The organism is Prevotella sp. khp7 (assembly GCF_900109055.1).
Classification (GTDB): Bacteria; Bacteroidota; Bacteroidia; order Bacteroidales; family Bacteroidaceae; genus Prevotella.
Genome location: NZ_FOIV01000002.1, coordinates 346029 through 461371 on the forward strand (window position 1 = coordinate 346029; position 115343 = coordinate 461371).

Below are 115343 nucleotides of genomic sequence, written 5' to 3' on the forward strand. Positions count from 1 at the left end.
ATGCTCTTGAATTTTCTGATATCGATAGGATATCCTAGACGAGTAAATACATCAGCATAATTCTCAAATGATGTGGGAAGTTGTTTGCGTACCTTATTCCTGTAGGAAGTGAGTTTTCTACGCTGATGCTTGTGCTTGTTCACATGCTCTACGCGATAGCGCCCCAAATTGAAGCGCATGCGCAGATAGTCGGAGCGAAGCACACTATGTAGGTCGGCCACCTTAGTAAACTGCTTGGCCACAAGTCTTCTATAGAGCGCATTCAATCCTCTCACACCGTGGTACTCCTTTTTCAGATCGGCCTCCATGAAATTCACGTTAGGGGCCAAATCGTCAAAGAGCGGACGGGCAAATTTCTTGCTGAGCACCGTAATGCGGATATCAGGGTACTGGGTAGCCAGCGCCCATACCACAGGTACAGTCATTGCCACGTCGCCAAGTGCAGAGAATCGTATGACTAATATATGCTCTTTCTTCACCTTATTACTTTTTATAAAGTATAGGATTCGTAGAGGGGTCGTTGTACATCTTCATCTGGCGATACACCTTCATATACTTACGTCCAGCCTCGATATCGTCGAGCAACTGGTCGATGGCCAGTGAGAGATCTTTTTGCTGTTCAAGAAGTACATCGAGTTTAGCTTTGCATCGTGCCACATGCTCAGCGTCAGCATCCTTTCGGTCTACCTGTTCTTGCATATGGTATATCTTCAGGGCCAGAATGCTCAGTCTGTCTATTGCCCATGCTGGACTTTCTGTGTTCAGGCGGGCATTTTTCTGAGGAACCACATTACTATAGTGCTGACGGAACCAAGAGTCTATCTCTTCTACCAAATCAGTACGATCCTGATTACTACGGTCTATGCGACGCTTCAGCGCAAGTGCTTCCACAGGGTCAATGTGAGGATCACGGATAATATCCTCGTAGTGCCACTGCACGGTATCAATCCAGCACTTCAGATAAAGACTGTGTTCAATGCTGTCTTTCTGATACGGGTTCTTAATCGGGGTATTGACGTCATCTGTAAGATGATAGTCAATTATAGCCCGATTGAAAATAGGGTTGGCTTGTTCTGTAAATGACATTATTAAATCGTTTTATGCTGCAAAACTAAAGAAAGTTTTTCAAATAGCCAACTAAAAGTGAAGATTTTCATCAAATTTTGCACATTTCTTATAAAGAGAGGTGGAAAAAGGGCCGATTTATGCACAAACACCCCCATTGTGTGCAAAAGAAAGTCAGTTTTTCTTAAAAAAATTTGCGTAAGTGAAAGAAAATGTGTTACTTTGCACCCGATTTCGGCGAAAACGCCGTAAAATTTCAAGATAGCAAATTCATTATTAACATTTTAAAGTATTACAATTATGTCAGAAATTGAAAGCAAAGTAAAGGCTATTATCGTAGACAAACTCGGTGTTGATGAAGCAGAAGTAAAGGCTGAGGCCAGCTTCACTAACGATCTGGGCGCAGACTCACTGGATACCGTTGAGCTGATTATGGAGTTCGAGAAGGAGTTTGGTATCTCTATTCCCGATGATAAGGCAGAGAAGATCGGTACCGTTGGTGACGCTATCGCTTACATCGAGGAGAACGCTAATTAATATAAATTAAATATGTATAGGTTGCTCCTTATGTTTATGGGGCAACCTATACTTTTTTTCAGCTTATGGAATTAAAAAGAGTAGTTGTAACAGGTTTGGGAGCCGTTACTCCCGTCGGCAACACTCCTGAAGAGATGTGGAATAACCTGCTCAATGGAGTAAGCGGAGCCGCACCTATTACAAGTTTCGATACAACTTTATTCAAGACAAAATTTGCTTGTGAGGTTAAGAACCTCAACGTCAACGACTATCTCGACCGCAAAGAGGCTCGTAAGATGGACCGCTATACCCAGTTGGCCATGATTGCTGCCAAGCAGGCAGTTGAGGATAGTAAGATGGATTTGGAGGCTGAAGACAAGAACCGCATTGGTGTTGTCTTTGGTGTTGGTATTGGTGGAATTAAGACCTTCGAGGACGAGGTGAAGTACTATGGCGTACACGAAGCCGATGGTCCTAAGTTCAATCCGTTCTTCATTCCGAAGATGATTGCCGACATCGCTGCTGGTCAGATCTCTATCATGTACGGTTTCCACGGTCCCAACTATATTACGGCTTCTGCCTGTGCTTCTTCTTCTAACGCACTGGCTGATGCATTCAACCTGATTCGTTTGGGTAAGGCTAATGCTATCGTTGCTGGTGGTGCTGAGGCAGCTATCTGCGCTACAGGTGTTGGTGGTTTCAACGCCATGCACGCCCTTTCTACCCGTAACGATGAGCCCGAGAAGGCCAGCCGTCCGTTCAGCGCTAGCCGTGACGGATTCATCATGGCTGAAGGTTCTGGCTGCTTGATTCTTGAGGAACTGGAGCATGCTAAGGCTCGTGGTGCTAAGATCTATGCAGAGATGATTGGTGCCGGCATGAGTGCTGATGCTCACCATATCACCGCCTCTCACCCTGAGGGTCTGGGTGCTAAGCTCGTAATGCAGAACGCTCTCGACGATGCTCAGCTGAAGCCAGAGGACATCGACTATATCAATGTTCATGGTACTTCAACTCATGTTGGTGATATCTCTGAGGCCAAGGCTATCAAGGAGGTATTTGGCGATGCAGCTTTCAAGCTCAACATTTCTTCTACAAAGTCAATGACTGGTCACCTGCTGGGTGCAGCTGGCGCTGTAGAGGCTATGGTTACCGTATTGGCTGTACAGAACGATATCGTTCCTCCCACCATCAACCATGAAGATGGCGATGAGGATCCCGAGATCGACTACAACCTGAATTTCACATTCAACAAGGCTCAGAAGCGTCAGGTACGTGCTGGTCTCAGCAATACTTTCGGCTTTGGTGGTCATAATGCTTGTGTGGTATTCAAGAAGTATGAAGCTTAAAGACATTATCGATAGAATAAAGCTCCCTTTCCGCGAGGAGAAGGAGCTTTTTTCTTCTTTATATGCTATACTGGGATTTTATCCACGTAACATCGAGTATTACAAGCAGGCGCTGATGCACAAAAGCATCCGTAAGCGCAACGAAAAGGGTAAGCCACTCAATAACGAGCGACTTGAGTTTCTAGGTGATGCCATACTCGATGCTGCAGTAGGAGACATTGTCTATCGCCATTACGAGGGCAAGCGTGAGGGATTCCTTACCAATACGCGTTCTAAACTCGTCTCACGCGATACTTTAGGTAAGCTGGCCAACGAGATGGGACTGGGCAGTCTGCTGCTTTCAGCGGGCCATAGTACGTCGCATAACAGTTATGTCGAGGGTAATGCCTTCGAGGCGTTGGTTGGAGCCATCTATCTTGATCGCGGCTACGATGCCTGCCTTGAGTTTTTCCAGAATCGCATCTTAGGTAAATATATTAATATCGACAAGGTTGCCTTCAAGGAAGTCAACTTCAAGTCGAAGCTTTTGGAATGGAGCCAGAAAAACCGTGTGCGCTTGGAGTTCCGCATGCTCAAGCAGAAGCAGGATGAGAATGGTAGTCCTATTTTCTGTTTCCAAGTAGTACTTGAAGGTATAGAGGGTGAACGTGGCACAGGTTATTCAAAAAAAGAGGCTCAGCAGTTGGCAGCTAAGGAAACCCTTCAGCGCTTGAAGCGCGAGCCCCAGTTTGTGGAGTCCATCTTCCAAGCCAAGACCAATCGCACCAAGATGGAAGAAGAGCCTGCGATGGCTGTACCTGATACAGAACAACCTGAAGATTTCATCATTGAGCAGCCTGTTGATACGAGCAAAGAGGCTCCAGAGGCAATAGCCGATGAGTCTGCTACTAAGTCGCCAAAACGCTCTCGCAAGAAGAAGTCAGAAACGCCCGTCGACGATGAGTTCGATCTTTCCGACATCTCTCACAAAGAGAAGTCGCGTGAGGACATCATAGCCGAAGCTGAGGCTGCTGCTTTTGCTGAAGCATAAATACAATAAAGATGCCATCCAAAAACTCAGGATGGCATCTTTATTATTTATTGGTGACTCATTTGTTTCTGATTACTCGGAAGTTGAACGTCTGGGCACCCATGAGCCCCGTACCGTCGATAGCCTCGACAAGGCTAGTGTCTGTCTGTCCATGAGATAGGCCTTGAACCACATGTCCTCGCCCGTCTCGTAGATGTCCTTATTAGGAGATACAGCAGGTCCTTGGTTTGGGCGTGTAGGATTCCGACTATAGTAGATAATAATAATGTTGAAAACAATTTCATTACTTCTCAAACATGTCTGGAGTGAAGTAGAGATCGAAAGTGTCGGGGTCGTCCATCATCCATTGTATAATCTTGCCCTCGGAGTTGATAAGTATATAGGTGGGAACGCCCAATACTCCATAGCTGGCACCAACACCGTTTTTATCATCAGCGTCAAAAACGTGTAACCACGGTAGTTCATACTTATCTACGGTTGTACGCCACTTGTCTTGTTTGTCGTGACAGGCAATGCCAAGTATTTCTAACTTGTCGCAATGCTGCTCATAAATAGTCTTCAGGTGGGGAAACGACTTGATACAAGGACCGCACCACGAAGCCCAGAAGTCGAGCAACACATGCTTGCCACGAAGCGATGACAGCGTAATCTGCTGACCATTGATGTCCTCGAGCGTAAAGTCCTTCGCCTCTTCACCGATAACGATACTCTTACCTATCTTCGTCATGAACGAGTCGACTTCTTCTATACCAGCAGCGTAGTAATCATAGAGCGGCTTCATCAGTCCCGTCTTTGCCCTTTCTGTCAGAACTGACAGGCATTTCTTGTTGTTGATAGCACCATTGAGCTGGCGCATCAGAAACACAGAACCGTCACTGTCGGGGTGGCTTAGCACATAGTCCACGATAGTGCGATACTTCACGGGTGCCTCTTTGATACCCTCTACTACGGCTTCTGCCTCTTGTATCTGTAAGAAGGTGGGCGACGATTTACTAACAGTAATGGAGTCAAGGACTTCATAACCACACTTGAGAACGATGGTTGTGTCAGCTTCTTGTGCTGACACCGTCAGTATAGAGATAGCTGACAATAGTGTTAGAATGGTCTTCTTCATTTTGCTTTTTGATTATGGTTTATTTGTTTCTAATCACTCGGAAGTTGAACGTCTGAGTACCCATGAGCCCTGTGCCGTCGATGGCTTCGACGATGCCGATAAACTCGGTGTTGACGTCTGAAACCATGAAGGAGATGTCGGCTTTGCCGTCTTCGTCCGTCAGTATGGCAGGCTTCCATTGCAATGTGTTTCTGGGATCAGGTATAGTGGGGGAGAGCTCAATGGGATCGGGTTCGTAGAACTCTTTTTTCGGATGATAGCCCTCTGCCGCACACATCCTGAACATATTCAGCAGCTCTTCTTTAGAAAACTGAGGCGCATGGAATATAAGAGGACCACTTTTGCATGCAACATTCCATATTTTTCCGCCATGTTCTTCATACAAGACCTTATTGTACCTCTCACCTCGTTTGGGTAACAGGCGTTTTCCATCACAAATGGAATAATAAAGTGGCGAGTGGAGCCCATAACCCAGATAGTTGTTAAGCCATCTTGCACCATTATGTTCGCAGGCCCAAGCGCCAGTTGACAAGATGTAGAGACTGTCGAGGTATTCCAACACCTTATCGTAGTGGACGATGTTCCGCTTGCCTTTCACATGGACGTCTTTCAACATGAATGTTCCAAAGCCGTCGGAAACATACTTTCCTTCATAGTAGCTCTTTGGGAGACGGTTAAGTGGCAGATATCTCTGCCTACCTTTCAGATAATTGTTAATGCTATCGAACGGGTTTTCAAGCAACAGGCTTGCTTTAGGCTTCTTTACCAAAGGCTGCAAATAGAATGAGCCGCGCATCTGATCCATCAATATCGGGCCGATAACAAATCTGCCTATAGAGTCTGACACCACGACATTGGTATCGCCCTCAGCGGTAAAAGCCTTAAGTATCTGCGGTCGTCCTGCCCTGTCCAAGCCTTTCAGTCCATCGCTCAGCAGCGGTTTCGCTTTTGTGGGCTCCCTGTCCCATACATACCGTCGCCATCCCTGCGTCATCAGCAGCAGGTCGAGGGCCTGCAGCCGGTCTTCGTTCCGCTCGTCGAAGTAGTAGGTAGGATTGAATACGTTTCCCCTGATCTGTTCCGAGAGGAAGCAGTGCGACAGAATGTTCTCATGGCCTGGCTGATAGAGGTAATCCTTGTCGAAGATGCTCACCGCCATCTCGGCCCTGACGGGTTCCCCCTCAGGCCCTGTCACCTGAAGACTCACCCGTCCCTTGTCGCGACGGTTATACTGCAGCCGGTCTGTCTTTGCGTTGATGCTCAGCCGCTGCTTAGGGTTCACATACACCAGCCGTTCTGCCACAGGCATCTGGCTCTCGCCGACCATCAGCGTGATCTGTACGATACCCTGCAGCGGGAACTTCTCAACGGGCAGCTGCACCTTCTTCTGCCTCTTCACCGTGCCTGTAGCGCTACAGCATGGTATACCGTTCATCTTAGCCATGATCGTAAAGGGATGGGCGACGCTGTCAGTCGAGGACACCAGTAGGGTGATGCCCGCCTTGTTGTTTCTTATCGAGCGCATCGTGATGCCCGTTGGTTTGATGTCCGGGATCGTGTATGATCGTCCGTCGCTTAACACGATCCTGTATTCCTTTCCCCTTATCGGTGTCACGGTAAATATCCCCATGCCGTCGTGCATGCTCCTGAAGGCAGCGATTTGCCTTCCGTTCTCTGTCAGCCGTCCCGCCACCTCCTCTGGCATTCCATCACCGTAGGTGGCTTTGAATGCCACCACGGTGTTGATGCCATCGATCAGATAGCCCCCTTCCGGGAAGAGATCGAATCTGTGTTTTTCCGTGAGCCTTTCGATAGAATCCCGCTTCACGGCATCTGAAGATATGGAGTCCATTTGTGTCACCCTTTCCACCACCCTGATGCGCCTTGGTCGGATGGCTATTGTACTGTCAGAAGTGAACGACGATCGTGTGTAGCCCTCAATGAAGTACTCCTTTTTCTGCCAGGCTTCATTGATATAGACATGTCCGTCGCCTCGTCCGTTTTTGAGCGGAAACTTCCCGCTCCACACGACGTCTCCATTTTCGCTTCTGAGTTGTAGGAATAGGGTCTGACTCTGGTCCGACAAGGCTAGTGTCTGTCTGTCCATGAGATAGGCCTTGAACCACATGTCCTCGCCCGTTTCGTAGATGTCCTTATTAGGAAACAGGTACAGCAGGTCGGTCTGCGTAAGTGCATTGTCACCCCTGCTCAGCAGCGCCATGCTACTGATAATAATGGTTAGTAATAATCTCATAAGTTAGTTTTTAAATCTATTCTACAATGATTCGCGGTTGATAGTCAAATAACCTTTGATTGTCGCGTAATTGCAAAATGTTCAGGTTGGGGAATACCCTGCCCGCCCAGTTAGCTCCCCATGCTGAGAAAGGCTCTCCTGAAGGTACGATAAAAGTGATGGTGGTCATATCGAGCGGTATTGGGTCGAACACCATCATAAAGGCAATGTAGTCGCCCGTCTGTCCTTTCATGAAGAAAAGCTCGTCTTTAGGAATGCCCTGCACCTCGCGTAGTTTGTATTGGCGACCTGTCACGTCAACCAGTTTAGTGTCTTTCATGAATTCGAAATATTCAGTTGCGAAATTCTGTTCATAACCTATTGCCATGTAGGTCGCTTCTGGCGTGAGCCACAGTGCCATCGTGTTGTCAGCCACAGGCTTTATCAGGTGGGCATCGGTCATCACCTTCCAAGTGTTCCAGTTCTGTCGGTCGTAGGGCAAGTCATCGTACATGTGTTCTAAGAGCAGTCTGGGTTTGTGCAGTTGCGGAATCGTGTCGTAGTCCAGATTGCCGCTTTGTCCGTAGAATCGTGAATTGAGAACAACAGGCTCGCCCAGCAATCCCCAGTTCACCACACCATAGATGTTTACCATACGGGTGGTGTCGGGTAGCGGTGGAAAGATAATCTTCAGGTCGATCACGTCGCCCTTCTTGGCCTTGATGTCGAAGTGTTTGCCATAGGTGTCTGGTTCCGTACGACGTATGCGATACTGTACGCCCGTTTCACGATCGACGATACACGCCTCTTCTCCTGTCAGCCACAGATTGGTCACCTCGTCGGCGGGCATGTGGAAGTAGCAGTGTAGCACTGTCTCGTCGCCTTCGCCCGTCAGTCGCCAGCTCATCGGCATGTTGGGCTGTTCATCGATTGGCATGTGATTCACGGGGAAGAGCGACCCATAGTTTTCCTCTACCGTAAAGTCCAGAGGGCCGCAATAATCCTTGATGTATTCATAGTTGACGTGCTGCCATGCGGCTTTTGTCTTATTGGTTTTCTTGTCGGTCCTCACTTCAGGTCGCGCCACAAAAGGCCCTACGCTCTTAGCGTACTCTATGGTTTGTGCCTGTATGGTGAGGCTTGTCAGTACCAGGAGGATGATTGAACACATTCTTTTCATAGGTCAAAGATGTTTTAAAAATGGAATGAACAGATATCTGCACGTATCAGTTTGTCGCGATAGGATTGATAGCAAGCCGACGATACGGCGGTTTCTATCGGTGAGTGGGTGCTGAAGAGCAGTATGCGTTCGCCAGGGATACGCTCTGCTATCCAGAGGTATTTCTCGCCTTTGCGCAGATCCTTCAGGGTGAAATAGAACTGCTGATGCGAGAAGTTAAGCAGGTAGCCAGGAGTCTTATTGTCGTAGCAGCAGGCCACTTGCAATAAGCGGGCAAAGAGGTCGAGCTGCTGTGTGTCCTGGAACACATAGGCCTTACCCTCTACAGCGGTGTTGCAGGTATCGGCGACACAGTTAAGCACCACGGCCTTCACCTTATGGTATGTGGCCATTTTAGCTATGAACTCGTCAACCTTGCCTGGTGCCTGATAGGTGGTGTCGACCGTAAGCTGTAGCGATGCGTTGTGCAGATCAGAGGCAGCAACAGGAGTGCATTTTGATGGAATGTCAGGGAGAGGGCTTATACATGCACCCTCTGTTGCTGCGGGAATCTTCTCTGCAGAGGTGGCCATGCGCTGGGGCTTAGCCTTAGTGGCGGACTCAGTGCAAGGGGCGGCCTCTATGTGCCGTTCGCTGGTCGACGAAAGAGTTTCGGGCTTCTTAGCTTCAGCCACGACAGCCGACTCGTGAACTGTTTCATGGTATGTTTTAGATTGATAGTTCACGCCGATACCTATCATTATAAGTAGACAGGCCACAGCGGCCACCCATCGCCAGCGACGGATAACGGGTGCGAGCTTTGGCGCCTCATCGGGCTCTGAAGGCTGGGCCATCTTCTTCATGAAGTCAGCCGGCAGCTTAGGCGTGTCTGAGTATTTGCGTCTCAGCGCCTCGCGCACATCTGTGTCCTTATACGTTTTTTCTGCCATTAAGTTTGAAATATAGTCTCTTTCTTGTTCTGTGCAGTCTGACAGACAGCGTTTTCTCATCGTAGCCCATGATATAGGCAATCTCTTTCAGCGGTCGGTCTTCAAAATAGTAGAGAGTCAGGAGCATCTGCTCCTCAGCAGGCAGCTCGTCGACAATAGCCATCAGTTGTTCAATGCGCTCCTTGCGCCCAGTAGAGAGACCAGCCTCCAACTGCTCGTCGCTGATGTCGGTTGACTGCATGTAGTTGTCTTCGAAAGAGACAACCGTCAGCCGGCGGCGTTTCAGGAAATCAATTGTCAGTCGGTAAGCTATACTACAGAGCCAGGTAGAGAGCGATGCTTTGCGAGGGTCGTATTTGTCGATATACTTAAATGCGCGCAAGAAGGTGTCTTGTGTCAGTTCCTGAGCATCCATCACGTCAGTCACTTGCCTCACTATCATGGCGAAGACACACTTCGCATAGCGACCGACCATCTGGGTCTGTCCCTCTGACTGTCCTTTGTAGACGGCCTCTACGATCTCAGTCTCTGTTAGCGATCTCACTTCTACCTGTTATACGACAATGTTTCGAAAATACTACACACTTTTCTTCTTTTTTTCAGAAAAACTGTTATTTTTCCGCATCATCGTGTAGAATCGGTCTGGTAATGGTTGAAACATTTAGCTTCTATTTGATATAGATTAATCTGTGGCAAAAATACCCATTTCCCTGCAAATCAGCAAACATTTTATTACACATGTTTAAACACAAGCCGTTTTTTTGCAATTCTTCACCATTCATAGAGACTATTCGAACGAAGTATAGATAACGTATTACATGTCAAAGCTAATCTTGCAGAGTATTTCGCGAGGACGCAGATGACTTATGGTATATCTGGTATAATAAGAAGAGATGTAATGACGTTCATACTGACGAGTGCCGAAGATATTATTCATCTGTATACCTGCTTCCCATTTTTTTGTGCGATAGCTGACTTGTATATCAGAGAAATAAGTGAATGATACAGAGTGGTCGTTGCTATGGTACATCTCGTTAGTCCATTCTATCTGCCAGTTTCTGGGCATATAGAAAGTCTTTAGTGTGTGAGTGAACGAGCGCAAGGCACGACTGTCAAATGAGTGATCACTAGTAGAAACCTGACGGCTGTATTGATAGTGGCTCTCCTCCTCAAAGGAAAGTGTTTGCAAGGGGCGAATGGAGAAACTGACACCGCAACTGGCACGATCGTAACGGAACGGCAGACGTAGCCCATTTATCATGGTAGAGGTATGAGTGCTTGACAACTGGCCGTCAACCGCTGCAATAAACTTCATGGTACCAAGCGATTTACTGATCCGGCCGGAAAGCATCCACGTTGTGTTACTCTTAAAATCACCTGATGGACTGCTATGATAGAATATCCCGTCGAGTTGACTGTTATACAGAGGCAGATCATCATAATACATAAGGTTTCCATTGATATTACCAAACAGGCCTATCACCGGATCGCTGTATTCAAATCTCAGCATTCCGTTATGGCTGTTCTCTGCATAGAGTTTTCCGAATCCTGTGCTATAGTTGCGATAATTGCTATATACAGGAATAGCCGTCATATCCTCTAAAGAGGTCGGCTGCCAGTCATAGTTGTAGTTGACCATCACCGTGAGCTGGCTCAATATCTGATATCTGAGATTCATCATTGGGGTGACAATCATCTTCGTGTTGCTTTCATTGCCGAAGTGTCGGCTTACAAGTCTTAATGGCATGGATGTTGTCCACTCCAGATCGTTATATTTGATATTGAACGACGGCTCAAAATAACAGTTGAGTTGTTGATAGCTGTCGCTTTGCGGCTTTTGATTGTGCAGACGGATGGTGAATCGTTCGTCATCATAATCCACGCCAGTATTATAAGAGACATACAAACGATGGAACAACTTGTGGCGGAATGAGGCACCTACACGCAACTGGGTGGCATGCTGATCTATATGCTGACGGGAACTGTCGGTTAATAACAGCGAACCTGGCAGATAGTTTATGACACCGCTTGCGTTAAGTTTCAACACACGGTCGTTGCCTAAAGCCTTCACAATCTCCAAGTGGTCGCCCACCCAGCGTTTTCGGGGCGTTGTCTCCTGCCGTATTCCTTTATCATTAGTCAGTGTCGATGCCCAGCTCTTGTCGAAATCCATATAGCCGCTCAGCACGTTGACTACAAACAACTTTGCGCCGTTACGCTCATACTTCAGTTCTCCTTTCCACTGGCTGTGGCGATTCTCGCCATTCGCGTCTTCTGTAATGACTGCTCCCCCCATCAAGTCAGAATAGATGGTCTCAGAATGTCGTTTACCCTCAGTATTGTCGAGATAACCATTTAATTGTAGTCTGATGGTGGCATCCTGTCCTGCCTTATGAAGCCAGTTGGTGGCCAGCAACCTCGAATCGTTCATTGCATATCGTTCTCTCATCAGACCAGGAGCACTTAGCCCTATACCGCTGGTCATATTGCTGACGCTGCCGATGTCATCGATGCTGTTCTGCAGGTCGCGTATCTCCCTTTGTATGTTTTTCCCCGTATTGTTCCATTTGTACATCGACAGGCTCTGCATCTTACCACCAAACATCATGGCCATCAGACGCCCGTCGCGCAACAGACGGTCGGCCTCGCTTTTCTGTAGCGTGGTGCCCAGCCCTGTCTCCAGCAGCCCGACCCAGGTATTCTTGGCATCCTCCTCCAGAACAAGGTTAAGGGCTGCCTGATCAGAAAACTGTACGCCTCGCAGTGCCTTTACCTTCTGGTGGTTTGTCAGCACCTCTACGTTCTTTACCTTGTTGGCGTTAATATTCTCGCTGGCCACCGAATAATTATTACCCATCATGTTCATTCCCTCGATATAGAAATTGTTGATGGGTTTGCCCTGAAAGAGAATAGAGCCATCCTGCCTGACTTCAAGACCAGGCATCTTGGCGATGACATCAGCGATACTGCGGTCTTGCTTATGGCGGAATCCTGCAACACTGTATACCAGCGTATCGCTACGTTGTCGCAAACGCTTTGAGGTAGCCTTGACCTCTTTAAGCATAAGTGTCTCTTCACGTAATATAATTTTCTGGCCATTGGTAAAATTATCGATACTGATGCTCTTTTTGGCATAACCAAGCAACGAAAAAGACAGTTGCATCACCTTTTTGCTTTCTGGCACTTTCAGTTCAAAGGTGCCGTCTTCTTTCGTTTGGGCAAAAGCAATAGGTTTCCGTCTGCTGTCTTCAGCAACCACGCTGGCCCAGCCCAGTCCCTTTTTCGAGCCGTCAGCAACAACACGCCCTGAAAAAGAGGTCTGGGCATTAGCCACCACGGTCATCAGCCAGACAAATAATGTCAATAGCGATAATCTCATTTCTTATCCTCTTCAGAATAACTCTCGTAATAGGCTCGTTTAGGAACCTTTGACAAATCCAATGGACGCCCCTTCTCATCAAAAGACTGCCCAGAAATCCCTTGTGACCTCAGGTAAGCAAACGGATCACTGTCTATCTGCTCAATCAGTTTATGTGCTTGCTCTGGTTTCAAGATTCTTCTTTTTTCGTTCATCATCGTCATGGCGCCTCCTACATTCTGATAGATGCCGACACAGTTGAATATGAACGAATTAGAATGGTCATAAGCTCTCAGGATGAGGCCAGGCAGTCCACAGAGTTTCCAGGGCCCGTCAGAGATAGGGATGTCTGTTGCATAAAACGCTGTCCAGGTTCTACCGTGATATTGGCAGATAGCCTTTTGACATGGATGTTCTAAGATAATCGTGTCGCCCTCAACAAATTCCCAGTCCTGTCCCATCGTTTCCTCATATTGTAGACACTCCATTGAATGATAGTCTACAGTTTGTCTATTATGCAAAGGATAGTTCTTGTAGATATAGTAATTGAACTGTGATGATTCTATGCCTTGCTCATAGCGGATACGACTGACATCCGAAAAATCAGCTCCTATACGGTTTAGGCTATCCATAATGCAAAATATTTTATCTTTCCAGATACTGTAATAGTTGCTGACTCCTTTCTTTCCAATATCCAACCAGTGTTCATCAGGAGAAAGCATATAATTATTTTCAAATGTCTTTGCCTGAACATCATAGATAAATCGGTATGCTAATGTATCAATAACCGTTTGTGCTTGCGATATAGACACTAAAGAGCATAATAACAGAGATAAAAAAAGCTTTTTCATATCATATTATAGTATAAAACTCATTGTAATTGCGCTGCAAAAGTAAAACATTTGTTCCATTCTAACAAGAAAAAAGAGCTACAAAACAGAATTAGACTTTATGAGACAAATATTCTGATTTGCAGGATATTGCATAAAATGCAACACCATTTTTCATCACTTTTTTGCAGCAAAAAGTATCATTTGTTTCGCTTTTCTTCTTCAGAATAACTCTCGTAATAGGCTCGCTTAGGGTTTTTCGACCAGTCGAAAGGCCTTCCATTCTCATCATAAGTAGCAGTTTTCTGGCCTTTGGACCTATAATAGTCATCAGGATTATTATATATCTGCTCTATGAGCTTATGTGCCTGTTCCGGTTTCAAGACCCTTCTTTTTTCGTTCATCATCGTTATGGCGTCTCCTACATTCTGATAGATGCCGACACAGTTGAATATGAACGAATTAGAATGGTCATAAGCTCTCAGGATGAGGCCAGGCAGTCCACAGAGTTTCCAAGGCCCGTCAGAGATAGGGATGTCTGTTGCATAAAACGCAGTCCAAGTTCTACCGTGATAATGGCAGATGGCTTTTTGACATGGATGTTCTAAGATAATCGTGTCGCCCTCAACAAAATCCCAGTCCTGTCCCATGGGTTCCTGATATTCAAATAATTCATAATAGGGATAATCTACAGTCTGTTGGCCTCTTTGTGGGTAGTTTTTGAATATGAAGTAGAGGAAATCAGATGGTTCGATACCTTTCTCATGCCTAACACGCTCGTAATCTTGTATAGACCCGCCACACCGATAAATACTATCTGTTATATGAAAAAACTGGCTTTGCCAATAACTATAATAGTGGGTGATACCACTCTTTCCGATATCCAGCCGATGTTCGTCTGTGTTCATCTTTGTGTATTTTTCGAATGCTCTAGCCTGAACATCATAGACGAATCGATAGGAAACCGTGTCTAGTGCTGCCTGGGCCCAAACTTCGGTGCCCATAAACAGCAATATTAATACGCTAAAGATTAACTGTTTCATCATAAAAAATAAGTTTGTCAATAGCGATAACCTCATTTCTTATCTTCTGTAGAATAACTCTCGTAATAGGCTCGCTTGGGGATTTTCGACCAGTCGAAAGGCCTTCCTTTCTCATCATAAGTAGCAGTTTTCTGGCCTTTGGACCTATAATAGTCATCAGGATTACTATATATCTGCTCAATCAGCTTATGTGCCTGCTCCGGTTTCAAGACCCTTCTTTTTTCGTTCATCATCGTTATGGCGTCTCCTACATTCTGATAGATGCCGACACAGTTGAATATGAACGAATTAGAATGGTCATAAGCTCTCAGGATGAGGCCAGGCAGTCCACAGAGTTTCCAAGGCCCGTCAGAGATAGGGATGTCTGTTGCATAAAACGCAGTCCAAGTTCTACCGTGATAATGGCAGATGGCTTTTTGACATGGATGTTCTAAGATAATCGTGTCGCCCTCAACAAATTCCCAGTCCTGGCCCATTGGTTCCTGATATTGAAATAATTCCATATTGGGATAGTCAACTGTTTGCTGACCTGTTTGTGGATAGTTTTTGAATATGAAGTAGAGAAAATAAGATGGTTCGATTCCCTGTTCACTTCTTACACGATAATAATCATTCATTGATCCACCTTGCCGATGGATGCTATCCAGTACATGAATATCCCGGCTTTGCCAAAAACTATAATAATGGCTGATACCATTCTTTCCGATATCCAGCCGATGCTCGTCGGTGCTCTTTTTTGTGCTTCTTTCGAATATTTTAGCCTGAACATCATAGACGAATCGATAGGAAACCGTGTCTATTGACGACTGAGCCCATATATTGTTTCCAATAAACAATAATAAGATGTTAAAGAATACCTGTTTCATTAAGATTAAACAATATTATTGGCATACATACAGTTTAATAGGGATGGGGAAAAACATCATAAGGATTTATCATCATAGCGCAAGATAAGTTTGCAGCAATGATATAACGAGCAGTTTCCCATGATGAGGGGTCATGATCAAATATCCCTTCAACGTGAGCTTTACCACACCAACCTTTGAAAACAATAACGTAAATTTCTCCTGCTGTTCCTCCTCCACCTCCACCAGCATCTGGTTCTTCATTTCTGTTTAGTTCTCTGGTTTGATGATCATCTCCTGCAAAAGCAGAAGTAAAAGAGAGCATCAATGCAAATGCGATAAAAAATAATTTTTTCATTTTTAATTCTATTTAATTTATTAATAATGGTTTGATTATGGTAATGATAAACTTTCTGCACCTTGCAGATATAAACTCATTGCAATTGCGCTGCAAAAGTAAGCTAATTATTCTTTTAAACCAAGAAAAAATTGTTTCATCTTGTTTCATTTTGCTTCAGTGAAACAAGATGAAACAAAATAATGGCTAATTATCTCCATCTTTCGTTATGCTAAAGACTAAGTTTATGCCGTTCAAACCCTATCTTTGCTCCGAGTTTGGACTATCCTAACTGGTAGTTTCATTACGACAAACTATGACTTTGCTTACTTCCCATCTATCTCTTTGTCCGTCACAAATGTTTTTTCTCTTTTCACCTAACCACCTAACCTTTCTTCCCGTGACACCTTTGTATAAAGGAGGTTTGGAGGGTTAGGTGTTGCCCAAACACCTAACCAAACACCTAACCAAAGGATAATCAGAGAAAAGGTTAGGTGATAGGTTAGGTGTGGGTTACCTCTTTCTAAGACACCTAACCCTTGAAATTCCGTTTATATAAAGGTGTTTCAGCAGAAAAGGTTAGGTGGTGGGGTGTTGTTCGCTTCAGACGTTTTCCTGCCTTTTCTTTCACTTTGGCGATATGCGGATGCTGTTGTATTGTGTCGTTGAGTGGCGTTCCGCGGATAATTGCAATTCTGTTGTTTCCATTATTACAATAGAAACCGTTAACTTTTCAAAAAACCTTTCAGTTGGGTATCGCATAAAAAGTAATAAGGTGCCATCCGTGTTTACGGACAGCACCTTTGTTTATATTAAGCAGGGAATTCAGATGTTCGGCTCATCCCATACTTTGGTCTGGGTGCAGGCTGTGTGAACGGTCTGGTTGCCAATTTTCAGGATGAAGTCACCATCCTCAAGAGTCCAACGACCATCAGCGCCTACGAAGGCGAGTTTGCTGGCGGGAAGCTGGAACGTCACGGTCTTGGTCTCACCAGGCTCCAGCAAAATCTTCGTGAAATCGCGCAGGCGCTTGTTGTCGGGCACGATGCTGGCGACGAGATCGCTTGAATAGAGTAGAACAGCCTCTTTACCGGCCTTGGTACCAGTATTCTTCACATCAACGCTGATGGTGAGTACATCGTCGGCAGTAAACTGAGCCTTGTCGACCTTCAGGTTAGAGTAACCGAAGGTGGTATAGCTGAGACCATAGCCGAAGGGCCACTGGAGGCTGACCTTCGCATCGTAGTTGTAGGCACCAGCCATCGTACCAACCTCTTCAGAAACCTTATAGTCATAGGTGTTCAGTGAGTTGATCTCACGTGGATAGGTGTAAGGCAGTTTGGCTGAGAAGTTGGCATCACCAGCGAGCAGGTTGGCGAGGGCGTCGCCGCCATAGTTGCCGGGAATGAGGATATCAACGATAGCCTTAGCCAGCGGTTCGATGTCGGCGATGAGGCGTGGACGACCTTCGTTGAGTACAAGAACGATGGGTTTGCCTGTTTTGGCAAGTGCCTTCACAAGGTTGCGCTGGTTCTCGGAGAGCCAGAGGTCGGTGAGGTTGCCAGGCGTCTCTGTGTAAGAGTTCTCGCCAATGGCAGCTATGATGACATCGGCCTGAGCTGCAGCAGCTACGGCTTTGTCGATCTGGGGCTCGTTTTCGTCGTAATAGGCGCCGTCTTCGTTATAAGTCACGCCCTGTTCGAGGATGACATTTTCTTTGCCATACTTATTGCAGAGGGCCTCATAGATGGTGTTGTATTTCTCAGAGAGATCTTCAGCCTTCGAACCCTGCCATGTGTAGCTCCAGCCACCATGCAGGCAGCGCATCTGGTTGGCGTTAGGACCAGTCAGCAGAATCTTCTTTCCCTTGGCCAGTGGCAGAATACCTTCGTTTTTCAGCAACACCTCAGACTCTTCTGCAGCCAGAAGAGAGGCTTTGGCAAACTCGTCGCAACCAAACTTCTCGAAACCTTTACCACCAGTGTTGGGCTCATCGAAGAGGCCGAGGCGATATTTTGCACGGAGGATACGGCGAACGGCATCGTCGATACGAGTCATCTTCACCTTGCCTTCGTTGACAAGCTCCTTCAGCAGGATGCAGAACTCAACGCTATAGGGGTCCATCGACATGTCGATACCAGCATTGATAGCAATACGGATGGCGTCCTTTTTGTTCTTTGCCACCTTTTCACGGGTGTACAGACTGTTTATATCAGCCCAGTCGGTTACGAGGAAGCCGTCCCACTGCAGGTCTTCTTTCAGCCATTTTGTAAGGTATTCGTAGCTGGCATGAAGGGGCACGCCGTTGATAGAGGCTGAGTTGACCATCATGGTGAGTGTGCCTGCGAGAGCTGCGGCCTTGAAGGGCTCGAAATACTTCTCACGAATCATCTGTGGTGAGAGGTAAGCAGGGGTACGGTCCTTACCTGTCCAAGGGGCGCCATAACCAAAATAGTGTTTGGTGCTGGTTCCAACATGGAAACGGTCGATGTGGTTATTGTCCTCACCCTGATAGCCTCTGATTTCGGCTACTACCATCTTAGAGTTTACGATGGCGTCCTCGCCAAAACTCTCATACATGCGAGGCCAGCGAGGATCGCGGCTCAGGTCTACTACAGGATTGTACACCCATGGGCAGTTAGCTGCACGACTCTCATAGGCAGTAATCTCTGCACCTCTGAAAGCCAATTCGGTGTTGAACGAGGCACCCAGGTTGATGGGTTGGGGGAAGAGTGTTCCGCCTTGAGTATAAGTGACACCGTGATTATGGTCGAGTCCGTAGATATCGGGGATGCCCAGATACTTCATTGACTTCTTCTGAATCAGTTGGATCCACTTCTGCCACTGTTCTACGCTTGAGGCGCGAGTGCCAGGGGCATTGAGAATAGAGCCCACCTTCCACTTTGAAATGAGTGTGTCGAGCATCGTCTCGTTGAGTTTCCATATACGCTTTGTCTCACCCTGATAGATATCAACAGGGAAGTTGCCAAGCTTGTCAAGGATCTCTTGATCCTTCATTTTCAGCACAGCCTCAATCTCAGAATCAGGTCTTCCATATTGCTGAAGTACAGAGCGCACTTTCTCGCGATCGATCTTAGCATTCTCAATTGTCATCTTGCCCATCACGTCGAGATTCAATTCAAGCATCTGTCCGATTTTCTCATCGAGTGTCATACGTGAAAGGGTTTTCTCAATTTTTGCCTCCAATGCCGCATCGCGGGGGATGGCAGGTTTCTGCGCCTGGGCACTGATGCTCACCAATGCAAAGGCTGCGATAAATAGGTTCTTTGTCGTCATATTGTAGATTAATATAAAAATTTATCTGATTGCATAGAGATAGCCGAGCAGGGCCATCTTGCCACGCATGGTCTCACGAGGAGTGAACTCGCCGTTTACCCAGAAGTAACGCTGGTTGAAATAAGATTCCTGGCGTGGCCAACTGTTGTCCTTGCTATTTACGTTCCACTCTGGATAACAGTATTTCAGGATGACGCGGGCATCGCCTCCGTTATGGCCAGGCGACCATGTTTCTGTGCCGTTGAAAGGCGTCTGTCCTGGATGGCTCTCTGGAGCACCATCGTTGCGACCAGTGGTGTAACAGTCGGTGATATGGCGCTCACCCAGTCCTGTCATCTCTACAATGTTACCAGGATTGCGGCCCATCGCCCAGCTGGCTTCTGTATACATCACATGTTCCAGTTCCTTCTTGTGGGGTTTGTCGGCAATGTAGTGTGCCATCATTACCAGTTGCAGGTTCTGCGAAACCTGCCAGCGATCATCGTTGGCAGTACGGCGTGAAGGGCGTTTGGCCATGTGTGAGATGTTATATGTTTCTGCCTGGGCGTTGATGCTCGACTTCAAATTCTGGTAAACGTCAGCGAAATGGCGCTGATGGGGACAAGTGAGATAAGCTGCTGCGGCCCAAATTTGACAGAAGGGCACGAGGTCTTTGTTCTCTTCATGCATCACTCCGACACCAAAGAAGCCATGACGGCCCTTGCTGAAGATAGGCGACTGTGGGCTCTTGATCATGCTCTCCTCGACAAAAACCTTCTCCCACTGCTCATCACCGGTAAGGTTATAGAGGAAAGCAGATGCAAGCTGACGGAAGTCGCGACCTCGCATCTGCATGCTACCAATGTCCTGCAGGTCGTCGAGTTGGTTCCACTCCTGCTTGGAGGCATAGCGGAAGGCTTTGATGGCCTCGTCGGTATAGTATTTCTGCAAGGAATCGTTCTTCTGCAGACGGAAAGCCTCGCCAAGAATAGCACAGTTGGCGGCATTAGCCCATGCTGCCATCGTGGTACAGCCAGCCTGGAACATCACACTCCAGTCGGCACATGGATTGGTTACACCCTGTGAATAGGCTTCGCCATCGCGGATAGAGAGGAAGAAATCAACCTCATTGCGAGCCTCGTCGATGATATCAGGAATGCCATTACCGCTCTCACGGATACCCAGATTGTCGTCGGAAAGACGTCCGCCAGAGAGGATATAAGGCAGTAGCATATCGTAGATATTGCTGACATGTGCCAGATGGCGGTCCCAATCGAATGCATCGGAATGGCCACCCTTTACTTCTGTATTCACAGGATTGCCAGGCAGACGATGCTGCCAGAAGCGGGAATCCTTGAGAGACTTGAAATGGGGCTCGTCCCAAACATCTGTGCGCAAGTCGCGCCATTCCTGACAGAAGGGATGAAAATCGGTCTTATAAACTGTAAATCCCTTGGGATCGGTCTCGGGAATGAACTGGGGCTGACGGGGAACGGGCCATACATGCTCAGGATCTTTAGGCTCGCCAAGACGCATGTAGTAATAACCACGTACGGAGTAGCGGAAAGGCTGGTAGTAGATGTCGGAAGCAATGTCGAAGTCCATGCTGCATCCCACATCCTCTACCACTAGGCGGTAGCGCCCAGGAACAGCCGACTTAAAGTCGATGTTCCAGACATCGGTACCTATGAGGTTCTTCTCGCCAGCCTCGTTTTTAGCCTCTGATGCCTGTTTCCAAAACTTGACCACACCAACATTCTTTTTCTTATTGGTCTTGATATTATAAAGGTATACCTTACGACCCTCCCATGAACGATAGTCTCTTTGTCCGCCGTCGCCCAGCCACTGATAAAGGTCGGCTGCATGAATCTGCTCTGTTGGTGAGTAACCTATGATATTGACATGGACAGCCTCTGACATGGTGTTCCAGATGTCGAAACATACAGTAGCAGATGATTGGTCGGAACCGATTCCACTAGGGATATTAACAGTGTAGTTACAACCCTGTTTCATGGATTGTGGTAACTGAAGAAAGAGCCAGTGGTCGCATTCGCTAGTTAGCGTATGGTCAGTATTCATCGGTTTTGATTTTCTCCATACCTTTAGGGGGTGTGAGGCAACAAAAGCTTTATCGTCAGTAGAACTAATCTGCCACAAAGCTGTTTGCTGAGCTTCTGGTAGTCTCAGGCGCTCACCGAATACAATGAGCGTGTCGTCGCCCTCGGCAAAAGAGTGGCCCAGATAGGCACTCGGACCAGTACCGTCATCGCGGTAGTGCACCTCACCGTCACGGAAATGTACCATGAGGTAGTCTTTGTCAATCACTTTAAGGCCTATGAGTTTAGTGGCTTCTGCCGGACTTGCCGATAGCAGGAAAAGACCTGCTAAAAAGGAGTGGAAATAATGTCTCATTTCATTCATATTTTGTTGGTATGGGTGCAAAGATACAACAAAAATGGCAGTTATGCGCACGGATAATAAAAAAAATTGTAAATTTGCACGCGAAAAGAGTCAAGAGTAACGACATGAAGCAATTTGGAGTGTATCTTTTTATACCGCTTATAGCGGTGCTTTTTGTTATGAACCTGCTCATGGGGTCGGTATCGATTCCTATAGAAGATGTGGTGCGTATACTCCTGGGTGATGAGACTGAAAAAGCGTCGTGGCAGTTTATTATTCTGCAATCAAGACTTCCTCAGGCTCTGACAGCGATGCTATGTGGTGCAGCCCTTGCTGTGAGCGGTCTGCTGTTGCAGACGGCTTTCCGTAATCCTTTGGCAGGACCGAGTGTTTTTGGTATCAATAGTGGTGCTGGTTTGGGAGTGGCTCTTGTGATGCTCTTTCTTGGTGGTGGACTATCTGTTGGCTCGCTGCAGCTAAGTGGTTTTGCGGCCATCCTGATAGCTGCCTTTATCGGAGCCATGACGGTGATGGTGGTTATCTTTTTCTTTTCTTCGTTGGTACGTAACAATGTGATGCTGCTGATTATCGGTATAATGATTGGCTATATCTCTAATTCTGCCATTTCTTTGCTGAACTTCTTCGCTACCGATGAGGGTGTGAAGTCGTATATGGTATGGGGAATGGGGTCGTTTGGCGGTGTCTCGATGTCGAACATGCCAATCTTTGCCTTTGTTACATTGGCAGGTCTTCTTGGTGCTTTACTGCTTATCAAGCCATTGAATGCCTTGATGCTTGGCGACAGATATGCTGAGAATCTAGGTGTGAATATTCTCATGGTCAGAAACTGGTTGCTGATAGTAACCGGTGTTCTGACGGCTATTACAACGGCTTTTTGCGGTCCCGTGGCTTTCATCGGACTGGCTGTACCTCATATCGCACGCCTACTGATGACAACAGACAATCATCGTCAGCTATTGCCAGCTACATTGTTGTGTGGTTCTGTGGTGGCACTTGTTTGTAATCTCATCTGTTTCCTTCCAGGTGAGAGCGGGGTGATACCTCTGAACGCGGTGACACCCCTGATAGGGGCGCCTGTCATTATTTACGTGATTGCCAGAAAACGTTAGCTAATAGCCGACGGCTAAAAGTTGTTCACGCATAACCTTACGGGCTGTGCCAAGACGATGCTCTACCGACTTATAACCTTCACCTAACTCTTTTGATATCTCACCTACCTTCATTCCATTATAGATGTGAAGCCGATAGATGTTGCGACAATTTTCAGGTAGATGTGCTATTCCGTGTTCAAGCTGTTCCATGATTTCATGGGCCGAAAATACAGACTCCATAGAAGTCTCATCGCTGCACACACGCTTGATATAGTGTTCATATTGTTCAAAGGTGGTGTGACGGCGATAGTAGTCGATGATTTGTCGACGGGTTATTGTGTAGATTAACGCAGGCAGGGTTTCTGGGGTAACCATCTTATCGGTGGTCAGCAGGCGAAGAAAAACATTTTGTACGATATCTTCCGACATACTGCTACCACCAAGACGGCTGCTGACATATGCCAGCAGCTCGTCGCGGTGTGTCATGTAATAGTTGGTTATCAGTTCTTGCATTGTAAACGAGCAGAAATCTATTCATTTACAACCTTTTGAATTGTTCCATCCTCATTGTAGAACAGACGCTGTACTTTTAATGAGCGCAGATGGGTGATATCATTACTCGGAACACAATCGTGGTAGAACAGGAACCACTCGCCCTTATACTCTACTATAGAGTGATGAGTCGTCCAACCTACTACCGGATCAAGGATAACACCCTGATAGGTGAATGGTCCATAAGGATTATCACCGATGGCATAACACAGCATGTGACTGTCACCAGTAGAATAGCTGAAATAGTATTTACCATTGTACTTATGCATCCAAGATGCTTCGAAGAAACGGTGAGGATCACCGGCTTTCAGAGGCTCACCATTCTTATCGATAACAATGACGTTGCGTGGTGCTTCGGCAAACTGCTTTACATCGTCGCTCATACGAACGACGAAACTGGGCAGAGCAGGAACATCGGCTGGTGCGAAAAGCTGTGTCTTCTTATCGGCGGCAGGGCCGAGGTCGACGCCTTCCTTAATCAGCTTTTCCGGAGCCTGATACCACTGAAGCTGACCGCCCCATAATCCGCCGAAATAGCAGTATATCTGGCCATCATCGTCCTTGAATACACTAGGGTCGATACTCATAGAGCCACGGATAGGCTGAGGCTCAGGAATGAACGGGCCTTCAGGGGTGTCGCTGACGGCAACACCAAGGTGGAACACACCATTGTAGTCTTTAGCAGAGAAGATAAGGTAGTATTTGCCATCTTTCTCCGTTACGTCGTTGTCCCACATCTGCTTTTCTGCCCAGGGAACTTGGTCTACGTGGAGTATCATGCCATGATCGGTCACCTCACCGTTTTCCACATCATCCATGGAAATTACGTGGTAGTCCTTCATCTGGAAATGGCCACCATCATCATCAAAAGCAGCACCAGCCTCCCAGTCGTGAGATGGATAAACATAGAGTCGACCATTAAACACATTGGCAGAAGGGTCTGCATAATAATCTTTAGGGAAAAGATAACGCGGTTTCATATTTTCTTGCTTTGAAATTAATTAGTATTCTTTTTTCTCGGCCATCCGGCGGCGTGCCGCCAGTTCAGCCTGCATATTTTCGTTGAATTCCTTTGTAATCGGGTAGAAATAGAGAGCCATGACGCCTACGCAGAAAAGCAAGGCGGGTACAAGGCTTGATACGAGACGAATGCCTTCGGTTGCACTTTCATTCTGTACTGACACATTGCCAGAGACATAACCGAACATAGAGATGATGATGCCAGCAATTGCACCGCCAAACCCTAGACCGAGTTTCAGAGCCAGAACGATGCCAGAGAAGCAGAAGCCTGTAGCTCTACGATGACTCTCGTATTCAATATGGTCGGCTACGTCGCCAATCATTGCCCATAGCAGTGGGATGGTTGGAGCATATGCCAATGAACGGAGGAAATTGAGTACAAACATCAAACTGACATCTGTTGGGGTGGGAATATAAAAGAGGGCCGTAAAGAATGCTGTCATCGAAAGACAGACAATAAAGGTTTTCTTCTTGCCGTATTTGTTGGCGAGATATCGGGAGAAGCAAATCACACCAGTAAACTGAACAACGGCTCCCATCATGTTAAAGGCAGAGAAGCCGACGGAATATACATTCTCTTGCTCAATAGTAATAAAATGGGAAAGGAAATCGTAAAGCGATTTCTGGTCAACATTATATTGGAAATAGAAATTCATGGCTGAACCCCACATGGCCAATGTAATGAAGATAGCAAAGGTGAGAAGCGCCATTGCGTTCCAGGAAACACTTGAGACCGTATTTTTTACATCTTCCTTAATGCTTATCTGCTGCCTGGGAGGGGGCTGGATGCGTTCCTTTGTCACGAGGAAAGTGACTATAAAGAAAATGAGAGCGATGCAGGCAAAAATACCTATGGTACAACTCCAGCCATGTTGCAGAGTGCTACCTTTTGAGAAATGATCTACCAGAGGTAGTGTCAGTCCTTGAACCACAAACTGGGCAATGGTTACAACGACAAAACGAATGGTTGTAATACTCGTGCGTTCATGGATGTCGCTAGTCATCACACCGCCTAACGATGTATATGGTATATTGTTAAACGAATAGATCGACATGAGCAATACATAAGAAATGGTGGCATAGGTAGCAACCATTCCTTTTTCTTGAATGCCGGGGTTGTAGAACGCTAACATGTAGAACAAACAGAAGGGGATTGCAGTCCAGATAATCCACGGACGGAACTTTCCCCAACGTGTTGATGTGAGGTCTGTGAGAATTCCAATAGTGGGATCGACAATAATGGCGGAGATACTTGCAATCATCAGAACACTTCCTGCTATTGCTCCGTCCAGACCGAACACATCGGTATAGAATTTCAATTGGAAAATCATCATCATCTGGAACACCAGATTGGCTGCGGCATCCCCTAATGAGTAGCCGAGCTTCTCGCCTAATGATACTTTTTGTGATGATGACTGCTTCATGAAGAATAATAGAAATTTGCTGCAAAGGTAGTGAAAAATGGCTCATTTGACATTCTGATTTGTTACAGATGCTTTTCTAAATGTTTCATGGCAAAATAAAAAGATAAGTTTTGGCCATTTCAACGGGAGTTTTTAGTAAATTTGCAACTGAAATCAACAATTGTATGAAGAAGATCACATTATTCTTTGTTGCACTTTTATGCACCTCTCTCGCTGGCGCAAAGGTTATTTTGCCTCAGTTATTTCAGTCTGGTATGGTCATACAGCGTGGTAAGCCTGTTCCTGTTTGGGGTAAAGCCGATGCTGGTGAAACCGTGACCATCGCATTTAATAAGAAGGAATATACAACTATTGCCGATGCAGAAGGTAAATGGCGCATAGACCTGCCCAAGATGAAGGCGGGAGGTCCATATACAATGACTATTGGTGAATTGACGATTGACAATATTCTCGTTGGTGATGTGTGGCTTCTCTCTGGTCAGTCAAATATAGATGTACATATTGAACGTGTTTATCCGCAGTATACCGAGGAGATTGATAACGATGAGAATACACAGATACGTTTGTTTCGTGTGCAGAACGATACCGATACGCACGGTGTCCGTGACGATATCCGTCCTACATCTATCAATTGGAAGACCCTTAACAAAAAGAATGCGTGGCCATTTTCAGCGGTAGGCTACTTTCTTGGCAAGCGCATGTTCGAGAAAAACAAGGTGCCACAGGGCATCATCGTCAATAGTTGGGGAGGTACGCCTATAGAGGCATGGATATCGAAAGATTCTCTTGAGAAAGATTATCCCATGCTTGTGAAGCGCGTTCAGTTCTTTCAGAGTGACGACTATGTGAAAGAGCAGATGCAAGCCAATATGCTGGCTGAGCGTCAATGGCAGAAGATGCTTCAGAATGCCGATCCTGGTATTCAGTATAACTGGACGGCAACGCAATACGATGATTCAGGTTGGCAGGCCATAAACCAAAACAATTGGGGATGGCGCGGTACGGGTACCATCTGGCTGCGACAGCATGTCAATATAGATAAGATGCACGCAGGAAAGCCTGCCCGATTGTTGCTCGGTACGCTTTTTGATCGTGATGTCACCTATCTTAATGGTCAACAGATAGGACAGACAGGCTATCAGTATCCTCCGCGTCGCTATGATATCCCTGAGGGTTTACTTCGTGAGGGTGATAATGTGATTACCATTCGCTTTATCAACAAGTATGGTGTGGTTCACTTCCTTCCAGAAAAGCCTTATTTGATAGCTTTTGGTGATGATCGCTGCTCGCAGAATCCAATGCCTAAGGATGTCATCCCTCTTAGTGATATGTGGAAAATGCAGGTTGGAGCCGAGATGCCTAATTGTCCTAGTGGCGATGTATCACTACAGAATATCCCTACTACGCTCTATAATGCTGTGCTTTATCCCCTTGCTCCTTATGCCCTCTCGGGTGTGGTGTGGTATCAGGGTGAGTCAAACACGGGTGATCCTGCTCCCTATGCAGACTATCTGAAAAAGCTAATGGGTAGCTGGCGTAGCTGTTGGCAGGATCAGCAAATGCCTTTTGTTATTGTGCAGTTAGCTAATTATGATGGACGTCAACAGACTGCTTTCCCAAGGCCAATGACTCCCCAACTTATGCCTGTTAATAGCGGATGGGCTCAGCTTCGTGAGGCACAGCGCCTTGTCGCAAAAAGCGATAGTCGTGCAGAACTCGCGGTTATCAATGACTTGGGAGAATCGGTTGACATCCATCCTCTTCGTAAAAAAGAGGTCGCCGAACGTATTAGCCTTTGTTTTGACCGTCTTCTATATAATAATAAGGTGAAGCTTGCTCCAGAAGTCATTGCGTCTGAGGTGAACGACGGAAAAATCTTCCTTACCCTCGATCAACCCATTCAATCCGGCAGACTCTATACCTTCGAGGTGGCTGGCGATGACGGTAAATTCATGAATGCTGATGCAACCGCCGAAGGCAATCGTGTTATTATTTCTTCACCTCTTGCTTCTCACCACTCACCTCTCATAATCCGATATGCGTGGAAAGACAATCCTATAGCGGCCAATGTCCGTTCACTCAAAGGTTTGCCCATGAGTTCATTTGAAATAACAATTAATAACTAATAATAATTATGAGTACAACTAACGAAACCAAAGGCTTCTACAAGCTCTCTTGGCTCCAGCGCATCGGCTACGGATCGGGCGACCTGGCGCAGAATCTGATTTTTCAAACGGTGGCATGTTACTTAATGCTTTACCTTACTACAGTATTGAAGATTAATCCGGCATTTGTAAGCGGACTGATTCTTTCTGTCCGTCTTATCGACTGTTTCTGGAGTCCTGTAGTTGGGCGTTATATCGATAACCGCAATCCGAGGTTAGGTAAGTATCGTACCTACCTTTTGTATGGTGGTATTCCTCTTACGATTGCCGCCTGCTTGTTGATGCTTCCTCAAGCTGCAACCTGGTCTACAGGCATGAAGATTGTCTATGCTACAGTCAGCTACACGACGCTGAGTATGATTTATTCTGTAGTAAACATTCCTTATGGCTCTATTATGGCCAGTATGACTCGCGACAACGACGAGGTACTGAAGCTTACATCTACCCGTATGGTATGTGCCAATATTGGTCAGATCGTAGTTCAGGCAGGTTTCCCCATTGGTCTTGCAATTGTTGCCCATACAGTTATCGACTGGAATCAGGCTTTGTTCATGGCCATTGGTACCATTCCTGCTTTCATAATTCTGCCATCTTTGCCTATGCTTAAGAGATGGTTGGGTAAGAAAGGTCTTTATTATATGCTTCTCTCCATCGGATTTGTTGGCTTTGCCATCTTGTTCACTATTGGTAAATTCTTCGATGTTGAGGGTCTCAATACCATTGTTCAGGCAGCCAAGGTGATGACTGGCGTTGGACTTCTTGTCGGTTCGTTGATGTGGGCACTTGTGCCTGAGGTTATTACCGAGGCCGAATATCGTACAGGCAATCGCCCTGCTGCTACCGTTAATGCACTTGCTGGTGTGGCCTTCAAGGCAGGTTTCTCAATAGCAGGTTGGATTACACCATTGGTTATGGGTATGATTGGTTTCGATCTGGCCAGCGAAGAGTCGGCTCTGCCTATCGATCCTGTTGCCTGGTTTACGGTTACTTGTGTATTTGCTGTTATCGGCTTTTTGCTTTTGCTTTACTGCTTCACTGGCTGTAAGGAGCGGATTGCCACCACACCCGAGAAACCTGTTACTTACGGCGAGATGTTTGCTGAGTTTAAGGCCAATAAGTGCCTTCAGCTGGTACTGAGCATCTTTGTAACTGTGTTCCTGGCTTCGTTCATCAGCGCACCAGTTAATGCTTATTACACGCACCTTGCCGAATATTCTGCCACAGCACAGAATGCCATTCTGGTGTTTACTTGTATTATTCCTGCTGCTCTTCTGATTGTTGTAGGATGTCTTGTTTATAAGTATCCTCTTACTGATGAGAGACTTGATGAAATAAACAAGGAGATTGAGGCACGTGGATAAAGAATAGCATTATTGCTTAAATAGAATTTAAGCCGAAAGTTTTGACGCTTTCGGCTTTTTTTGTATCTTTGCCGGCAAAATAGGAAACAACATCGATGAAAAGGATTATACGTTTAGGAATGATTGGGCTGTTGGTTGTTGTTGCCATTGCTATTCATGCCCAAGAAACCAAGCAGGTTTTTATTTATTCCCCAAGTGAGCGCGCTGGGCTACACATTGCCCAGCAGACGGAAACAGGTTGGAAAGAACTCGGTCAACTCTGTTCGTCGGATTATGGTACCTGGGGGGCTGAGAAACGGATGTACCATCCCTCGGTGGCTCGTGCTAACGACGGCTCATGGCGTCTGGTATTCCAAGTTAATGACAAAAGTCCGCTTTTTGCGGCGGCCTATTCAAAGGACCTTGTTAGCTGGCGTCCGCAGGATTATCCAATTATGACAACCAGCCAATGTTTGCAGCCCACCGTTTTTGCTAATGAGAATGGTTCTTTCGATATCTATTTCAAGACGAAAGGTGGTGATAAACGTTGGGTTTCTGCCTCGAATGATTTTCGCCGGTTTAGTAAAGACGAGAAGAGCCTGATAGATGATGTGGCTTGGACACGTGATACTGCTATGGTAAATGGGCTGTCGGTGGATGGATGCCTGTTTGAACTCTCAGCCGCAGAGATGGGTGTGATAACTGATTATTTCAACCGTCTTGCCCAAGATGGGAAACAGAGTCAGGAACGTATGTATGAGGATGCTAAGAATTTTCCTGATTTGCAGCCTGTTGAAGCCGTGCTAACCATCACTAATCAGGAAAAGACGATTAGTGACAAGCTTATTGGCATCTTCTTTGAGGATATTAGCTATGCGGCTGATGGTGGCCTTTATGGTGAACTGATTCAGAACCGCGACTTCGAGTATGTACCCAAGGATCATCGTGGTTGGAAGGCTACGACGGCATGGAGTGCTTCGAAGCCTATTAACGTTGTGCAGGTTGATCCGCTGAGTAAGAACAATCCACGCTATGCCGTATTGGGAAACGACACTATCTATAATGAAGGCTGGGATGGTATTGCTGTGAATGCTGGTGAAAAATATGACTTCTCAATGTTCGTACGCAACTACAATGCCAAGAAGTCGTTCATAATCCAACTTGTCGATTCTAATGATGTAGTGCTGGCCAAAGCTACGCTAAAGACAGAAGGGAGTGATTGGAAAAAATATGATGCAGTGCTTACGGCAAAGCGCTCCTGCACAAAAGCCCGTCTGGCTGTGATTGGCGTAAAGGGTATAAAAGCGGGTATAGATATGGTTAGCCTCTTCCCGCAGGAGACGTTTATGCATCGCAAGAATGGTTTGCGAAAGGATCTGGCTCAGGTCATCGCAGACTTGAAGCCTAAATTCGTGCGATTTCCTGGCGGATGCATGAGTCACGGACAGGGGCTCGAAAATATATATCATTGGAATCACACCATAGGTCCGTTGCAGGATCGTAAGCCCGATTTCAATATCTGGGGCTACCACCAGACACGTGGGCTTGGATTCTTCGAATTTTTTCAGTTTTGTGAGGATATTGGGGCTGAGCCACTACCAGTTCTGGCTGCAGGTGTGCCTTGTCAGAATTCAAATAATAATCGTGATGGTATCGGTGGGCAGCAAGGCGGTATCCCCATGGACCAGATGCCTGCCTATATTCAGGAACTTCTCAACTTAATCGAATGGGCTAATGGAGACCCGACCACCTCGAAGTGGGCCAAGATGCGTGCAGATGCAGGTCATCCGGCTCCCTTCAATCTGAAATATCTGGGTATTGGTAACGAGGATATCATTTCTACCGTTTTCGAGGAACGCTACGAGATGATTTGTCGCGCCATCCGTGAGAAGTATCCAGAGATAAAGATATGTGGAACCGTAGGACCTTTCCATGCTCCAAGCGCAGACTATCTTGAAGGATGGGATTTCTCGAAGAAACATTCGGATTTGCAGTATATGGTAGATGAGCATTATTATGAAAGTACTGGTTGGTTTATGCATCATCGTGATTATTATGATAATTATGATCGCCATATGCCCAAGGTTTATCTTGGTGAATACGCTGCTTCAACGCCGGAAAAGCGTCCGAATGTAGAGACGGCCTTGGCTGAGGCTCTATATCTCACAGATATAGAGCGAAACGGTGATGTGGTGGAGATGACTTCCTATGCTCCTATGCTGGCCAAGGATGGTCATCGTAATTGGGATCCTGATATGATTTACTTCTCGAACACAGAAGTGTGTCCTACGCCAGCTTATGAGACTCAGCGACTGTTCTCTGTCAATAGCGGAGACCGCTATGTGGCAACATCGTTGTCGGGTATTCCTCTGCAACTGAAACATCGTATTGCTGCCAGTATGGTTCGCGACTCCAAGACGGGAAAGAAGTATCTGAAACTCGTTAATGCCTTGCCCGTGGAACTGACCATTAGCCTTAATGGTCTGATGATTCCTGAGGGGACTTTGGCTGAGGGCTTCGATGGTCTGCCTGAAGAGCAAAGCGTAGAGGTGAAGAGTTTCGAAGTGAAAGGTGAAAAGATAGTCCTTCCACCTTATGCCTTTAGGGTGATAAGGTTATGAAAAAAGCCCTCGCTTATTGGCGGGGGCTTTTTTATTTCTGATTAAAGTTTGTATCTCAGCATAACCATTGAGTAAGGCTTCAACTGGAAGTCGAACTTCTTCTCAGCCTTGAAGGTCTCACCTTTTGTAAAGATAGGCTGGGCTTCATAGTTGTTCTCGTCGTCTGGCTGTCCAATGATGTAAGACCTTAAAGCAGGTTTCTTCATGGTCTTGAAACGACTCAAGTCAATGTGGGCAGTCTTTGTTTCGTCACTAGCATTGCAGAGCTTGACAAAAAGTTCACGCGTTTTGACGTTTAAGACAACTGACTGGCCGTAGTGTACATTCTCCATGGGTTGGCAAGCATCAGGAGCATCACCTTCAAACTTCACACAGTCGCCATAGTAATACTGACCAGCACTCTGTCCAAACATCTGCTGAATATAGTAGCTGCAAGTGAGATAAGTGCGCTGGTTGTCGAAATAGATGAGATCTGGATTCCAATTGGTGGCGTCCTTCTTGGCAAAGAGGGGAGCATATGAAGTCATAGATACTACATCACCGTTGCGTTCTACATGGAGCAGATACAGACCCTCCGCAAGCGCGTCAATCAGTTTCTTGTCCTTGGCAGCATATTCACCAAGGTAAACCTTTGTCTTGCGATCGCGAGGATAATTGTCATACTGTCGTTTGTTCAGGAAGTAGTCGCGGGGTTCGTAGTAATGTTCGTCGATGATTGGCATACCCGTTTCTTCTGCGAGTTTCCAACCGTTTTGGAAATCAGGATTATTGGCATGCGATCCAGGACCAGCTGTGCCAACGATAACGATTTCCGGATGAGCTTTCATTACGCGTTCATATATATATTTAAAGCGCTCGCAGAATTCTGGAGAGATTTTCTCCTCGTTGCCGAGGCCCAAATATTTCAGATTGAAGGGAGCCGGGTGACCAGCATCTGCACGCATCTTGGCCCACTTCGAGGTCGCAGGATCGCCATTGGCCCATTCAATAAGGTCGAGGGCCTCATCAACCCATTCATCCATCTCTTCCATTGGACAAGCATCTTGAGCCTGAGTGGGCCACATGTTCCAACCGCCGTTGGCGCCCTGACAGCTTACGCCAGCAGGCAGGATGGGTACTGGCTCCATGCCAAGATCCTCGCAGAACTGGAAATACTCATAGAAGCCCAATCCCATGCTCTGGTGGTAACCCCATGTATTCTTCAATCCTTTGCGCTGTTCTTTGGGGCCGATGGTGTTTTTCCATCGATATGTATCCCAGAAGCCATCGCCACCGCCATGAACTACGCATCCGCCAGGAAAGCGCATGAACTTGGGTTGGAGCTCTGCCAGAGCCTCTGCCAGATCTGTGCGCATGCCGTGCCCCTTATAGGTATCCTGAGGCATGAGTGATACCATATCGACATCAATCTCACCCTTATCGAGTACCAATATCTGAAGGACGGCCTTTGGGGAATACTCCTTGACAGAGAGTGCAGCTTCGTATTTCTGCCACGATTTACTGTTGATATTGATGATGGTATCAGCCAATAGTTTCGGATCCTTGGGAGGCCAGCCCATCTGGGGCTCTACGAGGGCGATTCGAATCTGTTTGCCTTTGTCGTCGATATTGCGGAAGAAGGCTGAGAAATTGTATGTCTTGCCGTCCCTTACCGAGATACCATCGAATCCGTCGTTCTGAATACCGAAACCTCTCCATCCGCGATAGTCATGATACTCCTTGGTGCGCTCAACGTGTAGGCGCATATAGGTGGGGTTGTTTGGATGGATACTATTGTCCATGCGTGGCTCAAGCCATCCTGTGGAATGTCCTGGGCGTATCATGCGCCAGAAAGTGCCAGGTCCCCATCCGTCGCGTTCAACGGGACTGTACTCGAAAGATCCGTTTTGTACCAGTTCGGCATAAAGTCCACCATCAGCAGAACTGCTGATGTCTTCAAAAAAGATACCGATTAATTCGTCACTGATAGCCTTGCCGCCAGCGGGCGCAGTCATAGGCTTTTGGGCGCAGAGTCCCATCGTGGCTACCATCAGGAGGGCAGCTAAAGTTGCTCGTCTATTCATGTTGTATAATAAGTTAGAAAATTCCGACTGCAAAGATAATCAGAAAATCCCAAATAGCCATATAATTAGCAAATAATTATCTCATTTCGAATAGATTTGATACGTTTTTTATCTGACACTCCACTCGAAGAGTCCTGTGGCATTGTCTGTTGGCAGTGTTACCTCTAAACGCAAAGCCTTTGTCTTGACAGGATTGAAGTTGACTGTGCATGCTGTGCCCTTGTCAGTGGGGTAATCAGTAACTCCTGTTACGGGCAGCCACAGGCCTTGAGCATTCTGATAGAGGATGCGCCATGACTGAGGTACGCGACATCCGCCCCAGGGACCATCGTCGTACCAATAAACTGTTGCACTTTGGACAAGACTCTCCTGTGGAAATTCGTAGGCAAGCCATTCTGTGCAGTCTTTTTTAGGCCACCAATGGGTATAGGGTACGGATCGATCGTTTTCATCCTTAGGAATCAAGCGATCGTTGATGGAGGATATGGCAGGCACTTCGCACGAACTGGTGACTTTGCTCTCTGAAGCCAATGTTACTGGCTGAGAGGGAGATGTGGCATTTAGGTCTTGAGGCAGCCATACACGCATCTTTCCTGAACCACGATGACACCATGCGTAGTATGGGATAAGTGTCAGCGTTTGGTCTTGAGTTTCAAGCTTGCCCGATTTATTGAGGTTCAGTGTCTGGGCATCGGTAATAAGGGTCTGAATGGGTGTGCCTGCTATCTCGCCTTTCCCGATACGGAATTGTGGGTTCTGGTTAATCAGGGTTGCCATAATGTCAAAATCGTTATCAGGATGTTCTGCACAATATACCAGCGGTCCACGCTCAATGCTCACCATGCCCCGATCTGCTTCTACCTTATTATTGGCACGTACGGTACGTGGCTCCATATCAAAGTGGATCTGAATCTTATCACCCTTCTTCCACTTACGGTCGATAGTGTAATACCCGTCATTCGTAACTTTTGCTACAACAGTTTGTCCGTTTACCGTGACAGAATAATCAAGACGCTTGTTGTCGGAATACTTGTAAAGGTTTGAGGGTAAGACCTGATTACGCACCCATCCTGGAATGCGAATCTTCATGGCGAACTGACCTGCTGTATTCTGATCGACAGAGACTGTGATGTCGCCATTCCAGGGATATTCTGTCGTCTGAGTCAGACCAACCTTTTTCCCTGCGACGCTCAGAATGCTTTTATTAGAGAGGAAGAGGTTTATGTATACATTACGATTCTTCACTGCATAAATGTAACCCGGCAGTGAGGGTATGAAACGGCAGATGTTACTTGGGCAACAGGCACAGCCGAACCAGGCCTGACGCTGATGCTGCCCCATTGACTCTAGAGGGTTGGGATAGAAGAATCCATCGCCTTTAAGCGATACACCGCTAATCAATCCATTGTAGAGAGTGCGTTCTAATACGTCATAGTACTTAGAATCACCATGAAGCAAGAATAAACGGTAGTTCACATATACATTGCCAATAGCGGCACAGGTTTCGCAATAGGCACTCATGTTGGGCAGTTCGTAATTCGCACCAAAGGCCTCGCCATTCGAAGTTGCTCCGATTCCGCCAGTGATATAGAGTTTCTTAGTGACAATATTATCCCAGATGGCATCAATGGCCTTAATGTATTCTTTATCTCCAGTGAGTGCAGCTACATCAGCCATTCCTGCATACATATAGGCGGCGCGAACGGCATGGCCTACAGCTTCATCCTGCTCAACAACAGGTTTGTGAGCCTGAGAATAATCATGAACGATGGTGGTCTTGCCACGATAATCAAGGAAGAACTTGGCTTCATCAAGGTATTTCTTGTCACCAGTCAACAGGTAAAGTTTGGCGAGGGCCATTTCCGCAATCTGGTGTCCTGGTACGACACATGCCTGTCCCGGATTAGGGCCAACCTCCTTGCAAACGACATCGGCATAGCGGATGGCAATGTCGAGGAATTTTCTTGACCCTGTGGCTTGATAGTGGGCGATGGCTCCTTCTATCATGTGACCAAGGTTATAGAGTTCATGACTCAGGTCTTCTTCCATGCTCCAGCGCTTATCGCCAGCCCACTCATGGGGCTCTTTAGGGTTTTGGGTGCGCGAAGTGTAAAGATAACCGTCAGGTTCCTGAGCAGAGGCGATTATCTCAAGCACACTGTCTATATATGCCACCAGTTTCTTATCAGGATAGGTTTGTAGGATATAACTAGCGCCTTCAATAGTCTTGTAGGGGTCTGTATCGTCAAAGGCCAGACCTCCTACCTTGAATACTTTTGATGGATCCTTCAGATGCTCTGCCGCATTGGAGAAGTTGGTGTAACGACCTGTTTCCTCACACTTCGAGAAGGCGAGGGGGATGGTTACCTTGCGACTGGCTTCCAATCGTTGCCCCCAAAACGAGCCGGAGGCTACTTTCACACTTGTAAAAGGTACGGGGGTGATAGGATACCCATGTGCCTGTTCTTTTTGTGCGCTTATAGGCAATATCATGGTCATGCTCAGCGCGATTGTTGCAAACTTTTTCATCTTCTCAAATTTCTTAATTCTTAGTTACAATTTCCTCGGAACAAAGTGGAGGTTTCCTCGGAGTAAAGTCTCACTTTATCCGAAGCAAACTCGGAGAGCTTTACAAAGATTGCATGATGACGGGATTGGTTTTCTGTTCATTCTTGTTAGCGTCTTCGATTTCTGCTGCAAAGATAGAAAAAATCTGTGGAACGGAAAGGTAATATCGTCCAAACTCTTGAGTAGAATCGTCCAAAAATGCCCATCCAGCCATGATTTGGACGATTTTTTTATCATCTTGGACGATATTGACAGACGGTTTCGCTATTTCTTTGTTATTTTGCATTTAAAATCGTAACTTTAACAAAAATCTAAAGAATATAACTAAAAATATGAAACAATGTTTTTTACTATTAGGTGCTGCTATCGTATCGCTTGCTGCCTCTGCTCAACAGATTGAGGAGGTGCCTTTTACGCAGGTACACCTTAATGATGTGTTCTGGAGTCCCCGCATAGAGGTGAATCGTACCGTCAGTATCCCCTCTGCCTTCCATGAGTGCGAGGTGAATGGGCGTTTCGATAACTTCGCCATCGCCGCCGGGCTGATTCAGGGAGAACATAGGGGTGATTTCTCATTCGATGATACCGATCCCTATAAGGTTATCGAGGGTGCCAGCTATTCGCTCGCTGTGCACTATGATGCCAAGCTCGATCACTATCTCGACTCTGTTATTAACATCATTGCCCAGGCTCAGGAGCCTGACGGCTATCTGACTACGTGTGTGACCAATAAATGTACGCGACTGAGCAGATGGTGGGGCAGCCACAGATGGGAGAAGATAAACTCGCACGAACTCTATAACTCGGGCCATCTCATTGAGAGTGCCGTCGCCCACTATCGTGCCACAGGCAAGAAAACCTTTCTGAATGTTGCCATCAAGAATGCCGATCTCGTATGCAAGACCTTCGGCCCTGATGAAGGACAGATTCATCGTCCTGGTGGACATCCTATTATTGAGATGGCTCTTTGTAAATTGTATAAGGTGACGGGCAACAAGAAGTATCTTGAGGGGGCAAAGTATTTCGTCGACGAGACGGGTCGCTGTACAGATGGACATCGGCCTTCAGAGTATTCTCAAGACCACAAGCCCATCCTACAGCAAGATGAGATCGTGGGGCATGCCGTGCGCGCAGGCTATCTTTACTCCGGGGTGGCCGATGTTGCTGCACTTACTGGCGACAAGGCCTATTTTGAGGCTCTTGAGCGAATCTGGGAAAACATGTCGAGCAAGAAACTCTTCATCACTGGTGGTATCGGAAGTCGCCCACAAGGTGAAGGTTTTGGTCCTAACTATGAGCTATGGAACCATACTTCCTATTGTGAAACCTGTGCTGCCATCGCCAACGTCTATTGGAACTATCGTATGTTCCTTGCTACGGGCGAAAGCAAATATATTGATATTTGTGAACGTGCTTTATATAATAATGTATTAAGTGGCGTCAGTCTTTCTGGCGACAGGTTTTTCTACGACAACCCCTTGGAGAGTGATGGTGAGCATGAACGCCAGAAGTGGTTCGGGTGTGCCTGCTGTCCTGGCAATATCACCCGTTTTATAGCTTCAGTGCCTGGATACATTTATGCCATGCAAGGCAAAAACATCTATGTTAATCTTTATGCACAAGGCAAGGCAAGAATAGGTAAAGTGGAATTAGAGCAAACCACCAACTATCCCTGGGATGGTAGAATCCGCATTAAGGTGACGAAGGGCGGTGGTAAATTCGCCATCAAATTCCGTATTCCAAGTTGGCTGAAAACCTCTCCAACAAACAACTCTCTCTACAAATATGTTGATGCAGCCCCTGTTTACACCATTACAGTCAATGGTGTGAAAGTGGCTGCAGAGACTGACGACTACGCTACAATCCAACGTTCTTGGAAAAAAGGTGACGTCATAGAACTGAACTTCCCGATGGAGGTCCGTCGCATCGTGGCCAATGACAATGTCGAGGACAATCGTGGTAAAATCGCACTTGAGCGTGGCCCTATCGTCTATTGTCTTGAAGGATCTGACCAGGCCGACGGAAAGGTTTTCAACAAGTATATTCTTAACTCTGCTGATATTCAGGCTCACTTCGAACAGAATCTCCTCAATGGCGTCGTAACTCTCAGTGGCGATGCTAAGGAACTTCAACTTTCTGGCGAGATAAAAGACGTAAAGTTCCACGCTATTCCATATTCTACTTGGAACAACCGCGGACCTCAGCAGATGGAAATATGGATTGCTAATACCCCAACAAAGGCTGTTGCAACCCCCGTTCAAACCATTGCCTCAAAGGCTCAGACCTTCTCAAACCGCGCTCCCATCCAGAATGATGCTCCAGAAACGGCTCCCGTCGATTCCTGGGCGAGTGGCGTGAACGACCAATGGGAACCCACTCGCAGTAGCGATATTTCAAAACCTTATCATTACTGGTGGCTGAAAGAGGGCTCTACCGAGGCTATCAGCTATCAGTTCGATCAAGAATACGAAGTAAGTAATGTACAGGTTTACTGGCTAGAATTCGACCATTATGACGGAAACTTCCGAACCCCAGAGTCGTGGCAGCTCTTCTATAAGGATGCTCAAGGCGAATGGCAGGAAGTAGAGGACCATAGTCCTTTTACCGTCAACAAAGACTGTTACAATAGCGTTGATTTCAAGCCTGTACGCACCATAGGTCTAAAGATTCTCGCCAAACTTCGTAAGGGAGAGTCTGGAGGCGTTCTCGAATGGAAAGTAAAATAAAACTATACATATTTATAATTCATGAACCTAAAAAAACAAATTGGTATGAAAAAACATTTTTTATGTTTGCTTTTGTTGGGCGGAACTCTCGGAGTCTACGCTTCAGAAAGCACATCACCAGCCGTTGCTGAGATTACTCAGCAGGGTGTGACAATGAAAGGTGTTGTTAAGGATGCCAAGGGCGAACCGATTATCGGCGCTACGGTAACTGAGAAGGGCACCAAGAATGCAACTGTTACTGACTACAATGGTAACTATTCTTTAACTGTTACCAATCGTAACACTGTACTTGTCGTCTCTTACATCGGCTTCATTGCCCAGGAAGTCAAGGATGGCGGCGATGTGACGCTCCAAGAAGACAACGCGTTGCTGAACGAGGTGGTTGTCATTGGTTATGGTACACAGCGTAAGGGCGATGTTACCTCAGCTATTACAAGTGTGAAGGCCGAGGATTTTGCACAAGGAAATATCCGCGACGCCGGCGCTCTGATTAAGGGTAAAGTGGCTGGTCTCACCATCTCTAATGGTTCAGGCGACCCCAGCTCAGCATCAAGCATCCGTCTGCGTGGCATCATCTCACTCTATGGTGGTAACTCTCCACTCGTACTGGTCGATGGTCTGGAAGGCAGTCTGAGCTCTGTCGCTCCTGAGAACATCGAAAGTATCGACGTACTGAAAGATGCCTCGGCAGCTGCTATCTATGGTACACGTGGTGCTGCTGGTGTGATTCTTATCACCACTAAGGCAGGTAAGCGTGAAGCTAAGACAACAGCCAACTATAGCGGTTATGTATCACTGGCCTCGTTCGGAAAAAAGCTCGACATGATGGACGGCGATGATATCCGTGCTGGCAAAACCAACTATACCGATCGTGGTTATGATACTGATTGGCTCGATGCCGTATCGCGTACAGCCCTCACCCATAACCACAACGTCAATATCAGTGGCGGTAATAAGAGCACTTCTTACAATGCCGACTTCACCTATCGCGACCAGCAGGGTGTATTCATCAACACTTATAGTAAGGAGATGCACTTCAACGGTGGGCTGTCGCACTGGATGTTCAACGATATGTTGAAGCTGCAGTTCAATATTCTGAAGCGTTGGCACGAGAATGGTCCAGTGGATGCTGCTGGTCAGATGGTATATCGTCAGGCCCTGATGCGTAACCCCACAGAGCCCATTTATGCCGAGGATGGTAACTGGTATGAAAACTTCGGTATCAACTATTATTATAACCCAGTAAGCATCCTGAACGAGCAGACTGGTGAGTACAAGACAGAGACCACCCGTCTGACAGGTAACATCACCTTGGAGCCTATCCGTGGTTGGCAGACTAACCTGATGCTCTCTACTGAACGCTACAATGCCCACGACGAGGGTTACCAGTCGTCGAACTACTATGGTCAGCGTGCTGAGTACCGCACAGGCTATGCCTACCACAGCTATGCTTACAATAAGACCAACAATTTGGAACTCACTTCTACCTATAAACATCAGTGGGGTGATCATCGCTTCGAGGCACTCGTGGGTTACAGCTACCAGTATCAGGTCGATGAGAACTTCTATGCCAACAATACCAACTTCCTGAACGACTTTTTCGAGTACAACAACTTGGGTGTTGGTCAGTATTTGAAGGAAGGTAAGGCTGGTATGGGCAGCGGCAAAAGCGACGACACACTGATTGGTTTCTTCGGACGTGTTAGCTACGGTTTTGCAGATAAGTACAACGTGCTGCTCTCTATGCGTCGTGAGGGTTCTTCTAAGTTTGGTGCCAACAACAAGTGGGGTTCGTTCCCCTCTGCCTCTCTTGGATGGACCATCTCTAACGAGAAGTTCATGCAGGGCACTAAGTCGTGGCTCGATAATCTGAAGCTGCGTGCAGGTTTTGGTGTTACTGGTGTTGTCCCTGCCAGCCGCTATCAGTCGCTCACCACTTGGGCACTGGGTTCACCTTACTATTATGACAATGGTACCTGGAAACAGGGTTTGAAGGTTGACCAGAACCCAAACCCCGACCTGAAGTGGGAGAAATCAACTGAGTATAATGTCGGTCTCGACTTTGCCGTACTCGGCGACCGCATCTGGGGTAACATTGATGTTTACCGCAAGAAGACCGTCGATATGCTCTGGTGGTATGACGTACCTGTTCCACCAAACCTCTACAGCCAGACATTGGCTAATGTAGGTGAAATGCGTAACCAGGGTATTGAGGTGGCTATCAATGCCATTCCTGTTCGCACCAAGGATTTTGAGTGGAAGACCACTGCAACCTTTGCTCACAACGCTACCAAGCTGCTCAGTCTGAGCAACGATCTCTACGAGACTGCCAACAAGCACTATATCGCTTATCTCGGCGAGCCTATTTCACTCTCTACACAGATTATGGAGGTAGGCAAGCCTCTCGGACAATGGTATGGTCTGAAGTCGGTTGGCGTCAGTGAGAACGGTCTCTGGATGATTGAGAATCCTACCACAGGCGAAATCGAGGAATTTAACGATAACATGCTGACCGATAAGGAAACCTACTATCAGAACCTGGGCAATGCTATTCCTAAAATCAATGTTGGTTGGAGCAATACCTTTAAGTATAAGGACTTTGATTTGAACATGCAGTTTACAGGACAGTTTGGTTTCAAGATTCTGAATGAGGCCCGTGCCTACTATCAGAACAATGCCGTGACCTATAACCGTCTGAAGGATGCTGCTGTGGCTCCTTATGCTGATGGCAACGTGCTGAAGCCTGCCCAGAAGCAGACCTTCGTCAGCTACTACCTGAGCAATGGTAACTACCTGAAACTCTCGAACCTGACACTGGGTTATAATGTGCCGTTGAAGGTCAACAAGTATGTGAAGAACGTGCGTGCTTATCTCTCTGCCGACAACGTGTTCACCATCACCTCATACAATGGTCTGGATCCTGAGCTCTCGAATGGCGATCCCCAGTACTCTGGTATCGATAGCCGCGACAAGTATCCTACCATCCGTACTTATACATTTGGTTTAAATGTTACATTCTAAAACAGTTACTACAATGAAAGCAATATACAACAAATTCATCGTTTCCGCTATGGTGGGGGCCGCAGGCCTGACTATCGGAGGATGTACTGACCTTGATGAGACCATTTACTCACGCTTGGCCTCTGAGAAGTACGAGTTTACTGATGCCGACCTCGAAGCTACCATAGCTCCAGTATATAGCAGTCTGCGCGACGTGTATTGGGGATGGTTCGGTATGGCCGACATTATGGACGAGAGTTCCGACGTGTGGGGCATTCCTAACCGTATCGGTATCGGCTGGGGTGACCTTTATATCTCCCTGCACAAGCATGAGTTTAACTCGGGTATCGGACACTTCTCTGTGAACTGGGGTAACAACTACGCTGGCGTCAACGCCTGCAACCAGATTTTGGCCAACGAGCAGGTGGCTAGTAGCGAACTTATCAAAGCACAGGTACGTGCCTACCGCGCCATGTACTACTACAACCTGTTCGACCTGTTCCGTAACATCCCTTTGGATACCACTTTCGTTCATCCTGATGGTTGGACTCCTGAACAGGCTGATCCTGAGGTAACCTACAAGTGGATTGAGAACGAGCTGAAAGAAGTGGCCGACCAGTGTGGCGACGACATCTCGTTAGGCAAACTCAGTAAGTATGCAGCCTACATGCAATTGGCTAAGCTCTATCTGAACCACGATGCTTGGTTCCCTAACAAGAAAGACAACTCTTACTATCAGAAGTGTATCGACTGCCTGAACATCATCATCAACTCTGGTAAGTTCTCTCTGGCAGCCAACTACAGCGACAACTTCTTAGAGGATATCTCTGCCTCGCCTGAGATTATCTTCGGTATCGTGTTCGAGAACAAGTATGCCAGTGGTAACTTTATGGCCAATCTTTGGATTCATAATGCAGGTCGTGCCCGCTGGAACTTCTCAGGATGGGCCACTGGCGGCGGTATCGTATTCCCGCAGTTCCTCGATATCTACGAGGATGGCGACACCCGCTTGGAAAACACTTGGACGGGCGGTCCGCAGTATGCTCTCGATGGCAGTCCTATCCTTCTCGATGGCGAGCCTCTCGACTACACTCGAGAGATTCACAGTATTGACAATCCTGGCTGTTATCCGATGGAGAGTTGGCGATTGGTGAAGTATGAGATCAAGAGTGGTGACTTTGGTTCGAGCTATGACGACGTACCCTACTATCGTTATGCCGATGCCCTGCTGATGAAGGCTGAGTGCCTACTCCGCTTAGGTGGCTACAACGGTGAGACCGAGGACGATGCTGCTGCATTGGTTACTCAGGTACGTGCCCGTAACTTCAAGGCCGACCCATCGAAGGCCAAGGTTACCGCAGCCCAGCTGAAGGGTGGCAGTAAGTACAACTACGGACACCGCGAGAATACTGGAGAACTGGGTGGTGCCGACAACTGGGTAGAGAACTACCAGGGTGGCGACGACATCGAACTGGGCGGACTGCTCGATGAGCTGGCTCGTGAGTTTGTTTGCGAGGCTCACCGTCGCGATGACATTATCCGCTTCATGATTAAGGGTACCAATATGAATGTGTACTGCGGCAAGTCGTGGTTCTGCAAGGATCCCGAGGCCGACCGCCATACCGACATATTCCCTATCCCTCAGGATGCCCTTGACGGCAACCCCAAGCTGAAGCAGAACCCTGGCTATACAGCTGCAAACTAAGGGATGAATAGGGATATATAGAATATAATGATGAAAAAATGTAATAATGTAAAAGTATGAAAAAGAACATATTATATATAGCAATGGCTTGCATCGCCTTGGGTTTCACTGCCTGTAGCGACGACCCAGAGGATGCTGTCAGCAAGCACGTCTATGGCCCCGACGAGTCGCCCTATCTCCGTGCGGATGCCGATGCCACCATTTCCTTGAATGCGGAGTTCCGCAAGGGACATGTCACTCCAAAGACCGTCTATCTGAAAGACTATGCCGAGCAGATTCAGACCAAGATGAAGATGACTGTCGATGACATGCTGGCAGGCATCGAGTCGGGCAAGGTAGCGTTCCACAGCATCAACACAGCTCGCGGTATCTGGGATATGAGTGCCATGACCAAAGGCGACGGCTGGTGGTATAATAACAATGGCGCTGTCGTTAGTAACGACGGTGTGGCCAGCATCGAACTCGACAAGGCTGCCAAGGCTCTCGTTCTGAACGTGCCCGAAGGGTCTGCTGCCGGTCTCTCGATGGCGGCCAACGTCGGTTTTGCTGTTGTGAACGGCAAGGACTACGACCAGTATGTCCGCTTTACAGTCAACTTCTCGATTACCGACCCCGGCACGATCATTCAGGATATCACCATTCCCGCCGGCGACTATGCGAGCTACGAGTTTGACCTCACGTCTATTGAGAATGCCATCAATGCCTGCTTCGGTATGACATCGGCAGACTTCATCGCGACGATAGCAAACACAGAGAACGATATTGCTATGTACCTTGCTGACGACAATGGCAACTGGGATACGACATCAGGCTATACAGCTGGTGGTATTGGTCTCTGGGTTGACGTAGACCATAAGGTATGTAACTGGAGTGGTAACGGCTATGCTGCTGGTAACTTCTACTATATTGAGACTCACGCTGACGACAAGACCGTTGGCATTGGTCGTGCCCCCGGTGTACCTTCCGGCACGAAAGCCAAAGTACACTTTGTCTATGCAAGCAAGAGTGATGCCACCAGATTTATAGAGTTTGTATTAAATGCCACATTTGAATAACTATCATATGAAGAATCTATCCAGACTCATGAGCAAGAGCGCCTTGGTTGCGCTCTTGGCTCTCGGTCTCTTGGCTTGCACCAGCGACGACGAGGTGATTTTTGGCAACATCACCATTGCGGAGAGCGAGCTGAATAAGACTGTTGAATGGGACGAGGTGGAGAGTTCCATTACGTTCACCGCCAACGATAAGTGGACTGCCAGCGTCAGCGATGTGACCACCCGTGCCGCCAACACGAAAATCGAATGGCTTACGCTGACTGTGAATAGTGGTAATGCTGGCGAGGTAAAAATGCCATTCTGTCTGAAAAAGAATGACTCAGAGTTCTATCGCGACGCACAAATTGAGATTCGCTGTGGCGATAAAACCTCAATCATCAACGTTCACCAGAACCAGAACCCAGATGCTGTGCACACTATGGACAAGTCGCAGGTTGAGAACTTCGATAAATATATCTGTCCAGGCAAATGGAATGAGGGTTTTGAGAAGGGTGTGGATAATATGCTGCGCGACGATGCCAAGTGGAGTTTCTGGCGCATGAAGCAGAGTGAACACTTCTTCGTATTCTGGGAGCCAGGCTTCGGCTACGATCCCAACGGCAGCGACGTGCCTGCCGCCCTACGTGTCAATATCGACGATCTGCTGCAGAAGGCAGAGCAGTTCTACACCACTAATGTGGAGAAACTGAAGATGGTGACCGTGGGTCAGGGTAAGAGCCAGCTCGATAAGTATAAGATGCAGATCTACCTGCTTTATCAGGAGGATTGGCTAGCCACAGGATCTGGTTATGACAACCAGATTGGCGCCCTTTGGGTGAACCCTTCAACATGTCAGCCTGTTGGGTCTACTATCGCCCATGAGATAGGTCACTCGTTCCAGTATCAGGTGAGCTGTGACAAGCTGCTTAACGGCCAGGCCGAGGAGACCAGCTATGGTATGAATGGCGGCTTCCGCTATGGCTTTGGAGACAATGGTGCAGGCGGCTGTTCCTATTGGGAGCAATGCGCTCAGTGGCAGTCATTCCAGGACTATCCTGAGGAATGTTTCACACAGAATTCCAACGTATCAGTATGGCTTCGTTCGCACCATCGCCATTTCAATCATGAGTTCATGCGCTATGCTTCTTACTGGCTGCCTTACTTCCTGACCCAGAAGCATGGTATCGAGGCATACGGACGCATCTGGCAAGAGAGCACCTTCCCGGAGGATCCAATACAAACCTATGCCCGCCTGTTCTGTGGAAGTGATATGGAGAAGTTCTACGATGAGTACTACGAATATGCCGCTCGTTGTGTAAACTACGACTTCGATGCTGTACATCAATACCTCGCCAATAACGAGAGTGCTGCCAACTATAGCACTAATATGCTACCAAAGAACGGCGGCTTCCAACCTACTTACGACAACTGTCCTGGCACGACGGGCTTCAACGCTATTGAACTGAATGTGCCTAAAGCAGGAACCAAGGTGAAGGCCAATCTGAAAGCTGTGGCTCCTGGTAGCGAACTGGTGAGTGGCGATGTTGGTAAGGTGGTAGATGGTGACGGTAACACAAAAGGCAATGTCACAACTTATAACAAGCAGGCGAACACATCCTCTGCCTATCGCGTTGGTTTCGTAGCCATTTGTGGTGGGAAGTCTGTTTACGGTACGATGGCGAAGGGCAAGGATGCTGTTGCTGAAATGCAGATTCCCGCCAATACCGATAAGCTCTATCTTGTGGTTGTAGCTACTCCGACAGATTATCAGCGCCAGGCTTGGGACGACGACGAGACTAATGACCTACAATGGCCTTACAACGTGAAATTCGAGAATACTGGCGTAAAAGGCTTCATTGACATCCCTTCAGGCAATCCCGAAAGTGTAAATGTGGCAACAACGAATATTACGGGTCTTGATGCTGCCAACGACAGCTGGGTCGACATCGGATATAATCTGCTTGAGAATGGCCAGATGGAAACGATTGCCAAGGCCTTCAAGATGCAGCCAGCGGAACTCGTTGCAGCAATCATTCCACGTGGTGATGAGGCTGTGACTCCTACAGAGGGCAAGATAGCCTTCGGCCTTACGCAGCCCGATGGTAGTATTTCCTACAATTATTCTGCCAATGGTATCGGCTTCTGGATGACGGCTGCTGGTGCTCAGACAGGATGGGGTAATAACCATGTCTTCTACTTTGAGTACGACGGGGCCTACACTCTGAATATCGGCCATCTGCCTCCTGGTGATACTCCTGTTGTAGGCAAGGGTGACGTGCTGACCTTCAAGCCCACGCTTGTCTACACAAAGGATGGGAAGACATATACAGCCGTTATGACTATAAAACTACACTTCTAATTATTTTTGGGGCGATGCAAGGACTTATATCCGACATCGCCCCTTATTACATTAAGCAAACGAAATGTTCCCACGGTGGGAATATAAAGTTCCCATGCTGGGAATAACAGGTTCCCACGGTGGGAACTTTTGCTTTTCCGGCATGTTATTCGAAGTTCCAATCTGTTACATAGTGGTCAAACCTGATGCCGTCGGTGTTGCCATACTGGGCAATGATGCTTATGATATCTTCCTGTTGCCTTGGTGAAAGCATCTTTTCGCCGTTATGTATGCGGTAATAGGCGCTCATGCCGCTACCCAGATAGCTGTGTACGCTTTTGCGTGCTTCGGCCCTCAGGTATTTGGGAACATTGTTATAGAGTTTCTTGAAGCCCCAAGCCTTTTCTATCAGTTTCTTTTCGCAGAAGCAATGACAATGGCCCTCTTGCCAGGCTATGGGATAAACGGCTGGTCCATAATAATGCCCTTCGGCCAGCAGCAGTCCTGCCTGATGGTGCATACATTTTTCTTTGTCAGCACATTCTCCGTTAAAACACCGAGGATATCCCCAAGGTATATCTTCTGCTTTTAGTTCTTTTTCTTCCATATTTGTTTCTGTGAGTTTCATTATGAGGATGCAAAGGTAGGCAAATTTTCAGAAAAAACACCACAAGTCTGAAGGAAGCTGTTGTTTTGATTATTTTTGATATGTATCAATAAAAACTCTGTGTCCGCACACAATTATGTATAAATGCTTTGTTAAAATCAAAAACCGTCGTACCTTTGCAGCGTCAAAAGTAAAATTAGGATAACGTTTAAAAAGTTAAAGCAGGACAGCATGAAGGCTGTCTTGAGTAAAAGAAAGGGTAAAAAGATGAAAAAGATGATTTTGACAATGGTAGCAATGCTGAGTATGACAACTGCAATTGCAAAGAACGAGACCGCAGCTAACGTAAGCAACGTAGAGGCTTATGACTTGAATATTAATATGAATAAGCTCTCTGATGCCTTGAAGCTGGCTGACGACCAGAAGGAGGCTGTTGAGAACATCCACAATACTTTCAAAGCTGAACTGATGTTTGCTACACAGTACAGTAAGAATGATTGCGATGCAAGAGTTAAGCGTGCTATCGAGAACGATGTGAAGTGGATGCGTTACGTTCTCACAGACGATCAGATGCATACATATCTGATTCTGCTTAACGCCACAATCAACAATCGTGGTATCAACAAGTAAATTCGATCAATTAGTTTTTTTTACTAATATTATTTAGTTTTGTGTATAGAGGCATTCCTTATGGGATGTCTCTATTGTGTTATAAGGGGCCTGTCATTGTTGATGGGAATTATATGTCGGATGCACAAAAAAGCAGAAACGCTTGGTGGTGTCGAGTAATTTGTTTATTTTTGCAACATGAAGCGAAGAATGCTGCTACTAACACTTTCCTTACTATGTCTTTTGCCCTTAACGGCCAAGGATGGCTTCCGCTATCGCAGTCTGACAATGAACGACGGGCTGGCCGCTAATGCCGTACGCAATATCGTTCAGGACTCCTACGGCTTCATCTGGTTCGGTACGGATAATGGTCTTTGCCGCTATGATGGTACGCAGATACAGTCTTACCGCATTAACGAACTGGGAATCAACCAGTATGTGTCGACGCTGATGGCTGCCGAAGGGGGATTATATGTAGGAACAGACAAAGGCGTATTCCGACTCAGCCTTGAAAAGCATATCTTTGAGAAACTACCTATGAATATACACTCCACGGTGACGAGCATCGATTCTGATAAGGATGGTAATCTCTGGGTGTCGACCATTGGAGACGGTATATGGCAATATGTTCCAAGAACGAAGAAGACGAAACATTATGGCATCAAGGAGGTTGGTGGGGCTGTAGCGCAGGTACTTGTAGACAGCGAGAATAAAATATGGACCGTAACAAACTGGGGGGAGACTGTTATGCAAAGATTGAATCGTCTGCACGACCGTTTCGAACCCGTCAGTCTTACCATTGGTGGTGAAAAGCTTCAGGCCAACTACGGCGCTTTAAGAATGCTACAGACCAAGGACGGACGGATATGGCTCGGAACCTGGGAGAAAGGACTGCTGTTGGTGCATGGTGATGGTCAATTAGAACAGATGCTATCACCGACATTATCGAAAGTCGGCTCTCATATCCATACGCTTTACCAGCGTTCTGACGACTGTATCTGTATTGGCTGCGACGACGGACTCATCAGTTTTAATCCCAAGACACGCGCATGGGAGCGTTTGCTGGAGCAAGGCAGCCTGGCCGATCGTTTTGTCTATGCCGTCACTAGTGACAGCGAGGGGGGACTCTGGATAGGTACTTTTTATGGCGGCGTGACCTATATATCGCCTGTAAGTAAGCGCTTTGACGCCTTTTCTATCGAGACAGGCCTGAGAGGCAACGTCATCTCCCATTTTTGCGAAGACAAATACGAACGTATCTGGATTGCCAGCGACGATGGTGGACTGATGTGCTATTCTCCAAGAGAGAATCGTTTTATAGATTATCCACACCAAGATGTATTGGGACGCCAAAATGCCCATGCCCTTAGTTTCAGCGGCGACGAACTCTGGATAGGTACTTATACTAATGGTGTGCAAGTGCTGAATATAGAGACGGGTGCCTTGCGCCAATACACGCCAAGTACGGATCCGCATTCTCTTGATAATCCTAGTTGCTATGCCCTTTATACCGATGAGCGCGGTTGGATATGGGTAGGGACGATGGACGGACTGAACCTTTATAACCGTGAAGCAAATCATTTCGAGCGTATTGGCAAGACCAATGCTATGATAATCGACATTGATGAAGATAGAAAGGGTAATATCTGGATTACGACACAGGGCGGCGGACTTTGGCGTTGTGGTATCAAGGATAAGAAACTCAAACAATATCTGCATGACGACAACAATCACTACTCGTTGCCTGATAATCAGGTGAATTGTACATTAGTAGATGAGAGTGGCTGGCTTTGGATAGGAACTCTTAATGGTCTCTGCTGTTATGATGCAGAACGAGATCGCTTCGATTATATCAGTCTTGACGTACCCAACCGCAACATTATGAGTATCATAGAGAACAACGGCGTTCTGTGGCTTTCAACCGATCACGGCATTGTCAGTTATGAACCTGGTGCGAAGGGCAATTCTCAAACACAGCATCCACAGACACAACGCTTCACATTACACGACGGACTTGTCAGCGAACAGTTCCAGCCAAATAGTGGATTGAAAACTAAAGACGGTCGGATATATTTTGGCAGCACAACAGGCTTTAACGCCTTTTATCCTTATCAGATTAAGGCCAACAGCGTGATACCACCAGTATATATAACCTCGATGAGTATCCTCAACCATGAGGAATATACGGCAGAAGGTCTTCCTGTCGACCTGTCTCTAACTAGAGAGTTGACTTTAGGTTATAGTGATGCAAAGATGATTACGTTCTCGTTTGCATCGTTGAGCTACTGCTCTCCCGAGAAGAATCAGTATGCCTATATGCTTGAAGGTTTCGATCGCGATTGGAACTATGTTGGCAATCAGAACCGCGCCACATATACCAATATCCCTGCAGGAACCTATCTGTTTCGTGTGAAAGCAACAAATAACGATGGAGTGTGGTCAGAAAATGAGGCCACGCTTAGAATCGTGGTTCACCCGCCATTCTGGTGGAGTTGGTATGCCAAGATAATCTACTTACTGCTATCAGTGATTGCCGTGTGGTATTATGTAAGATTCCGATTGAAACGAGCAGAACACCGACATCAGTTGGAAATACAAAAGCTAAATGAGAAGAAGGATAAAGAAGTGCGCGAGGCTCGCCTGAACTTCTTCACGATGATAGCCCATGAGATTCGTACACCAGTATCGCTCATCATTGGTCCGCTGGAAAAGATGATGAAATCGTCAAGTTTGTCTATTCTTACTAAGGAGGAATCTGGAGTGATGGACGATCTGAAGGTTATCGATCGTAATGCCCGTCGTCTATTGGAGCTTGTCAACCAATTACTTGATTTCCGTAAGGTGGAACAACAGAGTATGGTGATGCGTTTCGCTCCGCAAAACGTTCATGAACTAATGGAAAACATAAGTGTACGTTTTGCTCCAACCTTCGAACAAGGGGGTAAAAGGTTTATGGTGGATTATCCTGATGAACACTTTACTGCCATGATAGATAGGGAGGCAATCACAAAGGTGATTAGTAATCTGTTGACGAATGCAAACAAATATACTAAAGACGAAGTACGACTGAGTTGTATAACAGAACCCGATGGTGAGCATTTTCGTATTATTGTTGCCGACAATGGTATTGGTATTCGAGAGGAAGATTGTGTGCGTCTGTTTGAGCCATTCTTCCAGGCTCAAGGTAATAAGCCTGGTACAGGCATCGGTTTGAACATCGTTAAAAATATTGTGGACTTGCATCACGGTACCATCTCTGTAGAATCGGAGGTGGGCAGAGGAAGTAAGTTTATCATCGTGCTGCCAGTTGGTCAGGATGTTGTCACGACTATCACCGATAAGGGAACAACGATTGTCCAGCCTCATGAAACGGGAGATTCTGATTCCCGCCAATCAATATTCCAATCATCTGGGGTTCAATCAAAGCCCTCGCTTACTTATGATGGTCAGACCATGCTTCTCGTCGATGACTCAGAAGATATGGTTAGTTTTCTAAAAGAGAATTTCCGTGGGAAGTATAATGTTGTTACAGCTGGTGATGGTTTCGAGGCCCTCGACCTCTTACAGAAATATGAGGTCAATATTATTATCTCAGACTGGATGATGCCACGCATGGACGGTTCAGAACTCTGCAGACGGGTGCGTCTTAACCCGCAGACCAGCCATATCCCATTCATCATGCTCACCGCTAAGACTGATGACGACTCAAAAGTGGAGAGTATGGATATGGGAGCTGATACTTACATCGAAAAGCCATTCTCTTTACAGTATTTAGAGGCCTGCATCCGAAATATACTTCAGATGCGACGCAGGCTGATGGAAAAATTCTCTACGCAACCATTGGAGCCTGTTACAGAAATAGCCAGCAACCCGACTGATAATGAATTCCTATTGCGTATGAACAAGATTATTGAGGAAAATTTCTCTAATTCAGACTTGAATGTCAACTTTCTTGCTGACAAACTGAATATAAGTAGAAGCGGACTGTTTGCTAAGATTAAAACGCTGGCAGATGTCACGCCAAACGAGATGATACAAATCATACGTCTGAAACGGGCAGCCCAACTATTGCATAGTGGACAGCATACTATCAGCGAGGTAGGTTATATGGTGGGTTTTTCAAATCCTTCTTATTTCTCAAAATGCTTCCTGAAACAGTTTGGTATTCGGCCTGCCGACTACGTAAAATCTAGTAGAAACCATGTTTGATAATAAATTGTGTATAACGATACCCTATGATGATTTTCCATGTTTTTTTTTCGAATATCCCGAAAAATATTGTATCTTTGCAACCTCACACATTAAAATCTTATAAAGACGGTAATTCTCAGGAGCATGAAGCAAACAATGAACAAAGCCTTGACCATCTGTCGCTTACTGCTGTATATGGCTTTAATATTCGTTTCTTGTCAAAGGCATCAAGATGTTTCCTTATCACCTAAGGCGGATACTGTGGCATGGGCTGATAGCCTGATTAGCGAAACACTTGCAACGAACGATAACGATCGTGTAATAGCCCTTGTTGACAGCTTGGAAAACGCTGGTGCCATCTCGTCTCTAAAAGCGAACTTCAGAAGAGGTTATGCCTATGAACGGAAAGGTATGAGGTATTATACAGAGTTGTATTGGAAGAAAGTGCTTGAGGAGAAGAAACCAAGTCAGGAAGATCTTGAATCCTATATCCATGCCGCCTCATTTCTTGCTAACCGTCAGAATTCAAAGAGTGATTACGAAGGGGCTATTCGGACAGCATCAAAGGCTTTGGAAAAGATTGATTCCACAAAGAATCCTAAACCGCTTTTCAAGGCGATGCTCCTGCAGACTGTGGGCACCTGCCTGATAGAACTGAAACAAAGTTCTGAGGCTGACCATACTTTTGATGAGGCATTCGCTCAGTTCATGTTGGCTGTTGAAGGTGACAGTACTGATCACTGTATGCGAAACGCCATTATCGGATTGAGCAATATTTCGAAGAACTATCTTCAGAAAAAGCAGTTGAAGAAGGCTGCATTTTGGGTGAATCGTGCAGATTCGTTGCTTACCATCTTCAAGAATTTGCCTGACTCTAAGAAAGACAAGATCGATAAGATGCAGGCCTTGATATTGCATAACCGGATCGGTATTGCAAAATCACATGGGAACTTAGAGGAAGCAGAGAGGTTATTCACGGCATATCAGGCCACAGATTATGCCAAAACAACGGATGGGCGAATGAAGTCTATAAGCTATCTGATGAAAGCCAAACGCTATGAAGAAGCGGTTAAGAACTACGCCCTTCTTGATGGATGGATAGACAAGAAGAACGGGACGCTGTCACTGGAAACTATTCGTAAACACTATACAGGCAAGTTCAAGGCTAATGACAAAGCAGGGCACAGGGATTCTGCATTGGTGGTGGCAAGAACAGTGTTTGCCGCCCTTGATTCTGCCATTACCGACTTTCAGAATAGTGAGATGGAAGAGTTGACCGCCATTTATGAGATACAGCAGAAAGAAGCTGAGATTTCAGAACAGCAAAAACAGAATGAGATGCTGCGACAGCGCTCACGGTTTACGACGGCGGGTATTGCAATGGTCTTAGGTATAGCAGCCATGCTGGTATTCCTTGTTATCAATAACCGATGGAGTCATAGGTTGGAAATAAAGAACCGACAATTACAGCGTGAGCGAAACGTTGTCGTGGCACAGAACAAACAGCTTGCCGTAGAGCGTGACCATGCCAAGGCAGCCTCGAAAGCGAAGACGGCTTTTCTGCAGAGTATGACGCACGAGATACGAACGCCTCTTAATTCTATTAATGGCTTTACACAGGTTCTAACGACGAAAGACTTTGAACTTTCCGATGAGGAGCGACTCGACTTTAGTCAGCGCATACAAGATAATACAAGGTTGCTGACCAACATCCTTGACGACCTTATCCTGATTTCTGAGATGGAAAGTGGTAATGAACTGCAGGCACCAGAAGAATGTGTTGTAGCCAGTATCGTGCTACAGGCAGCAGATGCTGTCCGTCAATTTGTGGCTCCAGGGGTGACGCTTGATAGTAATTGGAGCGTGTCTGATGACTGTACCGTCATAACTTATCCACAGATGATTCTTCAAGTTCTCTCGAAACTACTTGATAATGCTGTCAAATTTACCACAGAGGGAAATATCACTCTAAATTTAGACAAGGAAGAGGAAAAACTCCATTTCTCTGTTGTCGACACAGGTCCTGGCATTCCTGCCGATAAGCGGGAGTATGTTTTCGAACGTTTCTCAAAACTCGACAACTTTGCACAGGGAACAGGTCTCGGTCTTACTGTCGCCCGTATGGTTGCTGAACGACTCAATGGTACGCTCACGCTTGATACCGAATATAATGGCGGTTCTAAATTTGACTTTATTATTCCTGTCAATCAAAACGCATGAAAGAAAGACTATTATCACTCATGGGCTTCTCTTTTCAAAGAGACAACCTGAAGATTGAAATCATTTCTGGGCTGACAACCTTTATTACCATGGTCTACATATTAGCCCTTCTGCCCAATATGTTTGCTCCGTTAGGCGACAAGGGATTTCCTGTAGATTCGATGTTTACTGCAGTTGCCCTTGCCTCTATTGTTGGTACACTCTTCATGGCGTTTATCGGTAAGCGTCCTTTCGGACAGGCTCCAGGACTAACTCTCAATGTGTTCTTTATTGAGACAATATGTATTTCTCTCGGCTATCCGTGGCAGTTTGCCCTTACGGCTGTATTTATAGAAGGTCTGCTTTTTGTTCTTATCTGTATGAGTAGCCTGCGACAGATTATTTTTGAGATGGTACCAACCTCGTTGAAATATGCAATCGCTGCAGGTATTGGTTTTTTCATAGCCATGATAGGATTCAAGAATAGCGGTATATTAGCAGAAGGGACGGTCTTTAGTCATCTGGATACACTGACGACTCCTGCTTCAATGCTATTCTTGTTCGGACTTGTAGTAACTGGAGCATTTACGATTATGCATGTCAAGGGAGGATTGTTATTAAGTATTGTTATCATCAGCCTTATGGGCCTCTTGGTGGGAGAGACGACTATACCAGATGGTATTTTCTGTCTGCCTCCCTCTCCCGCACCGCTTTTTTGTAAGTTTTCGTGGAGCTACCTCCTATTGCCAGATTTTTGGGCCTGCGTTCTGACGATGCTTTTCTTTGACATCTTTGATACCCTAGGTACTGTGGTTGGTGTGATGACTTGTTCAGGTATTATCCGCAAGGATGGTCGTATTCCCCATCTGCGCAACATCATACTCAGCGATGCATTGGCCACATCGGCAGGTGCCTGCCTTGGCTGTAGCACAGTAACGGCATACGTTGAAAGTGCGACAGGATTTGCCGAAGGAGGGCGTACGGGTGTATCTGCCCTCGTGGTTGCCCTGTGTTTTGCTGCAAGTCTCTTTTTGGCTCCGTTGTTCCTGGCTATTCCTGCAGCCGCTACCGCACCCGTCATGGTTATTGCGGGCCTTTACCTTTTTGGCATCATACGCCATATCAAACTCTCTGATCCTTTAGAGGCTATGCCAGCTTTTCTCACCATTTTGCTTATGCCTGTCACAGGAAGCATCACTGATGGTATTATCATAGGCTTGTCCTCTTATATCATTCTTTCATTCCTTTGCAGATGGTTGAAAAAGAAGAGTAATAATTGAATCTTTAACAACAAATAAACATAGATTATGATGAAACGAATTCTGACTATGACTAGTCTTCTGGCACTCTTTGCTAGTACGACTTTGGCTCAGCAAAACGGGTATCCCTATACCCAAGTTCCTTTTACTTCGGTAAAAATTGCACCAAATACCTTTTGGGGCGATCGTATCAAGGCTGCAAGGGAGGTGACGATTCCTTTAGCATTCTCAAAGTGCGAGAGTGAACATCGTTATAAGAATTTCGAGATGGCTGCCTACACGTTGCAGCATCCAGGGCATTCTGGTTTGCAGACAAAGGAATGGGATGTTTCGAAATTCATGGGTTTTTCGTTTGATGATACTGATGTCTATAAGACTATAGAAGGTGCCTCGTATGTACTTCAATCTTTCCCGGATGCAAAACTGAAGGCTTATATTGATAGTGTGCTTGACGTAGTAGCTGCTGCCCAAGAACCAGACGGCTATCTCTATACCGCCCGAACCATCAACCCCGAGCATCCGCACCAGTGGAGTGGTAAAAAGCGTTGGGAAGTGGAGGAAATCCTAAGCCACGAGCTTTATAATCTTGGACATATGGTGGATGCGGCTTGTGCTCACTATCAGGCTACGGGGAGTACAAAATTTCTCAATATTGCCAAGCGTTATGCCGACTGCGTGATTAAAGAGGTTGGTGCTGCTGATGGTCAGGCCTGTGTGGTTCCTGGTCATCAGATTGCAGAGATGGCACTCGCCCGTCTGTATGTTCTAACAGGCGAGAAGAAATATCTTGATGAGGCCAAGTTCTTGCTTGACTATCGTGGTAAGACAGGACGTAAGGATCTTTATTCTCAGAGCGATAAGCCCGTAGTTGAGCAGACGGAGGCCTGGGGGCACGCAGTACGTGCTGGTTATATGTATGCCGGTATGGCTGATGTGGCCGCCCTCCTCGGAGACTCAAGTTATATCAAGGCTATTGATACGATTTATGAAAATATTGTGGGCAGGAAGTATTATCTGACAGGTGGAGTTGGAGCTCGCCATTCTGGTGAGGCCTTTGGTGCTGATTATGAATTGCCAAACCTGACTGCTTATAACGAAACCTGTGCTGCCATCTCAATGGTATATCTTTTTGAGCGCATGTTCCTGCTCCATGGTGACGCTAAATATATAGACTGTTTGGAACGCACCTTGTATAATGGTGTTATTAGCGGTATGAGTGTTGATGGAGGAAAGTTTTTCTATCCTAACCCTTTGTCAAGCGATGGACACTATCGCTTTAATGCAGACAATACGATGACGCGTCAGCCTTGGTTTGGTTGTGCTTGTTGTCCTTCTAACCTCTCTCGTTTTATCCCTTCTATGCCTGGTTATGTCTATGGTGTGCGTGATAATAATCTCTATATAAACCTTTTTGCTGCCAATACCGCGACAATTCAGGTCAATGGCAAGAATGTGACCATCGAGGAGAGTACAGAATACCCATGGGATGGTGATATTGCCATTAAGGTGCTTCAGAATAAGGCAAAGGCGTTTAATATGATGATTCGTATTCCAGGATGGGTGCAGAACCATGTTGTGCCAAGTGATCTTTATTCGTTCAGCGACGATGTTCTCTCTGGCTATGAAATTATTGTTAATGGTCAGAAGATGAAAGGTGAATTACAGAATGGTTATTTTGTCATCAATCGCAATTGGAAAAAGGGAGATGTTATTCGGATTCACTTCGATATGCCCGTACGAACGGTTATGGCAAATATGAAAGTGGCTGATGACAGGGGGCGTATCGCTGTGGAGCGCGGACCATTGGTTTATTGTGCAGAATGGGCTGACAATGATGGAATAAATCCTCACCATCTTTTGCTTGCTCGCCATCCGCAGTTTGAACTGAAGACTGCCTATGGCATTCAGAACACAGAAGGTGATGGTAAAACTTTTAATGTAACAGCTATTGCAACTAAAGCTCAGGAAGCCTCAATAACTAGTGAGGGTAAGCTTGTTGCTAAAGATGTTACGGTGAAACTTATTCCTTATTATGCTTGGAATCATCGTGGTGCAGGGAGGATGGATGTATGGATAGCCAGAAGTCTTTCCGGTCTTGATGACTAGAATATATTCATAATTTAAGAAAGGTTCTGCATCGTGAGATGTGGTACCTTTCTTAAGGTTATATAATGCTTTTTCGAGTACTTTCTCTTATCTCCAATCTTGCGTTAACTATTAAATTCTGTATTTGAGAATCTCCATTAATCTGATCTAGTAGCAGTCTGAACGCTTTGGTTCCAATCTCTTTTATATTTTGTTTCACAAATGTCATACGTGGTGTTGACATCCCAGAACCCCAATCACTCATAAAACCTATAATTGATACATCTTCTGGAACATGCAATCCCTTACTGATGACAACCTGAATGGAAGATATTGCCAAAAGACCATGAGATGCGATGATTGCATCAGGAGGTTCTGGCAGACAGAGCAGTTCTAATGTTTCGGATAGTCCTGCATTAAAACTGATATAGTCGCACTTTACTAATTCTTTCCTGACAGCGATACCTCTTTCATGTAATGCTTCAATATAACCATGCTTACGATCGGCAGTTTGTCGCATCTGATTAGGACCCCCTAAAAAGGCGATACGTTTGGCACCACCATCAATCAAATGTAGAGTCGCTTGTTTCGCCAGCGATTCATCATTGATGGTTATTGATGAGAAATTTGAGCCTGCAACTCTGTCGAACAACACTAATGGGATGTGGTTCTTTTTTATCCGTTCCAAATGGCTATAATCTGTTGTCTCTTGTGAAAGGCATAGGATGATACCTTCCACATGCATGCTTTCAAGATGTTCAAGACATTCAATCTCGCCTTTATATTTGTCATCGGAATCTGTCACGATACACATAAATCCAGCTTTACGGGCTTCATCTTCAACGCGCTTCACAAAATGAGCATAATAACTGAAAGACATGTCGGGTACAACAATCCCTATTGTTTTTGTTGTGTCATATCGAAGACTCGTGGCAAAAGGGTTTGGTCGATAATTATATTCTTCTGCAAAGTGCTTAATTTTTATCGAAGAGTTTTGCTAACTCCTCCAAGACCATTTAACGCCCGAGAAACCGTAGAGACATTTATTCCAAGGTTTTTAGCGATATCGCGCTGTGAGATACGTTTTTTCACACTTTTCCGTTTATTACGTTACACTCTTACAAAAGTAGCCTTTTCTAACAAAACAATAACGAAAAGGATGCACGAATTATTGCGCAACGCGTTGCGTTCTTGGCGAAGTAAATAACCACCTGCTTTCACAAACAGGTGGTTTTCAATAAATTCATATATAAAACTATTGTGTTGTGTTGGGGAATGGGATATTTGATTATATCTCCTCCAACATTGCAAAGAAACAAAAATATATAAAGAAATGCAATAATATGATAGTAGAAATCAGACGCAACGCGTTGCGTCTCTAAAAGCAGAAGTTTGGAAATACTCAAATAAATTTGGTATTTCGCTCACTTATTCGTACCTTTGCACCCAAATTAGAATAAATACGTATTTAAAGTAATGGAAAACAAGAGATTCAGGCGTACGACCGTTACGTCGGCGCTACCATACGCTAATGGCGGCGTACATATCGGGCACCTGGCTGGTGTATATGTACCTGCTGATATCTATGTGCGTTATCTTCGTCTGAAGAAGCGCGAGGTATTGTTCATCGGCGGAAGTGATGAGCATGGTGTGCCCATTACCGTTCGTGCCCGTAAAGAGGGTATCACTCCTCAGGATGTGGTTGACCGCTATCATAAGATGATTAAGGATTCGTTCGAGGAGTTTGGTATCTCGTTCGATATCTATAGCCGTACTACTAGTGAGACTCATCATAAGTTTGCTGCCGAGTGGTTTAAGAAACTCTACGACGAGGGCAAGCTGACTGAGGAGACTACTGAGCAGCTTTACGACGAGGAGGCTAAGCAGTTTCTGGCCGACCGCTATGTAACTGGTGAGTGCCCACACTGCCACAACGAGGGTGCCTATGGCGACCAGTGTGAGAAGTGCGGACGCGATCTGAGTCCTACTGAACTTATTAATCCAAAGTCAACAATCTCAGGTTCTACTCCTGTACTGAAGAAGACCAAGAACTGGTATCTGCCTCTGAACGAGTATCAGGACTGGTTGAAACAGTGGATTCTGGAGGACCACAAGGAGTGGCGTCCAAACGTATATGGACAGTGCAAGAGCTGGCTGGATATGGACTTGCAGCCACGTGCGATGACGCGCGACTTGGATTGGGGTATCCCTGTGCCTGTAAAGGATGCTGAGGGTAAGGTGCTCTATGTTTGGTTCGATGCGCCTATCGGCTATGTATCAAACACCAAGGAACTCTGCGAGAAGGAGCCTGAGAAGTGGGGCAACTGGGAAAAGTGGTGGCAGGATGAGGATACTCGTCTGGTTCACTTCATCGGTAAAGATAACATCGTGTTCCACTGCATCATCTTCCCTGTAATGATGAAGGCTCACGGCAAGTATATCATGCCTGATAACGTACCTGCTAACGAGTTCTTGAATCTGGAGAACGATAAAATTTCAACCTCTCGTAACTGGGCTGTATGGCTCCACGAGTATCTGGTTGATATGCCTGGCAAGCAGGACGTGCTGCGCTATGTACTGACAGCCAATGCACCTGAGACAAAGGATAACAACTTTACTTGGAAGGATTTTCAGGATCGTAATAACAACGAGCTCGTAGCTGTTTATGGCAACTTTGTAAACCGTGCTCTCCAGCTCACCAAGAAGTATTGGAACGGTGTAGTTCCTGCTTGTGGAGAGTTGCAGGATGTAGATAAGCAGGCTCTTGAGGAGTTCAAGGATGTAAAGGCTAAGGTTGAGGCTCTGTTGGAGCAGTTCAAGTTCCGCGATGCTCAGTTTGAGGCTATGAACCTGGCTCGTATCGGTAACCGCTATATCACAGAGTGTGAGCCTTGGAAGGTTTGGAAGACTGATCCAAAGCGTTGCGAGACTATCCTGAATATCTGTTTGCAGCTTACAGCTAACCTCGCTATCGCCTTTGAGCCATTCCTGCCATTCAGCAGTAAGAAGCTCCGCGAGATGCTGAACATCAGCAGCTTCGAATGGGAGCAGCTGGGTAGCACCGACCTCCTGGAGGCTGGTCATCAGTTGGGCGAGGCATCTCTGCTGTTCGAGAAGATTGAGGATGAGGTTATCCAGAAGCAGCTCGATAAGCTTGAGGCTACCAAGAAGGCCAACGAGGCTGCTAACTATAAGGCTGCTCCTATCAAGGATACAGTAAGCTTTGAGGAGTTCGAGAAGCTTGATATTCGTGTAGGCTTGGTAAAGGATTGTCAGAAGGTTAAGAAGAGTAAGAAACTCCTGCAGTTCACCATCGACGATGGTTCTGGTACCGATCGTACCATCTGCTCGGGTATTGCTGCCTTCTACGAGAATCCTGAGGAATTGATTGGTAAGCGTATCCTCTTTGTGGCCAACTTTGCGCCTCGCACCATGATGGGTATCGAGAGTCAGGGTATGATTCTGAGTGCCGTTGATGCCGACGAGAGTCTGAGTGTGGTTACAACCACTAAGGATGTAAAGCTAGGTAGCCAGGTAGGATAATTATAATATAAAATTAAGAAGAGGCTCACTTGAAAAACTTGTGAGCCTCTTTTTTATTATTGTTTGGTAGCTTTCTGCATACCATCAAAGAATTTCTGTTGCAAATCCTTAGCCAGTTTGTTTTCAGGATTCAGCTTCAGGGCCTTTTCGTAACATTGCATCACCATCAGATAGTAACGCTGGCCGTTTACAGTAGGATTCTGTACGATGCGGGTCATGTATAGATAACCTGTAAGCGTACTAATGTCTGATTGGTCGGCATTGCCCATCTGTTTCATCTTCTCGATGGTCTGCTCGGTTTCTTTCAGCAGGTTCTCTGTCTGTTCTGCCTGAGGGTTCATTACCGAATAATTCAGCGATTGAAGTGCTATCTGATACTTAGGTTGAATGCTGTCGGGATACATAGTGTCGATACGCTTCAATTCTGCAATACAGGTCAGATAGTTCTGGGGGGAAGGTTCCTGCAATCGAGAGAGGGATTGCATCAGGAGATTGTCCATCTTAATCTCCTGGGCATTGACATTTACAACTGTGGTCAGTAAAAGAACCATTACACACACGTAACTTTTAAAAATTTGAGATGTCATAAGCTTTATTATTTTTTAGTGAAACAAATATTCCGATGTAGAAGAAACGATCGCGCGAACTTAATACGGATTTACCCTGTGTGTCGTAGCCATGTATATTGGTTCGGCCAAGTATGTTGTTGAGTGAAGTATATACAATCACCTTGGGACTAACAAGGAATGTCACGTTGGCGTCTACGCTATTATAATGAGGAGTCTTGCCCATAGGGAACTCTCTGCCGCTGGCATACGAATCGGATAGTCCTAAAATGACCTTGCCAAAGTTGTATTTGAGAGATACTCGCAGATTGTGACGAGAGGCGTAGTCTGGTGTACATAGTCTGGTGTAATCCAGATAGTAACGCTCAGAGTCATTGAAAGAGTAGGATAGTATTGTGGTGAGACGCTTGATTAGCGAGTTGTTTTCAAGAAACACATCTAGTCCCTTGCTTGAGCCATAACCGTCAGCGGTATAGGTGTTGGTATTGTACAGAGGCAGGTTCTTGTATTTCTTGTAGTAGGGCTCTATTCTCAGTACTGTATTCTCTGTTTGGTACTGCATGCTCACGATGCAATGATTGGCAGTACACTGTTCTAATTGTTTCTGGCTGATGGCAATATAGTCGTCCTGAGCTGTCTGGCTATAGCGTCCGTACATGGCCGAAAGTTGGAAGTGCTTGTTGGGTATGTAGCTCAGCGTTGCGCGAGGCATCAGTTGGAGCTTGTCAATATAACTGACATGCTCAGTTCTTGTCGAAAGGTTCAGGAACAGACGGGGCATCAATCGGACCTGTGCGTCAATGTGAGCAGCCATCAGATTGTAGTCAAGATTATATTCGTTTGCTTCGTATCGCTTAGAACTGTTACGGATGTAGTCTTCAATCCCTGCCGACATCTTCAATACGGGTGAAAATACCTTTCTGAGTTCTGCTTTCAGATGAATTTCGTTACGGCGATTGTGGTAGTGGTCGCCAACAATTTGAGCGTCATCAATATCGTTGAGCACCGTTGAATTAGCTATACCTGTAAACAAACTGTATCCTCGTCCGATATTTGTCTTATATGTTACATTGGCATAGAAATTGTGTTCTTTGAGCGAGAGTGACCTGTTGTCTATATGTTGTCCTACCGAAGTTAGGTCGTAACCCACATACGATTTCAAAATGCTGTTCTGCGAGAATTCCTTCTTGTATTGTGCCTCGCCCGAAAGCTTACGGTAGGGACGTGTGAAATCCATGCGCTGAGTAAACAGCTTATCGTAGAGTCCCATGCTTGTATAGTCGACGTTAAAGCCTAAACTGCTATTCTGGAAGGCCTTTGTCCCACCGATGTTCCAGTCGACCAGCGATGCGCTTATACCCATCTTGTCGCTTGTTGCCATATCTGTGGTCTCCATTGGAAGCACAGAAGACAGGGCTTGTCCGTATTCACCACTGTAGCCGCCCAGTGAGAAATTGATACCTTTGAACAGGAATGGTGAGAAACGTCCGCGTACCGCGCTGTTCTGTACATTCGTGGAATAAGGTACGAGCACGTGCATACCATTAACAAAAGTTTGGCACTCCTCACTCTCACCACCTCTCACGTATAGCTTACCATCTTCGCCCACCTTCTGCGTTCCTGGCAGGGTTTGTAAAGCTGCTACGACGTCGCCGCATGAATTACCCGACATCACGACATCGAGTGCATCCATTGTTTTGAAGTTGTCGCTTTTGCCGAAATTGAATGTACTAGCAGTCACAACCACTTCGTTGATTGATGTGGCCTGCTCGTGCATAATTATCTTCAGGTCATTCATCTTGCTTACGTCTGTCGTCAGCAGATAGTTCTCGAAGCCGATAAATGTCACCTTGATAGTCAACTCGCCTTGTCTGGTCGTTGTAAAGTCGAATCGTCCAAGCGAGTCGGTTAGACAGCCGTCTATCGTACCTATTATAAACACATTGGCACAAGCCAGAGGCTCACGCCCATCACTTACAATACCCGAGATTCTTGTCTGGGCAGTCAGATGGCAGGTAGCCATCAACATTAGAATTGAAATAATCAGTCGCTGTTTCATGCTGCAAATATATGCATGAAAAGTGAAGCCACCAAATTCTGCTGACGGACAGCTAGAACTGCTGATGAAAAACTATTCCGAAAGCTGAATGACTAGAATTCAGGACGACTGACTAAGCAATAAAAGACTTGAGTTTAGGTACAAAAGAGCGTGAAACGGGTATGATGTACTGGCTTCCTTTCAGTATAAGCTGATAGCCGTTAGAGTTACCTCGTGCTGACGTGATATTATTCAGATTCACCACAAATGAGCGATGGCACTGGAAGACATTCTCATAATCCTTCAACTCGTCGAGAACAGCAGTTAGCGTGGAGTGAACCTCCTTGCTGGTCACCTTGCCCTCGCATAGATAGCTTACCATCACATTGTTCTTCTGAGCTTCTATGTACAGCAGATTATTAAGCGGTAGCGTCAGGTCGTTTCCTCTCACGTTGCTGTCGCTGATAGTTATTACGACATTTTTCTGCTCTTCTGCCGTATTGCTGAGGAGTGTCTCCATCTGGTTTCTCAGATGCCGATTATATTCTAGAAACACAGAGAAAACGGTGATGATGGCACCAATGATGAGAGCCCAATATAGGAAAAGAAGGAATTCGTTGATGTTGGCCTGATAGGAAGCGAAGAGAAAGTTACAGATGGCAATAAACACAATCATGCCTAAGATGGCTACTCCCTCATGCCAAATGCGCCAAGGCTTGATGTGACGATATAGGAATCTTAATACCACACCAGTATAAACAGCTGTGCAGCAGAAAGTAATTAGCCCGAATATCAGCGCCGCCAGCAATTTGTTACCTGGATACATAGCAAAGCCGAAAGGCTGTAGCAGATAAAGGATAAGGAATACGATGGTGCTGGATATTGCACTGTCTCTCAGCCAGTGTATATCTTCGGAGAACGGATATTTTCGGGTAAGTATCGACATCGTTATTTAACCTTTGAAGTCATAGGACTGCGTACTCCCTTGTAGCTCTTCAGATAGGCCTTGGCACTTCCAAAGGAGAGGAACATGTCGAGTCGTACAGGAATGTGGTTTTGATCGTCTGTGATATAGAACCGTATAAGCTCCTTGCTTTTGCCCTCTTCGCGCTCATAGAACGAGAAAACCATGCAGCGAAACTTCTCCTTAGAATCGTTCATCTTGAAGGTCTCTTTTCCACGGTATTCGAGCCATGAGTTCGATAGGTAGCGCGCATCGCTGATAGGCATGGGGATGACTTCACCTTTCTTCATCTTGGTACCATCGAAGTTGCGTGCACGGAGGAAGATTGACATCATGTCGTAGATGCAGGTGCGGTAAGTGCTGGTCTTCCACGTGTGCTCTCCATGATGGTTGATACGATGTTTTTTTAGCTGACAGAGGCCGTTGGGGTAACTATACCATATCTCGTCTACATAATAGCGGTCGCCTTCGCGGGCTCCCTTGCGGTAGTAGAGGGGTGAGAGGTCGGGATTGCAGTAAGAGAGCAGCGTATCCCGCATCATGAAGTATTTGTCGAGCTTGTTGTTGCCGCGGGTAATCAGATACGACTTCCATGCATCTTTTCCCTCGAAACGTGCCATTTTCGTGTCCATCGACGCCGTTCCAACCTTCATCCAGATGAATTTCCAGTTGAAGTAGAGGTCATAGTCAAGTTCCTCTCCGCTCTTAAAGGCCGTGTTGGCTATACCACACTGAGCTGAAGCTGTGAATATGGAACAATGGATAGCGAACAGCGCAAATAAAAATATTCTCTTCATACCTTATTATCATTCTTTTACGTTGATTTTTCCATTATATGTGATGCCCATTTGCTGAGCGCGCTGGGCGTTGCGGTTTTTAAGTTTCTTGTCGGCATCGGGTTTCTGCTTGGTGATGGCGCTTGGTTTCTGATGGAAACGAGGTACAGAGGCAACATTCCACGAATGGCTGATGTCCCACTTCTCCTTACACTCTATCTCACGAGGATAGTAAAAGACGTCCTCAGCCTGAAGGTCGGCGTCGTAGTCGCCAGTGTCCCAGATGCCGTTACCGTTACTGTCGATAAAGGCGCGGATGTAGTACTTGCCAGGTCTTACGTAGTTAAATTGAGCCACATGACCGGCCACATGTGCCTCTTTCACTACTGCATCGGAGGAACTAAGCAGCTGAACAACCATCAGCGAGTCTTCAACTCCCGAGATAGTGAGTTTCAAGTTGCTGTATTCATCGGTCGAACGCACCTTGATGCCTTGTTTGAGAGGGTTGGACACGTTGCCATAGATATCCTCAAAGGCTGCTGAGTCGACCTCAAGACTATATTCGATGCCAGGGCGCCAGTCGGCCAAAATCTCGAAGTTGCGGAGTTTGTAGGGCATAGGTTGCAGGCGACATGTGGATTCGTACCACACGGAGTCTATCATGGAATAAAGGTGTACGGCCGATGTGTCGCAGCGCAGCAGGGGTGCAGGCATCTCAACCGTTACAATGCCGTCAGGGTCCATCGATGCGGGTGCGTCGTATTTCACGTCAAGCGGCTTTACAGGATAGATTGAGTCATAGTTCTCACCGCGCTTCTTACGCTTCTCCTGATCCTTCTGCCACTGCTCCAGCTCCTTGGCTTGATTCTTCAGTCGCTTCTCGTATGGTGTTTTAGCTAAAATGTCGAGTGTGTCAGTCTGACTCACAAGGCAGCCCAGCGTGTCGGTCATCATATAGCTCACTTCCATACGGAGTGTGTCCTGATTGATGAGCGTGGTGTCTCGCAACCAGTAGTGTATCGTATCCTGCTTCTCGCCTGTCTCAACCACGAAGGCATCTGTGGCGTTGAAGTTCAATCCCTTGATGACAGGCAAATCCTTGTGACCATAGCTGAAATACATTGAGAACTTCTCGGCGTCTACGCGTTCCGTCTTAATCAGATAGCGGTCTGTCAATGTATGGGTGAAAGCCAATAATGTGATATTGTCGGGTAGGTAGTGAGTATAGGGTACTCGTATAAGGTTGTCAATATGCAAAGAGTCGCGCCAGACGGTGTCTATGCGGATATCTGGCCTTGACGAAGTCTCAAACGTGTCGTGGTTGAATGCCATCATTTCACTCTTCTGTGTAAAGCGGAAGTCTCCATCGGCATCCTTCAGCGCGTAGGCGCGATAAATGCCTGGCGCAATGCCTTTCACCACGAAATGGCCGCGGCTGTCTGTGCGCGAGATGCGTAGCATGGGCTTGGTCTTAAAGGCTGAGTCGGCGAGGTCGGCATAGAGTCCCACGGCGATTCCCTTGATAGGCTCTAGATTGCTGGCGTCGAGCACATAGCCCGACACTTCGAAGGTGTCGATTTGCTCGCCTGTAGAGAAGCTGTAGGTGAACGAGCCCATAGGGTTGCCCTCATTGTTGTCAGAGATGGCGTCGCTGAAGTCAATGGTGTATGTAGTATTGGGCATCAGCGAGTCTTGAAGCTCTACCACGACCTTCTTTCCTGAGGTCTTAATCTCGGGCATTTCAAGCTGGGGTGGCGACACGATAACCTTGTTGGTAGCGTCTTCAAGTTTGATATACTCATCGAATAGGATGGTAATCTTCTTGCTGTCGACGTTGACTGACTTATCGGCAGGCATGCTGCTTAACACCTTGGGAGGGTCGTCGTCGAACCATCCCCCGTCGGGATTACCCATACGGGCGCAGGCAACAAAAAATAAAAGGGTAAGAAGGTGGAAAGGAAAGAAGAGGTTTCTACCCTTATACCTGTTAACCATCATATCAACTATTCGCTTCATCTCTTGCCTTTTTTTACCTTTTTACTTTGTTTACCTCTTTCTTTACTTTTGCAGCGCCAGCAGTTGTTCTATTGTGTCGCGTGAATTGCTTAGACGGGGCACCTTATGCTGTCCGCCTAGTTTGCCGCGCAATTTCAGCCAGTCGTTGAAGAGATTTTCACGCGCCTCGACAATCTCCAGGTGCTGCAGCGTGATATCCTTGTAGCGCTTAGCCTCGTAGTCACTGTTGATTTCCTGTAACTTCTGGTCGAGCAGGTCGGAGAACTGCTGCATGTCCTCAGGGCGTTTAGAGAACTCAATGAGCCACTGGTGGCGGCACTTGGCTTTCTCGTCCATAAACACGGGCGCTGCCGTATATTCCAGTACCTCGGCGCCCGTCTGTTCGCAAGCGTAGGCCAGGCCCTGTTCTGCGTTGTCGACAATCAGTTCCTCGCCAAAGGCGTTGATGAAGTGCTTGGTACGCCCGCTGATGATGAACTTATAGGGGTTGGTTGACGTGAATTGTATCGTGTCGCCAATCTCGTAGCGCCATAGGCCGCACGAGGTCGAGATGACCATCGCGTAGTTCTTGCCCTTCTCAACGCCCCAAAGAGGTACGATTTCGCCTCCGTCCATGGGTATGAACTCGTAGAATACGCCATAGTCGAGCATCAGCAGCAGCGACTTATCTGCGGGGTCGTCTTGTATGCCGAAGAAACCTTCGCTGGCGTTGTACGTCTCCATATAGTGCATGCGGGATGAGGTGATGAGCTGCTCGTATTGTTTGCGGTAAGGTGTAAAAGCCACTCCGCCGTGGAAGAACACCTCGATGTTCGGCCAAACCTCTTCAAGATGTTTTTTGCCCGTGATGTCCATCATACAGGTCAGTACGGAGAGCATCCATGAGGGAACACCAGATATGTTTGTGACGTTTTTTGTCATGGCCTCGCGGGCTATCCGCTCACGTTTCACCTCAAAATCGCTAAGTAGAGCCGTTTTTTTCTTCGGAACACGCACCAAATTGGCCAGTGGATTGATGTTTTCGATGAGAATAGCGCTGAGATCGCCCACAAGCGAGTCCTTCAGGTTGTAATTCGGTGCATGACTGCCTCCGAGAATCAGACTCCGGCCGTCGAACAGACGCGATTTTGGGTTGTTTCTCAGGTAGGTGGCCACCGAGTCATACCCTCCGGCATAGTGAATATCGTGCAAACCGTCACGGCTTACGGGTATGAATTTAGACTTGTCGTTGGTCGTTCCACTCGATTTCGCAAACCACTTTACGCGCCCTGGCCACAAAATATCCGTCTCGCCTTGGCGCATACGGTCGATGTCGCCCTTCAGTTCTTCGTAAGTATTCACTGGCACGTGAGATCTGAAGTCGTCGTAGCCTTTGATGGCCATAAATGCATGGTTTCGCCCGTATTCCGTGTCTTTGGCTTTCTGTGTCAGCCGCTCCAGCACAGTCCTCTGCAAAGCCTCGCCCTCGTTCTGATGCCGCTCTAAAGCATGCTGACGGGGCACAAATAGTTTCCCTATAATTTGAGTCAGACTCATTTTTTCTTTATATTGCGCAATTTTGGTGCAAAGATACTGAAAATCGGACGAATCACCAAATTATTAAATAATTAAGCCCCAAAATTTTGCAGTTTTAAAAAAAATTATCTTTGCGACGTGATACATCTATTTGCCAGATTAAAATTAATATGAAGAAACAGAATTGTTGGATTCTTGTGCAACCCTATTCTATGGTGCTGTCGTGTATACCTCCTGTGAGAATGCCCGTGCTGACACGCCTGCACAGCAAGTAGAGACCACGGAACTTATACGTACCAGTCAGAGTTTGGACGGAGCCGAACTGCCCGACTATCTACTAAGGCGTCCCGAACTCGTTGCTGTGAAATACGTGTTTTCGCTAGGTGTGAAACTAGGGTGGCATTACCATGTAGCCATAAACTACAGCGTGCTGAGAATCGGCAGAATCGGTGGTTGAAATTTGGAGAATGTGGAAAACCGTACGTTTGCAAACGAATTCAGAAACTTTGGAGCCAGGCCTTCAGTTCGAACACGACATTGTAGTGGTAGGGAAATGATTCGCGATAGCCCCATCCGTGGCCGCCCGATGGGTAGATGTGCAGAGAGGCGGGCACGTCGTGCTTGTATAGTTGTTGATAGTAGTTCAGGCCGTTGGCAGCGGGCACGGCCTTATCGTCATCACTCAGGGCAAGGAAAGCACGGGGTGTGGTACGGTTCACTTGCAACTCGTTGCTATACTCGAACTCTAGCCGCTTCAACTCCTTCTGGTCTTTCTTGTCGTCGCCGAAAGTGCCTAGAAAATTATCGTGCGAGCCCTTATGAGTGAACCCCTGATCCATCGTGATAACTGGATAGAAGAGAATCTGAAAGTTGGGCGCAGCGTCGCCAGTGGCGTGAGTGGCGATGGTAGAGGCGAGATGGCCGCCAGCAGAGAAGCCCATGATGCCGATATCGCTCTTGTGGATGTGCCACTCGGCAGCGTGCCGGCGCACGGTCTTGATGGCCTCCTCGGCATCGGAGATGGGTACCATACGATTACCGTGGGGCATGCGATACTTCAGAACGACAAGTGCAATGCCTTGGTTGTTGAAGAAGGTGGCCCACTGATGCCCCTCGTGGTCCATAGCCAAATGGCTGTAGCCGCCTCCTGGACAGCACACCACAGCGCGGCCGCTGGCCTTTGCGACATCGGGCAGGTAAACGGTAATTTCGGCTTTGTCGTTGGCGTCGCTGCTTGCCACAGCGGCTTCGTTAGGCCACAAATCCATAGTTGCTCCTTTCTGTGAGAAGGATGCCGCAGACACGCCAAGGAATAGCATCGTGAGTATTGATTTCAGACTTTTCATCATTGTTTTGGTTATAAATTTCTATGCAAAGGTACTACTTTTTTGTCCACTACTGACACTAAAGGTACAAAATTAAGAAGTTTTAGTGCAGTTTGCCCCCTTCGTTGAGGTTTTTTCAGAACTTTATACTATCTTTGCAGGCGGAAACTTGAAACTATCCTGTATAATGAAAAAGATTCTCGCTTTGATGGCTCTCGTCGCATTGGCGACGCTCGGCGCACAGGCCAAAGTTAGGTTGCCCCACATGATTGGCGACAACATGGTATTACAACAGCAGACCGACGCCCGCCTCTGGGGGTGGACGCAGCCGGGTAAGATGGTGAGGGTAACGGTGTCGTGGAGCAAGGACGTAGTGACGGCCAAGGCCGACAAGCAGGGACAGTGGCTCGTAAAGGTAGTGACGCCTAAGGCCTCGTACGAGCCGCTCTCAATCACGTTTGATGATGGCGAACCCCTGACTATTCGCAACGTGGTGGCAGGTGAGGTCTGGGTATGCGCGGGACAGTCGAATATGGAGATGCCCGTGAAGGGCTTCGGTATGTGTCCCGTAGAGGGCTATAATGACGTGGTTATCGACGCAAAGAACCATCAGGGCGTCCGTTCGGTGAAGATTCCAAGTGTCATGTCGTCGAAACCACTCAACGATGCCCAGTGCGAGTGGCGCGTGTGTTCGCCCCGAACTGTTGGGGAGTTTTCGGCTACTGGCTATTTCTTCGCCCGCAAGATGCACGAGGCGCTCGACATACCTATCGGACTCATTGAAGCCAATAAAGGAGGTACGCGCGTGGAGAGCTGGCTGACGAAAGAGAATCTGGAGAAATATACCAACGACCCTACCGATTCGGTTGAGATATGCAAGAGGTGGGTTGACTACGACTATCACCGTTCGCTGCTCTGGGGCAACGGCACCTTCAATCCCATCCTGAACTTCACTGTGAAGGGCATACTCTATTATCAGGGTTGCTCGAATGTAGGCGACCAAGGCAACCAGTATTCAGAGCGTATGAAGCTGCTGGTGGAGCAGTGGAGAAGTCAGTTCGCCCTCGGTGAAATACCCTTCTACTTCGTGCAGATTGCGCCTTACAGATACGACGACGATAACAACGCGACAAACGGTGCGCTGCTTCGCGAACAGCAGTTTAAAGCCCAGAGCCTTATCCCGAACAGCTCGCTGGTGTGCATCAACGACCTAGTCTATCCCTACGAGTTCTCGCAGATACACCCCACTCAGAAACAGCAGGTGGGCGAACGGCTGGCTTACACGGCTCTGAATCGCGACTATGGCTTCGAGAGTATCATGTATAAAAGCTCGTCGTTCAAGGATATGCTGATAAAAGGCGATGCTGTGTTCATCCATCTTCAAGACAATTATTGGGCTGATGCACCATTCGAAGACATGCAGGGCTTCGAGGTGGCTGGCGACGATAAGATTTTTTATCCCGCCAGTGCGCAGCACTTTTGGCAGCCAGGCGGCGCTTATTGGGATGAGGCTATCCGCATCTCCTCGCCCAAAGTGAAGAATCCCGTAGCCGTGCGCTATTGTTTCAAGAACTTCCAGACGGGTAACGTGAAGAATGCTGGCAACCTGCCGCTCTTCCCCTTCCGCACTGATAATTGGTAAACCGCCATGGAAAAACATCCTTTAGCGCAATTCCATTTTTGCCCGAGATGCGGCAGCCAGCAATTCGTGATACACAATGCCCTGAGCAGGCATTGTAACAACTGCGGTTTTACCTACTATCAGAACCCACGGGCTGCCACAGCGGCTTTTATCCAGAATGCTAAAGGTGAGCTGTTGGTGGCGCGTCGCGCAAAGGAACCTGCAAAAGGCACGCTCGATCTACCAGGCGGCTTTGTCGACAATGACGAGACGGCCGAGGAGGGCATGGCACGTGAAATCAAGGAAGAGACGGGACTCTGTATTTCGCCAGAGCATGTGGAATACATGTTTTCCGTGCCCAACATCTACAACTATTCAGGCATGGACATCCACACGCTCGATCTATTCTTTTTCTGCCGTGTGGGCGATGAGGCTGTGGTGAAGGCTGCCGACGACGCTGCAGAATTAGCCTGGATGCCGCTGAGGGTGTTGAATCCAGAACTCTTTGGACTGCGTTCTATCCGCGAGGCTGTGAGTCGGTTCTTAGTGCAGAATTGTTAATAAAAACAAAATTCCTATATATATATAAGGTGGAAGAAACTTTTTTGCTTACTTTTGCAGCCCGAAAGAAATCATAACAAGACAAAAGTATGCAGAAAAACTTAGTGATTGTCGAGTCTCCAGCTAAGGCAAAGACCATTGAGAAGTTCCTTGGAGATGACTTCAAGGTGATGTCAAGCTACGGACACATCCGTGACCTGAAGAAAAGAGAGCTGAGCATCGACGATAAGACTCTGGAACCAGAATACGAGATTCCAGAAGAGAAGACTAAACTGGTGGCCGACCTCAACGCAAAAGCCAAGAAAGCAGAAAAGGTATGGCTCGCATCCGATGAGGACCGTGAGGGAGAAGCCATCTCTTGGCATCTGTGCGAGGTGTTGGGGCTGGATAAGCAGAAAACCAACCGCATTGTGTTCCACGAAATCACAAAACCCGCAATTTTGGAAGCCATTGAGCATCCGCGCCATATCAACATGGATTTGGTAAACGCCCAGCAGGCACGACGCGTGCTCGACCGCCTAGTGGGGTTCAAACTCTCCCCAGTTCTTTGGCGCAAGGTGAAGCCAGCTCTCTCGGCAGGTCGCGTGCAGAGCGTAGCTGTGCGTCTCATCGTAGAACGTGAGCGTGAGATTCAGAATTTCCAGAGCGAGGTATATTATAACGTAAATGGTGTCTTCGCCATTACCAATGTCGATGGCTCTGCTTCAGAGGTAAAGGCCCAGCTTGCCAGTCGTTTCAAGACAGAGCAAGAGGTGTTAACATTCCTCGAGAAGTGTAAGGAAGCAACCTTCACCGTGGAGGGCATATCTAAGAAACCCGTCAAGCGTACACCGGCTCCGCCATTCACCACATCGACACTCCAGCAGGAGGCAGCCCGCAAACTTGGTTTCTCAGTAAGTCAGACTATGATGGTTGCTCAGCATTTGTATGAAAACGGACGTATTACCTATATGCGTACCGACTCTGTAAACCTCTCTAAACTCTGTCTTGGTGCTAGTAAGAACGAGATTGTCAGTCTCTACGGCGACAAATACAGCAAGACCCGCCAGTATCATACCAGTGCAAAGGGTGCTCAGGAGGCGCACGAAGCCATCCGTCCTACCTACATGGATCAGGCTGAGATTGAAGGGACTGCTCAGGAGAAGCGGCTCTACGAACTGATTTGGAAACGCACCATCGCTAGCCAGATGGCAGATGCACAGATAGAGAAGACAACAGCCAACATCCGTATCAGCGGCACTGACGAGTATTTCGTCGCACAGGGTGAGGTCGTGAAATTTGATGGTTTCATCAAGGTCTATCGCGAGTCGCTGGATGATGACGATCAGCAAGACGAGTTTGGACATATTCTTCCGCCAATGAAGGAAGGGCAGCAGCTGACACGCCGTGAAGTGTTGGCAACAGAGCGTTTTACCATGGGTCCGCAGCGCTATACTGAAGCCAGCCTTGTACATAAGATGGAGGAACTCGGAATTGGTCGCCCTTCAACTTACGCTCCGACTATTTCTACTATTCAGCAGCGCGAATACGTGCAGAGAGGTGATAAGAAAGGCGAGGAGCGCCCATACTCTCTCTATCAGCTGAAGGGTAAGCAGGTGACTCAGAAAACCAGAAAGGAAATGGTTGGCTCAGAGAAGGGCAAGTTGCTGCCTACCGATATCGGAATCGTGGTAAACGACTTTCTGATGGAACACTTCAAGGAAATTATGGACTACAACTTCACTGCCAAGGTGGAGCAGGATTTTGATAAGATTGCTGAAGGCGATGAGAAATGGACTGACATGATGAAGCAGTTCTACAAGAGTTTCGAGCCAACGGTAGAGAAAACAATGAACAGCCGTCAGCAGCACAAGGCTGGCGAACGTCAGCTGGGTAAGGACCCCAAAACAGGAAAGCCCGTATTTGTGAAAATCGGGCGTTTTGGCCCCGTAGTACAGATTGGTACTGCCGATGACAAGGAGAAGCCCCAGTTTGCGCAACTGCCCAAGGAGCAGAGCATGGAAACCATCACCCTTGATGAGGCGTTGGAGTTGTTCAAACTACCACGCGAGGTGGGAGAGTATGAAAACAAACCTGTAACTATCGGTGCTGGTCGTTTCGGTCCCTATGTGCTCCACGACCGCCAATATACTTCACTGCCGAAGGGAACAGATCCGATGACTATAACCCTCGACGAGGCTATTGCACTCATTCAGGAGAAGCGTCAGCAGGACAGCAAGAAGCACATGAAGTTCTTTCTAGAGGATTCTAAACTGGAGATTCTGAATGGAAGATATGGCCCCTATCTAGTATATGACGGCAAGAACTATCGCCTCCCCAAGAATCTGCACGAAAAAGCTACTGAACTGACTTATGATCAGTGCATGAAGATTATTCAGGCAACACCAGTAAAGAAAGGCTGATATGACGCGCATTATCCTGATAGGCTATATGGGTGCGGGGAAAACAACCGTTGGTAAAGCGCTTGCAGACGAACTGGGTGTCATCTTCTACGACCTTGATTGGTATATAGAGAGCCGTATGCGCAAATCTGTGGCTCAGATCTTTGCTGAACGTGGTGAGGAGGGTTTTCGCCAGATAGAGTACAACATGCTGCACGAGGTGGCCGAGTTCGAAAATGTTATCATCAGCTGTGGAGGCGGAACGCCATGCTTCTTTGATAATATGGACTACCTGAACCAGCAAGGGAAGGTGGTGTATTTGAAAGCTGATCCGGAAGTGCTCTACAAGCATCTGCTAATGGGGAAAACGGAACGTCCGCTTTTGAAGGGCAAAAGCCCCGAAGAACTGATTGCCTTCATTCGTGAGCAGCTCGAGAAGCGTGAGCCTTATTACACAAAGGCCAAATACACTCTCGATGTCAGTCTGATGGATAATTATGAGAAAATAAAAATCAGCGTGGCTAGGATAAAAGAAATTTTGGAATTATGAAGAAATGGACCATTGAAGATTCGAAGGAGCTCTATAACATTAACGGATGGGGCACTTCTTACTTTGGCATCAACGAAAAAGGCGATGTCTATGTCACTCCCTGTAAGAATAAGACAGAGATAGATTTACGTGAAGTGATGGACGAGTTGGCATTGCGTGATGTCACACCTCCAGTACTGCTTCGATTCCCCGACATTCTGGATAACCGTATCGAGAAAACGTGGAGTTGCTTTAAAAGAGCAGCCGAGGAATACGAGTACAAGGGCGAGAACTATGTGGTCTATCCTATTAAGGTGAATCAGATACAGCCTGTTGTGGAGGAGATCATCAGTCATGGAAAGAAATTCAATCTTGGCGTTGAAGCAGGTTCAAAACCTGAACTGCATGCTGTTATTGCCGTGCAGTGTCAGAGCGATTCTATCATCGTGTGCAATGGCTATAAAGATCAGAGCTATATAGAATTGGCCTTACTCGCACAAAAGATGGGTAAGCGCATCTTTATCGTTGTAGAGAAACTGAATGAACTGGAAATCATTGCCAAGGTGGCCAAGAAGATGAACATCCGCCCCAACATCGGTATCCGCATCAAGCTAGCTTCAAGTGGATCTGGCAAATGGGAAGAGAGTGGTGGTGACGCCTCAAAGTTTGGTCTGACAAGTGCAGAACTTCTTGAAGCACTCGAGTTGTTGGATAAGAAGGACATGCGTGATTGTCTGCGACTCATCCATTTCCATATCGGTTCGCAAATCACAAAGATACGCCGTATACAGACTGCTCTTCGCGAAGCATCTCAATTTTATATCCAGCTGCACAAGATGGGGTACAATGTGGACTTCGTAGACTGCGGCGGTGGTCTTGGTGTGGACTATGACGGAACGCGTTCTCCTTCAAGTGAGAGTTCTGTGAACTATAGTATTCAGGAGTATGTAAACGACTGTATCTATACCTTCGTTGAGGCTGCGAATAAGAACAATCTACCTCATCCGAATATTATTACCGAGAGCGGACGCTCACTCGCTGCTCACCATTCTGTGTTGGTGATTGACGTGCTGGAGACGGCCTCGCTGCCAGAGATGCCAGAGGAGTTTGAGCCTGATGAGAACAGTCATCAGTTGGTGAAAGACCTCTATGAGATATGGGACAACCTCTCGCCGCGCAACGTGCTCGAAGACTGGCACGACGCAGAGCAGATACGTGAAGAGGTGCTTGATTTGTTCTCGCATGGTATCGTGGATTTAAGGACTCGTGCAGAGATAGAGTCTATGTATTGGAGCGTATGCCACGAGATAAATATCCTTACCAAGGGCCTGAAACATATTCCTGAAGAGTTGATGAACATCGACAAGTTGTTGGCTGACAAATATTTCTGCAACTTCTCACTCTTTCAGAGTCTACCCGACTCGTGGGCCATCGATCAGTTGTTCCCTATTATGCCCATACAGCGACTTGATGAGCGTCCCACGCGCAATGCGACAATTCAGGATATCACCTGTGACAGTGATGGTAAGGTCGCAAACTTCGTAACCAACCGTAATAATTCGCATTCGCTACCTGTGCATCCTCTGAAGAAAAACGAACCCTATTATCTAGGCGTATTCCTTGTAGGTGCATATCAGGAGATTCTGGGTGACATGCACAATCTGTTTGGTGATACCAATGCTGTACATATCTCAGAGAAAGATGGTAGCTACCACATTGATCAGATTATCGATGGCGAGACTGTCGCTGAAGTGCTCGATTATGTACAATATGATCCTAAGAAACTGGTGCGTCAGTTGGAAGTCTGGGTAGCTAAGAGTGTCAAGCAGGGTAAGATATCTCTTGAAGAGGGAAAGGAATTCCTGTCTAATTATCGTTCAGGACTTTACGGTTATACATATTTGGAATGATGAAAGAAAAATTAACCATAGTTAAAGTAGGCGGGGCTGTGGTGGAAGACGAACCTCAACTCTTGCAACTTCTTAAGGATTTCAGTGCCATTGATGGCAAGAAAGTGTTGGTACATGGTGGCGGTCGTCGTGCAACTCAGGTAGCGGCCAGCCTTGGAATTGAGTCGAAAATGGTAAACGGCAGAAGAATCACTGATGCTGAGATGCTCAATGTGGTGACAATGGTGTATGGTGGATTGGTCAATAAGAACCTCGTGGCCCGTCTTCAGAAGAATGGTGTAAACGCCTTGGGGCTGACAGGAGCTGATATGGATGTTATCCGTAGCCATAAACGTCCGTTAAAAGACGGTATCGATTTTGGTTTCGTAGGTGATGTTGACAATGCTGATGGTAAAATGCTCAGTAAGTTGATTGAAGAAGGCATCACGCCAGTCATGGCGCCTCTTACTCATGATGGTCAGGGTAATATTCTTAATACCAATGCTGATACTATTGCCTCTGAGACTGCTAAGGCTCTTGCACCCTACTATGATGTAACCCTCATTTTTAGTTTCGAGAAAAAAGGCGTACTTCGTAATCCTGATAATGATGACTCTGTGATTTCCGTGATTACGCATGAGGATTTCAGAAAATATAAGGAAGATGGCACTATTAGTGGCGGTATGCTTCCTAAGATAGAGAATGCACTTAATGCTATTGATGCAGGCGTTTCACGTGTTATCATAACCCTTGCTACTGCTATCGATGGAAATTCTGGCACAGTGATAAGATAAAAAAGGCGAAAATTTTTTCGCCTTTTTGTAACTATTCTCCATTTCAATCGTCATTTATATTAGAGAGGATGAAAAAAATCAGTTTCCGGAACGATGTCCTGCCACTCAAGAATGAGTTGTATCGGCTTGCTCTCCGCATCACTCTCAACCCTGCGGAGGCTGAGGATGTTGTACAGGAAACAATGATTAAAGTCTGGAATAGGCGGGAACAATGGGTTAATATCGAATCGATAGAAGCTTTCTGCCTCACCATCTGTAGAAACATCTCACTCGACAAGATGAAAAAGATGGAGAACCAGAATCAAAGCTTGGACGAGAGGGAACACGATGCTCCGGATTATAGCTATTCATCCAATCCAGAGGAACAGGCCATGCAGCAAGATAGAATGCAGCTAATACGCCACCTCATTAACGAACTGCCGGAGAAGCAGCGAAGCGCGATGCAGCTCAGAGACTTTGAGGGTAAGAGCTACAAAGAAATCGCAAAGGTTATGGATATAAGCGAGGAGCAGGTGAAGGTTAATATCTTCCGAGCACGCCAAGCCATTCGGCAGAAATTTATAGAAAAAGAGAAATATGGATTATAAGTACATCGAACAACTCTTAGAGCGCTACTGGCAGGGAGAGACAACCCTGCAGGAGGAAGCTATCTTGCGTGCATTTTTTAGTCAGGAAAATGTGCCTGCAGAATTGCAGAAATACAAGGAGTTGTTTACCTACGAATTCCAAAAAGAGGAATCACTGAGCGGCGATTTCGATGCCCGCATCCTTGAGATGGTTGGCGAAGAAAAGCCTAAAGCAAAAGTAGTTACTCTGACAAGTCGACTGATGCCGCTTTTCAGAGCTGCGGCTATCGTTGCTATCGTTCTCACCTTGGGTAATGCAGCTCAGGCTCCTTGGGATCGCGGATGGGATGATCCAAAGGATGCCTACGCTAAATATCATCAGCAAAAGGTTGACACAGTAAACGTCCTCGGGACAATTCAGGCGGAGAATATGTTGGACAGCATGAAAACGGCTACAACCCCCACAGAGGCTCCTGCTTATTATGAATAAGAACATTTTCTATGCTTTCTTTATAATAATCATTTTAAACACAAACGAAACTGTGAAGTTTCATTCTCTCAAATTTTCAGAAAAATACTAACGAAGAAGAATGGGCTGCCTCCGTAAGACGGGAGCAGCCCACTTCAATTCTCTATTTTATAATCATTTACTTAGTCTCTGGTTCAGTTGGAATAATGCTGGCAGGAAAATGAGTAACGAGAATCCCAAGGCCATCAGTACGCGTTGTTCATTACCAAACAGGTCTGTCAGTGTGAGGTCGGGCTTGGGATAGAGGTTGTATAATACGTAAGCCACTGTATTGTTTATCCAATGGTAAACCACACCAGGCACGATACTGTCGGTACGGTAATACATCCAGCCAAGAAGCAGTCCGATGAGAAAAGCATGAGGCATCTGAGCAGGATTCATATGAATAACTGCAAAGAGAATGGCTGAGATAATTATGCCAACCCAAGGATTTGTCTTCCAACGGAGCAGACTTCGAAGAATGGCACCACGAAAAACCATCTCTTCAGCCAAAGGGGCCAGCAGACCTACTACCAGATAGCCCCAGCGGTCTTTCATAATCATATCGAACTCACCTTCAACATGGTTTGGTAACTCGGGCATAAGTTCTTGAAGCCATACAGATGGAACAAGTGCTCCCAAAGCTGCTAATACGCACCAAAACAATACAAACCAAGGACGTGTTCTTACCCAATGGCGCGATATAACACTCCACTTGGCCCATAAAAAGATAACCATTGTCAGTATACTGAATACAGCCATCATAATAATCATACTTGTGGCATTCATTGGAGCTTCTTTTCCCATCACTATCATCCAGATGCCTTGTGCCAAAAATCTCACAATGAGTTGAATGGCTGCAAAGATAACTATATAAATCAATGCATTCTTCATATCAATATCTTTTTTACTTGTTCTTGATCTTTCTTCAATTGGTTTACCAATGCCTCTGGTGAATCGAATTTTCTTTCTTCGCGCAGACGAGCTACAAATGAGATTGTTATTATTTGCCCATAAAGGTTAGCCTCATAGTCAAGAATGTTCACCTCTAGCGTCTGTTGTTTGCCTTTGAATGTAGGGCGTGTACCTATATTCATCATAGCTGCGCGACGCTGGCCGTCCATCAATGTTGCCCATACAGCATACGCCCCGGAGGCAGGAAGCAGTTTTTCTGCGCAAAGAGGTTCTAAATTGGCAGTAGGAAAACCTAGTTGGCGTCCAATATGCTCTCCAGGCGTTACTTCTCCTGATAATTGATAATTCCGGGTAAGGTATCGAGGCATCTGTTCTACTTTTCCTTCTTCTGACAGCAATTGGCGTATGACAGATGAGCTGATGGTAATATTTCTGTCAGCGATCATCGCTGCCTTTCCACGAAGCACTTTCATCCCCATCTCCTTGCCATAACGAACGTAATCTTCGAAACCTTCAGAACGATTTCTGCCAAAACGATTGTCGTAACCAGTTATGAGTGTCTTTACGTTCAGTTGTTGGTGAAGTACTTTCTGCATAAAGACGTGAGCAGTGAGTTCTGCAAACTCTTTAGTAAAAGGTAAAACCACAAATACATCAATGCCAAGTGATTCCACAATGGCTTGTTTCTCCTCTAAAGTTGTCAGCACCTGAGGGCGAAATGTAGGGTCAAATAACTGACGGGGATGACGATCGAATGTGATAACCATAGAACTAAGCCCAGTCCTATGAGCCTCATCTTTTACCATTCCTATCAGCAACTGATGTCCTGCGTGAACCCCATCAAAGACACCTATCGTTGCTACGCTTTCTGGGAGTTCAAAAGACCCTTGATTCAGACAAATAGTTCTCATAAGGCCGCAAAGTTAAGCATTTTTTCGTTATTTCCACAAAAAAATTTGGATATTTAATGAATTTGCTGTATCTTTGCAACCCAAATCCCGGACTTGTAGCTCAGTTGGTTAGAGCAACAGACTCATAATCTGGAGGTCCCAGGTTCAAGCCCTGGCTGGTCCACTCCTACTAAAAACCTGGCGTATGAATCAGAGAAATTTGACAAAATACGTGGTTGCCTTTCTTATTTTTTTTATGGCAACCAGTTGTTCCAAGGAAAATTCTTCCAATCTACCAGTAACAGAGAATTTCAAAGCGCTTGTTATGGGTGGCAAGGATATCGATCCTAATCAGACTTGGAGTACAACTTCAAATATACCTGTTACTATTAGTGTTGATTTACTATCTGGTTCTAAATACACCATTTATATCTATCAAACCCATCCTGCTTCAGATAATAATATCACCTATTTAGGCATGACCACCATCGTGTCAGGAGAGTCGAAAACAATCTATGTGGCCAAACCTGCTGATGTTAGTCAGCTTTTTGCCGCTTGCTACGATGACCAGCAACATGTAATATGTGTACCTATAGTGAATGGCCAGGCTAAGTTTAGTGGTAAAATTTCAACCTCTACAACCATGCCAACCATTACTACGGGCAACAATTGGAGTGTACCCACGCAAAGTATGCCAGATCTCTCGAAATATACTACAGGCACATTGACTGAGGCAAGTGAACTGAGTCCGGATTTGGCTGATGATGCAGAAGCAAGACTGAAGATCAGCGATTCTTATACGGGCTTTATCCCTTTCCTTGGAACACATTCTAATATGTCTGTCTATGTAACCTCAACTTGGACACTTACTTATGATCAGCGTATCAATGCGGGCAATGTTATCGTGGTTGGCAATGGCGGGAAAATTATTGTTCCGAAAGGCTTTAAGTTGACAACTACTCCATTGGGTGAGTCAACTGTTATGGGGAGAATCTATGTGATGCCAGGTGGTGAAATATCTGGTGATGGAATTGTGGAATTCAGTTGTGAAGCTTCGGGTTGTAATTATAATGAAGGCCATCTGACAACTGGTGAAGTATCAATCGTTAGTGGAACACTTTATAATACAGGAATCATTGGCGATAACGTAACCCCCACAACCAAACTTGTTGGTTCTGCTGTAAATGAATCATCAGCCAAATTCGTGAACCTCGCCTCTGCATATTTCTCTGAGGTCAATGCTTCAACACTTTCTATTTTGAATGGGGGGGTAATCAGAGTCTCTGATAATCTGACGTTGGGGCAGAATGCTCGTATGGATGATGGAAGTTCTCTTAGTTGTGGTTCATTAACTCTTCAGGGTAACGGCAGCAATGTTCTCTATATGGGTAACGCCGCTGAATTAAACTGTAGTGGGAGAATAAGCGTCAGTAACTTTGGTGTATGGGGGCCTTCTGGCGATAAATATGTGGCTAATGCACGTCTTAGAGTAGGTGGGTGTACACAGATTAGTGCATCTTCTGGTAATGCATCAGACTTCTTACTCGACCATATACAACTTGAAGTGCCTATTGGGGCTTCTGGGCTTGATATGCTCTCTGGTTGGATGAATGGCAGTTGTGGAGATATTGAAGGGAATCGTCAGACTTGTTTCTGCCAATTAGAAGGTACCCAGTCTACGCCCAAGAACGGATGTGTTTATTATGCGTTTGAAGTTGCAGATAATTATTCTATTCGTGACTTTGATTATAACGATGTCGTTCTTCGCGTAAGTATGCCTTTCGATAATGGCGACGGTACTTATACCATTTCTGTAAACGTTGCAGCTGTTGGTAGTTCAGAGGAGATTCAGGTACTTTACAATGGTGAGGATTTTGGAAAAGAAGTACACGAAGTTATGGGTGTTGCTTCGAATATAATAGTTAATACGAGTTCAAAAGATCGTGATTTTCAAGTATTAGGTTTGATTACTTACAGTAATTCAGATGTTGAAGTTGATAAGCTTCCTTTCTCTTTGCGTAAGAAGGGTAGGGATGGTTCTTCGCAAACATTGAGACAATCTGCCAATAAAGAAGAAGCTCCCCTCTACCTCGTTATCAATGCAGATAGCTTTGGTAAATGGCAATGGCCCAAGGAGAATTCTAATATTGGGCTGGCCTATAAGCTGTTTGGTACATGGGCCAACAATGCACAAACAGCCCTTGATTGGTATAAGGGCTCGAATGCAAGTTCAAACAGAGTAGTGGCTTGGTAAGAACTGATTTACCACATGAAAATCTGACCTCTTGTTCCGTACTCTTTCAGATACCAATCTGTAGCCTTGGTTCTGTTCACAGACCATTCGCCAAAAGAATGTCCCTCATAGGAATAAGCACCAAACAGGATCTCAGCATAGTCGTTATAGTCTGTCTTCATACGGAATCCGATATTCTGACCATGTAGCGGATGGCAGAAGTCTCCTGTGGGGATAACCAAAGCCCATGGCAGATTTTGTATATCAACATATTTGTTCTCATAAAGAGCGTCTACCGTGCGATAGGGGAAAGTGTGTATCTCCCTTCGGTTATTGGCATACATACGTATGATAAACGGATCTATATCATCAAGAGTCAGGTAGTTTAACACTAAATCGTCTTTGACTTTAATCGCAAAGGTTATTTCGCGGGGCATCAGCTCTGTTGTAGTAGTGGTTGTACCATAAGCTACGTTGTATTGTTTTCTGCTATACACGCCATACTCATTAGTCCTGATATCGCCCATTGCCCAATGGGCGTCAGCAAAGAGGTTCAGAACAGGCTCACCTTTCTTGCTCTCAAGTAGTAGGTCTCTGTATGTGTGTACTGACATGTTCTGTTTGGCAATTTCCTCGCCATGCATGTTTACGTTAAACGACTTGTCATTTTCAGTATATACAGAATCAATGTCTTCCATTTTGATACTTGGCAAACGGATGGCGCCAGCTAATGGTTCGTCAGCGCCAACGGCAGCAAGGCGGACATGGAACTTTATTATTTTTTCGACAGAGTGATCCAAGGCAATATGCATCACAACATCGTTGTAGTCGTAATCGCCAAATTCGGGGAACTCCTGCTCATAGCAGAAAGCGTAATAATGTGGTAATGGCGTGTAGCTTAATGATTGTGACTGATAAATGGAATTTGAGAAATCCACACGATTTGAGAACGCAGGTCTGAAACTCGATATTGTATAGCGTCCATTGGCATCAATGAGTGCAGCATAAAGTGTGTTCAGTCGCTGTGGATAGGAAATGTTTATCGAGAACTGGTCGCCGTCACGCACACTTTTTTGCGCCAATACCGTTGCTTCAGTCGTTACAACGGGGTCGTCTGTTAATATCTGCAGCATCTTAGCCCCCACACCAGCATTTACATTCACTTTTAATGTCTTTTTCTCCGACAGAATCCATGTATGGTTGGGGTCAACGGTGTCAACAGGCGACTTGATTTTGGCAAGTGTATCATAGATATCAATGTCAAAAACATTTTTATTGCAGGATGTGCCTAAACCAGTTAAAGCACAGATACAGATGAATATAGCAAAAACATAAGCGACCTTTTTCATATCAAGCAAATCTGATTAGAATGATTCCGCGCCAAAATTACAAAAATAATCGCATACATGATACAGAAATAGAGGTGTTTTAAAGATTTTAACATTAAAACAGATACAACTTGGAAGTTTTTTGCTTAAATTTGCACCCGAATCGATTCTATATATATTAAGTTACGTAACATCTATTAAGTGTTTTTGTGCAATGAGAAAGTGTTTGATTTTTGGAACTTTAGCTCTCGTAGCTGGATTATATCTTGCCAGTTGTACTGATCACGATACAGGGTATGATAGTCTTTATGATGAGAAGATACAGACTTTTGAAAAAGTTTTCAATAAACTCTATGGGCCTATCGATCCTCAGCACAACTGGGGCTTTACGCCGATTAGCGTAGAACTTGGTGGTACGACTACCGCTGATGTGCAAGCGCTGACGCGTGGGCACGATGCCAATGCCAATGAATGGGCTACAACTTGGGTTGTGCCCGATCCTCTTACTGAGGCACAGAAAGACAAAGTCCGTCGTTATTTCCAGGCACATCCAAATCCGGAAGGGGTGGCATTTGACTATGCAAACTTCTTTGTACAACAAGTATATAAGGGTGGTGACAAGGTTGGAGCCAACTCTCCAGAGAAGTATACTGCTGCTGATGGTATTACAACGATGGTTGGAAGCAATCAAATGGATAAACTTACCTGTGGCTCGTATAGTGCTGGCGCAGAGAGCTTGAACTATTATGACCATATCAACAACTTCAACAATGGTACAGCCACTTGGAACAATAACGTTCTTAATAACGGTCAGCCCGTTAATGGTGGTTCTAAACACAGCGACCAGATTATGCTGATGGTCAATTCGAAGAGCGATTGTTTTGGCTATTGGAATTCTAATGGTTCTGTGGGCTTTAATAATAGATATGTAATCATTCCTGGTAGTGTGATTCAGGAGTGGGACGGTTCGGGCGGTAGTAATGCCAACGTTTCCGGCATGTGGTTTGTAGGCTTCGATTTCGAGCAACTTATCGATGACGATGTTTATGCTAACGAATATTATAACTTTAATGGTAAACGGTATCGTTATCTGAATTCCAGCATGAACAGGTATTGTGGTGACAAGAAGGAGTACAACAACACGCCTTCTGCCAGCGTTATACAAGGTTTGCTCGATGATGGCTACCTGCCTGTAGCAGGTAAGGCAGACAAAGTTTTCGTAAAGCTGAGTTCATGTGCTGATGGCTATTACAGCGATTGGATTGTCAGAGTTATTCCTGGCACGAAGAGAGACACTTCGGGGGATAAGGATAAGGATAAGGAAGAGACTACTACCAGCAAGAAATATACAGCTACCATCCATCGTATCATGAGTATGGGTCGCGTATTCGTTGAGGATCTTTATAAGGCAACTCGCGAAGACCTTGACTACAATGATGCCGTGTTCGATGCCATCATTTGGCAGGATGGTAAATACGAGATAAACGAAGAGGCTACCACAGACGCTAAAAAATACGTTCCTGCTGGTGCCAAGACCTATCGCGTAGAGATTGCTCTGTTGGCTGCTGGTGGCACTATCCCGCTGAAGATTGCAGGAAGTAAGTTTGGCGACGTGCACGACTCTTTTGGTGTGGGTATGACAACCGTCGTCAATACTGTTGGCGAAGCATCCAATGTGGCTGGTACTCTTTCTCGTGTAACAGGTCAGCCTTACGTTTATAAGATGTTTGATTATACCAGCGAATTGGGAGGAACCAATTATACCATCAATAACATTCCTATCGATGTGAAATGGGCGACAGATGAGGTAACCGTTGGAGCGCGCCTTAATAATAAGGAGATTCATGAGTACAAGAAAGACGAGAACGGAAACTTTGTGCTCGACAGCAAAGGTAACCTCATCATCGTCAACTCGGGAACACAGTCTGCACCACACATTCTTCTCGCCCCTATAGGAACGCCTTGGGTTCAGGAGCGTGTCAACATTAGGGACGCATACACCCGCTTCCCCACTTATGTGGGCAATAGAAATACCGACGTCTGGGGAGGCGATGTTGAAAACTTCAATCTCTATGGCGACAATCGCTCTCCTCTTGCCTATGCTGACAAATATCAGGGCTGGTTCTACATGACGGATATCGAAGAAATTTCTCCTTATGAGGGAACGCAGCTGTGGGTCGGTCCTAAAAAAGGCCAGTTCGAGGTATCGTTCTCAGGAAGTATCCTTGCTAATGCAACGTCAAAAAGTAAAATCCGCATTTATCTGACGTCTTCAACAAGCACCTCATATTGGCATATAGCGCTACAGAAGAAGGATTGGTCTGGAGCAATTAACATACCAGAATGGGGTAATAGTAACACCATAAGTTATAACCCTCAGCCTCAGAATTTCCCAGGCTACGTGGAGTTTAAACTTTCGAGCAGCGTCAAGTCTGCTATTGTTAGCAAGGGAGGATTTGTAATACAAACAGCAAATAATAACAACCCATTCTCTATAGACTGTATTACGTATATTCCTTAATATAGAAAATTCTATAAATCAAATACACAAAAATTTGCACATGAAAGAGGGGGCGTCTGCGTGAGCAGACGTCCTCTTGCTTTTTGGGGGAGCGCTTTATAATGATTAGACTTTAATTAATATGTAAAAATATGTGCTGTTGGAAATAGAAGGGAGTTTACTCCGGGTAAAGTCCGACTTTACTCCGAGTAAAGTTCCACTTTAAGCGGACTAAACTCCATGTCCTTTTGGTTTTAATATGGGAAAGAATAAATATTCACAAATTTTTCTGTTTTGCATCTTTTTAAAGATGGTGTCATTATATAAAATTGGCAATTATTATCGACGAACTAATTAATTCTTCAAATGTTTGAAATGCCAATTAACTTTATTTAACTAGAAAACGATTGCGCTATAATTCTTTTTTTATTAATTTTGCAACCAAATCCAAAGAACAAAGAACCATTAAAGTTCATTTATTAACCAATTAGAAACATGTAAATATTTAGAACATCGAATAATAACATAATAAGAAAATGAAGAAATGAAAAAGTATTTGATGACAGGCCTTGCAGCCATTGCCTTAGCTGCTACAACTGCAAGTTGCTCAAAGAATGAAGACCTCTACAACTCCAATGCGGAGATCGATCAACAGAAGCAAGCGTATTCAGACGCGTTCAAAGCAAAGTATGGTACCATCGCCTCTAACCACACATGGGGATTCGACAAAGTCCGCACACGCACTCGTGCTGCTGATACCGATGCAAAACTTTGGGCGGGTAAATCTGAGTATGAGGGAATTGTTATTCCAAAACCCATTAACCAGGGTGGAAATCCCAATGAAGCCGCTGAGGTCATAGCAGAGTTCAGCAAGGTTAGAAGAGAACCATCTCCCATCAATTTGAATTTTACAGACTTCTTTGTACAGCAGGTTTATAAAGGAGTGGCATCATATAGTTCTTGGAAAAAACAGGATGGCACCGTGCAGACGGGTATCGTTGGTAGTAACCAGATGGACCAGTTAGCTTGTGGCCCTAATCATGATCATATCAGGAACTTTAACTATGGTGATTATTCTGGTGGCAAATACGATCAAGTATGGACAGGTGCTCTTAGTGGTCCTAATTTGAATACAGACAAAGTATATCAGGATGACCAGATGATGCTGATGGTGGGAAGTAGCACATCTCAGTTCTCATTCCACAACAGTTGGTCAGAACCTCAGCACTGGTATGATCATAACTATTATATTCTTGAGTGGAAAGGCTCATATTATGTAGGCTTCGACTTTGAGTCAGAATCTAACGAGACACAACAGGTTGGTAAGGGATATTTGAAGGGCGACAAGTTTGTTGATCGTGATTATATTTTCAACGACTGGATCGTTAAAATCACTCCTGCTTATCCTGTTAACGAACCCGATAAAGTGGTGAAGGAGACTGGTCGTATTATTTGTGAGGATTTAGGTACTGTTGATGATTTTGACTTCAATGATATTGTATTCGATGCCACAATCTATACAGACGGAACGTGTGATATTACCATTCTTTCTGCTGGTGGTACACTTGATGTGACAGTTGCTGGCGAAGACATTCACTCTCATACGGGAACGATGAACACGAACTGTAACTATGCTCTGCCTACTAAGACGGGCTATGCTCGCCTCATTGATATCCCCATTGTGGTTAGCAAAAAAAATAATGCAGGTGAGGTTGTAAGCTACGAGTTGGCTGCTACAGCTGGAGCTGCTCCTCAGAAAATTTGTGTCCCCAAGAGCTATAAGTGGTGTGTTGAGCGTACAAATATTGAGGAGGCTCATCCACAGTTTACGAATTGGGTTAATAAAAATGACATCGATACTTGGGCAACAAACTATGTTGTTGGCAAGGTTATTGAATAATAACATATCAGATACTTAAAATAACTAAATTAAGGGAGGGGGCGTCTGCGTGAGCAGGGGCCTCTTTTTTTTGTGGAGAGAATGTAAACGTTTCCGTGAATTTCTGTTAAATATAAGGTGTGGAAGTTATAACAAATCAAATTTTTTTGTATTTTTGCACAAATAATGACATCTATATTTGGGAAGCTTATTATTCTAAAGAAGTTGAGTATGAAGAAGTATTTGATGAGCAGCGTAGCCGCAATTGCCTTTTGTGGGCTTTTTACCAGCTGTACACACGAAATAGGTTTTGAGGCGCAAGCCCAGAAGAACGTGATTGAAACCTATCAAAAAGCCTTCGTAACCGCCTTCGGACAGCCAGACCCTGAAAACGAATGGGGTTTTGGTGAATCAAAAGCAGTAAGTTCAAGAGCTGTAACCCGTGCAAAAAGTGATTACGCAGACTATAAAGGCTCTATGCAGCCTGTAGAGTGGTATCAGGAAAATGGTCAATGGAAAACCCGACCATATACATTCCCTTCAGATGCAGCAAGCAGTAACTTCCTTGCAAATGTACCTAGTGGAGTAAAGTCGTATGCAGAAGTGTCAGGATATGGCCAAAGTGGATATGCAAAGGGGACAAGTTATCTCGATCCGTCATGGAAAGGTGATGTAAACATCTGGGGATCAAACAATTCTGGTGGTACGCTCTATATAAAAGGAAATAACGATTTCTCCAGCAGAAGTTTCTATGTGTCTCCTAATACAAATGTCTATCTTCTTGAAGGTGCCACTTTAAAACTGAGAGACGACGCTGCAAGCACCATTAAGTTTAATCTCTATATGGCGCCCACGGCGAAGTTGATTGCCAAAGGAACAACAGGGCGTGTAAAGTTGGACAATACAGCCAAACTTTATAATCATGGTGATATCGAATGTAAGAGTTTCGAGGTCAACAATACAAGTCTGTTTTATAATTGTGGAACCCTGACCACAAGTGGTGAGGTGTTTGTTGCCAACAGACAATCGGTTTTGGTAAATGATGGGACTATTACATCAGGAACCCCTGAGAGAAAGACGGGGCGTTTGGTTACTGCAGGTAGTGGTCGCGTTCAGAATAATGCAGAATGGATAGTCTATGGTGAGACAATCATTAATAGTAATGCCAACATTTGGGTGAACAACGGACATTTTACTACAGAAAACTACACCTATACTGCCACAAGTAGTAGTGTTATCAATAACTGTTTTCTCACCGTTCATGAGAACTTCTGCATCAATATTGCTGATAGCCGTGGTAGTTTCAAGATTGATTCTGGCGGAGGTGTGTTAACCAAGAACTTCTATGGTGGCGGAGATTTTGTTGCCAAAGACAATAATGGTAATAACGTAACTTTCCAAGGTGGCCCCTTTAAGGTTGAAATGGGTTCAAAGGCCTTGTTTAAAGTTACGGAGACAGCTATGATGAATGCGCTTGGCAGCGGAATCGAAGAGAATGGCTATGGTTTTCATGGTGTTGGAAGTGATTATGCCGTGCTCCAGGCCAAGAATATTGTCCAGACGAAAGAAGGTCATGGTAACGTGGCCTATGGAGGCAAACTTTATGTTTCTGCTGAGACACACTTCCCTCAAGGTTATAGTGGCGCATATCCATATATTCATTACCAGAATGGTTGTTCGAAGAACAATATATATGCTGCAGGATTCAACTCTGGCAAGCCAAAGATTACGATTCCAACCACTCCATGTAATCCAGGATTTGGAGACACGCCTCCAGATGTGTCAGATCCAGACGTGATTCGCGTAATTTGCGAGGACCTGTCTGTGACGCAGAATAGTGACTTTGATTTCAATGACGTCGTGTTCGATGTGAAGTTGATTGAGAATAATTCGAAGGTAAGGATTACTTTGCGTGCTGCTGGTGGTACGTTGCCATTAACTGTTGCGGGTGAAGAGGTTCACGCACTATTTAAAGAAGTTAATCCAAACTTAGGCATTACGACGATGTCGATGATTAATACCGAAAATACGGGCGATAAATATACCTTTATAGGTTGTGTTCCGGCCACCTTTGTGGTGAACAATATATGGGGTTCTACAGTAAAGGAGGTTGCCAAGAATATTCCCGTCTTGGTTTACAAGCTTATTGGCGAGGAGAAAGTTTGGGTAGAATTAGAGTGCGAAAAGGGCAAGGCTACAGCAAAGGTTGCAGTACAAGACGACTATAGCTGGTGCGACGAGCGTACCCATATAAATAACAAATACACGCTTGAAGATATGCGTGGCAATGAGTATCCGGGTTTCACAATGTTTGTTCGCGGCATTGTCGATACAGATGAGTGGTATAGATACAGAGGCCCCATCACCGATGAGATGGTACGTGAGTATACAGGTCAATAAAGACGATATTTCATCAAATACTTAAATACTAGTCTGGGAGGGCGTCTGCGTGAGTTGACGCCTCCTTTTTTACCTTAAAACATACAAAAGGAATGAATCCGCTTGCATATTTTCGGAATAATTTGTAATTTTGCAGTCAATATGGTATTAAACTGGATTTGGGTAGCGTTTTTCATCGTGGCGTTTGTGATTGCGCTGGTGAAACTAGTGTTCTGGGGAGACTTCGATGTATTCCCTGCTATGATGGATTCAACATTTTCATCGTCGAAAACAGCCTTCGAGATTTCCTTAGGATTAACCGGTGTGTTGTCGCTCTGGTTGGGTATCATGAAAATAGGTGAGAAGGGCGGCGTTGTGAATGTACTGGCCCGTCTCCTGAGTCCTATCTTCACAAAGCTGTTTCCTGATATTCCCAAGGGGCATCCTGTTACGGGTTCCATCTTTATGAACATAGCAGCGAATATGCTGGGGCTTGACAATGCTGCTACGCCTTTGGGACTGAAAGCTATGGAGCAGCTTCAAGAACTGAACCACAAGAAAGATACGGCAACAAATCCGATGATTATGTTTCTTGTGCTGAACACTTCAGGATTAACACTGATACCAATTTCTATCATGGTGTATCGTGCCCAGATGGGAGCCGCTCAGCCAACAGACATCTTCATCCCCATTTTGTTGGCTACATTCTTCTCGACCCTTGCAGGTATTACCATTACGAGTCTCTTCCAGAAAATTAATCTGCTAAATCGCACCATCCTACTTACACTTGGTGGGGCTGCTATAGTTGTGGCTGGTATCATTTGGAGCCTTGGGCAAATGGACTCTTTGCTGATGAATCGTGTAAGTACCTCATCAGCCAATATCCTGTTGATGGTAATTATCATAGCTTTCATTCTGGCAGGAGTTAGAAAGAAAATTAATGTCTACGATGCCTTTATTGAGGGGGCGAAGGAGGGCTTTCAAACAGCAGTCAGAATTATCCCTTATCTCGTAGCGATCCTTGTTGGCATAGGCGTTTTTCGTGCTTCAGGCGCAATGGATATGATAATCGACGGCATTCGTTATGGCGTTGAGGCTTGTGGTGGTAACAGCGACTTTGTTGCAGCCCTGCCTACAGCGCTGATGAAGCCTCTCTCTGGCAGTGGTGCTCGAGGTATGATGGTTGATGCCATGACTACATATGGCGCAGATTCTTTTGTGGGGCGTTTGAGTTGTATTTTCCAAGGTTCTACTGATACCACATTCTATATCTTGGCTGTATATTTTGGCAGTGTAGGTATTGTGAAAACCCGTCATGCTGTAGCATGCGGTCTCTTGGCAGACTTGGCAGGTATCATTGCTGCCATCGCAATAGCGTATTTATTCTTTAGTTAAGTTATGGCAAATCTAAAATCATTAGCAAAAGACACGGCGATTTATGGGCTGAGTAGTATTGTTGCCCGATTTATCAATTATCTGTTGGTACCTATCCAGACGGTACGATTCGCAGCGTCTGGAGGAGAATATGGTATTATCACAAATGTCTATGCTTATGTGTCGATACTTATCATCCTACTGACCTTTGGTATGGAGACCACTTTCTTTCGCTTTATGAGCAAAGAGGGTGAGGATCCTAAGAAGGTCTATTCTACCACATTGGCAATGGTGATGATGACATCACTTATCTCGACAATTCTGGTTTTATTGTTTCTACATCCGATAGCAAGTGCCGCAGGTTATGCTGACCATCCGGAGTATATAGGGGTGATGTATGCCACTGTTGCCATCGACGCATTTATGGCAATCCCGTTTGCCTATTTACGATATCTACACAAACCCCTGCGTTTTGCCTTGCTGAAGGTTATAAACATTCTGATGAACATTACGCTTAATATTCTATATCTTATTGTATTACCTGCCCTGAAACTGAATCTATTTGGTATCTATGATGAGCAGTTTACACTTGATGTGGCTTTTGTTTTCTATATTAACTTGTTATGTACAATTGTCACTTTATTGCTGCTCTGGAAAGAGTGGGGGACGAATTCCTTTAGAATCGAGAAGGCTACATGCAAGCGTATGCTTACTTATACTTGGCCGCTACTCGTGATGGGATTGGCGGGACAATTGAATCAGGCTGCTTCACAAATACTTTTCCCCTACCTTTTCGATGGATCGCAGGATGAGGCACGCGAGCAACTTGGTATCTATGGAGCATGTATAAAAATAGCCATGATTATGGTGATGATAACTCAGGCTTTTCGTTTCGCCTATGAGCCTTTTGTGTTTGGAAAATCAAAAGAAAAGGATAATCGGGAGATGTATGCTCAGGCCATGAAGTTTTATCTGATATTTACGTTATTGGCTTTCCTAGTGGTGATGGGCTATCTTGACATTCTTAAATATGTGGTTGGCGAAACCTATTGGGAGGGGCTTCGTGTTGTACCTATTGTAATGGCAGCAGAGATTATGTTTGGTGTATTCTTCAATCTCTCATTTTGGTACAAACTCACAGACAGAACAATATGGGGAGCGTACTTCTCTGGTATCGGAGCCGTGGTACTCATAACGATAGATGTTTTGATGATTCCCAGTTTTAGTTATATGGCATGTGCGTGGGCAGGATTTGCGGCATACGCGACTTCGATGGTCCTATCCTACTTTATAGGCCAGCGATACTACCCTATTGCTTATCCGATTAAGGACATGACTGTTTATCTGTTAATAGCCATCCTTCTCTTTGTTGGTATCCAGATATCAAACAATTTGCTGATGACCTGGCTGGCCATATCTGTGAATACCTTATTGGTAGGAGTCTTTGTTGCTTATCTGGTAAAAAAAGACTTTCCACTCAGCAGTATTCCCGTTATCGGAAAGAAATTCAAAAAATAACAAGATATGAAAAAATTACTTTTTACATTAGTGTTAATATGTAGTCTTTCATCAGTTCACGCAGATGAAGGCATGTGGACACTTTACAACCTGCCGAATGCTGTCTACGAGACGATGAAGCAGGAGAATTTTGAACTTCCTTATAGCGCGCTTTATCAAGGCGATAATGCTATTAAGAACTGCGTTGTTAACTTTGGTGGTTATTGCTCTGGTGTTGTAGTATCACCTAACGGATTGGTTTTCACTAACCATCATTGTGGCTTTGAGGCCATACGCAGCCATTCTACAGTAGAGCACGACTACATGCTTAATGGTTTTGTTTCCAATAGCTACGAGGAGGAACTGCCTAATGAGGACCTCTTTGTCAGTTTTATGGTGGAGCAAAAGGATATTACTGCTTATCTTGATTCATTGGGACTGAACAAATTGGCAGAGGCGGAACGCTCGCATTTTGTTGATTCCATAGAGAATGTGATGTTGAAAGAAATTGCAAAGCAAGATTCAACGTTGCGTGTGGAAATCAAGCCTTTTTACGAAGGGAATCAGTATTATCTTACCACCTATCGCGACTATCATGATGTTCGCTTGGTGTTTGCCTTACCCAAGTCAATGGGTAAATTTGGTGGTGAGACCGACAATTGGATGTGGCCTCGTCAGACTTGCGACTTTTCTGTATTTCGTGTTTATGTAGACCCTAAGACGGGTGGACCTGCAAAATATTCTAAAGACAATGTGCCGATGAAACCTAGAATGTGGGCGCCAGTTTCATTGCAAGGCTATGTGCCAGGTTCTTTCTCTATGACTATAGGCTATCCTGGTAGTACAAGCCGCTATTTGTCGAGCTATGGTATTAAGGAACGTCGCGATGCAGAGAACAAACCCCGTTACCAGACTCGTGAGGTAAAGCAGGATATTATGATTCGTCATATGCGTGCTGACGAGGCTGTACGTATTAAGTACGACTCAAAATACGCTCAGAGTTCCAATTACTGGAAGAACTCCATCGGAATGAACAAATGTATCGACTCCATCGGACTTATCCAACAGAAGGCACAGTTTGAACAGAAAATTCGCCAGTGGCAGGATTCTACAGGCTTTTTGATGGGTAAACTCGACTTTGAAAAGCTAGAAAAGCTTTATGAGAGGCGCTTTAATGCCGTGCGAGCATTGACTTTCTATAATGAGACTTTTGGTAGACGCAACACCGATGAGATGACCCGTAGGGCTGTTCGTGTACAGAATGGCGCCATCATTAAAGGCAAAGATGGTAAGCCCAAGAGCAACTATATCGAGTTTAAGAACAATTCTGATGAGTGGGACTATGATACAGACCGTGAGATTCTTGCAGCCCTGCTGAAGCACTATCGTGATCAGGTGGAAATAAAATATCAGCCCGACTTCTATAATATTATCGATCACGACTATAAGGGTGACTATCAGAAGTTCGTAAATGAGCTTTATAAGAAGTCGAAACTAATGAAAAGTGGCAAGAAAATCTATGTAAATAAGAAGGGATATCATAAGGATCCTGCGGTGATGTATGGCGAAAGCCTTATCAGTACCCTTGCCGATATACGGACTGACATTATTTCAACTATTGATTCTATCGATATTCAGGAACGTTACCTCTGTGCTGCCAAATTACGCATGGAAGAGGATATGCCTAACTATAGCGATGCCAACTTCACTATGCGTCTCTCTTATGGCCAGGTGGGTGAATATCTGTTGGCAGGCAAGCCCTCAGGTTATTACACTACTGCTGAGAGTATTGTTGAGAAAATGAAGCAAGGAGAGCAAGGGGTAATCGACTATGAGGCAGAACCTATCATGAAGGAACTGCTCTCTGCGAAGGATTTTGGCAAATATACTGATAAGACTACGGGTAAGATGCATCTTTGCTTCCTTTCAAACAATGACATAACAGGTGGAAACTCTGGCTCACCTATGTTTAATGGCAAAGGTGAACTTATAGGTCTCGCTTTTGACGGCAATTGGGATAGCCTGAGTTCTGACATTTTCTTCGACTCACAATTGGCCCGCTGTATCGGTGTAGACATCCGTTACGTGCTCTATATGATGGAAAGCTGGGGTAAGGCCGACAGATTAATTAAGGAGATTGGCGCAAGATGAGTGAGGAATAAAAGAAACTGAAGACCGAATGAAAAAACTAACTACTATACTACTAATGGCTGGCCTCTGCCTGAATATGCAGGCGGAGGCTCTGCCGAAATACATTGATCTGAGTGGCACTTGGCTGTTCGCTCTTGATCGTAACAAAACAATCCAGGCAGGGACTCAATTAACGGAAACAATCCAACTGCCAGGAACAACCGATACCAATAAGAAGGGTGATTATACTGCAAGAAGTGAGGAAACCACCCAATTATCGCGACTTTGGTCGTACAAGGGACGAGCGTGGTATCAGAAAGAGGTGGATATCCCTGTTTCTTGGAAAGGTAAGCCTGTTTATCTGACTCTGGAACGTACAAAGCCATCGGAAGTTTATGTGGATGGAAAATTCGCAGCTTCCTCAAACGATATATCTACTCCTCAGGTATTTGAACTCTCCAAATGGCTCAAACCTGGTAAGCACCAGCTTACCATCATGATTGATAATGGTTACGGAGTGCCTAAGCAACTTTACGAAAGTAGTCACGCCTATACCGAGAGCACTCAAACAAACTGGAATGGTATCATCGGTAAAATCGAACTGTCAATACAACTTCCTTCACCGTCACAGGTAAAAGTAGTACACCAGAACTTCCGTGATTTCCATATCGAAGGCCAGCATTTCTATGCTAATGGACATGTCATCTATTTAAGGGGTAAGCACGATGCTTGTGTATGGCCGTTGACAGGTCATGTGGCAATGGATGTAGAGTCGTGGAGGAAATATCTTGGCACTTGTGGTGCATATGGTATTAACCACATCCGTTTTCATTCCTGGTGTCCGCCAGAGGCAGCATTCGTAGCTGCTGATGAGTTGGGCATTATCATGCAGCCCGAACTTCCCTTCTGGGGTAGCTTTGATGAGCAAGACGATACGCTGATGACCTTCCTACATAAAGAAGGAGTGAATATATTGCGAACCTATGGTCATCATCCTTCGTTTCGTATGTTTGCACTCGGCAACGAACTTTGGGGCTCAATAGAAAAAATGGCAGAATTCGTCGAAGATTTCCGCAAGATTGCCCCCGACAAGTTTTATACTTTCGGCTCCAATTACTATTTGGGTTATCAAGGCGTGAAAAAAGGAATGGATTATTTTACCACTTGTCGTGTAGGTGGTGAGGGATGGGGAAATTATAACACCCACACCCGAGGCTCGTTCTCGTTTGCAGATGCCGCTGACGGTGGTGTTATAAATCATTTTTATCCTAATACGATGATGAACTTTGAGGAAGGCTGTCAATTAGCCTACCCAGAAGGGACTGCATGGACTAAGGCCGTTCCTGTCATTTCACACGAAACGGCTCAATTCCAGACTTATCCCGATTACGATGAAATCAAGAAATACACAGGTGTGCTTTATCCTTATAATATGGAGGTGTTCCGCAATCGCCTAGAGAAGGCTGGTATGTTAGATCAAGCAAAAGACTTTCATAAGGCAAGCGGACTCTGGTCGCTCCAGCTCTATAAACAGGACATAGAGATGGATTTGCGCACTAGAAACATGGCAGGTTTCCAGCTTCTTGATTTGCAAGATTATCCTGGGCAAGGCTCTGCTTACGTGGGTATTCTCAATGCCTTTATGGAACCGAAAGGCATTTGTACGGAGCGTGAGTGGCGACAGTGGTGCGCCCCTGTAGTACCGCTACTCATAGCCGACAGATTTTGTTTCACCAACCAAGAAGGCATCAGAGCTTGGATTCAAGTAGCTAACTATAGTGGGGAATCGTTGAATGGAAAGACGCTATGCTGGCAACTGACTTCTAACTCGAAAGGCGTTGCATCAGGAAATATTCTACTGCCTTCTACAGAAGGGCTTTTTACTGCTGGAGAGCTCTGCATCGACCTCTCTGCCTTTGACAAGCCAACCAAACTGCAGCTCAGCCTTTCTATAGGCGAAACGGAGTATTTCGGTGCACCCTATCACAATACTTACGATCTCTGGGTTTATCCAGCTTGGAGTGATTTGAGTAAACTGGAGAGTTTGGTAATGGTGACGAATGAGCTTAACGATATTGCCATTAGTCAGCTGCAGAAAGGTAAGAGCGTATTGTTAATGCCTGATTCTACCGATCTCTGTGTTGGCGGACTCTTTACCACCGATTATTGGAACTATCGTATGTTCAAAACCATTTCCGAGAATAATAAAAAGCCTGTTTCACCAGGAACCCTAGGTATTTTGACAGATCCGAATCACCCCATATTTAATGGTTTTCCTACAGAAATGCATACCAATTGGCAATGGTTTCCTATTGTCAAAGCCAGTCATCCGATGATACTCGACAATACTAGCCCTGACTATCGTCCTATCATACAGGTTATCGATAACGTGGAACGTAATCATAAACTCGGCCTTGTCTTCGAATTTCAAGTGGATAAAGGCAAGTTACTGGTATGTATGGCCGATCTTGAGGCTGCCACATCCTATCCAGAAGGCCGCGCCTTCTATCGCAGTGTCTTGGAATACATGACTTCCGAGGACTTTACTCCAAAGACCCAGATTACCCTTGAAGACTTCAAGAAACTTATGACGAATCCTGTTGTTGAGGGTAAAATAGGTGAACTGAATAACATTTCACCTTATTAATTGAAAAGAAAGAGCCTTGCTACTTGCAAGGCTCTAAGCTTTTATCATTTGGCTGATTTCTTCGAGGGAATTAGCTGTTTTTATATACTGGTGCCAATCACCGCGAATCATTCCTTTTGCCTGCAAATCGTCAAGTAGGGCAACCAAATGGTTCCAAAAGCCCTTCATATTATACAGAATGACCATCTTCTGATGATACCCGATTGTTGCTGATGCTGCAACGGTAAACACTTCGTCAATAGTGCCGATGCCTCCAGGAAGGGCGATAAACACATCGCTCTGATCCATCATCAGTTGTTTGCGGTCTGTGAGATTATCGCAAGGAATCTCCACATCTACATAGTCGCTTGTGCGTCCACTCTTTTCCACCATCATAGGCACGACACCTATCGTGCGGCCTCCATCCTTCTTTGTTGCTTTAGCCAAACACTCCATAAGCCCTTGGTTCACACCGCCATAAACAATGCTGTGATTGTTGGTGGCGGCCCATTTCCCAAGTTCTTCTGTCATCGCAAAAAACTCAGGATCAATCTGCTCATTAGCAGAACAAAATACACATATCTTCATAATGTTTGCAAAGTTACAAATATTTTTGTATCTTTGCAAGCGAAATAGAAATTAAACAATAAACCCACAAAACAATAACTTATGAAGAAACTATTATTATCACTCGTAATGACAACATGCATAACAGCAGGTTATGCACAAAAGAAACTAGTGCTTTATTTTTCCGAAGGTGGAACAACAAAAGTCGTAGCAGAAGAACTGCAGAAACAGTTAGGTGCTGATATTGAAAGTATTGAGGCTGTAGAGCCTTATTCTGGAGACTTTCAGGCAACTATACAGCGCAGCAATAAAGAGAGACAGAGTGGTCAGATGCCAGCTTTGAAGCCTCTTAAGTCGAACATTGCGGATTACGACATAATTTTTCTAGGTTATCCCATTTGGGGCGGTACATACGCTCTTCCGATTGCTACTCTCCTGAAAGAGCAGAACTTTGACGGGAAAACCATTGTGCCATTCTGCTCATTCGGTAGTGGTGGGCTGAACACTTCTTCTGCAGATTTAAAGAAAGCCCTGCCCAATGCAAAGATCCAGAAAGGTTATGGTGTCCGTGCTGCTAGAGTGGACGCTGCTGCAAAAGAACTTGACCGTTTCCTGAAAGAGAACGGATATAAAGAGGGAGTCGTTTCCAAGTTACCTGAGTATTCCGCTCAGCAGCCTGTAACTGAAGAGGAGAAAGCTATCTTTGATGCCGCCTGCTCGAGTTACCAGTTCCCTCTTGGTACCCCCTCAACCGTTGGCAAACGTATTACTGACGATAGCACCGATTATCAATTTACGGTGAAGGGTCGCGGTATGAACGGTGAAGAGGCTGTCTCTACCATCTTTGTAACGGTGGGTAAGGAAGAAGGGGCAAAGCCGGAATTTACTGAAGTTGTAAGATAATAGATGAAGACATTTGAAGAACTTGGCGTTTGTGAGGCAATTCGCAAGGCCATCGATGAATTAGGTTTTGTACAGCCAATGCCTGTACAGGAGGCGGTGATTCCCTATTTGTTGGAGAATCAGAATGATGTAATCGCTTTGGCGCAAACGGGAACAGGTAAGACCGCAGCATTTGGTATTCCCTTGTTGGAGCGCATAGACACATCATGGCGCGATACCCAGGCACTGGTGCTCTCGCCTACGCGAGAACTGTGCTTACAGATAGCAGATGATATCCGCGATTTTGCCAAATACATGGATGGTGTCCATGTTGAGGCTGTTTACGGCGGTGCTGCTATAGAGCCACAGGTACGTGCCTTAAAGAAAGGCGTGCAGATTATCGTGGCAACTCCTGGACGACTTGTCGACCTGATGCATCGTGGCAAAGCCCAACTTGGACAAGTAACGAATATTGTGCTTGACGAGGCTGACGAAATGCTGAACATGGGATTTTCAGACAGTATCAACGAGATTTTTGAATCATTGTCTGCTAATCATCACACGCTGATGTTCTCTGCCACGATGAGTAAAGAGGTGGAACGTGTGGCTAAGAAATACCTGCACGACTACAAGGAGATTGTGGTAGGTAGTCGCAACGAAGGAGCCGAGAGCGTAAACCATATTTATTATATGGTGAACGCCAAAGACAAATACCTCGCTTTGAAGCGTATTGTCGACTATTACCCCCGCATCTTCGCCATCATCTTCTGTCGTACAAAAGTCGAGACACAGGAGATTGCCGACAAACTCATCAAAGACGGATATAATGCAGAGTCACTACATGGTGACCTGAGTCAGCAACAACGAGACCTGACGATGCAGAAATTCCGCAACCATTTGACACAACTGCTAGTAGCCACAGATGTGGCTGCTCGCGGACTGGATGTGGACGATCTGACACATGTCATCAACTTCGGACTGCCCGATGATATCGAGAACTATACCCATCGCTCTGGTCGTACAGGCCGTGCTGGCAAGAAGGGAACTTCTATTTCGATTGTTCATAGCCGCGAGAAGTTTAAGATTCGCAATATCGAGAAGGAAATTGGTAAGGAGTTTGTGAAGGCTGAGATTCCATCGGCAGAAGAGATTTGCAAGAAACAGCTCTATAAAGTGATGGACCAGATTGTGAAGACCGACGTAGATGATGAAGAGATAGCTCCTTTCATGCAAGATATCAATCGCTATTTCGAATATATCGATAAAGAAGAGCTTATCAAGAAGATTGTATCATTGGAGTTTGGAAAGTTTCTGGCCTATTATGCCGAAGCACCAGAGATTGAGGCGGTTGTACCAGACAGGAAGGAAAGAAAGCCTCAGAGCGACAAGCAAAAGCTGCAGAACAAAGCAGCAAAGGGTTATAAGCGACTTTTCATTAATCTCGGTAAGCGTGATGGTTTCTATCCTGGTGAACTGATGCAGACATTGAACCGCTTCGTTGGCGGACGTCAAGAGGTGGGGCATATCGACCTGCTTGATACCATTTCTTACTTTGAGGTACCGGAAAAGGATGCCAAGAAGGTGATGATACAGTTGTCTGGCATCAGATATAAGGGAAGAACGGTTCGTTGTAATGATGCAGACGAAGGCGGAAAAGTGCCTGAAGGTAAGTCATCATCAACCTCCAAACGCCAGAAGAAAGACGATTGGCGTAGCTTGATGCGCTCATCCGAGGGTCGTTCGCAAGGCAAGGGTAGAGGTGCTCGTGATTTAAAAGGGCCAGAGCCTGATTTCACTGAAGAAGGTTGGGCCATGCGCAAGCCTCGTAAGAAAAAGAAATAAATAGCCCCTTATCCATTACAAGCGGTCTGTATCGGTAGTACAGACCGCTTGTAATAAGGAAAGGTGACGTCTAAGTCAGCAAAAACAAGACAATACAGTTTTATTGCTTAAGTTTTTCTGCCATGGCATGGCCGAGAGCTTCGCATTGGGCTTTAGTCTCGGGGGTGAGGGATTGCTTAATCTCTACAGGTTCTCCTACAGCCTCGAAGTGAAGACGCTCATCGTTCCATTTCTGAATCTCAGCTACAGCCTTTGACGCCCAGCCGAAAGAGCCGAACCATCCGAGATAGTGGTTCTTAATGTCCTTCCCTGCTAGTTCCGAAAGCAGCACGTCCATCTCGTGATAAAGCCCTGTATTATATGTAGGAGCGCCTACAATCAGACCTTTGTAGCGGAACACGTCACGTATAATATAGCTATGGTGAGTCTTTGAGACATTATACATCACAATGTTCTTTACGCCAGCCTCAGAAGCCGCACGGGCTATAACTTCTGCGGCACGTTCAGTATTTCCATACATCGTACCATAGCAGATGACAAGTCCTGGCTCTGTCTCATACTTTGAGAGCGTGTCATAGATACCTATTACCTTTTCAACATATTCATGCCATACTGGACCATGTGTAGCACAGAGATAATCCAACTGAATGCCTTCAAGTTTCTTCAAGGCGTTCTGCACGGGAGTTCCGTATTTGCCAACGATATTTGAATAGTATCGCACCATTTCCAACCAGAATGTATCAGTATTGATCTGAGAATCCACAACACCGCCATTCAAAGCACCGAAGCATCCGAAAGCGTCACCAGAGAAGAGGACGTGGCTTACCGATTCCAGTGTTACCATCGTCTCAGGCCAATGCACCATCGGAGTCATCACGAAGTTCAGCGTGTGACTACCAAGTTCCAGCGTATCACCGTTCTTGACCTCTAACAGACCGTCAATGACGCCATAGAAACCTTCGGCCATCTGGAATGTCTTTTTATTACCGATAATCTGAATCTCTGGATAATATTTCCTAATCAGTGCAAGACTGCCGCTATGGTCAGGTTCCATGTGGTTGATAACCAGATAGTCAATTTTGCGATCGCCGATGACCTCATGTATGTTTTCAAGAAACTGCACGAAGAAATCTACCTCGACAGTATCAATCAGACACACTTTCTCATCATCAATCAGATAAGAGTTATAAGACACGCCATTTGGCAATGGCCACAAACCTTCAAAGAGGTTCTTGTTACGATCGTTGACACCTACATAGTAGATTTTGTTGATAATTTCCTTCATAAATTTATCATTTTTAGTTATTCTTTTCCAATTCCTCCAGGCATGCCTCCCGCTCGGCTTTGCCGCTTGGCTCGTCCAAGAGCTCTTGTTTTTTCAGGTCGGCAAACACTTGGTCCACACTGTTGTTGATGCTTTGGCATACGTTTGCGGCAAACTGCTGAGCCTCATCTACTATTTTGTCCCACAGCTCTTCAGGAAGACCGTGTTCCAGCATCTCACGGGTAACACCGTACTTAATAATTCCATAGACGAACCCTGCATTGAAGTTGTCGCCAGCTCCAATCGTGCTGACAGTTTCAGACTGCATTGCGGGATATTGGCGACAGAAGCCCCCTGCGCCACGCACTTCCAAAGGCTCTGCTCCTTGTGTATAGATGAAGTTCTTACAATAGAAAGATATCTCTGAGCGATAGATTGATTCTGCGTCTTTTTTATTATACATCACCTCAAAATCCTCCGTACTGCCACGAATAATGTCTGTATACTCAAAATTCTCAAGCAGGTTGGGCTTGACTCTCATTAGATCGTCACGGTGAGAGGCGCGAAAGTTCACGTCGTAATAAAGAATGGCGCCGCAATTGTGAGCGTGCTCCAGAAAAGCCGCCATCTGTTGTCGGATAACAGGGTTTACGGCATAGAAAGAGCCGAACATCACGATATCATCAGAATGAATGTCGGGGTAAATCATCTCCAGTCTGTCGTGAGGATGGTCTTTATAGAAAATATACTCCGCATCGTTGTTCTCATTCAGGAAAGCCAGAGATATAGGTGACTTTGATTCCGGATAGATGCTTACGCTACTGGCATCGACGTGATTGTCCTCCAGAAAACGGATAATACGCTGCCCCACACGGTCGTCGCCCGTCTCACTGATAAATGTCACATCCATGCCCACACGCCCTAATGAAATCAGACCATTGAACATAGAGCCGCCAGGTACAGCTCCTATAGGCTGTTCATCCTTGAAAATGATATCGAGAATTGTCTCGCCAATACCTATTACTTTTCGCATATTCTTTTAGTTATGGCTGCAAAGATACGAAAAAAATCGAAGTTCCCACGAGAAATCGAATGATTTTGAGTAACTTTGCAGCCGAAATGACAAAATATAACACTTACACCCTTAAAAACGGTCTCCGCGTCATCCACCTGCCATCAGTGTCGCAGGTGGTCTATTGTGGTTATCAGATAGCTGCAGGCACACGCAATGAACTTCCTGGTGAAGAAGGACTGGCTCATTTCTGCGAGCATCTGACTTTCAAAGGGACAGAGCGGCGTAATGCCTTGCAGATTATCAATGCCCTTGAAGGTGTGGGTGGTGAACTAAATGCTTTTACTAATAAGGAAGATACGGTGTTCTATGCCGCCATCTCTAAGGAGCATTTCCTGCGTGCAGTCGACGTTCTTACCGATATTGTCTTTCACAGCACCTATCCTCAGCATGAGATGGATAAAGAAGTAGAGGTCGTTTGCGATGAGATTGAGAGTTATAACGATTCTCCAGCCGAACTAATCTACGACGAGTTTGAGAACATCCTTTTTGAAGGCCACCCTCTCGGTCATAATATCCTTGGCAGGGCCGACCTCCTTCATTCTTATACAACAGCAGATGCACTCCGTTTTGTTCAGCGGTACTATCGCCCAGACAATGCCGTCTTCTTTGTATATGGTGATATTGATTTCAAGCGACTGGTGAGAAACCTTGAGAAACAGGAATTCAGAGAGGATGGCAGACAGAAAGAGAGACCTGCGATTAATGAATCCTTCAAGGAGGAAATTTCAGAAACGCTGACACTCGAGAAAGACACTCATCAGGCCCATGTGATGCTTGGCACCAGGTCCTATCCTTATGAGGATCCGCGCCGCATGACACTCTACCTGCTTAATAATTTACTAGGTGGTCCTGGCATGAATGCCCGTTTGAACCTCTCGCTCCGTGAACATCATGGACTGGTCTATACCGTTGAAAGCGCAATGACATCTTATTCTGATACGGGCGCATGGAGCGTTTACTTCGGTTGCGACCACAATGATATCCGTCGTTGTCTCCGCTTGGTACGCCACGAACTCAACCGTATGATGCAAAAACCGCTTAGCGACAGACAACTTGCTGCGGCTAAACGGCAATTGAAAGGTCAGATTGCTATTGCCTGTGATAATCACGAACAGTTTGCACTCGACTTTGGCAGAAGCTTTCTCCATCATGGACAAGAACGCCATCTTGATGCCCTTTATCGTCGCATCGACGCCATAACAGCCGATGAGATACAGCAGGTGGCCTGCGAACTGTTCAAACCAGAACGGTTGCTGACCCTGATTTTCAAATAACTTATTTCGATAAAATCTTACAAACGTCGTATATTGTATGAGAGAAGGGTCCGGTGTGCTCAAGTTTCAGAGTACACATAGCGGCAGCAAAGTTCCCGCTCTCAGCATACGACATGCCTTTGGCACGTGCATAAAGATAACCTGCACTATAAGTATCGCCACATCCTGTCGCATCAACAAGATGGCGTGGAGGGTAGGCTGGCGTCTCATAAAACTGGCCCTCGGCATAGATTACCGAGCCACCGCCACCAAGGGTGATTATTACCTCACGAACGCCCCAGTCATGAATCTGCTCTGCGGCCGTAAACGGGTTGGTAATACTCGTTAGCGTCTGGCATTCCCATTCGTTTACTTTTAGGATGGCTGTATGCTTCAGCAACCGAAGCTTGTCTGTCCATTCCGTAGAAGAGACCTCTTCTCCGACCACCTTACGCAGATATCCCTGCACATCTATGGATACATCACCTTTTGTGGCAAGATATTCCACAACCTCTGGGGCGAAGTCGTCTGCCAGTAATGTACCGAGATGAAAGACACGTGCCTTTTCCTCTTTGAGTTGTTCCATGGTGAAGGGCGCCGACTTGGCTAGCACCCGTTGAGTGCGGTGGTCCATGTTCTCGCCATATTTGTTCTCGAAGAACACGTTTGTCTCGCTCTCGAAGGCTGTCACACGGATTCCTGCCTTGCGAAGTTTCTCCACTTCAGGCATTACCTCATGGCTCACGCTGGTCACCATGTGGAAGTCTACATCATGAGGCAGTGCTTGAAAAGCCCAGGCAATGTAATAAGCCGAACCTCCAGCGCAGTGAACCGTGTTTGGAGGGTCTTGAGTGATGATTCTGTCACGTGTGATATGTCCTATGCAGCATATATCTGTCATTATATCGACTTTTAATGGATTAAACGGGTGCAAAGATACTATTTTTATTCGAAATGTTTTGTTTTATTCACAAAATATACTATCTTTGCAACATAAATTTACCCGTTACTACTAATATAATCATGTTAAAACGAACGTTTCTGTGTGGATGTATGCTCATGATGCTGACGCTTTCATCTGTTGGCCAAATCGTCTACGATGTGACTACTTTTGGAGCCAAGGGTGATGGTAAGACAGACGACGCTCAGATCATTCAGCGTGTCATCGACAAATGCTCTGCTGAGGGTGGTGGACGAGTGCTGTTTCCGCGTAATCATACATTTATGGCAGGCCCTATCCAGTTGAAGAGTAACGTGGAACTCTACCTGGAGGCGACAGCCACCTTGAAAGCCAATCCTGATGAGAACATCTACCACCTGAGCGCATTCGGTGAGAATCGCGGCGAAGGCATGTTGTGGCTCTGGGCCGAAGATGCCGAGAACATCAGTATAGCAGGAAAAGGCACCATTCATGGCAACGGCATTGCCTTCATGGGGGCAGAGCTGGAAGACTCCTATGAGTTGAAGCCTCTGGCTGATCAGGCTTTCGATCCTCGTCCTCATGTGCTGACGCTGATGAATGTCAGCAATCTCACCATCCGCGATGTCACCATCAAGGAAGGAGCATATTGGACGGTACATCTCGTGGGCTGTAACGAGGCTGTCATCGATGGAATCAATCTTCTGAACAATCTCAAGATTCGCAATGGCGACGGTATCGATCTCGATCATTCTAAGAATGTTCGTATCAGCAATTGCCATATTACGTCGGGCGACGACTGTATCTGTCTGAAGAACCGTCGTGAGACAGAGCGTTACGGTTCTTGCCACGACATCACCGTCACCAACTGTGTCATGTCTTCGCGCTCTTGTGCCATCAAGATAGGAAGCGAGAACATGGATTCAATCTATAACGTAGTGTTTGATAATTGTATTATCACAGGTTCAAACCGTGGATTGGGCATCCAGAACCGCGACGAGGGAACGGTGACGGATGTTGTTTTCTCAAACATCCAACTCGACTGCCGTCTGTGGAGTGATGTGTGGTGGGGTAAGGCCGAGCCAATCTATGTTACCTCATATCCCCGTGCTAACGGAAACCACAAGGATGCCAACTGGCGTTTCCCTAAAGGCCAGATTGAGGGCCGCTGTGGTGAGGTGAGCCGCGTCTGGTTCAATAACATTACTGCTACCAGCGAGAACGGCTGCTTCGTGGGAGGCGACGTACCTGGTAAGGTAAAAGATATTTATTTTAATAATGTACACGTACGCATGATAAACAAAGGTGAAACTCTGTTGATGGACAAGCGCCCATGCAAAGGTGAAGGCTTTATCCGTGCAGACTGGGACAGCTTGACTAAGACGGCTGTTCCCCTGATGACAGAGAATGCAGAAGTTGTCATTAACTGACGAATATTTATTTTAATTATACTAACTCTATTTTATTATGCAAATGATCCTAAATCTCAAGCATGGAACGCAGAAGGCCATGTTCTTCGTGTTCTTTCTGTTGTGCAGTACGGTGATGCTGGCACAGAACAAGGTGTCGGGAACTGTACTGGACGCTACTGGTGAGCCTCTCATTGGCGTAAGCGTACTCGAGGCAGGAACCTCTAATGGTGTAGTAACCGACTTTGACGGTAACTTCTCACTGACCGTAAAACAGGGTGCCCAGCTTACTTTCTCTTATGTAGGCTACACCTCACAAACCCTCGCTGCCAAAAACGGCATGATCATCACTCTTCAGGAAGACAACAAGGTGCTCAACGAAGTGGTTGTCGTAGGTTATGGTACCATGCGCCGTAAGGACGTTACCTCATCTATCACCACTGTTAAGGCGGAAGACTTGAATAAGGGTGTATTCACCGATCCAGGTCAGATGCTTCAGGGTAAGGTGCCCGGACTGGTTGTATCTTCTACAGCAGACCCCAACGGCTCTCCTACCATCACACTGCGTGGTGCTTCTACTCTTCGTTCAGGTGCCATGTCACCATACTATGTAGTAGATGGTATTCCTGGTGTTGACATCTCTATCGTTTCTCCCGATGACATCGAGAGCATCGACGTGTTGCGTGATGCTACAGCAACGGCCATCTACGGATCTAAGGCTGCCAATGGCGTTATTATCATTACTACCAAGAAAGGTGCCGAAGAGAAGACAAACGTAACATACAACGGTTATGTAGCATTCGACAATATTCTTAAGACCTATGACATGGCTTCAGCCAGCGACCTCCGCGAGTACGCATCAAAGAATGGTGTTGCTTTGAAGGATGGTGGTGCCGACATGGATTGGCAGAAGGAAGTGCTCCGTACTGGTATCAGCCACAACCACAACGTTGGTATCAGCGGTGGAAATGGCCGTACCAACTATATGATCAGCGGTAACCTCATGAAGCGTGAGGGTGTTGTCAAGATGACAGGTATGGACCGTTTCAATGTCCGTTCACTCGTTTCTACCAAGACATTGAAGGACCGCCTCACATTGTCTATGAGTCTGAATTCTATGTATGGCAAGCACTTCGGTGTGCCTACAGGCAATGAGGGCGCATCAGTGCTCGATGCCATGAACTACTACTCTCCAACCAATGCTGCCAAGAATGCCGATGGCTCATGGACAGTTGGTGCTGGTTCAAAGAACTACAACCCACTCGCTCTGATGGAAGAGAATACATCAGAGACCGTTTGGAAGCGTAACCAGTTTATTGGTAAGGCAACTCTCGAGATTATCAAGAACCTGCTTTGGAATGTCAACTACTCTTGGAGCAACTACCAGAGCACCTATAGCGCCTATAATACCCGCAACTCTCAGCTCGAGGGTATCGGTAACAAGAATGGTCAGGCCAGCCGCAATACCTACTTCGGCCGCGAGCAGACCTTTGAGACCTATCTGAACTACGGCTTCACAACAGGTAAGCACAAGGTTGACCTGATGGCAGGTTACACTTGGGAGGAGAAGAAGAACAACGACGGCTTCGGCCTGAGTGTTGAGGGCTACTACAACGACGACCTGACATGGTATAATATGTCGTATGCACAGACCATCCTTCCTGTTCAGAATTCTGTATCAAGTGGCTATGTAGAGAATGTCCGCAACATCTCGTTCTATGGCCGTGCCAATTACTCATTCGACGGTCGCTACATGTTGCAGGCAACTATTCGTCGTGACGGCTCTTCAGTATTCGGTAAGAACAACCGCTGGGGTACATTCCCCTCAGTATCAGCAGCCTGGAATATCACAGAGGAGAGCTTCATGAAGAATCAGAAGATCTTCGATAACCTGAAGCTGCGCGCCGGCTATGGTATTTCCGGTAATGCTATGGGATTCGATGTTTATTCTTCATACGCTACCTATGGCGCTTCTGGTACATTCGTTTACGATGGCAAGACCTATCGTACTTATGGTGCTACCAAGAACGCTAACCCCGACTTGAAGTGGGAGACCACCTCTATGCTTAATATCGGTCTCGACTTCGCATTCCTGCGTGGACGTATCAATGGTACCTTGGAGGTTTACAACAAGAAGACTAAGGACCTGATCTGGAACTATCCTGTTCCTACCACACAGTATGTATATGGTTATATGGATGCTAACGTAGGTGAGATGACCAATAAGGGTATCGAGTTCTCGCTGAATGCTGTTCCTGTTCGTACCAAGGACTTCACATGGAGCACCACTATCAACCTGTCGCACAACAAGAATACTGTAGACAAGATGCAGAATGAGACCTATCATACCACCAACCTGTCTCAGGGCGATCCTATGGTAGCAGGTGTCTCTGCCAATGGATGGACTCAGCGCATTATGGAGGGCGAGTCAATCGGTACATTCTACACTTATCTGTATGCAGGTACTGTAAACGGACGCTCTGAGTACTATGTACTTGATGAGAATGGAAATAAGACTGGCGAGACAACCAACAATCCTGGTCTGAAGGACCGTGCTATCACTGGTTGTGCACAGCCTAAGCTCAATGCTGGTTGGAACAACAGTCTGACTTACAAGAACTGGAACCTGAATGCCTTCATCACTGGCGTATTCGGCCATGATGTTTACAATGGTCCACGTGCTCACTACACCAGCGCCCAGATGTTCTCTGATGGTAAGAACGTGCTGAAGGAGTTCCTGTCTTTCCCGGTAGGCGATGCTTCTGGCTCACTTCCATCTGACCGCTGGATCGAGAAGGGAACTTATGTACGTCTGCAGTCGCTCTCTCTGAGCTACACATTCCGCAACTGTTTCAACGACTGGATTCAGGATCTTACCCTCTATGGTACAGCTAACAACCTTCTCACAATCACAAACTACAAGGGTCTCGACCCAGAAGTTAATCTTGGTGGTATTGACCCAGGTATCGACTACCGTTGGAGCCGCTATCCCCACACACGTACCTTCATGGTTGGTGTAAAGATCAACTTTGGTGATGGCAAGAAGAAATAAAGTGATTATCATATAATAAGATTCAAGCATTATGAAACTAAATAAAGTATTTCTCGCAGCTGGCATGTTTGCCGTAGCGCTTACCAGCTGTACGGATTTGGATTTTGCTCCAAGTTCACAGTATACAGAAGACCCCAGTAAGAATTCTGGAGTCGACCCGATGATTGTCGTAGAGGCAAAGATGGCCGACGTCTATTTCCACATGTCAGGCACTCTGGGCCGTCGTTACATGGAGGCGCAGGGCCTTTCTTCCGACGAGTTCACCTGTCTTGCCTTCGATGGTGGTTATTACGACGATGGTACTTATGCCCACCAGGCTCTTCATAGCAGCGTTGCTACCGATGCTTCGCTCGACTGGTATTCAGAGGTAACGTCTGGTATCACAAAGGCTAACACCATTCTTGAGGAACTTGGCAGCGGCGCCTCTGTACAGATGACAGCTCCTGCCCGTGCCATGCGTGCCTATTTCACATGGGTGCTGATGGACAGTTTTGGCGATACACCTATCCTTGAGAAGGTTCCTGCCGAGGGTGAGGTTGTTGCCCGTTCTCCACGTAAGGAAGTCGCTGAGTGGATTGAGAAAGAGCTCACAGAGATTATTCCTTCGCTTACAGAGGATGTTACTGCTAACACTTATGGTAAGCCGACCAAGTGGATGGCAAAAGCTCTGTTGGCTAAGCTCTACATCAACTGGGCTGTTTACACCGCAGCGTCTGTCGACCAGTACGATGCAGCCACTGCTGCCAACCCCAAGCTCGACGACTGTATTGCTGCCTGCAATGATATCATCAGCAGCGGTAAGTTCAACCTCGGCTCTGTCGACTATCTGCATAAGTTCTCTTATGACAATGGCTCACAGATCGAAGACTTCATCTATGCCGTTCCTTACGATGCCCTCACCCTTCAGGGCATGCAGTATGGACGCCCCCGCTCGTTCAAGCAGCTGAAGAACCTGATGCCGAATGTGTATGGTTCAACAGATAAGTTCACACAGTCTACTGGTGGTAACATTGTTGTAACGCCTGAGTTCGCTAAACTGTTCTGTCTGGAGGGCGACATCCGTAACCTCAGCATCCTGCGTGGCGACATCTACAATCGCGACCCCAAGACCCTGAAGCCAACTACTGAGCCATTCATGTATAACGGCAAGCAGGTTCACTTCACCGAAGACATCAAGCTCATAAAGGAAGACAACACCATCGATGTCGGTAACGATGATAATGCCATCCAGCAGGGTTGCCACTCTATCAAGTGGTTCATGACTCCTGCCGACTACAACAATGGCCGTAACCAGTCTAACGATGTGCCCATCTTCCGCTATGCCGACATCCTGCTGATGAAGGCTGAGGCTCTCGCACGTCTCGGACAGAGTGGCGCTATGGAGCTGTTCAACCAGATTCGTACCTATGCCGGTGCTCCTCTGATTGCTGCTGAGCCTACGCTTCAGGAGATTTACGACGAGCGCGGCCGTGAGTTCTTCGATGAGAACTGGCGTCGTAACGATATGATTCGTTTCGGCCACTTCGAGGATGAGTTCTTCCCCCATTATAAGAAGTACGACTTTGCCAATTTCGACAAGCGTCATCGTATCTTCCCAGTAGAGCAGGAGATGCTCGACCTGAACCCTGGTTGGGAGCAGAACCCCGGCTATTAATCCGAGGATTCCTATAATATCAATATCCGTCAGGGCAGTCACCATCGTGGCTGCCCTGATTGTTCTCGGGTTAATTGTTATTAGACATGCGCTCTTGTTCAGCTTTACCTGCACCTGTTCCTTTATACTTACTCTTCTGGGCGTTGAAGGTGTAACGGATAGAGATGTCTAGGCGGTGGCTACGGCTTCGTGTTTTCTGCACAGTGTAGAAGAAACCACAATCGTGAGCCATATCCTGTACGCTACGCTGGAACACATCGCTGATGCTGGCACGCAGGCACAGGGCATCGTTCTTCAACCAGCATTTCTGTACCACAAAACCGAGGTTGTATGAGGGTGAGAGTATACGGAAGTTCAGTACATCACCTTTGGTCTGGATGTTAGCATTGGCCTCCAACTGCCAGCTGTGCTTAAAGCGGAAGGTGTTATTCAGGTCGAAGAAGAAGATAGGCTTGGTGAAGGTCACATCAGTCTTGCCTGTGTCACTACGAGGATCGTCGTAGGTCATTGTGTTCCAGAATTTCTGTCCGCCGATGGTCCAGCTTGGGCTATATACACCCCATGTTGGATTGGCCGAAAGGAAGATGGCCAGATTGCGAACGGGATCGGACAAGTTAGCCTGCTTCATCAGCATGACACCCTCGTTGTTATAGACCATTGGCACCTGTGTGATGGTGTTGTCACGACGTTCGTAGGCGGCAAACAGGTTAATCCACTTCCAACGGGCATTGATGCTCACCTCCTGCATGATAGCATTCTTTAGTTTCGAGTCGCCCTGCGACAGGGTATACGAGTTCAGATAGTAAATATGGTCGTTCAGTGAGCTGTACCTCGGACGCACGGTTTTCATGGTGTAGCCCAGCGAGGTCTGGATAGGACCAAACTGCTTTGACCATGTGACACTGGGGAAGAACTCGTCCTGATAGCGCGTCATATTGTTCTCGGCATCCAAGTTGTCGATGTAGTCGAAACCTACATGCTCGTAACGCAATCCGGCGCTTATGGTACCATATTTCTCCAAGTTAGCATTGTAAGCCACAAAGGCAGCCACGTTATTCTCCTTTACATCCGTATCGGTAGAGGGAAGAGGATAGTTGGTAATCGACGAACTGCTCTGGCGTTTCACAAAACTCATCTCCGTTCCAGCCTGCAACTGTCCTTTCCAAACAGGATAACTCAGCACCAGTTTGGTAGCCCAGAGTCGCGACCATGTATGCGAGTTCTGCTGCATAGTCTGGGTTTCTGGCAAATACACATCTATCTGGTCGTCGTCATTCTCTTTATCTGTCAGAAAATCCACGTTCAGGTCGATGTTCAGTTTGCCCACCTGGCCGTTATAATAGGCATTGCTCTGCCAATTGTACGGATAATAGGTATGACCGTCCTGGTGCGAAAGGTCGCGACCTGTGAGATTGTTTTCGGTATCTACCCACATGTCGTTATACGTATTAAACTGGTCGTGGCGTTCCACTCTGGCACCCAACGAGTGTTTGTCGTTAATCTGCCAGTTAAAGCCCAGGTTATAGTTCAGGCCCTCTCCGTGCCAGTCGTTACGCGCGTGACTGTCCTGAAGAATATTCCTGATGCCTTCATCGGCCTTTAAGAATGTGGATTGCGTAATATGCAGGTCGTTAGGACTATCCCACGTCCAATAGTTCACCATGCCAAACAGGTCCAGGTTGTTGTGGCGATAACGCAGGTTCAACGTGCTACTGGGATCGCTGAAACCAAACGCCAGATCCTGATTGTTGGCAGCCATCAAGTCAAAGCCGAAACCAGTTCCCTCGCGGCGAACAGTCTTGATACGTACCACTGCCGAAATAGTGGCATCGTACTCTGCACCAGGATTGGTAATCACCTCTACGCTCTGTATCTCCTCCGAGCGCAGTCGTTTCAGTTCGTCCTTATCTCGCATCTTTCTACCATTAATATAAAAGACTGGTGTGCCCTTGCCCAGCAC

79 protein-coding genes, 1 tRNA gene and 1 pseudogene (2 of these 81 cut by a window edge) are annotated in these 115343 nt (G+C 46.1%); 42 read left to right on the forward strand and 39 right to left on the reverse strand.

From position 1 onward, the window contains the following. On the reverse strand, window positions 1-479 hold the beginning of the coding sequence (locus tag BMX82_RS05190; RefSeq protein WP_036910818.1) for a glycosyltransferase family 9 protein. The gene continues 574 nt to the left of window position 1, outside the view; only the first 479 of its 1053 coding nucleotides appear in the window; the start codon lies at window positions 477-479; its stop codon lies beyond the left edge, outside the window. 4 nt (window positions 480-483) lie between these two features. Then, a complete protein-coding gene (locus tag BMX82_RS05195; protein WP_036910820.1) occupies window positions 484-1086 on the reverse strand; it encodes a DUF4254 domain-containing protein in 603 nt (200 codons plus the stop codon). A gap of 279 nt (window positions 1087-1365) precedes the next feature. On the opposite strand from BMX82_RS05195, the gene BMX82_RS05205 reads away from it, so the two are divergent. From BMX82_RS05205 to rnc, 3 genes are all read left to right on the forward strand, one after another. Next, complete coding sequence (locus tag BMX82_RS05205) at window positions 1366-1602, forward strand: acyl carrier protein (protein ID WP_036910822.1); 237 nt, start codon at window positions 1366-1368, stop codon at window positions 1600-1602. Window positions 1603-1667: 65 nt separating this feature from the next. Further along, a complete protein-coding gene (fabF, locus tag BMX82_RS05210) occupies window positions 1668-2930 on the forward strand; it encodes a beta-ketoacyl-ACP synthase II (RefSeq protein WP_036910824.1) in 1263 nt (420 codons plus the stop codon). Continuing rightward, window positions 2920-3960 (forward strand): ribonuclease III, encoded by a 1041-nt coding sequence (gene rnc, locus BMX82_RS05215; RefSeq protein WP_091766658.1) that lies wholly within the window; start codon window positions 2920-2922, stop codon window positions 3958-3960. Before fabF ends, rnc begins: the two co-directional genes overlap by 11 nt. Before the next feature lie 72 nt (window positions 3961-4032). On the opposite strand, the gene BMX82_RS12875 is transcribed toward rnc, so the two are convergent. The 13 genes from BMX82_RS12875 to BMX82_RS05275 all read right to left on the reverse strand — a co-directional run bounded on the left by BMX82_RS12875 (window position 4033) and on the right by BMX82_RS05275 (window position 21526). Then, window positions 4033-4254 carry a hypothetical protein gene (locus BMX82_RS12875; protein WP_143058320.1) on the reverse strand — a complete coding sequence of 74 codons (222 nt, stop codon included), beginning with the start codon at window positions 4252-4254 and terminating at the stop codon, window positions 4033-4035. Beyond that, entirely contained in the window at window positions 4244-5074 is an 831-nt protein-coding gene (locus BMX82_RS05220; RefSeq protein WP_091766661.1) for a TlpA family protein disulfide reductase, read from the reverse strand. The genes BMX82_RS12875 and BMX82_RS05220 overlap by 11 nt, the downstream gene beginning before the upstream one ends. 19 nt (window positions 5075-5093) lie before the next feature. Beyond that, a complete protein-coding gene (locus BMX82_RS05225) occupies window positions 5094-7328 on the reverse strand; it encodes a hypothetical protein (RefSeq protein WP_143058321.1) in 2235 nt (744 codons plus the stop codon). 16 nt (window positions 7329-7344) lie between these two features. Further along, entirely contained in the window at window positions 7345-8487 is a 1143-nt protein-coding gene (locus tag BMX82_RS05230) for a hypothetical protein (protein WP_143058322.1), read from the reverse strand. Window positions 8488-8501: 14 nt separating this feature from the next. After that, the gene (locus tag BMX82_RS05235) at window positions 8502-9416 is read right to left on the reverse strand and encodes a hypothetical protein (protein WP_036910830.1); all 915 of its coding nucleotides are present in this window, start codon (window positions 9414-9416) and stop codon (window positions 8502-8504) included. Next, window positions 9397-9960 carry an RNA polymerase sigma factor gene (locus BMX82_RS05240; protein WP_091766670.1) on the reverse strand — a complete coding sequence of 188 codons (564 nt, stop codon included), beginning with the start codon at window positions 9958-9960 and terminating at the stop codon, window positions 9397-9399. The genes BMX82_RS05235 and BMX82_RS05240 overlap by 20 nt, the downstream gene beginning before the upstream one ends. A 270-nt stretch (window positions 9961-10230) precedes the next feature. Beyond that, the gene (locus tag BMX82_RS05245; RefSeq protein WP_091766673.1) at window positions 10231-12795 is read right to left on the reverse strand and encodes a carboxypeptidase-like regulatory domain-containing protein; all 2565 of its coding nucleotides are present in this window, start codon (window positions 12793-12795) and stop codon (window positions 10231-10233) included. After that, window positions 12792-13625, reverse strand: coding sequence for a GLPGLI family protein (locus BMX82_RS05250; protein WP_091766676.1), 834 nt, complete (start codon window positions 13623-13625; stop codon window positions 12792-12794). The genes BMX82_RS05245 and BMX82_RS05250 overlap by 4 nt, the downstream gene beginning before the upstream one ends. A 179-nt stretch (window positions 13626-13804) precedes the next feature. Further along, the gene (locus BMX82_RS05255) at window positions 13805-14683 is read right to left on the reverse strand and encodes a GLPGLI family protein (protein WP_317039582.1); all 879 of its coding nucleotides are present in this window, start codon (window positions 14681-14683) and stop codon (window positions 13805-13807) included. Beyond that, window positions 14680-15513, reverse strand: a complete 834-nt coding sequence (locus tag BMX82_RS05260) for a GLPGLI family protein (protein WP_091766679.1) — start codon at window positions 15511-15513, stop codon at window positions 14680-14682. Before BMX82_RS05260 ends, BMX82_RS05255 begins: the two co-directional genes overlap by 4 nt. A 34-nt stretch (window positions 15514-15547) precedes the next feature. Further along, entirely contained in the window at window positions 15548-15850 is a 303-nt protein-coding gene (locus tag BMX82_RS05265; protein WP_143058323.1) for a hypothetical protein, read from the reverse strand. A gap of 804 nt (window positions 15851-16654) precedes the next feature. After that, on the reverse strand, window positions 16655-19126 hold the full coding sequence (locus BMX82_RS05270; protein ID WP_091766683.1) for a glycoside hydrolase family 3 N-terminal domain-containing protein: 2472 nt from the start codon (window positions 19124-19126) through the stop codon (window positions 16655-16657). A gap of 21 nt (window positions 19127-19147) precedes the next feature. Continuing rightward, on the reverse strand, window positions 19148-21526 hold the full coding sequence (locus BMX82_RS05275; protein ID WP_255396548.1) for a glycoside hydrolase family 9 protein: 2379 nt from the start codon (window positions 21524-21526) through the stop codon (window positions 19148-19150). 104 nt (window positions 21527-21630) lie between these two features. On the opposite strand from BMX82_RS05275, the gene BMX82_RS05280 reads away from it, so the two are divergent. After that, entirely contained in the window at window positions 21631-22635 is a 1005-nt protein-coding gene (locus tag BMX82_RS05280) for an iron ABC transporter permease (RefSeq protein WP_036914406.1), read from the forward strand. Here BMX82_RS05280 and BMX82_RS05285 read toward each other — a convergent pair whose 3' ends face one another. From BMX82_RS05285 to BMX82_RS05295, 3 genes are read right to left on the reverse strand one after another with little or no spacing between them, the layout of a single operon-like run. Beyond that, window positions 22636-23130 (reverse strand): RNA polymerase sigma factor, encoded by a 495-nt coding sequence (locus BMX82_RS05285; RefSeq protein WP_091766686.1) that lies wholly within the window; start codon window positions 23128-23130, stop codon window positions 22636-22638. Window positions 23131-23147: 17 nt separating this feature from the next. Continuing rightward, on the reverse strand, window positions 23148-24149 hold the full coding sequence (locus BMX82_RS05290; RefSeq protein ID WP_091766689.1) for a glycoside hydrolase family 43 protein: 1002 nt from the start codon (window positions 24147-24149) through the stop codon (window positions 23148-23150). 21 nt (window positions 24150-24170) lie between these two features. Next, the gene (locus BMX82_RS05295; RefSeq protein ID WP_036914400.1) at window positions 24171-25613 is read right to left on the reverse strand and encodes an MFS transporter; all 1443 of its coding nucleotides are present in this window, start codon (window positions 25611-25613) and stop codon (window positions 24171-24173) included. A 164-nt stretch (window positions 25614-25777) separates the two neighbouring features. On the opposite strand from BMX82_RS05295, the gene BMX82_RS05300 reads away from it, so the two are divergent. From BMX82_RS05300 to BMX82_RS05310, 3 genes are all read left to right on the forward strand, one after another. Continuing rightward, window positions 25778-27739, forward strand: a complete 1962-nt coding sequence (locus tag BMX82_RS05300) for a sialate O-acetylesterase (RefSeq protein ID WP_091766692.1) — start codon at window positions 25778-25780, stop codon at window positions 27737-27739. Between the two features lie 8 nt (window positions 27740-27747). After that, entirely contained in the window at window positions 27748-29139 is a 1392-nt protein-coding gene (locus BMX82_RS05305; protein WP_091766695.1) for an MFS transporter, read from the forward strand. Window positions 29140-29234: 95 nt separating this feature from the next. Next, window positions 29235-31739 carry an alpha-L-arabinofuranosidase C-terminal domain-containing protein gene (locus BMX82_RS05310; protein WP_091766698.1) on the forward strand — a complete coding sequence of 835 codons (2505 nt, stop codon included), beginning with the start codon at window positions 29235-29237 and terminating at the stop codon, window positions 31737-31739. Between the two features lie 41 nt (window positions 31740-31780). On the opposite strand, the gene BMX82_RS05315 is transcribed toward BMX82_RS05310, so the two are convergent. The 3 genes from BMX82_RS05315 to BMX82_RS05325 all read right to left on the reverse strand — a co-directional run bounded on the left by BMX82_RS05315 (window position 31781) and on the right by BMX82_RS05325 (window position 36656). Further along, complete coding sequence (locus BMX82_RS05315; protein ID WP_091766701.1) at window positions 31781-33802, reverse strand: alpha-L-arabinofuranosidase C-terminal domain-containing protein; 2022 nt, start codon at window positions 33800-33802, stop codon at window positions 31781-31783. Between the two features lie 108 nt (window positions 33803-33910). After that, window positions 33911-36331, reverse strand: coding sequence for a glycoside hydrolase family 127 protein (locus BMX82_RS05320; protein WP_091766703.1), 2421 nt, complete (start codon window positions 36329-36331; stop codon window positions 33911-33913). Between the two features lie 100 nt (window positions 36332-36431). Continuing rightward, window positions 36432-36656, reverse strand: a complete 225-nt coding sequence (locus BMX82_RS05325) for a hypothetical protein (RefSeq protein ID WP_091766706.1) — start codon at window positions 36654-36656, stop codon at window positions 36432-36434. A 46-nt stretch (window positions 36657-36702) separates the two neighbouring features. Here BMX82_RS05325 and BMX82_RS05330 point away from each other — a divergent pair, with 46 nt between their 5' ends. The 5 genes from BMX82_RS05330 to BMX82_RS05350 are packed head-to-tail and all read left to right on the forward strand — an operon-like array spanning window position 36703 to window position 47194. After that, a complete protein-coding gene (locus BMX82_RS05330) occupies window positions 36703-39096 on the forward strand; it encodes a glycoside hydrolase family 127 protein (RefSeq protein ID WP_091766709.1) in 2394 nt (797 codons plus the stop codon). A 45-nt stretch (window positions 39097-39141) separates the two neighbouring features. Continuing rightward, entirely contained in the window at window positions 39142-42117 is a 2976-nt protein-coding gene (locus BMX82_RS05335) for a SusC/RagA family TonB-linked outer membrane protein (protein WP_255396549.1), read from the forward strand. 13 nt (window positions 42118-42130) lie between these two features. Then, window positions 42131-43801, forward strand: coding sequence for a RagB/SusD family nutrient uptake outer membrane protein (locus BMX82_RS05340; protein WP_036914383.1), 1671 nt, complete (start codon window positions 42131-42133; stop codon window positions 43799-43801). A gap of 56 nt (window positions 43802-43857) precedes the next feature. Then, the gene (locus tag BMX82_RS05345; RefSeq protein WP_036914381.1) at window positions 43858-44856 is read left to right on the forward strand and encodes a DUF4859 domain-containing protein; all 999 of its coding nucleotides are present in this window, start codon (window positions 43858-43860) and stop codon (window positions 44854-44856) included. A gap of 7 nt (window positions 44857-44863) precedes the next feature. Next, window positions 44864-47194, forward strand: coding sequence for a DUF6055 domain-containing protein (locus tag BMX82_RS05350; protein WP_091767278.1), 2331 nt, complete (start codon window positions 44864-44866; stop codon window positions 47192-47194). A 145-nt stretch (window positions 47195-47339) separates the two neighbouring features. On the opposite strand, the gene BMX82_RS05355 is transcribed toward BMX82_RS05350, so the two are convergent. Next, entirely contained in the window at window positions 47340-47780 is a 441-nt protein-coding gene (locus BMX82_RS05355; protein WP_036914568.1) for a DUF6078 family protein, read from the reverse strand. Between the two features lie 267 nt (window positions 47781-48047). Between BMX82_RS05355 and BMX82_RS05360 the strand changes: the two genes are divergently transcribed. The 5 genes from BMX82_RS05360 (at window position 48048) to BMX82_RS05380 (ending at window position 58144) form a co-directional block, all read left to right on the forward strand. Further along, window positions 48048-48410 (forward strand): hypothetical protein, encoded by a 363-nt coding sequence (locus BMX82_RS05360; RefSeq protein WP_036914566.1) that lies wholly within the window; start codon window positions 48048-48050, stop codon window positions 48408-48410. Window positions 48411-48587: 177 nt separating this feature from the next. After that, window positions 48588-52598, forward strand: a complete 4011-nt coding sequence (locus BMX82_RS05365) for a hybrid sensor histidine kinase/response regulator transcription factor (RefSeq protein WP_091766715.1) — start codon at window positions 48588-48590, stop codon at window positions 52596-52598. Between the two features lie 126 nt (window positions 52599-52724). Further along, window positions 52725-54800, forward strand: a complete 2076-nt coding sequence (locus BMX82_RS05370; RefSeq protein ID WP_091766718.1) for a sensor histidine kinase — start codon at window positions 52725-52727, stop codon at window positions 54798-54800. Next, window positions 54797-56059, forward strand: coding sequence for an NCS2 family permease (locus tag BMX82_RS05375; RefSeq protein WP_091766721.1), 1263 nt, complete (start codon window positions 54797-54799; stop codon window positions 56057-56059). Before BMX82_RS05370 ends, BMX82_RS05375 begins: the two co-directional genes overlap by 4 nt. A gap of 30 nt (window positions 56060-56089) precedes the next feature. Continuing rightward, a complete protein-coding gene (locus tag BMX82_RS05380; RefSeq protein ID WP_036914562.1) occupies window positions 56090-58144 on the forward strand; it encodes a glycoside hydrolase family 127 protein in 2055 nt (684 codons plus the stop codon). A gap of 58 nt (window positions 58145-58202) precedes the next feature. Here the strand turns inward: BMX82_RS05380 and BMX82_RS05385 are convergent, their stop codons facing one another. Together BMX82_RS05385 and BMX82_RS13310 are read right to left on the reverse strand one after the other, a co-directional pair. Continuing rightward, window positions 58203-59108 carry a LacI family DNA-binding transcriptional regulator gene (locus BMX82_RS05385; protein ID WP_317039587.1) on the reverse strand — a complete coding sequence of 302 codons (906 nt, stop codon included), beginning with the start codon at window positions 59106-59108 and terminating at the stop codon, window positions 58203-58205. Continuing rightward, window positions 59105-59218 (reverse strand): annotated as a pseudogene (locus BMX82_RS13310) (winged helix-turn-helix transcriptional regulator); the annotation flags it as partial. The pseudogene BMX82_RS13310 and the gene BMX82_RS05385, both read right to left, overlap by 4 nt. Before the next feature lie 381 nt (window positions 59219-59599). Here BMX82_RS13310 and metG point away from each other — a divergent pair. Then, window positions 59600-61666 (forward strand): methionine--tRNA ligase, encoded by a 2067-nt coding sequence (gene metG / locus BMX82_RS05395; protein ID WP_091766730.1) that lies wholly within the window; start codon window positions 59600-59602, stop codon window positions 61664-61666. A 56-nt stretch (window positions 61667-61722) separates the two neighbouring features. On the opposite strand, the gene BMX82_RS05400 is transcribed toward metG, so the two are convergent. The 6 genes from BMX82_RS05400 to BMX82_RS05425 all read right to left on the reverse strand — a co-directional run bounded on the left by BMX82_RS05400 (window position 61723) and on the right by BMX82_RS05425 (window position 69562). After that, a complete protein-coding gene (locus tag BMX82_RS05400) occupies window positions 61723-62217 on the reverse strand; it encodes a hypothetical protein (RefSeq protein WP_091766733.1) in 495 nt (164 codons plus the stop codon). A 16-nt stretch (window positions 62218-62233) separates the two neighbouring features. Next, window positions 62234-64291 (reverse strand): TonB-dependent receptor, encoded by a 2058-nt coding sequence (locus BMX82_RS05405; RefSeq protein WP_091766736.1) that lies wholly within the window; start codon window positions 64289-64291, stop codon window positions 62234-62236. Window positions 64292-64403: 112 nt separating this feature from the next. Next, window positions 64404-65216 carry a LytTR family DNA-binding domain-containing protein gene (locus tag BMX82_RS05410; RefSeq protein ID WP_036914366.1) on the reverse strand — a complete coding sequence of 271 codons (813 nt, stop codon included), beginning with the start codon at window positions 65214-65216 and terminating at the stop codon, window positions 64404-64406. A gap of 2 nt (window positions 65217-65218) precedes the next feature. After that, on the reverse strand, window positions 65219-66031 hold the full coding sequence (locus BMX82_RS05415; protein ID WP_036914363.1) for a DUF3108 domain-containing protein: 813 nt from the start codon (window positions 66029-66031) through the stop codon (window positions 65219-65221). 9 nt (window positions 66032-66040) lie between these two features. Next, a complete protein-coding gene (locus BMX82_RS05420; RefSeq protein ID WP_091766741.1) occupies window positions 66041-68026 on the reverse strand; it encodes an Ig-like domain-containing protein in 1986 nt (661 codons plus the stop codon). A 42-nt stretch (window positions 68027-68068) separates the two neighbouring features. Beyond that, the gene (locus tag BMX82_RS05425; RefSeq protein WP_091766744.1) at window positions 68069-69562 is read right to left on the reverse strand and encodes a GH3 auxin-responsive promoter family protein; all 1494 of its coding nucleotides are present in this window, start codon (window positions 69560-69562) and stop codon (window positions 68069-68071) included. 166 nt (window positions 69563-69728) lie between these two features. On the opposite strand from BMX82_RS05425, the gene BMX82_RS05430 reads away from it, so the two are divergent. Continuing rightward, window positions 69729-69998 carry a cupin domain-containing protein gene (locus BMX82_RS05430; RefSeq protein ID WP_051949881.1) on the forward strand — a complete coding sequence of 90 codons (270 nt, stop codon included), beginning with the start codon at window positions 69729-69731 and terminating at the stop codon, window positions 69996-69998. Window positions 69999-70038: 40 nt separating this feature from the next. On the opposite strand, the gene BMX82_RS05435 is transcribed toward BMX82_RS05430, so the two are convergent. Further along, complete coding sequence (locus BMX82_RS05435) at window positions 70039-70887, reverse strand: alpha/beta hydrolase (protein ID WP_091767280.1); 849 nt, start codon at window positions 70885-70887, stop codon at window positions 70039-70041. 166 nt (window positions 70888-71053) lie between these two features. Between BMX82_RS05435 and BMX82_RS05440 the strand changes: the two genes are divergently transcribed. From BMX82_RS05440 to BMX82_RS05475, 8 genes are all read left to right on the forward strand, one after another. Then, window positions 71054-72508, forward strand: coding sequence for a sialate O-acetylesterase (locus BMX82_RS05440; protein ID WP_091766747.1), 1455 nt, complete (start codon window positions 71054-71056; stop codon window positions 72506-72508). 6 nt (window positions 72509-72514) lie between these two features. After that, window positions 72515-73048, forward strand: coding sequence for an NUDIX domain-containing protein (locus tag BMX82_RS05445; protein ID WP_036914352.1), 534 nt, complete (start codon window positions 72515-72517; stop codon window positions 73046-73048). Window positions 73049-73137: 89 nt separating this feature from the next. Beyond that, window positions 73138-75450: a type I DNA topoisomerase gene (topA, locus tag BMX82_RS05450; protein WP_091766750.1), complete on the forward strand. Its 2313-nt coding sequence runs from the start codon at window positions 73138-73140 to the stop codon at window positions 75448-75450. Between the two features lies 1 nt (window position 75451). After that, complete coding sequence (locus BMX82_RS05455) at window positions 75452-75979, forward strand: shikimate kinase (protein WP_036914345.1); 528 nt, start codon at window positions 75452-75454, stop codon at window positions 75977-75979. Continuing rightward, the gene (speA, locus tag BMX82_RS05460; protein ID WP_036914339.1) at window positions 75976-77868 is read left to right on the forward strand and encodes a biosynthetic arginine decarboxylase; all 1893 of its coding nucleotides are present in this window, start codon (window positions 75976-75978) and stop codon (window positions 77866-77868) included. The genes BMX82_RS05455 and speA overlap by 4 nt, the downstream gene beginning before the upstream one ends. After that, the gene (gene argB / locus BMX82_RS05465) at window positions 77868-78641 is read left to right on the forward strand and encodes an acetylglutamate kinase (RefSeq protein WP_036914553.1); all 774 of its coding nucleotides are present in this window, start codon (window positions 77868-77870) and stop codon (window positions 78639-78641) included. Before speA ends, argB begins: the two co-directional genes overlap by 1 nt. 68 nt (window positions 78642-78709) lie before the next feature. Continuing rightward, complete coding sequence (locus BMX82_RS05470) at window positions 78710-79228, forward strand: RNA polymerase sigma factor (RefSeq protein ID WP_036914336.1); 519 nt, start codon at window positions 78710-78712, stop codon at window positions 79226-79228. Then, window positions 79218-79697, forward strand: a complete 480-nt coding sequence (locus tag BMX82_RS05475; RefSeq protein WP_036914333.1) for a hypothetical protein — start codon at window positions 79218-79220, stop codon at window positions 79695-79697. The genes BMX82_RS05470 and BMX82_RS05475 overlap by 11 nt, the downstream gene beginning before the upstream one ends. Window positions 79698-79850: 153 nt before the next feature. On the opposite strand, the gene BMX82_RS05480 is transcribed toward BMX82_RS05475, so the two are convergent. After that, complete coding sequence (locus tag BMX82_RS05480; protein ID WP_036914329.1) at window positions 79851-80609, reverse strand: CPBP family intramembrane glutamic endopeptidase; 759 nt, start codon at window positions 80607-80609, stop codon at window positions 79851-79853. After that, window positions 80606-81541, reverse strand: a complete 936-nt coding sequence (locus tag BMX82_RS05485) for a bifunctional riboflavin kinase/FAD synthetase (RefSeq protein ID WP_036914327.1) — start codon at window positions 81539-81541, stop codon at window positions 80606-80608. Before BMX82_RS05485 ends, BMX82_RS05480 begins: the two co-directional genes overlap by 4 nt. 89 nt (window positions 81542-81630) lie before the next feature. Between BMX82_RS05485 and BMX82_RS05490 the strand changes: the two genes are divergently transcribed. Further along, window positions 81631-81704: transfer RNA gene (locus tag BMX82_RS05490), tRNA-Ile, on the forward strand. A gap of 21 nt (window positions 81705-81725) precedes the next feature. Next, entirely contained in the window at window positions 81726-83774 is a 2049-nt protein-coding gene (locus BMX82_RS05495; RefSeq protein ID WP_143058325.1) for a DUF4842 domain-containing protein, read from the forward strand. An 8-nt stretch (window positions 83775-83782) separates the two neighbouring features. Here the strand turns inward: BMX82_RS05495 and BMX82_RS05500 are convergent, their stop codons facing one another. After that, entirely contained in the window at window positions 83783-85102 is a 1320-nt protein-coding gene (locus tag BMX82_RS05500) for an LruC domain-containing protein (protein WP_036914324.1), read from the reverse strand. Between the two features lie 193 nt (window positions 85103-85295). On the opposite strand from BMX82_RS05500, the gene BMX82_RS05505 reads away from it, so the two are divergent. The 7 genes from BMX82_RS05505 (at window position 85296) to BMX82_RS05535 (ending at window position 99487) form a co-directional block, all read left to right on the forward strand. Further along, complete coding sequence (locus BMX82_RS05505) at window positions 85296-87602, forward strand: hypothetical protein (protein ID WP_091766756.1); 2307 nt, start codon at window positions 85296-85298, stop codon at window positions 87600-87602. 523 nt (window positions 87603-88125) lie between these two features. Then, window positions 88126-89481: a DUF4842 domain-containing protein gene (locus BMX82_RS05510; protein ID WP_036914319.1), complete on the forward strand. Its 1356-nt coding sequence runs from the start codon at window positions 88126-88128 to the stop codon at window positions 89479-89481. Window positions 89482-89691: 210 nt separating this feature from the next. Continuing rightward, window positions 89692-91860, forward strand: coding sequence for a hypothetical protein (locus BMX82_RS05515; protein WP_143058326.1), 2169 nt, complete (start codon window positions 89692-89694; stop codon window positions 91858-91860). A 141-nt stretch (window positions 91861-92001) separates the two neighbouring features. After that, the gene (locus BMX82_RS05520; protein ID WP_036914315.1) at window positions 92002-93234 is read left to right on the forward strand and encodes a nucleoside recognition domain-containing protein; all 1233 of its coding nucleotides are present in this window, start codon (window positions 92002-92004) and stop codon (window positions 93232-93234) included. A 3-nt stretch (window positions 93235-93237) separates the two neighbouring features. After that, the gene (locus BMX82_RS05525) at window positions 93238-94731 is read left to right on the forward strand and encodes an oligosaccharide flippase family protein (protein WP_091766763.1); all 1494 of its coding nucleotides are present in this window, start codon (window positions 93238-93240) and stop codon (window positions 94729-94731) included. A gap of 6 nt (window positions 94732-94737) precedes the next feature. Next, window positions 94738-96861 carry a S46 family peptidase gene (locus tag BMX82_RS05530; RefSeq protein WP_091766766.1) on the forward strand — a complete coding sequence of 708 codons (2124 nt, stop codon included), beginning with the start codon at window positions 94738-94740 and terminating at the stop codon, window positions 96859-96861. A gap of 28 nt (window positions 96862-96889) precedes the next feature. Further along, window positions 96890-99487: a sugar-binding domain-containing protein gene (locus tag BMX82_RS05535; RefSeq protein WP_091766769.1), complete on the forward strand. Its 2598-nt coding sequence runs from the start codon at window positions 96890-96892 to the stop codon at window positions 99485-99487. Between the two features lie 33 nt (window positions 99488-99520). On the opposite strand, the gene BMX82_RS05540 is transcribed toward BMX82_RS05535, so the two are convergent. After that, window positions 99521-100054, reverse strand: a complete 534-nt coding sequence (locus tag BMX82_RS05540) for an LOG family protein (protein WP_091766772.1) — start codon at window positions 100052-100054, stop codon at window positions 99521-99523. Between the two features lie 81 nt (window positions 100055-100135). Here BMX82_RS05540 and BMX82_RS05545 point away from each other — a divergent pair, with 81 nt between their 5' ends. Both BMX82_RS05545 and BMX82_RS05550 read left to right on the forward strand, forming a co-directional pair. Next, entirely contained in the window at window positions 100136-100936 is an 801-nt protein-coding gene (locus BMX82_RS05545; RefSeq protein WP_231622235.1) for a flavodoxin, read from the forward strand. Between the two features lie 3 nt (window positions 100937-100939). Beyond that, window positions 100940-102757: a DEAD/DEAH box helicase gene (locus BMX82_RS05550; protein ID WP_091766775.1), complete on the forward strand. Its 1818-nt coding sequence runs from the start codon at window positions 100940-100942 to the stop codon at window positions 102755-102757. Between the two features lie 100 nt (window positions 102758-102857). Here the strand turns inward: BMX82_RS05550 and BMX82_RS05555 are convergent, their stop codons facing one another. Then, the gene (locus BMX82_RS05555) at window positions 102858-104042 is read right to left on the reverse strand and encodes an FprA family A-type flavoprotein (protein WP_036914298.1); all 1185 of its coding nucleotides are present in this window, start codon (window positions 104040-104042) and stop codon (window positions 102858-102860) included. 13 nt (window positions 104043-104055) lie between these two features. Continuing rightward, entirely contained in the window at window positions 104056-105054 is a 999-nt protein-coding gene (locus BMX82_RS05560; protein WP_081911221.1) for a carbohydrate kinase family protein, read from the reverse strand. Between the two features lie 86 nt (window positions 105055-105140). Between BMX82_RS05560 and BMX82_RS05565 the strand changes: the two genes are divergently transcribed. Next, entirely contained in the window at window positions 105141-106370 is a 1230-nt protein-coding gene (locus BMX82_RS05565; protein WP_036914294.1) for a M16 family metallopeptidase, read from the forward strand. 1 nt (window position 106371) lies between these two features. Here BMX82_RS05565 and BMX82_RS05570 read toward each other — a convergent pair whose 3' ends face one another. After that, entirely contained in the window at window positions 106372-107250 is an 879-nt protein-coding gene (locus tag BMX82_RS05570; RefSeq protein WP_036914292.1) for a PfkB family carbohydrate kinase, read from the reverse strand. A 122-nt stretch (window positions 107251-107372) separates the two neighbouring features. On the opposite strand from BMX82_RS05570, the gene BMX82_RS05575 reads away from it, so the two are divergent. The 3 genes from BMX82_RS05575 to BMX82_RS05585 are packed head-to-tail and all read left to right on the forward strand — an operon-like array spanning window position 107373 to window position 113383. Continuing rightward, complete coding sequence (locus BMX82_RS05575; RefSeq protein WP_091766778.1) at window positions 107373-108698, forward strand: glycoside hydrolase family 28 protein; 1326 nt, start codon at window positions 107373-107375, stop codon at window positions 108696-108698. A gap of 43 nt (window positions 108699-108741) precedes the next feature. Next, a complete protein-coding gene (locus tag BMX82_RS05580) occupies window positions 108742-111729 on the forward strand; it encodes a SusC/RagA family TonB-linked outer membrane protein (protein WP_410524402.1) in 2988 nt (995 codons plus the stop codon). A 31-nt stretch (window positions 111730-111760) separates the two neighbouring features. Then, entirely contained in the window at window positions 111761-113383 is a 1623-nt protein-coding gene (locus BMX82_RS05585) for a RagB/SusD family nutrient uptake outer membrane protein (RefSeq protein ID WP_091766782.1), read from the forward strand. 70 nt (window positions 113384-113453) lie between these two features. Here the strand turns inward: BMX82_RS05585 and BMX82_RS05590 are convergent, their stop codons facing one another. Next, window positions 113454-115343, reverse strand: the 3' portion of a protein-coding gene (locus tag BMX82_RS05590) for an outer membrane beta-barrel family protein (RefSeq protein WP_091766785.1). It continues 477 nt past the right edge of the window; the window shows 1890 of its 2367 coding nt (coding positions 478-2367); its start codon lies beyond the right edge, outside the window — the gene reads right to left on this strand; its stop codon occupies window positions 113454-113456.

Excerpts from the sequence above, each read along its gene's own strand:
- BMX82_RS05310 (WP_091766698.1), top strand. The coding sequence starts at position 29,235 with ATGAAAAGGATTATACGTTTAGGAATGATTGGGCTGTTGGTTGTTGTT.
- BMX82_RS05345 (WP_036914381.1), top strand. The coding sequence starts at position 43,858 with ATGAAAAAGAACATATTATATATAGCAATGGCTTGCATCGCCTTGGGT.
- BMX82_RS05400 (WP_091766733.1), bottom strand. The coding sequence starts at position 62,217 with ATGGTTCTTTTACTGACCACAGTTGTAAATGTCAATGCCCAGGAGATT.
- BMX82_RS05565 (WP_036914294.1), top strand. The coding sequence starts at position 105,141 with ATGACAAAATATAACACTTACACCCTTAAAAACGGTCTCCGCGTCATC.
- BMX82_RS05525 (WP_091766763.1), top strand. The coding sequence starts at position 93,238 with ATGGCAAATCTAAAATCATTAGCAAAAGACACGGCGATTTATGGGCTG.
- BMX82_RS05275 (WP_255396548.1), bottom strand. The coding sequence starts at position 21,526 with ATGAATGAAATGAGACATTATTTCCACTCCTTTTTAGCAGGTCTTTTC.
- BMX82_RS05270 (WP_091766683.1), bottom strand. The coding sequence starts at position 19,126 with ATGACGACAAAGAACCTATTTATCGCAGCCTTTGCATTGGTGAGCATC.
- BMX82_RS05405 (WP_091766736.1), bottom strand. The coding sequence starts at position 64,291 with ATGAAACAGCGACTGATTATTTCAATTCTAATGTTGATGGCTACCTGC.
- BMX82_RS05295 (WP_036914400.1), bottom strand. The coding sequence starts at position 25,613 with ATGAAGCAGTCATCATCACAAAAAGTATCATTAGGCGAGAAGCTCGGC.
- BMX82_RS05425 (WP_091766744.1), bottom strand. The coding sequence starts at position 69,562 with ATGAGTCTGACTCAAATTATAGGGAAACTATTTGTGCCCCGTCAGCAT.
- BMX82_RS05380 (WP_036914562.1), top strand. The coding sequence starts at position 56,090 with ATGAAACGAATTCTGACTATGACTAGTCTTCTGGCACTCTTTGCTAGT.
- BMX82_RS05560 (WP_081911221.1), bottom strand. The coding sequence starts at position 105,054 with ATGCGAAAAGTAATAGGTATTGGCGAGACAATTCTCGATATCATTTTC.
- BMX82_RS05435 (WP_091767280.1), bottom strand. The coding sequence starts at position 70,887 with ATGAAAAGTCTGAAATCAATACTCACGATGCTATTCCTTGGCGTGTCT.
- BMX82_RS05470 (WP_036914336.1), top strand. The coding sequence starts at position 78,710 with ATGAAAAAAATCAGTTTCCGGAACGATGTCCTGCCACTCAAGAATGAG.
- argB (WP_036914553.1), top strand. The coding sequence starts at position 77,868 with ATGAAAGAAAAATTAACCATAGTTAAAGTAGGCGGGGCTGTGGTGGAA.
- BMX82_RS05365 (WP_091766715.1), top strand. The coding sequence starts at position 48,588 with ATGAAGCGAAGAATGCTGCTACTAACACTTTCCTTACTATGTCTTTTG.
- BMX82_RS05445 (WP_036914352.1), top strand. The coding sequence starts at position 72,515 with ATGGAAAAACATCCTTTAGCGCAATTCCATTTTTGCCCGAGATGCGGC.
- BMX82_RS05235 (WP_036910830.1), bottom strand. The coding sequence starts at position 9,416 with ATGGCAGAAAAAACGTATAAGGACACAGATGTGCGCGAGGCGCTGAGA.
- BMX82_RS05485 (WP_036914327.1), bottom strand. The coding sequence starts at position 81,541 with ATGAGAACTATTTGTCTGAATCAAGGGTCTTTTGAACTCCCAGAAAGC.
- BMX82_RS05305 (WP_091766695.1), top strand. The coding sequence starts at position 27,748 with ATGAGTACAACTAACGAAACCAAAGGCTTCTACAAGCTCTCTTGGCTC.
- BMX82_RS05350 (WP_091767278.1), top strand. The coding sequence starts at position 44,864 with ATGAAGAATCTATCCAGACTCATGAGCAAGAGCGCCTTGGTTGCGCTC.
- metG (WP_091766730.1), top strand. The coding sequence starts at position 59,600 with ATGGAAAACAAGAGATTCAGGCGTACGACCGTTACGTCGGCGCTACCA.
- speA (WP_036914339.1), top strand. The coding sequence starts at position 75,976 with ATGAAGAAATGGACCATTGAAGATTCGAAGGAGCTCTATAACATTAAC.
- BMX82_RS05290 (WP_091766689.1), bottom strand. The coding sequence starts at position 24,149 with ATGAAACCGCGTTATCTTTTCCCTAAAGATTATTATGCAGACCCTTCT.
- BMX82_RS05410 (WP_036914366.1), bottom strand. The coding sequence starts at position 65,216 with ATGTCGATACTTACCCGAAAATATCCGTTCTCCGAAGATATACACTGG.
- rnc (WP_091766658.1), top strand. The coding sequence starts at position 2,920 with ATGAAGCTTAAAGACATTATCGATAGAATAAAGCTCCCTTTCCGCGAG.
- topA (WP_091766750.1), top strand. The coding sequence starts at position 73,138 with ATGCAGAAAAACTTAGTGATTGTCGAGTCTCCAGCTAAGGCAAAGACC.
- BMX82_RS05225 (WP_143058321.1), bottom strand. The coding sequence starts at position 7,328 with ATGAGATTATTACTAACCATTATTATCAGTAGCATGGCGCTGCTGAGC.
- BMX82_RS05575 (WP_091766778.1), top strand. The coding sequence starts at position 107,373 with ATGTTAAAACGAACGTTTCTGTGTGGATGTATGCTCATGATGCTGACG.
- BMX82_RS05545 (WP_231622235.1), top strand. The coding sequence starts at position 100,136 with ATGAAGAAACTATTATTATCACTCGTAATGACAACATGCATAACAGCA.
- BMX82_RS05475 (WP_036914333.1), top strand. The coding sequence starts at position 79,218 with ATGGATTATAAGTACATCGAACAACTCTTAGAGCGCTACTGGCAGGGA.
- BMX82_RS05455 (WP_036914345.1), top strand. The coding sequence starts at position 75,452 with ATGACGCGCATTATCCTGATAGGCTATATGGGTGCGGGGAAAACAACC.
- BMX82_RS05370 (WP_091766718.1), top strand. The coding sequence starts at position 52,725 with ATGAAGCAAACAATGAACAAAGCCTTGACCATCTGTCGCTTACTGCTG.
- BMX82_RS05355 (WP_036914568.1), bottom strand. The coding sequence starts at position 47,780 with ATGGAAGAAAAAGAACTAAAAGCAGAAGATATACCTTGGGGATATCCT.
- BMX82_RS05580 (WP_410524402.1), top strand. The coding sequence starts at position 108,742 with ATGATCCTAAATCTCAAGCATGGAACGCAGAAGGCCATGTTCTTCGTG.
- BMX82_RS05420 (WP_091766741.1), bottom strand. The coding sequence starts at position 68,026 with ATGAAGCGAATAGTTGATATGATGGTTAACAGGTATAAGGGTAGAAAC.
- BMX82_RS05205 (WP_036910822.1), top strand. The coding sequence starts at position 1,366 with ATGTCAGAAATTGAAAGCAAAGTAAAGGCTATTATCGTAGACAAACTC.
- BMX82_RS05515 (WP_143058326.1), top strand. The coding sequence starts at position 89,692 with ATGAAGAAGTATTTGATGAGCAGCGTAGCCGCAATTGCCTTTTGTGGG.
- BMX82_RS05480 (WP_036914329.1), bottom strand. The coding sequence starts at position 80,609 with ATGAAGAATGCATTGATTTATATAGTTATCTTTGCAGCCATTCAACTC.
- BMX82_RS05585 (WP_091766782.1), top strand. The coding sequence starts at position 111,761 with ATGAAACTAAATAAAGTATTTCTCGCAGCTGGCATGTTTGCCGTAGCG.
- BMX82_RS05280 (WP_036914406.1), top strand. The coding sequence starts at position 21,631 with ATGAAGCAATTTGGAGTGTATCTTTTTATACCGCTTATAGCGGTGCTT.
- BMX82_RS05245 (WP_091766673.1), bottom strand. The coding sequence starts at position 12,795 with ATGAGATTATCGCTATTGACATTATTTGTCTGGCTGATGACCGTGGTG.
- BMX82_RS05220 (WP_091766661.1), bottom strand. The coding sequence starts at position 5,074 with ATGAAGAAGACCATTCTAACACTATTGTCAGCTATCTCTATACTGACG.
- BMX82_RS05510 (WP_036914319.1), top strand. The coding sequence starts at position 88,126 with ATGAAAAAGTATTTGATGACAGGCCTTGCAGCCATTGCCTTAGCTGCT.
- BMX82_RS05265 (WP_143058323.1), bottom strand. The coding sequence starts at position 15,850 with ATGAAAAAATTATTTTTTATCGCATTTGCATTGATGCTCTCTTTTACT.
- BMX82_RS05230 (WP_143058322.1), bottom strand. The coding sequence starts at position 8,487 with ATGAAAAGAATGTGTTCAATCATCCTCCTGGTACTGACAAGCCTCACC.
- BMX82_RS05540 (WP_091766772.1), bottom strand. The coding sequence starts at position 100,054 with ATGAAGATATGTGTATTTTGTTCTGCTAATGAGCAGATTGATCCTGAG.
- BMX82_RS05195 (WP_036910820.1), bottom strand. The coding sequence starts at position 1,086 with ATGTCATTTACAGAACAAGCCAACCCTATTTTCAATCGGGCTATAATT.
- BMX82_RS05495 (WP_143058325.1), top strand. The coding sequence starts at position 81,726 with ATGAATCAGAGAAATTTGACAAAATACGTGGTTGCCTTTCTTATTTTT.
- BMX82_RS05530 (WP_091766766.1), top strand. The coding sequence starts at position 94,738 with ATGAAAAAATTACTTTTTACATTAGTGTTAATATGTAGTCTTTCATCA.
- BMX82_RS05555 (WP_036914298.1), bottom strand. The coding sequence starts at position 104,042 with ATGAAGGAAATTATCAACAAAATCTACTATGTAGGTGTCAACGATCGT.
- BMX82_RS05330 (WP_091766709.1), top strand. The coding sequence starts at position 36,703 with ATGAAACAATGTTTTTTACTATTAGGTGCTGCTATCGTATCGCTTGCT.
- BMX82_RS05255 (WP_317039582.1), bottom strand. The coding sequence starts at position 14,683 with ATGAGGTTATCGCTATTGACAAACTTATTTTTTATGATGAAACAGTTA.
- BMX82_RS05520 (WP_036914315.1), top strand. The coding sequence starts at position 92,002 with ATGGTATTAAACTGGATTTGGGTAGCGTTTTTCATCGTGGCGTTTGTG.
- BMX82_RS05285 (WP_091766686.1), bottom strand. The coding sequence starts at position 23,130 with ATGCAAGAACTGATAACCAACTATTACATGACACACCGCGACGAGCTG.
- BMX82_RS05340 (WP_036914383.1), top strand. The coding sequence starts at position 42,131 with ATGAAAGCAATATACAACAAATTCATCGTTTCCGCTATGGTGGGGGCC.
- BMX82_RS05535 (WP_091766769.1), top strand. The coding sequence starts at position 96,890 with ATGAAAAAACTAACTACTATACTACTAATGGCTGGCCTCTGCCTGAAT.
- BMX82_RS05325 (WP_091766706.1), bottom strand. The coding sequence starts at position 36,656 with ATGCAAAATAACAAAGAAATAGCGAAACCGTCTGTCAATATCGTCCAA.
- BMX82_RS05320 (WP_091766703.1), bottom strand. The coding sequence starts at position 36,331 with ATGAAAAAGTTTGCAACAATCGCGCTGAGCATGACCATGATATTGCCT.
- BMX82_RS05440 (WP_091766747.1), top strand. The coding sequence starts at position 71,054 with ATGAAAAAGATTCTCGCTTTGATGGCTCTCGTCGCATTGGCGACGCTC.
- BMX82_RS05570 (WP_036914292.1), bottom strand. The coding sequence starts at position 107,250 with ATGACAGATATATGCTGCATAGGACATATCACACGTGACAGAATCATC.
- BMX82_RS05260 (WP_091766679.1), bottom strand. The coding sequence starts at position 15,513 with ATGAAACAGGTATTCTTTAACATCTTATTATTGTTTATTGGAAACAAT.
- BMX82_RS05500 (WP_036914324.1), bottom strand. The coding sequence starts at position 85,102 with ATGAAAAAGGTCGCTTATGTTTTTGCTATATTCATCTGTATCTGTGCT.
- BMX82_RS05315 (WP_091766701.1), bottom strand. The coding sequence starts at position 33,802 with ATGAATAGACGAGCAACTTTAGCTGCCCTCCTGATGGTAGCCACGATG.
- fabF (WP_036910824.1), top strand. The coding sequence starts at position 1,668 with ATGGAATTAAAAAGAGTAGTTGTAACAGGTTTGGGAGCCGTTACTCCC.
- BMX82_RS05335 (WP_255396549.1), top strand. The coding sequence starts at position 39,142 with ATGAAAAAACATTTTTTATGTTTGCTTTTGTTGGGCGGAACTCTCGGA.
- BMX82_RS05505 (WP_091766756.1), top strand. The coding sequence starts at position 85,296 with ATGAGAAAGTGTTTGATTTTTGGAACTTTAGCTCTCGTAGCTGGATTA.
- BMX82_RS05250 (WP_091766676.1), bottom strand. The coding sequence starts at position 13,625 with ATGAAAAAGCTTTTTTTATCTCTGTTATTATGCTCTTTAGTGTCTATA.
- BMX82_RS05360 (WP_036914566.1), top strand. The coding sequence starts at position 48,048 with ATGAAAAAGATGATTTTGACAATGGTAGCAATGCTGAGTATGACAACT.
- BMX82_RS05415 (WP_036914363.1), bottom strand. The coding sequence starts at position 66,031 with ATGAAGAGAATATTTTTATTTGCGCTGTTCGCTATCCATTGTTCCATA.
- BMX82_RS05300 (WP_091766692.1), top strand. The coding sequence starts at position 25,778 with ATGAAGAAGATCACATTATTCTTTGTTGCACTTTTATGCACCTCTCTC.
- BMX82_RS05550 (WP_091766775.1), top strand. The coding sequence starts at position 100,940 with ATGAAGACATTTGAAGAACTTGGCGTTTGTGAGGCAATTCGCAAGGCC.
- BMX82_RS05375 (WP_091766721.1), top strand. The coding sequence starts at position 54,797 with ATGAAAGAAAGACTATTATCACTCATGGGCTTCTCTTTTCAAAGAGAC.